General features: G+C 64.1%; 112 protein-coding genes, 5 tRNA genes and 3 pseudogenes (2 of these 120 only partly in view). 74 read left to right on the top strand and 46 right to left on the bottom strand.

Translation table 11 applies throughout. The annotated features are described in order from the left end of the window. Positions 1-745, bottom strand: partial view of a lytic murein transglycosylase gene (locus tag BRAD3257_RS20885; RefSeq protein ID WP_122406688.1) — the 5' portion only. Its footprint begins 485 nt before the window's first position; only the first 745 of its 1,230 coding nucleotides appear in the window; the start codon lies at positions 743-745; its stop codon lies off the left edge, out of view. Between the two features lie 209 nt (positions 746-954). On the opposite strand from BRAD3257_RS20885, the gene BRAD3257_RS20880 reads away from it, so the two are divergent. Then, positions 955-1,206, top strand: a complete 252-nt coding sequence (locus BRAD3257_RS20880) for a hypothetical protein (RefSeq protein WP_122403363.1) — start codon at positions 955-957, stop codon at positions 1,204-1,206. Between the two features lie 152 nt (positions 1,207-1,358). On the opposite strand, the gene BRAD3257_RS20875 is transcribed toward BRAD3257_RS20880, so the two are convergent. Next, positions 1,359-1,889, bottom strand: a complete 531-nt coding sequence (locus BRAD3257_RS20875; protein ID WP_122403362.1) for a MarR family winged helix-turn-helix transcriptional regulator — start codon at positions 1,887-1,889, stop codon at positions 1,359-1,361. A gap of 54 nt (positions 1,890-1,943) precedes the next feature. On the opposite strand from BRAD3257_RS20875, the gene BRAD3257_RS20870 reads away from it, so the two are divergent. Then, on the top strand, positions 1,944-2,423 hold the full coding sequence (locus BRAD3257_RS20870; RefSeq protein ID WP_122403361.1) for a carboxymuconolactone decarboxylase family protein: 480 nt from the start codon (positions 1,944-1,946) through the stop codon (positions 2,421-2,423). 20 nt (positions 2,424-2,443) lie between these two features. Then, entirely contained in the window at positions 2,444-2,947 is a 504-nt protein-coding gene (locus BRAD3257_RS20865) for a cupin domain-containing protein (RefSeq protein WP_122406687.1), read from the top strand. 97 nt (positions 2,948-3,044) lie between these two features. On the opposite strand, the gene BRAD3257_RS20860 is transcribed toward BRAD3257_RS20865, so the two are convergent. From BRAD3257_RS20860 to efp, 3 genes are all read right to left on the bottom strand, one after another. After that, entirely contained in the window at positions 3,045-3,953 is a 909-nt protein-coding gene (locus BRAD3257_RS20860) for an amino acid ABC transporter substrate-binding protein (RefSeq protein WP_122403360.1), read from the bottom strand. Positions 3,954-4,100: 147 nt separating this feature from the next. After that, positions 4,101-5,702 (bottom strand): peptidoglycan DD-metalloendopeptidase family protein, encoded by a 1,602-nt coding sequence (locus tag BRAD3257_RS20855; protein WP_122403359.1) that lies wholly within the window; start codon positions 5,700-5,702, stop codon positions 4,101-4,103. Positions 5,703-5,747: 45 nt separating this feature from the next. Further along, positions 5,748-6,314: an elongation factor P gene (gene efp / locus BRAD3257_RS20850; RefSeq protein ID WP_024337831.1), complete on the bottom strand. Its 567-nt coding sequence runs from the start codon at positions 6,312-6,314 to the stop codon at positions 5,748-5,750. Between the two features lie 162 nt (positions 6,315-6,476). On the opposite strand from efp, the gene epmA reads away from it, so the two are divergent. Genes epmA through BRAD3257_RS20835 form a run of 3 tightly spaced genes read left to right on the top strand, consistent with a single transcriptional unit; the run spans position 6,477 to position 8,915 of the window. After that, positions 6,477-7,529 carry an EF-P lysine aminoacylase EpmA gene (gene epmA, locus BRAD3257_RS20845; RefSeq protein WP_122403358.1) on the top strand — a complete coding sequence of 351 codons (1,053 nt, stop codon included), beginning with the start codon at positions 6,477-6,479 and terminating at the stop codon, positions 7,527-7,529. Beyond that, positions 7,526-8,620 (top strand): lysine-2,3-aminomutase-like protein, encoded by a 1,095-nt coding sequence (locus BRAD3257_RS20840; RefSeq protein WP_122403357.1) that lies wholly within the window; start codon positions 7,526-7,528, stop codon positions 8,618-8,620. The genes epmA and BRAD3257_RS20840 overlap by 4 nt, the downstream gene beginning before the upstream one ends. Positions 8,621-8,663: 43 nt before the next feature. Further along, positions 8,664-8,915 (top strand): hypothetical protein, encoded by a 252-nt coding sequence (locus tag BRAD3257_RS20835; RefSeq protein ID WP_122403356.1) that lies wholly within the window; start codon positions 8,664-8,666, stop codon positions 8,913-8,915. 70 nt (positions 8,916-8,985) lie between these two features. On the opposite strand, the gene BRAD3257_RS20830 is transcribed toward BRAD3257_RS20835, so the two are convergent. From BRAD3257_RS20830 to BRAD3257_RS20805, 6 genes are all read right to left on the bottom strand, one after another. After that, the gene (locus BRAD3257_RS20830; protein ID WP_122403355.1) at positions 8,986-10,071 is read right to left on the bottom strand and encodes a 3-deoxy-7-phosphoheptulonate synthase; all 1,086 of its coding nucleotides are present in this window, start codon (positions 10,069-10,071) and stop codon (positions 8,986-8,988) included. A gap of 238 nt (positions 10,072-10,309) precedes the next feature. Further along, on the bottom strand, positions 10,310-10,888 hold the full coding sequence (locus BRAD3257_RS20825) for an HdeD family acid-resistance protein (RefSeq protein WP_122403354.1): 579 nt from the start codon (positions 10,886-10,888) through the stop codon (positions 10,310-10,312). 74 nt (positions 10,889-10,962) lie between these two features. Further along, on the bottom strand, positions 10,963-12,003 hold the full coding sequence (locus BRAD3257_RS20820; protein ID WP_122403353.1) for a PrsW family glutamic-type intramembrane protease: 1,041 nt from the start codon (positions 12,001-12,003) through the stop codon (positions 10,963-10,965). Between the two features lie 327 nt (positions 12,004-12,330). Then, positions 12,331-12,600 carry a hypothetical protein gene (locus BRAD3257_RS40090; protein ID WP_162500289.1) on the bottom strand — a complete coding sequence of 90 codons (270 nt, stop codon included), beginning with the start codon at positions 12,598-12,600 and terminating at the stop codon, positions 12,331-12,333. Between the two features lie 97 nt (positions 12,601-12,697). Next, positions 12,698-13,324 carry a PilZ domain-containing protein gene (locus tag BRAD3257_RS20810; RefSeq protein WP_122403352.1) on the bottom strand — a complete coding sequence of 209 codons (627 nt, stop codon included), beginning with the start codon at positions 13,322-13,324 and terminating at the stop codon, positions 12,698-12,700. Between the two features lie 225 nt (positions 13,325-13,549). Continuing rightward, positions 13,550-13,624 (bottom strand) — tRNA-Glu (locus tag BRAD3257_RS20805). 227 nt (positions 13,625-13,851) lie between these two features. On the opposite strand from BRAD3257_RS20805, the gene BRAD3257_RS20800 reads away from it, so the two are divergent. The 3 genes from BRAD3257_RS20800 to BRAD3257_RS40380 are packed head-to-tail and all read left to right on the top strand — an operon-like array spanning position 13,852 to position 14,592. Beyond that, the gene (locus BRAD3257_RS20800; protein WP_122403351.1) at positions 13,852-14,106 is read left to right on the top strand and encodes a PilZ domain-containing protein; all 255 of its coding nucleotides are present in this window, start codon (positions 13,852-13,854) and stop codon (positions 14,104-14,106) included. Positions 14,107-14,160: 54 nt separating this feature from the next. Further along, positions 14,161-14,418 carry a hypothetical protein gene (locus BRAD3257_RS20795; protein WP_122406686.1) on the top strand — a complete coding sequence of 86 codons (258 nt, stop codon included), beginning with the start codon at positions 14,161-14,163 and terminating at the stop codon, positions 14,416-14,418. Positions 14,419-14,424: 6 nt separating this feature from the next. Beyond that, positions 14,425-14,592 carry a hypothetical protein gene (locus BRAD3257_RS40380; protein ID WP_122403350.1) on the top strand — a complete coding sequence of 56 codons (168 nt, stop codon included), beginning with the start codon at positions 14,425-14,427 and terminating at the stop codon, positions 14,590-14,592. Positions 14,593-14,812: 220 nt separating this feature from the next. Here BRAD3257_RS40380 and BRAD3257_RS20785 read toward each other — a convergent pair whose 3' ends face one another. Beyond that, positions 14,813-15,451, bottom strand: coding sequence for a glutathione S-transferase family protein (locus BRAD3257_RS20785; protein ID WP_122403349.1), 639 nt, complete (start codon positions 15,449-15,451; stop codon positions 14,813-14,815). Positions 15,452-15,756: 305 nt separating this feature from the next. Beyond that, on the bottom strand, positions 15,757-16,209 hold the full coding sequence (locus BRAD3257_RS20780) for a VOC family protein (protein WP_122403348.1): 453 nt from the start codon (positions 16,207-16,209) through the stop codon (positions 15,757-15,759). A gap of 470 nt (positions 16,210-16,679) precedes the next feature. Between BRAD3257_RS20780 and BRAD3257_RS20775 the strand changes: the two genes are divergently transcribed. Next, the gene (locus BRAD3257_RS20775; RefSeq protein WP_122403347.1) at positions 16,680-17,087 is read left to right on the top strand and encodes a hypothetical protein; all 408 of its coding nucleotides are present in this window, start codon (positions 16,680-16,682) and stop codon (positions 17,085-17,087) included. A 66-nt stretch (positions 17,088-17,153) separates the two neighbouring features. On the opposite strand, the gene BRAD3257_RS41770 is transcribed toward BRAD3257_RS20775, so the two are convergent. Beyond that, positions 17,154-17,276, bottom strand: coding sequence for a hypothetical protein (locus BRAD3257_RS41770; protein WP_283809888.1), 123 nt, complete (start codon positions 17,274-17,276; stop codon positions 17,154-17,156). A gap of 346 nt (positions 17,277-17,622) precedes the next feature. Here BRAD3257_RS41770 and BRAD3257_RS20770 point away from each other — a divergent pair, with 346 nt between their 5' ends. Then, entirely contained in the window at positions 17,623-17,961 is a 339-nt protein-coding gene (locus BRAD3257_RS20770) for a hypothetical protein (protein ID WP_145987017.1), read from the top strand. 222 nt (positions 17,962-18,183) lie between these two features. On the opposite strand, the gene BRAD3257_RS41090 is transcribed toward BRAD3257_RS20770, so the two are convergent. Further along, positions 18,184-18,384 carry a hypothetical protein gene (locus tag BRAD3257_RS41090; protein WP_122403345.1) on the bottom strand — a complete coding sequence of 67 codons (201 nt, stop codon included), beginning with the start codon at positions 18,382-18,384 and terminating at the stop codon, positions 18,184-18,186. Positions 18,385-18,708: 324 nt separating this feature from the next. On the opposite strand from BRAD3257_RS41090, the gene BRAD3257_RS20760 reads away from it, so the two are divergent. The 4 genes from BRAD3257_RS20760 (at position 18,709) to BRAD3257_RS20745 (ending at position 20,205) form a co-directional block, all read left to right on the top strand. Continuing rightward, positions 18,709-18,900 carry a CsbD family protein gene (locus BRAD3257_RS20760; RefSeq protein WP_122403344.1) on the top strand — a complete coding sequence of 64 codons (192 nt, stop codon included), beginning with the start codon at positions 18,709-18,711 and terminating at the stop codon, positions 18,898-18,900. Positions 18,901-19,179: 279 nt separating this feature from the next. Then, positions 19,180-19,443: a hypothetical protein gene (locus BRAD3257_RS40085; RefSeq protein WP_162500288.1), complete on the top strand. Its 264-nt coding sequence runs from the start codon at positions 19,180-19,182 to the stop codon at positions 19,441-19,443. 298 nt (positions 19,444-19,741) lie between these two features. Beyond that, the gene (locus BRAD3257_RS20750) at positions 19,742-19,942 is read left to right on the top strand and encodes a hypothetical protein (protein WP_122403343.1); all 201 of its coding nucleotides are present in this window, start codon (positions 19,742-19,744) and stop codon (positions 19,940-19,942) included. Next, positions 19,942-20,205, top strand: a complete 264-nt coding sequence (locus BRAD3257_RS20745; protein WP_122403342.1) for a hypothetical protein — start codon at positions 19,942-19,944, stop codon at positions 20,203-20,205. The genes BRAD3257_RS20750 and BRAD3257_RS20745 overlap by 1 nt, the downstream gene beginning before the upstream one ends. Before the next feature lie 399 nt (positions 20,206-20,604). Here BRAD3257_RS20745 and BRAD3257_RS39745 read toward each other — a convergent pair whose 3' ends face one another. Both BRAD3257_RS39745 and BRAD3257_RS20735 read right to left on the bottom strand, forming a co-directional pair. Continuing rightward, positions 20,605-20,757 (bottom strand): hypothetical protein, encoded by a 153-nt coding sequence (locus BRAD3257_RS39745; RefSeq protein WP_160118828.1) that lies wholly within the window; start codon positions 20,755-20,757, stop codon positions 20,605-20,607. A gap of 58 nt (positions 20,758-20,815) precedes the next feature. Then, on the bottom strand, positions 20,816-21,007 hold the full coding sequence (locus tag BRAD3257_RS20735) for a DUF3072 domain-containing protein (RefSeq protein ID WP_122403340.1): 192 nt from the start codon (positions 21,005-21,007) through the stop codon (positions 20,816-20,818). Positions 21,008-21,098: 91 nt separating this feature from the next. Here BRAD3257_RS20735 and BRAD3257_RS20730 point away from each other — a divergent pair, with 91 nt between their 5' ends. Both BRAD3257_RS20730 and BRAD3257_RS20725 read left to right on the top strand, forming a co-directional pair. Next, positions 21,099-21,332 carry a hypothetical protein gene (locus BRAD3257_RS20730; RefSeq protein ID WP_122403339.1) on the top strand — a complete coding sequence of 78 codons (234 nt, stop codon included), beginning with the start codon at positions 21,099-21,101 and terminating at the stop codon, positions 21,330-21,332. Next, complete coding sequence (locus tag BRAD3257_RS20725; RefSeq protein ID WP_122403338.1) at positions 21,326-21,553, top strand: hypothetical protein; 228 nt, start codon at positions 21,326-21,328, stop codon at positions 21,551-21,553. Before BRAD3257_RS20730 ends, BRAD3257_RS20725 begins: the two co-directional genes overlap by 7 nt. Positions 21,554-22,228: 675 nt before the next feature. Here the strand turns inward: BRAD3257_RS20725 and BRAD3257_RS20720 are convergent. Further along, positions 22,229-22,531, bottom strand: coding sequence for a hypothetical protein (locus BRAD3257_RS20720; protein ID WP_122403337.1), 303 nt, complete (start codon positions 22,529-22,531; stop codon positions 22,229-22,231). A 422-nt stretch (positions 22,532-22,953) separates the two neighbouring features. Between BRAD3257_RS20720 and BRAD3257_RS20715 the strand changes: the two genes are divergently transcribed. The 4 genes from BRAD3257_RS20715 (at position 22,954) to BRAD3257_RS20705 (ending at position 24,895) form a co-directional block, all read left to right on the top strand. Continuing rightward, positions 22,954-23,250: an HU family DNA-binding protein gene (locus tag BRAD3257_RS20715; RefSeq protein ID WP_008558895.1), complete on the top strand. Its 297-nt coding sequence runs from the start codon at positions 22,954-22,956 to the stop codon at positions 23,248-23,250. 65 nt (positions 23,251-23,315) lie between these two features. Beyond that, complete coding sequence (locus BRAD3257_RS20710) at positions 23,316-23,573, top strand: hypothetical protein (protein ID WP_122403336.1); 258 nt, start codon at positions 23,316-23,318, stop codon at positions 23,571-23,573. A 368-nt stretch (positions 23,574-23,941) separates the two neighbouring features. Then, entirely contained in the window at positions 23,942-24,076 is a 135-nt protein-coding gene (locus BRAD3257_RS41765; protein ID WP_283809887.1) for a hypothetical protein, read from the top strand. A gap of 621 nt (positions 24,077-24,697) precedes the next feature. Continuing rightward, a complete protein-coding gene (locus BRAD3257_RS20705; protein WP_122403335.1) occupies positions 24,698-24,895 on the top strand; it encodes a hypothetical protein in 198 nt (65 codons plus the stop codon). Here the strand turns inward: BRAD3257_RS20705 and BRAD3257_RS41760 are convergent. Then, on the bottom strand, positions 24,892-25,017 hold the full coding sequence (locus BRAD3257_RS41760) for a hypothetical protein (RefSeq protein ID WP_283809886.1): 126 nt from the start codon (positions 25,015-25,017) through the stop codon (positions 24,892-24,894). The two genes, BRAD3257_RS20705 and BRAD3257_RS41760, sit on opposite strands and share 4 nt — an antisense overlap. Before the next feature lie 85 nt (positions 25,018-25,102). Continuing rightward, positions 25,103-25,297 carry a hypothetical protein gene (locus BRAD3257_RS20700; RefSeq protein WP_244607656.1) on the bottom strand — a complete coding sequence of 65 codons (195 nt, stop codon included), beginning with the start codon at positions 25,295-25,297 and terminating at the stop codon, positions 25,103-25,105. A gap of 312 nt (positions 25,298-25,609) precedes the next feature. Between BRAD3257_RS20700 and BRAD3257_RS20695 the strand changes: the two genes are divergently transcribed. Next, on the top strand, positions 25,610-25,894 hold the full coding sequence (locus BRAD3257_RS20695; RefSeq protein ID WP_122406684.1) for a hypothetical protein: 285 nt from the start codon (positions 25,610-25,612) through the stop codon (positions 25,892-25,894). Positions 25,895-25,973: 79 nt separating this feature from the next. Here the strand turns inward: BRAD3257_RS20695 and BRAD3257_RS40375 are convergent, their stop codons facing one another. Then, a complete protein-coding gene (locus tag BRAD3257_RS40375; RefSeq protein ID WP_164937196.1) occupies positions 25,974-26,138 on the bottom strand; it encodes a hypothetical protein in 165 nt (54 codons plus the stop codon). 252 nt (positions 26,139-26,390) lie between these two features. Here BRAD3257_RS40375 and BRAD3257_RS20690 point away from each other — a divergent pair. Together BRAD3257_RS20690 and BRAD3257_RS20685 are read left to right on the top strand one after the other, a co-directional pair. Further along, positions 26,391-27,151, top strand: a pseudogene (locus tag BRAD3257_RS20690) (SIR2 family NAD-dependent protein deacylase). 197 nt (positions 27,152-27,348) lie between these two features. After that, positions 27,349-28,011, top strand: a complete 663-nt coding sequence (locus BRAD3257_RS20685) for a cold-shock protein (protein WP_162500287.1) — start codon at positions 27,349-27,351, stop codon at positions 28,009-28,011. 36 nt (positions 28,012-28,047) lie between these two features. On the opposite strand, the gene BRAD3257_RS20680 is transcribed toward BRAD3257_RS20685, so the two are convergent. Next, complete coding sequence (locus BRAD3257_RS20680; protein ID WP_122400733.1) at positions 28,048-29,397, bottom strand: IS701 family transposase; 1,350 nt, start codon at positions 29,395-29,397, stop codon at positions 28,048-28,050. Positions 29,398-29,471: 74 nt separating this feature from the next. After that, positions 29,472-30,232 (bottom strand): IS5 family transposase gene (locus tag BRAD3257_RS20675; protein WP_407120425.1). Its coding sequence is split into 2 segments (ribosomal slippage): positions 29,472-29,896 and positions 29,896-30,232, totalling 762 coding nucleotides; the frame shifts between segments, so codons are not numbered across the junction. A gap of 190 nt (positions 30,233-30,422) precedes the next feature. Here BRAD3257_RS20675 and BRAD3257_RS20670 point away from each other — a divergent pair. Next, positions 30,423-30,908 (top strand): DUF192 domain-containing protein, encoded by a 486-nt coding sequence (locus BRAD3257_RS20670; protein ID WP_122403333.1) that lies wholly within the window; start codon positions 30,423-30,425, stop codon positions 30,906-30,908. Positions 30,909-31,024: 116 nt separating this feature from the next. Beyond that, positions 31,025-31,101 (top strand) — tRNA-Pro (locus tag BRAD3257_RS20665). Between the two features lie 45 nt (positions 31,102-31,146). Here BRAD3257_RS20665 and BRAD3257_RS20660 read toward each other — a convergent pair. Together BRAD3257_RS20660 and BRAD3257_RS39325 are read right to left on the bottom strand one after the other, a co-directional pair. Then, complete coding sequence (locus tag BRAD3257_RS20660; RefSeq protein ID WP_122403332.1) at positions 31,147-31,368, bottom strand: RNA-binding protein; 222 nt, start codon at positions 31,366-31,368, stop codon at positions 31,147-31,149. Positions 31,369-31,643: 275 nt separating this feature from the next. After that, positions 31,644-31,877: a hypothetical protein gene (locus BRAD3257_RS39325; protein WP_129144829.1), complete on the bottom strand. Its 234-nt coding sequence runs from the start codon at positions 31,875-31,877 to the stop codon at positions 31,644-31,646. A 260-nt stretch (positions 31,878-32,137) separates the two neighbouring features. Between BRAD3257_RS39325 and BRAD3257_RS20655 the strand changes: the two genes are divergently transcribed. Continuing rightward, positions 32,138-32,332 carry a hypothetical protein gene (locus BRAD3257_RS20655; RefSeq protein WP_122403331.1) on the top strand — a complete coding sequence of 65 codons (195 nt, stop codon included), beginning with the start codon at positions 32,138-32,140 and terminating at the stop codon, positions 32,330-32,332. A 12-nt stretch (positions 32,333-32,344) separates the two neighbouring features. On the opposite strand, the gene BRAD3257_RS20650 is transcribed toward BRAD3257_RS20655, so the two are convergent. Continuing rightward, positions 32,345-33,517: an OpgC domain-containing protein gene (locus BRAD3257_RS20650; protein WP_122403330.1), complete on the bottom strand. Its 1,173-nt coding sequence runs from the start codon at positions 33,515-33,517 to the stop codon at positions 32,345-32,347. A gap of 255 nt (positions 33,518-33,772) precedes the next feature. Between BRAD3257_RS20650 and BRAD3257_RS20645 the strand changes: the two genes are divergently transcribed. The 3 genes from BRAD3257_RS20645 to BRAD3257_RS20635 all read left to right on the top strand — a co-directional run bounded on the left by BRAD3257_RS20645 (position 33,773) and on the right by BRAD3257_RS20635 (position 35,244). Beyond that, on the top strand, positions 33,773-34,078 hold the full coding sequence (locus tag BRAD3257_RS20645; protein WP_122403329.1) for an ETC complex I subunit: 306 nt from the start codon (positions 33,773-33,775) through the stop codon (positions 34,076-34,078). A 154-nt stretch (positions 34,079-34,232) separates the two neighbouring features. Then, entirely contained in the window at positions 34,233-34,727 is a 495-nt protein-coding gene (locus BRAD3257_RS20640) for an Lrp/AsnC family transcriptional regulator (protein ID WP_122403328.1), read from the top strand. Between the two features lie 154 nt (positions 34,728-34,881). Continuing rightward, on the top strand, positions 34,882-35,244 hold the full coding sequence (locus BRAD3257_RS20635; protein ID WP_244607655.1) for a DUF3551 domain-containing protein: 363 nt from the start codon (positions 34,882-34,884) through the stop codon (positions 35,242-35,244). Between the two features lie 88 nt (positions 35,245-35,332). Here the strand turns inward: BRAD3257_RS20635 and BRAD3257_RS20630 are convergent, their stop codons facing one another. Then, positions 35,333-36,361: an AraC family transcriptional regulator gene (locus tag BRAD3257_RS20630; RefSeq protein WP_122403326.1), complete on the bottom strand. Its 1,029-nt coding sequence runs from the start codon at positions 36,359-36,361 to the stop codon at positions 35,333-35,335. A gap of 112 nt (positions 36,362-36,473) precedes the next feature. On the opposite strand from BRAD3257_RS20630, the gene BRAD3257_RS20625 reads away from it, so the two are divergent. Genes BRAD3257_RS20625 through BRAD3257_RS20610 form a run of 4 tightly spaced genes read left to right on the top strand, consistent with a single transcriptional unit; the run spans position 36,474 to position 42,206 of the window. After that, positions 36,474-37,646 carry an isovaleryl-CoA dehydrogenase gene (locus tag BRAD3257_RS20625; RefSeq protein WP_162500286.1) on the top strand — a complete coding sequence of 391 codons (1,173 nt, stop codon included), beginning with the start codon at positions 36,474-36,476 and terminating at the stop codon, positions 37,644-37,646. A 22-nt stretch (positions 37,647-37,668) separates the two neighbouring features. Beyond that, complete coding sequence (locus BRAD3257_RS20620) at positions 37,669-39,273, top strand: carboxyl transferase domain-containing protein (protein ID WP_122403325.1); 1,605 nt, start codon at positions 37,669-37,671, stop codon at positions 39,271-39,273. A gap of 4 nt (positions 39,274-39,277) precedes the next feature. Beyond that, positions 39,278-41,293 carry an acetyl/propionyl/methylcrotonyl-CoA carboxylase subunit alpha gene (locus BRAD3257_RS20615; protein ID WP_162500285.1) on the top strand — a complete coding sequence of 672 codons (2,016 nt, stop codon included), beginning with the start codon at positions 39,278-39,280 and terminating at the stop codon, positions 41,291-41,293. A 1-nt stretch (position 41,294) separates the two neighbouring features. Further along, complete coding sequence (locus BRAD3257_RS20610) at positions 41,295-42,206, top strand: hydroxymethylglutaryl-CoA lyase (protein ID WP_122403323.1); 912 nt, start codon at positions 41,295-41,297, stop codon at positions 42,204-42,206. A gap of 143 nt (positions 42,207-42,349) precedes the next feature. Here BRAD3257_RS20610 and BRAD3257_RS20605 read toward each other — a convergent pair whose 3' ends face one another. From BRAD3257_RS20605 to BRAD3257_RS20590, 4 genes are all read right to left on the bottom strand, one after another. Next, entirely contained in the window at positions 42,350-43,276 is a 927-nt protein-coding gene (locus BRAD3257_RS20605; RefSeq protein ID WP_122403322.1) for a dihydrodipicolinate synthase family protein, read from the bottom strand. A 75-nt stretch (positions 43,277-43,351) separates the two neighbouring features. Further along, entirely contained in the window at positions 43,352-44,335 is a 984-nt protein-coding gene (locus tag BRAD3257_RS20600) for a TRAP transporter substrate-binding protein (RefSeq protein WP_122403321.1), read from the bottom strand. Positions 44,336-44,358: 23 nt separating this feature from the next. Next, on the bottom strand, positions 44,359-45,624 hold the full coding sequence (locus tag BRAD3257_RS20595; protein WP_122403320.1) for a TRAP transporter large permease: 1,266 nt from the start codon (positions 45,622-45,624) through the stop codon (positions 44,359-44,361). Beyond that, the gene (locus tag BRAD3257_RS20590; RefSeq protein WP_122406682.1) at positions 45,624-46,232 is read right to left on the bottom strand and encodes a TRAP transporter small permease; all 609 of its coding nucleotides are present in this window, start codon (positions 46,230-46,232) and stop codon (positions 45,624-45,626) included. Before BRAD3257_RS20590 ends, BRAD3257_RS20595 begins: the two co-directional genes overlap by 1 nt. Before the next feature lie 234 nt (positions 46,233-46,466). On the opposite strand from BRAD3257_RS20590, the gene BRAD3257_RS20585 reads away from it, so the two are divergent. Further along, on the top strand, positions 46,467-47,150 hold the full coding sequence (locus BRAD3257_RS20585) for a GntR family transcriptional regulator (protein ID WP_122403319.1): 684 nt from the start codon (positions 46,467-46,469) through the stop codon (positions 47,148-47,150). Between the two features lie 146 nt (positions 47,151-47,296). Here BRAD3257_RS20585 and BRAD3257_RS20580 read toward each other — a convergent pair whose 3' ends face one another. From BRAD3257_RS20580 to BRAD3257_RS20570, 3 genes are read right to left on the bottom strand one after another with little or no spacing between them, the layout of a single operon-like run. Further along, positions 47,297-48,655 carry a TRAP transporter large permease gene (locus BRAD3257_RS20580; protein WP_122403318.1) on the bottom strand — a complete coding sequence of 453 codons (1,359 nt, stop codon included), beginning with the start codon at positions 48,653-48,655 and terminating at the stop codon, positions 47,297-47,299. Continuing rightward, complete coding sequence (locus BRAD3257_RS20575; RefSeq protein WP_122403317.1) at positions 48,652-49,206, bottom strand: TRAP transporter small permease; 555 nt, start codon at positions 49,204-49,206, stop codon at positions 48,652-48,654. Before BRAD3257_RS20575 ends, BRAD3257_RS20580 begins: the two co-directional genes overlap by 4 nt. Next, positions 49,203-50,225, bottom strand: coding sequence for a TRAP transporter substrate-binding protein (locus tag BRAD3257_RS20570; RefSeq protein WP_122403316.1), 1,023 nt, complete (start codon positions 50,223-50,225; stop codon positions 49,203-49,205). The genes BRAD3257_RS20575 and BRAD3257_RS20570 overlap by 4 nt, the downstream gene beginning before the upstream one ends. Before the next feature lie 309 nt (positions 50,226-50,534). Between BRAD3257_RS20570 and BRAD3257_RS20565 the strand changes: the two genes are divergently transcribed. Continuing rightward, positions 50,535-50,780 carry a pentapeptide MXKDX repeat protein gene (locus BRAD3257_RS20565; protein WP_036027965.1) on the top strand — a complete coding sequence of 82 codons (246 nt, stop codon included), beginning with the start codon at positions 50,535-50,537 and terminating at the stop codon, positions 50,778-50,780. 127 nt (positions 50,781-50,907) lie between these two features. Here the strand turns inward: BRAD3257_RS20565 and BRAD3257_RS20560 are convergent, their stop codons facing one another. Then, positions 50,908-51,255 carry a DUF6481 family protein gene (locus BRAD3257_RS20560; RefSeq protein WP_122403315.1) on the bottom strand — a complete coding sequence of 116 codons (348 nt, stop codon included), beginning with the start codon at positions 51,253-51,255 and terminating at the stop codon, positions 50,908-50,910. Positions 51,256-51,519: 264 nt separating this feature from the next. Between BRAD3257_RS20560 and BRAD3257_RS20555 the strand changes: the two genes are divergently transcribed. The 3 genes from BRAD3257_RS20555 to BRAD3257_RS20545 all read left to right on the top strand — a co-directional run bounded on the left by BRAD3257_RS20555 (position 51,520) and on the right by BRAD3257_RS20545 (position 52,984). Beyond that, positions 51,520-51,756, top strand: a complete 237-nt coding sequence (locus tag BRAD3257_RS20555; protein ID WP_122403314.1) for a hypothetical protein — start codon at positions 51,520-51,522, stop codon at positions 51,754-51,756. A 75-nt stretch (positions 51,757-51,831) separates the two neighbouring features. After that, the gene (locus tag BRAD3257_RS20550) at positions 51,832-52,068 is read left to right on the top strand and encodes a hypothetical protein (protein WP_122403313.1); all 237 of its coding nucleotides are present in this window, start codon (positions 51,832-51,834) and stop codon (positions 52,066-52,068) included. A 172-nt stretch (positions 52,069-52,240) separates the two neighbouring features. Further along, the gene (locus BRAD3257_RS20545; protein WP_122403312.1) at positions 52,241-52,984 is read left to right on the top strand and encodes a hypothetical protein; all 744 of its coding nucleotides are present in this window, start codon (positions 52,241-52,243) and stop codon (positions 52,982-52,984) included. A gap of 298 nt (positions 52,985-53,282) precedes the next feature. Here BRAD3257_RS20545 and BRAD3257_RS40370 read toward each other — a convergent pair whose 3' ends face one another. Beyond that, complete coding sequence (locus BRAD3257_RS40370; RefSeq protein ID WP_164937081.1) at positions 53,283-53,444, bottom strand: hypothetical protein; 162 nt, start codon at positions 53,442-53,444, stop codon at positions 53,283-53,285. Positions 53,445-53,660: 216 nt separating this feature from the next. Here BRAD3257_RS40370 and BRAD3257_RS20540 point away from each other — a divergent pair, with 216 nt between their 5' ends. Continuing rightward, positions 53,661-53,804: a hypothetical protein gene (locus BRAD3257_RS20540; RefSeq protein ID WP_244607654.1), complete on the top strand. Its 144-nt coding sequence runs from the start codon at positions 53,661-53,663 to the stop codon at positions 53,802-53,804. 314 nt (positions 53,805-54,118) lie between these two features. Here the strand turns inward: BRAD3257_RS20540 and BRAD3257_RS20535 are convergent, their stop codons facing one another. Continuing rightward, a complete protein-coding gene (locus BRAD3257_RS20535; RefSeq protein ID WP_027574503.1) occupies positions 54,119-54,346 on the bottom strand; it encodes a DUF2171 domain-containing protein in 228 nt (75 codons plus the stop codon). Positions 54,347-54,458: 112 nt separating this feature from the next. Here BRAD3257_RS20535 and BRAD3257_RS20530 point away from each other — a divergent pair, with 112 nt between their 5' ends. After that, positions 54,459-55,745, top strand: a complete 1,287-nt coding sequence (locus BRAD3257_RS20530) for a PLP-dependent aminotransferase family protein (protein WP_122403310.1) — start codon at positions 54,459-54,461, stop codon at positions 55,743-55,745. Positions 55,746-55,778: 33 nt separating this feature from the next. Here BRAD3257_RS20530 and BRAD3257_RS20525 read toward each other — a convergent pair whose 3' ends face one another. Together BRAD3257_RS20525 and BRAD3257_RS20520 are read right to left on the bottom strand one after the other, a co-directional pair. Continuing rightward, positions 55,779-56,021, bottom strand: a complete 243-nt coding sequence (locus BRAD3257_RS20525; protein WP_122403309.1) for a hypothetical protein — start codon at positions 56,019-56,021, stop codon at positions 55,779-55,781. 117 nt (positions 56,022-56,138) lie between these two features. Further along, positions 56,139-56,215, bottom strand: a tRNA-Arg gene (locus BRAD3257_RS20520). A gap of 404 nt (positions 56,216-56,619) precedes the next feature. Between BRAD3257_RS20520 and BRAD3257_RS20515 the strand changes: the two genes are divergently transcribed. The 6 genes from BRAD3257_RS20515 to BRAD3257_RS20490 all read left to right on the top strand — a co-directional run bounded on the left by BRAD3257_RS20515 (position 56,620) and on the right by BRAD3257_RS20490 (position 67,823). After that, positions 56,620-61,824, top strand: coding sequence for an alpha-2-macroglobulin family protein (locus BRAD3257_RS20515; protein WP_122403308.1), 5,205 nt, complete (start codon positions 56,620-56,622; stop codon positions 61,822-61,824). 111 nt (positions 61,825-61,935) lie between these two features. After that, positions 61,936-64,047, top strand: coding sequence for a penicillin-binding protein 1C (pbpC, locus tag BRAD3257_RS20510; protein ID WP_122406681.1), 2,112 nt, complete (start codon positions 61,936-61,938; stop codon positions 64,045-64,047). 50 nt (positions 64,048-64,097) lie between these two features. Then, positions 64,098-65,840, top strand: a complete 1,743-nt coding sequence (locus BRAD3257_RS20505; protein ID WP_122403307.1) for an ArnT family glycosyltransferase — start codon at positions 64,098-64,100, stop codon at positions 65,838-65,840. 1 nt (position 65,841) lies between these two features. Further along, a complete protein-coding gene (locus BRAD3257_RS20500; protein ID WP_122403306.1) occupies positions 65,842-66,687 on the top strand; it encodes a phosphatase PAP2 family protein in 846 nt (281 codons plus the stop codon). 63 nt (positions 66,688-66,750) lie between these two features. Continuing rightward, the gene (locus BRAD3257_RS20495; RefSeq protein WP_122403305.1) at positions 66,751-67,488 is read left to right on the top strand and encodes a glycosyltransferase family 2 protein; all 738 of its coding nucleotides are present in this window, start codon (positions 66,751-66,753) and stop codon (positions 67,486-67,488) included. Beyond that, positions 67,485-67,823: a lipid-A-disaccharide synthase N-terminal domain-containing protein gene (locus BRAD3257_RS20490; RefSeq protein WP_122403304.1), complete on the top strand. Its 339-nt coding sequence runs from the start codon at positions 67,485-67,487 to the stop codon at positions 67,821-67,823. The genes BRAD3257_RS20495 and BRAD3257_RS20490 overlap by 4 nt, the downstream gene beginning before the upstream one ends. Before the next feature lie 8 nt (positions 67,824-67,831). On the opposite strand, the gene BRAD3257_RS20485 is transcribed toward BRAD3257_RS20490, so the two are convergent. Both BRAD3257_RS20485 and metC read right to left on the bottom strand, forming a co-directional pair. Continuing rightward, entirely contained in the window at positions 67,832-69,523 is a 1,692-nt protein-coding gene (locus BRAD3257_RS20485) for a Na/Pi cotransporter family protein (protein ID WP_122403303.1), read from the bottom strand. Between the two features lie 155 nt (positions 69,524-69,678). After that, entirely contained in the window at positions 69,679-70,863 is a 1,185-nt protein-coding gene (gene metC / locus BRAD3257_RS20480) for a cystathionine beta-lyase (RefSeq protein WP_122403302.1), read from the bottom strand. 378 nt (positions 70,864-71,241) lie between these two features. Here metC and BRAD3257_RS20470 point away from each other — a divergent pair, with 378 nt between their 5' ends. The 7 genes from BRAD3257_RS20470 (at position 71,242) to BRAD3257_RS20440 (ending at position 82,799) form a co-directional block, all read left to right on the top strand. After that, positions 71,242-72,258 carry an amino acid ABC transporter substrate-binding protein gene (locus BRAD3257_RS20470; protein WP_122406680.1) on the top strand — a complete coding sequence of 339 codons (1,017 nt, stop codon included), beginning with the start codon at positions 71,242-71,244 and terminating at the stop codon, positions 72,256-72,258. Between the two features lie 25 nt (positions 72,259-72,283). Further along, positions 72,284-73,489, top strand: a complete 1,206-nt coding sequence (locus tag BRAD3257_RS20465) for an amino acid ABC transporter permease (protein WP_122403301.1) — start codon at positions 72,284-72,286, stop codon at positions 73,487-73,489. Then, positions 73,486-75,006: an amino acid ABC transporter permease gene (locus BRAD3257_RS20460; RefSeq protein ID WP_122403300.1), complete on the top strand. Its 1,521-nt coding sequence runs from the start codon at positions 73,486-73,488 to the stop codon at positions 75,004-75,006. The genes BRAD3257_RS20465 and BRAD3257_RS20460 overlap by 4 nt, the downstream gene beginning before the upstream one ends. Before the next feature lie 11 nt (positions 75,007-75,017). After that, the gene (locus tag BRAD3257_RS20455) at positions 75,018-75,755 is read left to right on the top strand and encodes an amino acid ABC transporter ATP-binding protein (protein ID WP_027574517.1); all 738 of its coding nucleotides are present in this window, start codon (positions 75,018-75,020) and stop codon (positions 75,753-75,755) included. A gap of 97 nt (positions 75,756-75,852) precedes the next feature. Then, on the top strand, positions 75,853-78,084 hold the full coding sequence (locus tag BRAD3257_RS20450; RefSeq protein WP_162500284.1) for an O-linked N-acetylglucosamine transferase, SPINDLY family protein: 2,232 nt from the start codon (positions 75,853-75,855) through the stop codon (positions 78,082-78,084). A gap of 121 nt (positions 78,085-78,205) precedes the next feature. Further along, a complete protein-coding gene (locus BRAD3257_RS20445; protein WP_244607653.1) occupies positions 78,206-80,449 on the top strand; it encodes an O-linked N-acetylglucosamine transferase, SPINDLY family protein in 2,244 nt (747 codons plus the stop codon). A 106-nt stretch (positions 80,450-80,555) separates the two neighbouring features. Further along, complete coding sequence (locus BRAD3257_RS20440; RefSeq protein WP_162500283.1) at positions 80,556-82,799, top strand: O-linked N-acetylglucosamine transferase, SPINDLY family protein; 2,244 nt, start codon at positions 80,556-80,558, stop codon at positions 82,797-82,799. Positions 82,800-82,860: 61 nt separating this feature from the next. Here BRAD3257_RS20440 and BRAD3257_RS20435 read toward each other — a convergent pair whose 3' ends face one another. Beyond that, positions 82,861-83,895 (bottom strand): cysteine synthase A, encoded by a 1,035-nt coding sequence (locus BRAD3257_RS20435; protein WP_122403299.1) that lies wholly within the window; start codon positions 83,893-83,895, stop codon positions 82,861-82,863. 697 nt (positions 83,896-84,592) lie between these two features. On the opposite strand from BRAD3257_RS20435, the gene BRAD3257_RS20430 reads away from it, so the two are divergent. From BRAD3257_RS20430 to BRAD3257_RS40365, 7 genes are all read left to right on the top strand, one after another. After that, entirely contained in the window at positions 84,593-86,077 is a 1,485-nt protein-coding gene (locus BRAD3257_RS20430; protein WP_122403298.1) for an efflux transporter outer membrane subunit, read from the top strand. Continuing rightward, complete coding sequence (locus BRAD3257_RS20425; RefSeq protein WP_122403297.1) at positions 86,067-87,458, top strand: efflux RND transporter periplasmic adaptor subunit; 1,392 nt, start codon at positions 86,067-86,069, stop codon at positions 87,456-87,458. The genes BRAD3257_RS20430 and BRAD3257_RS20425 overlap by 11 nt, the downstream gene beginning before the upstream one ends. A 37-nt stretch (positions 87,459-87,495) precedes the next feature. Then, positions 87,496-90,645, top strand: a complete 3,150-nt coding sequence (locus tag BRAD3257_RS20420) for an efflux RND transporter permease subunit (RefSeq protein ID WP_122403296.1) — start codon at positions 87,496-87,498, stop codon at positions 90,643-90,645. Further along, entirely contained in the window at positions 90,645-93,746 is a 3,102-nt protein-coding gene (locus tag BRAD3257_RS20415; RefSeq protein WP_122403295.1) for an efflux RND transporter permease subunit, read from the top strand. The genes BRAD3257_RS20420 and BRAD3257_RS20415 overlap by 1 nt, the downstream gene beginning before the upstream one ends. 37 nt (positions 93,747-93,783) lie before the next feature. After that, complete coding sequence (locus BRAD3257_RS20410) at positions 93,784-94,524, top strand: tRNA-uridine aminocarboxypropyltransferase (RefSeq protein WP_122403294.1); 741 nt, start codon at positions 93,784-93,786, stop codon at positions 94,522-94,524. Positions 94,525-94,611: 87 nt separating this feature from the next. After that, positions 94,612-94,685: transfer RNA gene (locus BRAD3257_RS20405), tRNA-Cys, on the top strand. A 179-nt stretch (positions 94,686-94,864) separates the two neighbouring features. Then, positions 94,865-95,011, top strand: coding sequence for a hypothetical protein (locus BRAD3257_RS40365; protein WP_164937083.1), 147 nt, complete (start codon positions 94,865-94,867; stop codon positions 95,009-95,011). A 44-nt stretch (positions 95,012-95,055) separates the two neighbouring features. Here the strand turns inward: BRAD3257_RS40365 and BRAD3257_RS20395 are convergent, their stop codons facing one another. Then, the gene (locus BRAD3257_RS20395; RefSeq protein WP_122403293.1) at positions 95,056-95,253 is read right to left on the bottom strand and encodes a hypothetical protein; all 198 of its coding nucleotides are present in this window, start codon (positions 95,251-95,253) and stop codon (positions 95,056-95,058) included. 259 nt (positions 95,254-95,512) lie between these two features. Between BRAD3257_RS20395 and BRAD3257_RS41980 the strand changes: the two are divergent. From BRAD3257_RS41980 to BRAD3257_RS20355, 8 genes and pseudogenes are all read left to right on the top strand, one after another. Then, positions 95,513-95,772 (top strand): annotated as a pseudogene (locus BRAD3257_RS41980) (hypothetical protein). Between the two features lie 264 nt (positions 95,773-96,036). After that, positions 96,037-96,236: pseudogene (locus tag BRAD3257_RS20385) on the top strand (acetamidase/formamidase family protein); the annotation flags it as partial. A 406-nt stretch (positions 96,237-96,642) separates the two neighbouring features. Next, positions 96,643-96,717, top strand: a tRNA-Asn gene (locus tag BRAD3257_RS20380). Positions 96,718-96,926: 209 nt separating this feature from the next. Beyond that, positions 96,927-97,106: a hypothetical protein gene (locus BRAD3257_RS20375; RefSeq protein WP_122406676.1), complete on the top strand. Its 180-nt coding sequence runs from the start codon at positions 96,927-96,929 to the stop codon at positions 97,104-97,106. A 137-nt stretch (positions 97,107-97,243) separates the two neighbouring features. Further along, entirely contained in the window at positions 97,244-97,906 is a 663-nt protein-coding gene (locus BRAD3257_RS20370) for a protein-L-isoaspartate O-methyltransferase family protein (protein WP_122403292.1), read from the top strand. A gap of 204 nt (positions 97,907-98,110) precedes the next feature. Continuing rightward, positions 98,111-99,496, top strand: coding sequence for a TolC family outer membrane protein (locus BRAD3257_RS20365; protein WP_122403291.1), 1,386 nt, complete (start codon positions 98,111-98,113; stop codon positions 99,494-99,496). A 304-nt stretch (positions 99,497-99,800) separates the two neighbouring features. Next, positions 99,801-100,550 carry a PopZ family protein gene (locus BRAD3257_RS20360; RefSeq protein ID WP_162500282.1) on the top strand — a complete coding sequence of 250 codons (750 nt, stop codon included), beginning with the start codon at positions 99,801-99,803 and terminating at the stop codon, positions 100,548-100,550. 155 nt (positions 100,551-100,705) lie between these two features. Beyond that, positions 100,706-103,582 (top strand): valine--tRNA ligase, encoded by a 2,877-nt coding sequence (locus tag BRAD3257_RS20355; RefSeq protein ID WP_122403289.1) that lies wholly within the window; start codon positions 100,706-100,708, stop codon positions 103,580-103,582. Between the two features lies 1 nt (position 103,583). Here the strand turns inward: BRAD3257_RS20355 and BRAD3257_RS20350 are convergent, their stop codons facing one another. After that, positions 103,584-104,186 (bottom strand): DNA-3-methyladenine glycosylase, encoded by a 603-nt coding sequence (locus BRAD3257_RS20350; RefSeq protein WP_122403288.1) that lies wholly within the window; start codon positions 104,184-104,186, stop codon positions 103,584-103,586. 130 nt (positions 104,187-104,316) lie between these two features. Here BRAD3257_RS20350 and lipA point away from each other — a divergent pair, with 130 nt between their 5' ends. Then, positions 104,317-105,273: a lipoyl synthase gene (lipA, locus tag BRAD3257_RS20345; RefSeq protein WP_122403287.1), complete on the top strand. Its 957-nt coding sequence runs from the start codon at positions 104,317-104,319 to the stop codon at positions 105,271-105,273. Between the two features lie 6 nt (positions 105,274-105,279). Then, positions 105,280-105,750, top strand: a complete 471-nt coding sequence (locus BRAD3257_RS20340) for a type II toxin-antitoxin system RatA family toxin (protein ID WP_122403286.1) — start codon at positions 105,280-105,282, stop codon at positions 105,748-105,750. 53 nt (positions 105,751-105,803) lie between these two features. Here BRAD3257_RS20340 and BRAD3257_RS20335 read toward each other — a convergent pair whose 3' ends face one another. Further along, positions 105,804-106,412 carry a CinA family protein gene (locus BRAD3257_RS20335; RefSeq protein WP_122403285.1) on the bottom strand — a complete coding sequence of 203 codons (609 nt, stop codon included), beginning with the start codon at positions 106,410-106,412 and terminating at the stop codon, positions 105,804-105,806. Positions 106,413-106,416: 4 nt separating this feature from the next. Next, complete coding sequence (locus BRAD3257_RS20330; protein WP_122403284.1) at positions 106,417-107,613, bottom strand: bifunctional 2-C-methyl-D-erythritol 4-phosphate cytidylyltransferase/2-C-methyl-D-erythritol 2,4-cyclodiphosphate synthase; 1,197 nt, start codon at positions 107,611-107,613, stop codon at positions 106,417-106,419. Between the two features lie 325 nt (positions 107,614-107,938). Here BRAD3257_RS20330 and dusB point away from each other — a divergent pair, with 325 nt between their 5' ends. The 3 genes in view from dusB to ntrC are tightly spaced (at most 9 nt apart) and all read left to right on the top strand, a layout consistent with a single transcriptional unit that may run on beyond the window. Beyond that, positions 107,939-108,892 carry a tRNA dihydrouridine synthase DusB gene (gene dusB, locus BRAD3257_RS20325; protein WP_244608022.1) on the top strand — a complete coding sequence of 318 codons (954 nt, stop codon included), beginning with the start codon at positions 107,939-107,941 and terminating at the stop codon, positions 108,890-108,892. Continuing rightward, entirely contained in the window at positions 108,889-110,064 is a 1,176-nt protein-coding gene (locus tag BRAD3257_RS20320; protein WP_027573361.1) for a two-component system sensor histidine kinase NtrB, read from the top strand. Before dusB ends, BRAD3257_RS20320 begins: the two co-directional genes overlap by 4 nt. 9 nt (positions 110,065-110,073) lie before the next feature. Beyond that, positions 110,074-110,853, top strand: partial view of a nitrogen regulation protein NR(I) gene (ntrC, locus tag BRAD3257_RS20315; protein ID WP_122403283.1) — the 5' portion only. Its footprint extends 663 nt past the window's final position; only the first 780 of its 1,443 coding nucleotides appear in the window; its start codon is at positions 110,074-110,076; the stop codon falls past the right edge of the window.

Below are 110,853 nucleotides of genomic sequence, written 5' to 3'. Positions count from 1 at the left end.
GTTCGCCGCGATGCCACTTGCCGCGGTTGACGAGATATTTTGCGGTCGAGCCCAGCGCGTCATCGGGCTTGCCGAACGGCGACACCTTGCCGTCGCCATCATAGTCGATGCCGACATTGAGCCAGACTTCCGGCATCCATTGCGAATGGCCCATCGCGCCGGCCCAGGATCCCCGCATCTCCTCCGGCGTGCTCCAGCCTTTGTCGACGATGCGCAGCGCGTTGATGAGCTCGGTCTCCCAATAAGCCTTGCGGCGCGGTTCGTTCCAGGCCAGCGCTGCGAGCGAGGGAAATACCGGCCTCATGTGATTCTGCTGCACCAGGGGATCGCCATAGGCGGACTCGACGCCCCACAGCGCCAGCAGCGTGCCGCGCTCGACGCCGAAATCGCGCTCGATGCGGGCGAACAAAGATTCGTTGTTCTTCAGCGCGATCTTGCCGTTGATGATGCGCCAGTCCGAGACGCGGCGGTTGATGTATTGCCAGACCTGCTCGTGGAATTCAGGCTGGTTGCGCATCTGCGCGAACACGCTCATGTCCGGCTCGACCCGCCCCATCGCGCGCTGCCATGTCGCGCCGGAAATACCTTTCGCCATCGCGCGTGCACGAAAGCTCTCACGCCATTCGTCGAAGCCCGGAGGCGAGGCGAGAGCGTGCGGCGGGATTGCAAGCAAAGCGGCGGCGCCGAGCGTCGACTGGAGCAGGGCGCGGCGCGTGTGACGTGACGGGGAATCAGCGTGTTTCATGGTGCACATTCTAGCCGGAAAGATGGCGCGTGTGAGTCGGTTCCCGGAACAGCAACGACGCGTGAATTCTGCCTGATTGCGCGGCCGTTCCCACCGGAACAAGTGTCGCACTCCCGCATTCCCTCAACGCCAGGAAGGACGGGAAGATTCGGCCGCGGGGCCGGGCCTGCTTCCGGGATGCAGTCTGTTCATCGAAATTTCGGGGTGGAATGAAGATACGCACGCATGCGGAAAGCCATGTCGTCGAACTCGACGACGGATCGCAATGGAAGATCTTTCCCGGGGACCTCGCGACCACGTTGAGCTGGAAGCCCGAAACCGATTTGCGTCTCGAGCGGAGCGCTGAGCGGACGAGTTCGCACGTGCTGGTGAATACCGCAGATCAAAGCCGTGTGCGGGTGATCCCGGCCGATGAGACCTGGCCGGACGGCGAGGTCAAAAATGCGTTGCGGGGTGGCTAGAGCATCCTCACTCAGTCTAGAGATCGTTCAGATTGCATCGGTAACCAATACTGAGCGACAAGCTTTGTCGTCCGCGAGCCATGCCTCCGCGGCATTCGACAGCGGCACAGGCTTCGTCCCGGATGCGATGAAGGTTGAGACGCTGCCCGCTTCTATTCCTTCTGCAACTCGATTGCCACGTTGGCGAGCCAACGCCGGATCGTGATTTCCGCCTTGTCATCGAGGCCTTTTGCCAAGCGTTTCTCCAGCAGCATCACCCGCTCCCGGCACGCCTTCAGGAGCGTGGCGCCGCGCGGTGTCAGCGTCCACTGCTGGATGCGGCCGTGGACCGGATGGGGCGTCATCGCGATCGCGCCCTCGCGTTCGAGATTGCGGATGATGACGCCGACGGTCTGGGGGGTCAGGAAGGTGAGGCGGGCGACATCGGCCCCTGAGAGGCCCGGATAGGCATTGAGCATCGTCAGCACCGCGAATTGCGGTGAGGTCACGCCGAGATCGGCGAGCATGCGCTCCATCTTCAGCCGGACCGCGGCGTGAGCCTGGCGCAGAAGATAGCCGAGATAACCTTGCTCGCCGCGTTTGCCTTCGCCGGGCGCGGGAATATGCACGGCGCCGCCGTCGGCACGTGCTGGCGTCTTGCGGGCGGTTTTCGATCTTGCGGTCGCAGCGGTCTTGCGCGCCATATCAGAGCTCTTATAATAAGTAAGTACACTTATAATAAGACGAGGTGAATCGCAATGTCACACGCCCGCAGCGAGTACGAGGATTTCAAGAAGATCGCGCCCGATGTGTATGATCTGCTGCTGGCTCTGGGCCAGCTTGCGGCCAAGGCCGGCCTGGACAAGCAGCTGCTCGAGCTGGTCAAGCTGCGTGCCTCGCAGATCAACGGCTGCGCCTTCTGCGTGCAGCACCATGTCCTGCTGTCGGAACGGATCGGCGTTCCCGTCGACAAGCTCCACCTCGTCGCGGTCTGGCGCGAGGCGCCGATCTTTTCGCCGCGCGAGCGTTGCGCGCTGGCCTGGGCCGAGGCGCTGACCTGTCTGCCCGACGGCGTCAGCGAGGAGGTCTACGCCGAAGCCTCTGGCGAATTCTCCGAGACTGAGCTGGCGTACCTGACGTCGGCGGTCGTCTCCATCAACGCCTGGAACCGCTTTGGCGCGGCGTTTCGCTGGACACCTGCAATGCGGCCGGCCGCCGCCGCCGCCGCTGCATCCTGATGGAGACAGGGGAGATCGCGATGACAGTCATGAGTGTTTCTGCCGCGCGGCGTCCGGCGCCGTCACGTTCGACGGCGCTTGCCGTCATCGCAGGGCTCGCCTGCGCGCTTGCGATCGGCAGAGCGCTGCCGGTGACGATGGACACCGTCTCAGGCGTGCTGACCCCGCTTTGCGCAACGGCAGCGGAGAGCTCGCCTCTCGACAAGGTCGAGCCGATCGGCTCCTACGCGCTTCCGAACGTCCCGGGCAAGCGCGTGACCATCGTGCGTGTGTCCTATGGTCCGGGCGGGTTTTCGCGGCCGCATCGTCACGCGGGCTCGGTTACGGCCTACATCACCAAGGGCGAGATCCGCTCGCAACTCGGTGGCGGTCCGGTCGAGACGTTCGGCGTCGGCCAGTCGTTCTTCGAGCCGCCGGGCTCGACGCATCTCGTATCGGCGAACGCGAGCGCAACGGAGCCTGCGGAATTGATCGCAGTGTTCGTGGCGGACGAAGGCGCGCAGCTCACGACCTATCTGGATTGACGCTACCCACGGGTGAAGGCAGCGACGCCCGGGGCCGTCGTCGCGAAGGTCCCGGACGTCTCTCTCATCCGGGCCACGCATCGAGCGGGCTCTCTCGTCAGCCCCCATACGATGCGGGGTCGGGATTGTCCGACGGGTGCTCGAACGACTTCTTCATCGAGACGGGCATCGGTACGTGGAAGTTCAGTCCGCGGGGCGGCACCGGCTCCATGAACCATTTGTTGTAGATCTTCTCGATCTCCGGGCTCTTGTAGAGTTTTGCGGTTGCACGATCGACCACTGCCTTGAACGGCACGTCATCCTTGCGCAGCATGATGCCGTAGGGTTCGGGATCGGAAAAAGCGCCGGTGCTGATGGCATAGAGCGACGGATCCTTCGCCGAGGCGATCATGGCCGCAAGCTGGATGTCGTCCATGACGAAGGCCTGCGCGCGGTCGGTCTCGACCATGAGGAACGCCTCCGGGACATCCTTGGCGTTCATCACGGTGATCCCGAGCGACCGGGCCGCATTGGCCTTGTTGAGCTGGGTGATGTTGGTGGTGCCGGAGACCGAGACGACGGCCTTGCCCTTGAGGTCATCGACCTGGTCGAGCTTTGAAGCCTTCTTCGACACGAAGCGGCTTGCCGTGAGGAAATGGGTGTTGGTGAACCAGACCTGCTTCTGGCGCTCGGCATTGTTGGTCGTTGAGCCGCATTCGAGATCGATGGTGCCGTTGGCCATCAGTGGAATGCGGCTGGACGAGGTGACCAGGTTCTCGTTGACCGCGAGCTTGTCCAGCTTCAGCTCGACTTTGATCTCCTCGACGATCTTCATGCAGATGTCGATGGCATAGCCGATGGTTTTCTGCTTCTCGTCGATATAGCTGAAGGGTACGGCACTGTCGCGCACCCCGAGCGTGATCGCGCCGGTCTCCTTGATCTTCTTCAGTGTACCGGTCAATTCCTCCGCATGAGCCGGCACGGCCAATGCGACGGCCAGAACGACTGCCGTGGTGAGACAACGCATGTGCTTCCCTTCTTCCAGTTTGCCCAGCGGGAGCCAAGCAATTCCGGGGCCAGAGAAGGCGCGATGTTTTGGAGGTGACCTGACGCCGATCCGGCCAGTTCCGCGCGTGCATGAGACGGGAAGCTGCGCGGTGAGGCGCGAATTGCCTCAATTCTCCTCGCCGCTCGATCCCTCGCGCAGGTCCGGCTTGAGCACGTCTTCGGGCAGCGCATGCGCCACAGGCTGCGAGGCTCCCGCAATGTCCGGCCCGACCTCGCGGCCGCGGGCGTGGATCAGGCGCTCATAGGCAGAGACTAGCGTGACGTAGGGGCTGACCCAGATCCAGCCGTCGCGGGTGAACACCTGGACGTCGAAATGCAGGTGCATCGACGTGCCGGCAGGATGGTCGAGATAATTCGAGATCACGCCGATCTTCTCGCCTTCGCTGACGACACGGCCATTGAGCACGCCATCGGCGTTCATCGCCTGCGGATTCATGTGCATGTAGCGGAAGCGGATGTGCTCGGTGCGGCTGTTGACTTGAAGCGTCGCGGCCTGGTCCTTGGCTGCGCGGATCACGATCGCATCGCGTACGGCGACGACACCGCGCTGCTTGGGATCGCAGGGCGCGCGGCCTTCACCGGGCGGCGGGCAGTCGGCGGCGCGGATGTCCTCGCCCTGGTGGCCGTAGCCTCCACCACATTGCCACACCTCGAAACTGCGTGACTCGCAGAAATTGTCGCGCCAGGGATAGGTGGTCAGACCTTCGCTCTTGTCGCGCTTGCCATAGGATTGCGAACGCACGAAAGCGGGCGCCTTCTCCAGCGGAAAGCGGATCTGGGCATACGCGATTGTGTCGGAATGGCCGGCCTGCTTGCGGTAGCCGGTGTTCGGGATGATGTCACCGCTCGGCCTGTAGCTGAAATCCGGCGAACGCGCCGCGGGGCGATCGATGACATTGGAGGTAATGTCCGTCAGCGGCCGCATGCGCTGGCCGCCTGCGACGCGCAGCGCCTTCAGGAAACGCTCGGCAACCGGATAGGCCTCCTTGCAGGCGAGTCGCCGCGGCCTGGCAACGCTGTCGAGGCACTGAATCGACACCACATAGGCGACCCCGAAACGGGTGAAGGCGTAGCGAACATAGCCTTCCCGGATGAACTTGCGCAGATCCGGGTAGATTGCTGCGAGCATCTTGACTGGCTCGCCTTTGCCCCCAGAGGGATCGGCGATGTCGTAGACGAGCGCCGAGCCCGTGATCTGCACCTCGACGGGCCTTGCGAACACCCGGCTCGGCATGCCCTCGCCGGCGCCGGGCTCGAGCGAGAAGGTCGCGCTGTAGCCAGCGGGGCCGGCATCGAACATGTCGACGGGATTGAAATCAGCCTGGTAGCGCGACAGCGCGAGCGTCGCCGGCGCGCCGCTGCGTTGCGCCTCAAGGTACGCGGCAGCATCGAACGGCAGCAGCACCGGCACGGGACTTCGGGTAATGCCGGTGAAAAAGCGCGAGGAGATCGCGTTGAGCTGCACCAGTGCGGGCATCGCGCGCGGATCGTAGCGCGGCACCGAACGGCGGGGTGCGAAGATGAAGTCGCCCGCTATCTGCGGGCGGCTGTTGATCTCGACACGGAGTTGGTCGAGCGCCGCGCGCCAGTCGACGCGCAAGGCGGTGAGCGAGGGGCTGCGGAATTCATCCGCAGCAAGCGGCGCGGCAATGAGGAGCGACAGCGACGCAAGAAGAAGCGAGACGAAGCGGAAACTCTTCCTGCCCACTGCCTCGCCCCCCGGCGGTACTCGTTCCGATCCTCGATTGCTCGCTCAGTCCTTGGCGCGCTCGGCGTAGGAGCCGTCTTCAGTCATCACCACCACGCGGGTGCCGACCGTGATGTGCGGCGGCACGGTGGTGCGCACGCCGTTGGAGAGAACCGCGGGCTTGTAGGAGGAGGAGGCGGTCTGGCCCTTGGTCACGGGCTCGGTCTCGACCACCTCCAGCGTCACGCGCTGCGGCAAGGCGATCGCCACCGGGTTGGTGTCGTGCATGGACAGCTTGACCGTCATGCTCTCCTGGAGATATGCGGCGGCGTCGCCGACGACGTCCTTGGAGACCTGGACCTGGTCGTAGGTCTCAGGGTTCATGAAGTGGTAGCCGTCGCCATCCTCATAGAGGTAGGTGTAGTTGCGCTCTTCTATCGTGGCCTTTTCGACCTGATCGGTGGTCTTGTAGCGTTCGGAGATCTTTACCCCGTCCGAGATTCGGCGCATTTCGATCTGGCTGACCGGGGTGCCCTTGCCGGGATGGATGTTCTCGGCACTCACGACGACATAAAGTTTGCCGTCTTGCTCGATCACGTTGCCCTTGCGAATAGAACTGGCGATGACTCTCAAAGCTGTATTTCCTGCTTGCTTGCCCCGGCACCAGCCAGGACGTGGTCAAATTGATGGGGGACTTGGGGCCTCAAATCGGACTTCGGCGCCCGTTTCGGGCCGCAACATACTGATTTTGCCGTTGGATGCCAGCACTTTGCTGCTGGTTGGGGCAGTCGGTTAATGGCTGGGGACAAGCCGATCTCGCCGTTCTGGTCGCCCTCGCGGCACCTCGACCGTCGGCCGTTCCTGCAGGCCAGGGGCGCCGTGACCGGAGCTTTGCGGGGCTTTTTTGCCGAACAGGGCTTCGTGGAGGTCGAAACGTCGGTCCTGCAGGTCTCCCCGGGCAATGAGACCCATCTGCACGCCCCCCGGACCGAGATCATGCGGCCCGACGGCAGCCGGGCCAGCCGATACCTGCGGACCTCGCCGGAATTTGCCTGTAAGAAGCTGCTGGCGGCAGGCGAGACGCGGATTTTCGAGTTTGCTCGGGTGTTCCGGGACCGCGAGCGGGGCGACCTGCATCTGCCCGAATTCACCATGCTGGAATGGTACCGGGCAGGCGCTCCCTACGACACCATCATGGCCGATTGCGTCGTTGTGATCGCCCGTGCGGCGCAGGCGACCGGGATCGGGACCTTCTCCTTCCGCGGCCGGACTGCCGATCCCTTCGCCGAGCCGGAGCGCCTGACGGTGGCGGGCGCTTTCGAACGCTTCGCCGGCATCGACCTGCTGTCGACAATTTCGGGCGGCGAGGGTAACCGTGCCGCGCTCGCCGAGGCGGCGCGCGGCAAGGTGCGTGTGGCCGACGACGACACCTGGTCCGACATCTTCAGCAAGGTTCTGGTCGAGCATGTCGAGCCGCGTCTGGGGCAGGGGCGTTTGACCATTCTGTTTGAGTACCCATCTCCAGAGGCGGCGCTGGCGCGGGTGAAGGCGGGCGATCCGAGGGTCGCCGAGCGTTTCGAGGTCTATGCCTGCGGCGTCGAACTCGCCAACGGCTTTGGCGAACTGACCGATGCCGAGGAGCAGCGAAAACGCTTCACGGAATCGATGACGGAAAAGCAGCGCCGCTACGGCGAAGCCTATCCGCTCGACGAGGACTTTCTGGCTGCGGTGGCCGCAATGCCGGAGGCGAGTGGCATCGCACTCGGCTTCGACCGGCTGGTCATGCTGGCGAGCGGCGCAACACGAATTGATCAGGTGGTGTGGACACCGCCTGCGGATGAGAGATGACGAAGACGAATCTTGCACGCACTCTGCGTGAGCCTGCCGAGCTGGTGGCCGAGGGCCTGGCTCCCGCATCGGCGCTGCCGGCGCTCGAACGCGTTGCCGCGCGCTATGCCGTGGCGATCACGCCGGATCTGGTCGAGCTGATCGAGACGACCGATCTCGATGACCCCATCGCGCGGCAGTTCGTTCCGACCGCAGCCGAGCTGGACCTGACGCCGGGCGAGAACGCTGACCCGATCGGCGACCATCCGCATTCGCCGGTTCCCGGGATCGTGCACCGCTATCCCGACCGCGTGTTGTTCAAGCTCGTTCACGTCTGCGCGGTCTATTGCCGGTTCTGCTTCCGCCGCGAGATGGTGGGGCCCGGCAAGGAGAACGCGCTGTCGGACAGCGCCTATCGCGCGGCGATCGACTACATCCGCTCGCATGGCGAGATCTGGGAGGTGATCCTGACGGGCGGCGACCCCCTGATGCTGTCGCCGCGGCGGATGAGCGAGATCATGGCCGACCTCGCGGCAATCGATCACGTCAAGATCATCCGTCTTCACACCCGCGTACCCGTGGCCGATCCCGCGCGCGTCAGCGAGGAGATGATTGCGGCGCTGAAGGTCGAGGGAGCCATCACCTGGGTCGCGCTACATGCCAACCATGCGCGGGAGCTGACCGGAACGGCGCGCGCCGCCTGCGCGCGTCTCATCGACGCCGGCATTCCCATGGTGAGCCAGTCCGTACTTTTGCGCGGCGTCAATGACAACATCGCCGCTCTGTCGAATTTGATGCGAGCTTTCGTCGAATGCCGGATCAAGCCCTACTACCTGCATCACGGTGATCTCGCGCCCGGCACCGGGCATTTGCGAACGACGCTGGCCGAGGGACAGGATTTGATGCGGCAGTTGCGCGGGCGGGTGTCGGGGTTGTGTCAGCCTGACTACGTCATCGATATTCCCGGCGGCGCCGGCAAATCACCGGTCGGACCAAATTATGTGTCGGAGGCACGAAATATCGCGGACGATGCGCGTGAAGCGGGAGCCGAAACGCGCTATCGTATCGTGGATTATTGCGGCGATGTTCATCTCTATCCGCCCGAAAGATGAGCGGGGCTGAAATGCGAGCCGGTTGGAGAATGGAGAAGCGGACATGAAAAAGATCATGCTGGCAGCATCGCTCGTGGTCTTGCTCGGCGGCGCTGCGGTCGCACAGACAGGCGGCTCCAAGGGTTCGACATCCGGCGGCGGCCCGGGAACGGTGTTGCCGGCGCCCGTCGGCCACCGCCAGCCGCGCGCGGCCGATGTGCCGAGTGAGAAGAATCTGAGCAATCCGAGCACTCCCGCGAACAAGGAAGATGCGGAGCTCGATCGCAAGATCAAGAGCATCTGCCGCGGCTGCTGATTGCTTCACCTCTCCCCGGCGGGGCCCCCGGCGGGGAGAGGTAAGCAAGCCAACTTAGCCGCGTCATTTCTCAGGCCGACCGTTCGTGGCGCCCTGCGCGCTGGGTGTTGCGGCGGATCTCGACCGCGTCGGCGAGCTGCTCGAGCGCGGTTGCCGTGGTCGCCCAGTCGATGCAGCCGTCGGTGATGCTCTGCCCGTAAGTGAGCGGCTTGCCAGGCACCACGTCCTGACGGCCGGCGACGAGGTTGCTCTCGATCATCACACCCATGATGCGGCTCTCGCCGCCCGAGATCTGACCAGCGATATCGGCCATCACCAGCGGCTGGTTCTCCGGCTTCTTGCTCGAATTGGCATGGCTCGCATCGACCATCACCAGCGGCGCGACGCCGGATCTGGTCAATTCATTGCAGGCGGCCGCAACGCTTGCCGCATCGTAGTTCGGCTTGCTGCCGCCGCGCAGGATGACGTGGCAATCCTCGTTGCCGGCGGTCGAGGCGATCGCCGAACGGCCGAGCTTCGTCACCGCCATGAAGTGATGCGGATGCGAGGCCGACTTCACCGCGTCCGCTGCGATCCGCACATTGCCGTCGGTGCCGTTCTTGAAGCCGACCGGGCAGGACAGCCCCGAGGCCAGCTCGCGATGGATCTGGCTCTCGGTCGTCCGCGCACCGATCGCGGCCCAGGAGACGAGGTCTGCGATGTATTGCGGCGTCGTCATATCAAGGAATTCGGTGCCCGCGGGGAGGCCGAGATTGTTCACCGCCGACAGCACGTTGCGCGCCAGCCTCAGGCCCTTGTTGATGTCGAAGCTGCCGTCGAGATCGGGGTCGTTGATGAGGCCCTTCCAGCCGACCGTGGTCCGCGGCTTCTCGAAATAGACCCGCATGACGATCTCGAGCTGGTCGGCAAGGTCTTCGCGCAGGCGTGCAAGGCGCTCGGCGTAGTCGAGCGCCGCCTTGGGATCGTGCACCGAGCAGGGGCCGACCACGACCAGCAGGCGGTCGTCCTGGCCGCTCAGGATGGCGTGGATGGCGTTGCGGGCGGCCATCACCACGCGCGTTGCGGTGAGCGTGCGCGGAACCTCCCGCATCACCTCTTCCGGCGTGCTCAGTTCTTTCAGTTCACGGATACGAAGATCGTCGGTCGTGCTCAGCACGGCGGGCTCCTGTCTGTGTTGGAAACCTGCCGGCCAATAAAAAAGCCGCCAGGTCTGGCGGCTTGTTCGGACGTTTGCTGCAATGTGTCAGATTGAGCGCGATCCTCCCGCCGCCAGCGAGCTGTCGTAGCTAAAGTACCAAAAATAGCTGGTGGCGACGGTGATCATGGCAGGCCATATAGCGTGCCGCTGGCGGATTGTCACCCCCAAAAAAATGCGCGGGAGGCGATGATGCGTCTCAGGTGTTGCTCTTGCGCGCCGCCAGCGCCATGCCGGTCAGGGTGGCGCCACCGAACAGCAGGTTGATACCGACGAGCACGCCGATCGCCCATTCTGCCGAGCTCGGCAGTCCCGTGATCACCATGAACGAGATCGCGATGTCGATGAGGCCCGAGATCAGGAGCCATGACCAGCGGCTGCTCAGCTCGCGGCGGTGCTCCAGTGCGTACATGATAGTGGCAACGCCCTCGGCGAGGAAATAGGCGCCGAGCACGATGGTCAGCGTCAGCACGGCCTGCATCGGCCGGGCCAGCAGCAACATACCGGTGAGCACGGCCAACGCGGCCGAGATCAGCGACCACCAGAAGCCTGGCGTGCTGCGCGCCCAATAGGTCGCGATCAGTCCGCCGATACCGCTGATCAGGAACATCCAGCCGAGGAAGATCGTGGTCGCAAGACTCGCGAGCGGCGGAAGGATCAATGCGGCGACGCCGAGAACCACAAGGAGGATGCCTTCGAACAGGAAGGCCTTCCAATGCGCCTCGACCGCCTGGCTCATCGCGGATTGCAGCCGTGAAAATTCCTCAGGCGATGTCATGATGGCCTCGATCTCGAAAGCCGTTCCATGCGGTCCAATCTAGTAGGTGTGCACCGCGCTTGCCATCCCGCGCCTCAGCCACCGCCCTGCATTGAGGAAAAACCTTCACCACTCGTGCGAATGCGGTTGCGGCCGAGAATGTAGATCGCCGTTGTGACAATCAGAAGCGCGAGGCCGAGCAGGATCGAGACGAAACCAATCGGGATCAGCGCCAGCGTCAGGTTGCGTTCGGGGTTGATCAGCCAGTGGTGGATCGAGGTCAGCACGAAGGCGAGCCCGACAAAGCCGATGCCGCCGCCGGCAAGCAGCAGCGCCCACATCCGCCGCAACTGGCTGAGCCGTTCGCGTGCCACATCAGTCCGCGGCGCATGATGGCGCGCGACGCGCCGGACCAGGCGGATGGCGAAGGCAATCGAGCTGAAGCCGATCAGGAGGCTCGCCGCGCCCAGCCACATGCGAAGCGTCGGATCCAGGTCGGGCATTCTTTGCAGGGTCAGTAGCGGGAAATCGAAGGCCGAATGCAGCGCGAGCGGGCCGGCGAAGATCAACAGCCGGCTGGAAAAACGGGCCCAATCGCGATGGTGGCGGTTGGCGCCCAGTGCCGTGCCGGCGCGCGCGATCGTCAGGTAAGCGCCCGCAATGATGCCGAGCGCGCCGTGGAATGGCACAGTCAGCACGCTGCGCAGAGCGGCCAGCGAGCGCCACATCTCCGCGTGCTGGACCAGATAAGCGAGGTTCTCATAGGCGGCGAAGCCGAGGCCTACCGCGGCGCCATAGACCACGGTGTCCATCGGATTGGCAAAAGTCCGCCGCTTGGTCGAGGAGACCAGCACGATGGCGATCACCTTGACGGCCTCCTCAGGCAGCGCGACGCCGAAGATCGAATGCATGGCCAGCGCCGCCCAGGGGTCGTCGGGGGCGGCGACCATTTTGGCGAAGGGGGCGCGGGCGAGACCCAGCAGCGAAATGCTGGCCGCACCTAACAAGAACGCGGTCCAGACCTGGGTCGGCGGTCCGGGGCGCTCTTCGGCGGCAATGACAAGCCACAGCATTAGCAGCGCCGGGGCGACGGCGGCAGTTCCAAGGACAGTGGGGAGCGCTTCAATCAGGTACATCGGCGCCGAAGATAGGTTCCCTTGTTCCGCTTATCTACGTTCAACGATGCGACCATGTGTCATGCGCCTGCTGGCGGTGCGCTTAGCGCGCGCGACAGCTTCCGTTCATCGACGCCCGGACCAAGAATAGAAGCGCAATCAATTGCATGACAAAGAATGCTCGTCATCCATCGCAACAACAATGCGCCCGACATGGGATCGGGATTCGGCAAGCCAGATCAAGGAAGTGCGTGGGTTTCTTCGCTTCCCGGCGCACTTGTCCTGACGGCAGCACCGCGGGGCATGCGCCGGCGGTAGTGGCCCAGTGATGGCCCGCCCTTTTCCGGCTCAGTGCGTGGTGATCGTCGGCGCGTCGGGGGCGACGTCGAAGGCGCCGAGATGGAACTCCTCGCCGGCCGACTCATGTGATTCGGAATGCTGCGCCAGCAGCGTGAACGCGGCCTGTGGGTATCGCTTCCAGATCTCGAGATCGCCGGCCGTGATGGTGAGCCAGCCGAACGTGTACATGTAGCGTCCGGGCTCGGTCACCCGGCCGACCCTGTCCCAGGTGATCTTACCAACTTTGATCTTATCAACTGTGATCTTGTCGACTGCCATTCGGTCCCCCGATCGCAAGTCTGCAAAATGACGTCCGGCCCGCGGCACGGACGCGCAAAGGCTGATCCGGCATTGGGGCCGCTATAGGGCGGCGAGGTCAGGCCGACTTCAGCAAGTGCGTGCGGACGATCAGGCGGTTGAGGTCGTCCCGGTTCTGCTTTTCGGCGAATTTGACCGCAAAGCCGTGGTCGAACTTGCGGATCACCCGCCCGACGCAGGCGCCGACCGCGAGCGCGGTTCCGAGCGGCGGATCGTACTCTGAGGACACCGCGACGCCGGCCGTCGAGACGTCGATGATGAAGCACGGGTGACTGCTGCCGTCGGCGAGAGTGAGGACGGTGTGCGAGACCTGCGGAACGAAACGCGCGTCACGCCGCAGCTCGCGAACGCTGGCATCCTTTTGCTTCTTCTCGAGCCAGGTCAGCTTCTCCGACATCCAGGCGCGCCGCGTCCGCGTCATCTCGAGCTCCATCAGGAAGCCCGCCTTCAACGTCGCGCTGATGGTGCACTGGAGTTCGCCGAAATCCTGGAAGTAGGAGGTCACGCGTTCGCCGACCTTGCCGACGACAGGCACGTCCACGATCATCCGGAAAGGCGAGACACGCTTGGTGCGGCAGGCGAAGCTGCGGAGCTTGCCTTCGCAATCGTACCAGCGGGGCAGCGAATAGCTGCCGCTCACCGCAAGGTCCACTGCTCGCTGTCTGAGGAACTCTGCGACGGACATGAACGCAAACCGGGGTTTTGGGGGATTTCCGTATTCCCACGGTAGCGGCCAAACTCTAAGCAAATGATACCAGCGTGCATGAGCAGGGGTAAATTTCCGGTTAACCCCAGGCGCCACTGAGCCACCGCGTGATCGCAGAGGTCGAATAGTCGCAGGCGAGGTCCGTGCCTACTCGAAGCAGCTTTCCAACTCAGGTGTTTCGGCGATGAGGAGCGGCGGCAGATTTGGCGCTCCCTAGCGGAATCGAACCGCTCTCTCCACCGTGAAAGGGTGGCGTCCTGACCGATAGACGAAGGGAGCAAACGCAGGGCCCCGCCGCTTTCCGCGGCACGGCCGCTGGCCGGCCGAGCAGTGCCCGGCGGCTTGCAGCGGGCGAACGTATAGTGGCCTTTGCGCTCCCGGGCAAGCCATTCGGGAACGGACTTTTGGCTCCGGTGGACGGCGCCGGCTCCGGGATCATCCGGAGGCGATTTCAACGGTTTGTTAGGGTTCCCTGCGTAGCGCTGGACAGGGGAGATTTTTCGCCAATGCCACCGCCGAAGAAGCGCGCAGCCCGCAAGCTGCTGTCGCGGCACGCCTGGATCACGCTCGACGGCGGCTTCGCCGCGCGGCATTGCCTGGTCCAGGACATTTCGGATACGGGCGCCAAGATCACACTGGACGAGGACGCGAGCCAGCTTCCGGGCGTGATCCGAATGGCCTTCGCACGCGACGCGCGCACCGGGCGGAGCTGCCAGGTGGTGTGGCGCCGCGGCAAGTCGGCCGGCGTCAAGTTCATCTGATCACGGACGCGGACGCCGATGGCGCGCAGCGCCGGTCCGGGCTACAAGGCGGTGATGCGCACGCCGCTCCTCATCCTGATCTCGTTGCTGGTCACGTCCGCGACTGCGGCTGAGAGCTTGCGCCTGCCGCCTGCCGAGCGGCCGCAGGCGGGCAAGGAGACCGGCAAGGCGCTGCCGCTCGCGGGCACGGCCGGGACGGCGAGGACAGGATCCTGCGCCTCCTACGGCCCGCGCTTCGTCCTGGTCGAGGGCACCGGCACCTGCGTCAAGATTGGCGGCGCGATCAGCATCGACACCACCATCCGGCGCTGATGTGCCATGCCTGCGGATCTGATACGGCTCGACATCATCGTCCCCGTGCTGATGTATTGCGCGCTTTTGCTGTGGGTCGGCCGCGGCCTCAGCTGGACCGCGCGCCTCGCCACCGCCGCGGTGACTCTGTTGCTGATCATCTGCGTGGTTGTGGTCGAGCGCGGCTGGCGCTAGGGGCCCCAAAACAAAAACCGCGAAAACAACCCCATGCACGGTAGCCAAGCCACGGCAAATGCTTATGGTTTTCAGAATTATGATTTTGCGAAATCGAGCTTGAGGCGTCGGGCAAAACAGGGGTATGATGCCATCGTCGAAAGATGCGGCCGATCGGTCGCGCGGCTTGCTCCGACGACGGTTCCTCGCGCGATCGTCGCAGCTTGCGCCGCGCCGGCGCTCACGACATCGGCGGTGCGACGAATTGCGCAAATCCGGGCCGTTTGCCGAGCTCGGCGAACCAGCGGGTGAGGTGCGGCTGCGCCGGCCGGCTGATGCCTTCGACGCCGAGCCAGCGCCGCGCATAGGACCCGATCGCGATGTCCGCCAGGGTGAACTGTTCGCCCTCGACGAAGCGGCGGGTGGCGAGCAGGCGGTCGGCGATGGCCCAGACCTCGGCCGCGGCATCGGCATCGCGCTGCACCTGGATCATGTCGCGCTCGGCGGGCGCCGTGCGCACGATGCCCCAGAACACCGGGCGGTCGACCGGCTGCACCGTCGACAGCGTCCAGTCGAGCCAGCGGTCGACCGAGGCGCGCTGCTTCGGCGCCTCCGGATAGATCGGCGTGCCGCGCCCATGCGCGAGGCAGAGATAGCGCATGATCGAATTGGACTCCCAAAGTATGAAGTCGCCCTCGACCAGCGTCGGGATCCGCGCATTGGGGTTCATCGCGAGATACTCGGCCTCGCGGGTCTTGCCGTATTGCATGCCGGCATCGATCCGCTCGTAAGCAAGGCCAAGCTCGGTGAGGCACCACAGCACCTTCTGCACGTTGACCGAATTGGCGCGGCCCCAAATCGTCAGCTTGGTGTCAGGCATGAAGCGTCTCCCGCGGCATTGTTCGGTGTCGAAATCCACGTTGCTACGGGTGATAGCGGAACTCGGCGCTCGGAGCGATGCGCGATTGCGGCGCGTCCCTCATGCAAAAAGCTCCGTACGCGACGGAGCTTTCATTGCAAAGTTCGATCTGACGCTCAGCGGCCGAAGAACAGCCACAAGAGAATGATCACCGGGATCGGCACGCCAAGCAGCCACAGCAACAGCCCTCTCGCCATCGCATCCTCCTCCAATCGCATCACTGGAGGGTGAACGCCCGCCGCGAACGCTTGTTCCGGCGCGCAAGCTTACCAGTGGCCGGTGTTGGGCATCGATGCCCACGGCTCCTGCGGCGCCTTCGGCTCGCCCTTCTGCAGCAGCTCGATCGAATGCAGGTCCGGCGACCGGACGAAAGCCATGTTGCCGTCGCGCGGGGGACGGTTGATGGTGACGCCGGCCTTCATCAGCTTCTCGCAGGTGGCGTAGATGTCGTCGACCTCATAGGCGAGATGGCCAAAGAAGCGATCCTCGCCGTACGTCTCCTCGTCCCAATTGTAGGTGAGCTCGACCAGCGGCGCCCCACGCGTCGGCGGCTGCTGCTTCAGCGCCTCCAGATCGTCCGCCGAGCACAGGAACACCAGCGTGAACCGCCCCTTCTCGTTCTCGATCCGCCGCACCTCCTTCAAGCCCAGCGCATCCTGGTAGAACTTCAGCGCGACATCGAGATTGCGCACGCGCAGCATGGTGTGGAGGTATCGCATGGTTATTGCTCCCTTGGATTGACGGAGGGTTTTGCTTTGGGCCGGGACGGCGGGAGGAGAGATAGCAGGAAAGTAGGGGGAGCGGCAGGGGCAGAAAGGCCTCGCAAAAATGATTGTCTGCCAATGTACCTCGAAGCTGATGGGCAAAGCCGCTACTACTAACGGCGAATTCTTTCGTTTCGCCCCGCACGCATACCTTTCCACTTATTGCATCTACATGGCCGGAGTTTTTGAACGGAAGCACGACACTATCGACTCGATAGCGCGGTGAACCAGCGCAGCATTCGCCGCGACGAATGCCCGGAAACGAGATTCATTCGCCGTGACTTGGTTCAAACGATACATCGTGGGCTGCTCTGATCGCGGTGCAGGGCAGGGCGGGATGAGCCTCCGGCGCCGAGATCGTTGACGCCCATGAACGGAGAGCGGCGCAATTCGGACGCGGAGTCTCGAGAGTCCCGCGAGGTCGTATGAGACGGTTTCTTGTTTTCGTCCTGATATTCCCGCTGATACTGACGCTGATTCTGAGCGCACTCTCTTTCTACGAGGACACCTCGGTTGCCGACATGCAGGTCATGCCGGGCATGATCTGGAGAGGATATCTGATCGGCATCGTTCCGGCGCTTGTAACTGCGCTCGTGGACTGGTTGCTCAGGCGGCACCATCTCTCCCGCATTCTTCCGACAGCGCTGTCCGGGTACGCGCTTGCGGCTGGCGCGGGGCTCCTGATGCGCGATGTCAGCGTGTTTGAGGCCTTGCGGTTCGGCTTTATCGGCGCAGTTCCGGCTGCAATGTGCTCGGTGTTCTCGGGCAAGCAGAGGCTGGATGACGTCGCGGGCAATTACGCCGACAGTGCACTCAACTCAAACTGCAATTAGGCGAGTTTCCAACACTGTCACCGTAATTCGGAGATCGATGACGTGATCGCAACGACAGTCGCCGGTCTACAGCTGGCGGCCGAGCGCCAGCCGCGGGCCGAGTGGCGCAATCGCGAGCTGGCGGCCGAGCGCTTTCAGGCGTCCACGGAAACCTGCTGAAATGAGGAGACCGCCGAGGCGGCCTCTCACTGGCACCTCATACCTGTGCATGTCTCACTGTTATTTACCCCACAAGGATACGTCACCTGCTGGCACCGCGACGATTGTTGCGGTGCGGGCTTGGGTGAGTCGGGAATCTTGGGGGCGTTCCGGACGCCGAGGGTTTGGGTGTGGCTGATTGGGCGACATCTCGTCTGACCTGCAAAGGTTCATCTGAAACCAGGTGATCGATGGGGATACTGTCAGGTCGAGAGGTAACGTGTATCGCCTTCAACATGGTGGCCGGGGGAGCGGTGTGGCCGGGGGAGCGGTAGCTCGTACGGAACTATCGGACGTGCAACTCATTGAGCCGGTTGTTCATGTCAAGGACCGCCCTGTGAACCACATCGCCATTATCTTGATCTTACTCGTTGGCGGCTCTTCGCTCGCCTTGGCGCAGAGTGCGGGTGAATCGAGCAGTGGCGGAACTGCGGCCACCAGTTCCACAGGTTATGCGGGCGGCACCCTATCGACTGGGCATGCCATAAGCGGCACTGCTGGCTCCTCCGGTCCCAACGTCGGCAATGCGCTCAGCCATGCATCGACTGGCGGCGACGTGGATGCTTCCTCGGTTACTCAGGCTCCAACCTCGCACGATAACGCGGTAGATACGCCCGCCGCCCATCGCGCCATAGACAACTTGGGCAACACCGATGTCGGCATTCTCAAGAAGTAAGACCATGCCGCAATTGCCGCGGCTGGAGCTGAAGCCCGAAAACCGTTGCCTCGTGCCCTTTCAGCAGCTTCGCCGAATACGCGCCTGAGCGAGGCCGGATTGGCACAGTTGGTCGCGCGACGATGACCTAACCTCCCAAAGCCAGTTCGCCTGCGGTTACGCGGAATAGCTGGACAATAACAGTAGAGTTGCGCACTGGAGAAGCCGCCGTCCTGCTCGAAGCTAGATCATCCGCTCCTTGGTGACCCGCAAGCTGCGAACATAATAGCCCTGTCGCTGAACGGCTGACTTGATTTCATCGCTGACTTTGACAACTCTTATTCTGCTCTTGCGCCACTTACTCCGAGAGCAAACGACGGGTATTGCAGAGCCGTTGCTCAGAACAAGCAAGTCCCGCTTGCCATTGCGATAGACATCAAACACTTTTCGCCCCCGCTGATCGGATCGAAGTAAACACGAAATATGTTTCAGTCATTCTGATCGCGCAGCTTACTACCTCGAATGGCTGTGCGGGTTGTAAATGTGCAACGCTCCGCGACTTCTGCATCACCGACCACGCAACGAAGCGACGGTAATGCGTTCAACTTCGTTGCCGCCAAGCCGGGCGGGCTGGTTCCTGGTAAATGGCGTCGAAGTGCGAAAACACGTCTTATTTGGCTGCTTAGCCGAGTTGTTCGTCAATGGCGGTACGAGGAACCCTGATCCTTTTCCTGCGTTTAGGCGTCATCCAGATCGAAGGAGCGCGTTATGGATCGCGAGCATGTGAAAGGTGTCGCCGATAAGGCCAAGGGCACCATTAAGGAAGGCGCCGGCAAGCTGAGCGGCGACAAGGACCTTCAAACGGAAGGCAAGGCGGACAAGGCGAAAGGCGCTGTGCACAAGGCCGCAGGTGACGTTAAGGATGCGGCGAGAGACGCAGCGGACGCCATGAAGAAGTGAGTTCCGCTCACTATCTAGGTTTTAGCACTCGCCGCTCCTTCCGGGCGGCGTTTTTGTTTGTGCTTCCGGAAGGAAAGCCCGCGGGCCATGCAGCGGCCATGAGAACCTGAGCACATCATCCACCAACTGGCCGTTGCGGCACCTTCGCCTCATTCCAGGCTTTGTTCTCTGGAGGGGGCTTTCGGAACTCTTGCAGTCCGCACGAGTTACAGAGCCGCCGACAGGATGGAGCTCTCTTGATCGCGTCGGTCGGCAGCATTTGAACAGAGAGAGGCGACAATGAAGGCACCACTTCTTGCTGGCGCATTAATCATCGGATGCACCGCCCCAGCACTGGCCGATGAGTACTATGTCGTGCAAGGTCCGAGCCGCCAATGCACGGTTACCACCACACGCCCGGCGGACAAGGAGGTCGTAACACAGATCGGTCCGATGGCTTTCAAGAGCCGCGTGGAAGCCGAAGATCGCATCAAGCAGACCAAAGTCTGCGAGGAAGGGACAGTCGGTAGTAGCAGCGGCACGACCGTCATCAAAGAGAAGTAATCGACAGCTCGTTCCCGATCGAGTCTGGCGTCGAAAAAGTCGCGCCCATTTGCTGTCGGCGCGACTTTTTATGTTTTCCAGACCACCAACTGACCCCAGATCTCGAGGACCGCGGTGATCTTCGCGGTTATCGATTTCGGGGCTGTGTCGCCGTATCCGACAGTCGCCACGCCTTCGGACGCCATCCGACTGCCGGCTCGCCCAATTCCCGCTTTACGCCGCATCCCGAAGTTTGCCGGCCGACATGGTCAAACGGCCGGCAGTTGAACCCCGCCAGCGATGGGGTCGACTAAACGCCATGGCCGCATTCTTCGCAGATCTCCTGTTCGATCTCGTCAGATGCCTCGTCGGTAGCTGGCTGAGGCAGGCTGCGGTCGCCGTTTGCGCCTGGCTCGATACGAAGATTCACGGCCGCGCTGCACGCTTTGTCGTGGGCGTCCTGCTCGGGATCGCCGCCTATTTCTTCATCCCTGTTGTCGCCGGGCTGTTGGGTCTCTGATGCCCTCCATGAAGACGAACCTCGTCATCGCACTGGCCGTCGGGGCGCTCATTTCGGCGCTGCTCCTCGCCATCGAGCCGCTGACCGACTTCGCTTATCTTTCGCTGGAGTGGCCTGGCATCACCGCCGCATATTTCTTCTGGGGAGCGATCGGCGGACCCACCTTCCTCGGCATTGCCATGTCGTGGCTCGTGAATGCGCTCATCTACGGTCTGGGTGCTTTCGTCATTCTCAACGTTATTAAGGTGCTGAGGGAAGCATGAAGCGGTGGCTTCAAAGGTTAGGCAAGGTTGCGAGGGTTGCAGCGATTGGCGGCACCGTCGCCTGGCTTGTGCCTTTGACGAGCTCTCCTCAAGCGCCCGATGCAGCGCATCCCGAGCGTTACGCGCACCGGCACGAGGTCAGGTATGTGAGCGAGGGGATGGAATTGACTCTCCGAATTCTGCTCGGCTCGTCCTTCACCCTGGCCATGCTGGCGTTTGGATGCCACTTCGCGACCAGGGACATGCAAGACGACGCTAGCTAGGCAGGCGTGTCGCCGAAGAGGACTAAGCTGCTTCGTTGTTGCAATTCAGCCCGGCGCGAACCACGCCAGACCGCGAATATCGGGATGTCAGGATGAGACTGATCGGCGTCAGCGCCTGTTGACCGTGTCCAGTCCCTCACGCCGTCTTCTCGCCACCCTTCGCGACGATCTCGACCTCGAAATAGCCCATGTCGCGCAGCTCGGCGGCCTTCTTCTCGGCCGCTTCCCTGGTATCCCGTTTCAAAATAATCTGCCCGGCACCGTCGCGGGCGCAAACGAAATAAGGCATTTTCGATTCCCAATTTCGTTTGCATACACACGGACTCGGGTCCCTGCAATCATGCGGGTCACTCGTCCAGCCCGGCCTCTTGCCGCATCTTGTCGATCAGCTCCGAGGCCTTGGCCTTGGTCAGCTCGCGCTCGGGCGGCTTTACGTGCGCCTGCTCGGCGAGGGTCTTGAGATAGGATTCCTGGGCTCCCGTCATCGGGTCGCCTCCGGAAACCCAGTCCTTCGGTTCCTTCCGGGTGTTGTCCGCCATCGCAAATCTCCGCTTTTCCGTAGAACGTCGGACTGGACTTGTCGTTCCGTTTTTGTTCTCATTGGGCCATATTCAAATCGTGAGGCTGAACATGCCGGACCTGGATTTTGTCAGGCGGGAGATCGAACGGATGCGCATCCAAATCGGCAGGCAGAGGAAGGAGATCCTCCAGCTGCAGCGGGCGGGCATCGGGACGGCTTCGGCCGAAGCGCTGCTGTCGCGGATGGAGGCGAAGGTCGAAAGTCTCTGCGGCCAGCGGGACGCGCTGAAGGATGCGGAACCGCATCACAACAAGGGCAGGGTGCTCGGCGGGAGGACATGGTGAGCAGGCGATGGTTCGATGACGAGAGAGACCTGTCGCCCTTCCTGACCGCGCTCGAAGACGTTCGCCGACGGGCGACGCGGGAAGGGTGGTGCTATGCCCACGTCCAGGCCATCATCGTGGCCATCGACCAGTATGCCGAAGCCGCGACGGGCAACCGCGAATATTTCCTGAACAAGCCGGTTTCGATCGGCGACAGGCGGAAGGCCGCGGACATTCCGTGAGGGCCATGCCCTCGTATCGTTGCTCGTGCATCGGATCGAAGCCCGAGGCGCGTACGTCGCTGCGCCGATCAGCGGGCCGAGGCCGAGGAGGAGGGCGCCGACCTCGCCCGACCGGGCGAAGCGGCCTTCTTCGGCGAAGCTGCCCGTCGGGCTTTGCCGGACTTCGGACGAGCTTCGGGCGCGATCCCGTTCTGCTCATCGAATTGCTTCAACCAGGCTTGGATGTATCGCGGGTCGTCGGGACAAAGCTGTTCAAGTAAACGAAGGTTCTTCGCTCTGAATTCCACAAGGGTTTTCGGCATAATGCCTCCTCAAACCCCGCCCCCTCGAGAGGGTGCGTCGGCAGGGGAACCGGGTCAACGGCAAAGAGAGGCTTGAAATTCCGGGCGAACTGATGCAGCGCGCAAAAGCGAAAACCCCGCCCTTGAGGAGGCGGGGTTCTCTATCGGGGTGAACTACCCGCGCTGCTTCGCTGACGGCAGATGCGCGGTTCACCTCTGCCGTCGGGCGAAATGAACCACGCGCCGCTTTGCTGCGGAGCGGCGTGGCCGACAAGCAAGCGCTGCAGAAGACTAAAGCGCGATGAGATTTGGATGAATCGTCATCGCGCTTTATAGCTTGTTGTTTACGCATGATCTTTCCGGAAAACCGCTTCGCACTTTTCCGGATCATGCTTTAGGCCGCAATCCGCTGATCGACAGGGGCCGTCAGGAACTTGAGCGCTCTTGCATGTGCAAGATCGGGAACCGCGATCGCCGTGTGGCTGTACATCGCATGCGTCCGCGATTTCGCGATCCTGTCCAGGATCTCGCTGCCCTTGATGACGTGGAGGCCCATGCCCTCCTCGGTGGGGAAGATCGCCAGCACGACATCGTAAGCCGCGATGACGGCTCTGAGCGCTTCGGCCTTGTCTTCGGCGACGTCGACGAAAATACGAACATCAGCTGCGAGTTCACGCAGCTCGTCAAAATCCAGCACTGTGGGGATACTCCAACGCAACGAACATGATGGGAGCTTGGCCGCGTTAGGTTACTGAAGCGTCAACAATGCCTGCGGAGCCACAGGTTTCACGCGGAGGTGACACGGCGGGTGGGATCAACTGGACTCTCGAACAGCGAAAGCCCCGCCTGGGGACAGCGGGGCTCTCTGGTGGGGTGAAGTTCAGCGACTTCAAACATAAGACGCGTCAACCGCTGAATGGTTCAAAAAGAAGGTGGGCGTGTCCGGCGGCATCATTCACAGGGCCGGGCGTCCCCGAGAACCGTGCTTGCGTTTTCGGCCTCGATGGGTTCTAAGCCCGATCACTTCATGACTTCTGGCATGAATCAGCAGCGTGCCCCCGCGGTTCGGCCGCGTCCCCAGCAGGAATTGCGCGCGCCCCCATTCAGAGGAATTCAGACATGGCGAAGATGACGAAGACCCAATTGATCGATGCAATTGCCGAGGGCACGCAGCTTTCGAAGAACGACGTGAAGTCGGTGATCGAGTACATGGCGACCGTCGGCTACAAGGAGCTCAACGAGTCCGGCGAGTTCGTCATTCCCGGCTTCGTGAAGATGTCGGTGGTGAACAAGCCGGCGACCGAAGCCCGCATGGGCATCAATCCCTTCACCAAGGAGCCGATGCAGTTTGCGGCGAAGCCCGCGAGCAAATCGGTCAAGGCCTCGCCCTTGAAGGTGGCGAAGGACGCGGTCTGAGCCGCCGACGATGTCATCGCGCCGGACTTCTTGCGACGGCGCAATGATCAAGGGCTGAAGAAGAGGTGGTGCTCGGCGATGGCGATGCCGAACACCGCCACGACGATCAGGACAAGTCACGGCGCGCGCCGCTCGCTCCGTCCGGGCGCGCCCTGCGGCTTTCCGCAAGCCGGGCAGAGCGAAAGACCGACCGGGATTTCGTTCTCGCAGAACTCGCAGATCATCAGCGGCTCGATGGCGTATCTCGCGGCGCAAGCTTCAGTCGCGCCGAACGAGCTTCAATCGCGCCGAACGGCTGCGTCGCGCGGTTGCCGGCCCGCTGATTTCGGACCGTCAATGCAGAAGGCGAGACCTCGTTCCGGTCGCCGCAATCCGCCCTTACCAAATCATCGCAAGAAAAAACCCCGCGCTTTCGCGCGAGGCTCTTCTCACCGACGGCGTTGGGATTTCAGCGCCTGGCCGTCAGCATGGGCGTAACTTAAAGTTGAAATGCCAAAAAGCAACAGCGCCGAAACGACGGAGTATGTTCGTCAGGCGGCGCTGCCGTGTGACTGGGCGCTGAAATCCCCAGCTTCCATAGGTCCCTGCCGCGCCGAAAAGGTTCAGCACGAAAACTCTCCCGAGGACTGGACTTTTTGTTCTCTATTTGTTCTAATGTGGACAGCCTTGGTGGACCATTGGGAGGGTGCTCATGACCGTCGAAAAGCAGCGCGAAGTGATCAGGCTGTGGAACGAGCTCAGGAAGCTCGAGGGGCCCGCCGCAGAAGAGCTCCGCATCCAGATCCTCGAATGCTTCTCGAAAGACAAGTCGAATCGGGCGGCTTGATCCATCGGCAACGACACGCGGCAATGCGCAGGCGCGGGCTCGTTCTGAGGGGGCGCGCTTGCTTGTCGCCGTAGCGTTTGCCTGCGACGGGCCCTGCCGTCCAAGACAGCCGCGCTTTCATCAATCATTAGGAACTGCTCCACGCTGATTTTTGCGACTCCGATTCGTTCTTCGAGAACGAAATGGAGTCGGATGCAGAACAAGTCGCGCCAGGTCGGGACGATGCGACCGCGCGTATTGGAACGAGATGGCGTGATGCTGGCGCAGTCCCCGCCGCTGTTTTGTCCGCAAGCAATGTGGTGAAGGAGGAGCCGCATGGAAGTGTGCCGGCCTGATCGAGGTCGCAAGAGGATTCGTTAAGAACTGCTCCGCGCCGTTTTCTGTGATTCCGATTCGTTCTTCGGGAACGAAATGGAGTCGAAGCTGGAACAAAGCTGGCCGGTCGTTCACCGCTCCTTGCGGCAGAGGTGCGCCTCTGGTCTGCCTAACGATAACTTGCACCGATGCCGATAACCCTATTCGGTTAGGTTAAAAGCCCAATCGCGTTGCGCTTGGCGCGGGTTGGGGTAGGTGTCGGGCAAAGACAAGCAAGAAACGACTTTGCCAAGAAGCAATTTTGCCATGATTCCTTTTTCGGAGCCGTCCTTTTTTCAAGGCGACCGGCACACCTACCGGCGCGTCGCCGTCGTCGGCACGCTGTTCTGTCTTACCTTCGTGGTGATCAGCTTCTCGCTGCGGCCGCAGGCGGAGGACACGCGCGTTGCGATCAAGGCCGACCGGCTGGTGCGCACGGCAGGCCAGACGGCGCGCGCTAATTAGCCATCATCGCCGTAGCTGCGATCGTCGGCCGGCGCTTGCGGGCTGGCGGCGCCGCGCGAGGCGAGCGCCACGAAGCCGGCATAGCCGACCAGATTGAGCAAAACCTCAAGCCACGCGGGCATCTCGGGGTCTCTTTCCACTTTCCGCTCAGCGCAAGGGAACTCAACGTCTGCGCGCAATCCTGGTTCCTTGCTCTCGCAAAGAAACTCAGACGGGAGAGGAGGGATCGAGCCGGCGGCCGAGGGTCGCGACGGATTCGCTCGAGGGCTGCTGCTTCAGGAACTCGGCGATGGCCTGCGCCAGCTCGCGGTCGCTCATCGGCGTCGGCGGCGGGCGCAGCGTGCCGACACCGAAGCTGCGGACGATCTCGTCGTAATGCTCATCGTCGGATCTGGGAACCAATTTGCGAATACGGGCCAGCAAAGCGGATAAGGGCAAACCTTCCTCCTCGATCGTCCACCCCGCTGGCAGCAATGGTGGTCTGCTGCCATTTGCTCCCGTGAGACTGAAAACCCCGCCAGCATCGCGGAGATGCTGACGGGGTTACGTGCTGATGCCTCTACCCGGATGGCCAAGGCTCACACCTGACGGATCAATCTGCATTCGGCGATTTCGTTCCCGGTGCATCGAGATTTTTCCACCGTGTCGTTTCTGCCGGTCGCGCAACCATGGCAGGTGCCCGGGGTTATCCCGCGAGACGCGAAGGAGGACATCATGAAGAAAACACTGGCAGTTCTGGCCACCATCGCGGCCGTCGGCGTGACCGCCGTCGCGGCGCCTGCACCGGCTGAGGCGCGTGGCCGCGGCATCGGCCCGGGCCTCGCGTTCGGCCTTGCCGCCGGCGCGATCACCGCGGGCGCGATCGCCGCCTCCCACCCTTATGGCTATTACGGTCCCGGCTACGCCTACTATGACGGCCCGAGCTATTACTACGGACCTGGCCCCTACGCCTATTATGGCGGACCGTACTACCGCCACCACCACTGGCGGCATTGGTAGTCCCCAATAGCGAAAAGCCCGGAGCGATGCTCCGGGCTTTTTTCATTCGTACGCCTTCGCGCCTGCTTGCGCGATGATGCTAGGGCCAGAGCGATGGCCGCTCGACCTTGCGGGCGTTCTCCAGTGTCGACACGAAATATTCTTCGCGCTCGCGCTTGAACTTTTCCTGCGTGGCACGGAAGGCGGCGACACGGGCGGCGATCTCGTCGCGCTCACGAACCTTGCGTTCTTCGTCTTCGGTCATGTCAAATCCCCTCTACACCCGAGTATGTGCACATCCGAACTCAAGCGCTGCCGCCGCAATCACGTTGAGTCGCGTCAACACATCCATTGGCGCTCCTGAATGGGGCGTCAATGGGGAGGAGGCATTGCAGGATTGTGATAAGCGTAGGCCGGGAAAAATTGCGGAGCGCATTGCGTTCGCGCTTGATAAGAGAGTCAACGATCTTGCCGCTTGCGCATGTTGCTGTCAGGCAAAACGAGTCGGGAGGCGCGATTGATCGCATCGGATCTTCAGAGCGGCATCGAGCGCCTCGGTGGCATGATCGCCGAGGCCAGAACCATCGTGCCGTTCACCGGCGCCGGCATCTCGACCGAGTGCGGCATTCCCGACTTCCGTTCGCCGGGTGGAATTTGGACGCGTAACCGTCCGATCCCATTCGACGAGTTCGTTGCGAGCCAAGAGGCGCGGGACGAATCCTGGCGCCGGCGCTTCGCGATGGAGGAGGTCTTCGCGGCGGCGAAGCCCGGCCGCGGCCATCGCGCGCTGGCCTCGCTCTACCGCGCCGGCAAGATTCCTGCCGTCATCACCCAGAACATCGACAATCTGCACCAGGCCTCGGGCTTTGCGCCCGAACACGTGATTGAACTTCACGGAAATACCACTTATGCGCGCTGCATCGGATGCGGGCAGGCCTATCAGCTCGATTGGGTGAAGCGCCGTTTCGACGACGATGGCGCGGCGCCCAACTGCACCACGTGGACGAGCCGGTGAAGACCGCCACGATCTCCTTCGGCCAGATGATGCCGGATGACGAGATGCAGCGAGCAACCGCGCTGTCGCAAGCCTGCGATCTCTTCATCGCGATCGGTTCCTCGCTCGTGGTCTGGCCGGCCGCGGGCTTTCCGATGATGGCCAGGCGCGCAGGTGCACGTCTCGTGATCATCAATCGCGAGCCGACGGATCAGGATGACATCGCCGACCTCGTCATCCACCACGACATCGGCGAGACTCTCGGGCCCTTTGTCGGCAATTGAGGCATCAGTTTGATTCGCGGCTGTGCAAGCTGTTCATAGGTTCCGGCGAATCTCTTTTTTGTCTATGCGCCGCAACCGGGAGTGTTATCTTTTGAGTCGAAGATTCGCGTCGCGTCGAACCGAGAACAATCTCTCAAGACGCGTGATTCGAGCGCCGCCGATGTGGCGGGTAGCATGGCAGTGTGGGGTCCGGGGTTATGGGGTCGTCGGACGGATTTGAGTCCAAGAAGCTTGGAGTTCCCGGACAGGGCACTTCGCCCGGGCGATTGACGCCGGGCGAACACGGCGGTGCCGGCCGCGAGGGCGCGCTCAGTCCATTCAGCGGGCTTGGTGAGACCGGCGCCAACCTCGTCGAGGTCCGTGGCGTCATCAAATGGTTCGACGCCTCCAAGGGCTATGGCTTCATCGTTCCCGACAATGGCTGGCCGGACGTCCTCCTGCACGTCACCGTGCTTAGGCGCGACGGCTTCCAGACGGCTTATGAAGGCGCCCGTGTCGTCGTCGAATGCATCCAGCGCGCGAAGGGTTACCAAGCCTTCCGCGTCGTCTCGATGGACGAGTCGACCGCGATCCATCCGGCGCAAATGCTGCCGCCGCGCACCCATGTCACGGTGACCCCGACCAGCGGGCTGGAACGGGCCCAGGTCAAATGGTTCAACCGGCTGCGCGGCTTCGGCTTCCTGACCTGCGGCGAGGGCACGCCCGACATCTTCGTGCACATGGAGACGCTGCGCCGCTTCGGCATGACCGAGCTCAGGCCGGGCCAGTATGTCCTGGTGCGCTTCGGGCCCGGCTCCAAGGGCATGATGGCGGCCGAGATCCACCCGGAAACCGGATCGCCGGGATTGCAGTCGCACTAGCACTACTTTGGCAGATTGTGTTTTCGCCGCTGTTTTTCACGGATTTGCCTTCGGCAATATGGGCAATGCTGAGACGGCGGCCGAAGGATGAGATCGACGATGGCGTGACGTACGGCTGGCATGGTTGGCTGAGGCGGAGGCCCGTAGATTCTTTTTTTTCCGCCCCGCGTGTGCGAGGCGACGATGTTGCAGGAAGGCGTAGGCAATCATTGTCATCAGGGCGTGGCGATGAAGACCTTGCCATGATCGCCCTTCGAAGTGATCAAGTCCAAGTTCCTCCTTCAACTGCTGATGCGCCTGCTCACAAATCCACCGTGCCTTGATGGTGGCGGCCAGCGTGCGCAGATCCGTCGCCGCCGGAAGATTGGCCAGATAGTATTTCTTCTCCCCGGACGCACGTTGCTCGCCAATGAGCCAGGCTTCGTCGCCTGGGAGATGCTGCTGACCTTTATCCCATATCCGCTGCGGAGGGCCGTCGGCGGTCCGGACACGGACCGCAGCAAATTGGGCTTTAAGCCGACCTTTCGTCCCGCTACGCCAACTCACGGTTTTCCATTTGGCGCCGGCCAGCATTTGCTCGGCCGCAATTGATAAGATATCGGGCACGTGGTGCTTTCGTGGTTTGCCGCGGGCTTTGGTAATCGGCCAAATGAGCTTCACATCGACCGGATACACTTTCAGGTGCCGCGGGATTCCGACAGCCCAGACCAGCCCGCGCTCTGTTAGCCCTTGTCGAAACGGTGCGCTGAGGCCGTATCCTGCATCCGCCAGCACATATCCAAAGCGCACGTTGGCTGCTATCGCGCGGTCAATCTCGGCCAAAGCAATCTCCGGCTTGGACCGTGGCGTTCGATGTTCGACTGGCACGCGAGCGCGCTTCAAACGAGATTCGTCGCTTGTCCAACTGTCAGGCAGAAAGAGACGTAACGCGACCATCACGGGTACTTCGCCGCGCGCAAGCGTCAAAGACACCAGTGTTTGGCAATTTGCCGTTTTACCGAGAGCCGAGGCGTATTGAGCCGCAACACCGACCGAGCGCTCACCCTTCTTGGGAAGTGAGGTGTCATCAATAACCAGCACCGCATCCCTGCCGCCGACAAGTCGGTCCGCCTGGTTGAGCAACTCTGTCTCCAGCGGCGTCGCGTCCCAGACACCGTCCGCAATGAAATGGTGCAACTGGTCGTAGGTGCTGGTGGCAAGGCGTTCCGCCATCGGCTGAACGCTCTTACGATCGCCGGGACCGATCAATCCCGCAACATACAGAGGACACATCCGCTGCCGGGTCTTATGACCCAGTCGGTCCAAGAACGGCATCAGCCAGCGTTCGAGTTCGTCTTCCCATCCCGGCATGGTCAGCCCTCCAAGAGCCGACCACCCATGAATCATTGAAAAATTGATTCGGGAATCCTATAAAACGCGCCAAAATCAACAATCTGCCAAAGTAGTGCTAGGGTCCGGACTCAATTGATCCACCAAGTAACGGCGGCGACCAAGAGGATGGCCGAGAGGAAGTTGTCGGCTCGCTTGTCGTAGCGGGTCGCAATCCGCCTGAAGTCCTTGAGGCGGCAAAACATGCGTTCGATGAGATTGCGTCCTTTGTAGGCCTTCACGTCGTACCGGTGCGGATGCTTGCGAGTTGGGTTGGGCGGAATTACTGCCTTTGTTCCGCGCTCGGCCAACCACTCACGCAGGCTATTGGCGTCATAGGCCCTGTCAGCAAGCAATCGTCGAGCAGGAGAGACGGCAGGCAGCAGATCGCGCGCCGCCGTGAGGTCATGGCAGTTGCCAGGCGTGATCACGAAGGCGATCGGACGTCCATAATCCTCGGTCAGCGCGTGGATTTTGGTGGTGCGTCCGCCTCGCGAGCGGCCGACCGCCTGCTGGAAGTCCCCCCTTTTGCGCCCGCCGCCGAGCGGTGGGCTTTGATGTGGGTCGCGTCGATGGACATTGTCCCGACCCGGCCGGTTGAGCCAGTCAAGGCGTAGAAAATATTGCCCCACACGCCTTGGCGGCTCCAGCGATTGAAGCGGTTATAGATGGTCGTGTAGGGGCCGTAATCTGCCGGGCAGTCTCGCCAGCGTGCGCCCGATCGCAGCATGTGGAGGATCCCGCTGATCACGCGTCGGTCATCCACGCGATGGGCGCCGCGCCGCCCACGTGGCAACAGCGGTTCAATCCGCTTCCACTCCGCCTCACTCAGCCAATATAGCTTTTGCCCCATCAAGCCCCCCTTCGACTCGGAGGTCTTGAATCACAACTCCGCCTCAGCGGGAATCCCTATTGAGTACAGACCCTAAAGGCTCCAGTTCCCGCAATCGTGAGCAGAGGCGTGCCGGCTGGCCGGCGCGCCTCTTTCCTTTCCGGCGGTCGCCGCGTAAGGACTGGCCAAGTCCCACGCCTTGAGAGCTCCCATGAACTTTGATCGAAAGGCCGTCTGGTCCGTTGCGAAGGGCTGGCTTGGCGCCATCCTCGTCATCACCGGCTTGGCCGTCGCGAGCGCACCTGTCGGCGCCGCCAGCTTCCAGCCGCTCGAGATCGTCACCAAGAACGGCGTGCAGGTGTTCTCGGTGGAAATGGCAACGACCGAGGAGGAGAAGCAGACCGGCCTGATGTATCGCAAGGAATTGGCCGACGGCAAAGGCATGCTGTTCGACTTCAATCCCGAGCAGGAAGTGTCGATGTGGATGAAGAACACCTACGTCTCGCTCGACATGATCTTCATCCGCGCCGACGGCCGCATCCTGCGCATCGCCGAGAACACCGAGCCGTTGTCGACGAAAATCATCTCGTCCCGGGGGCCCGCCCGGGCGGTGCTGGAGGTGGTGGCGGGAACGGCGCAAAAGTACGGCATCCGCCCTGGTGATCGCGTCGGCCACCCTCTGTTCGGCAGCAAATAAGGCGGGCAGGCCCCGGGCGCTTGCCGGCCTTGCGGGCGGCTTTGGAAGCTTGCTGGCGCCTTGGGAAGCTTGCTGGCGCCTTGGGAAGCGTGTATCGACAGGGCTTGCCGGACATTCGGGGTATAGCGCAGCCTGGTAGCGCGGCAGTTTTGGGTACTGCAGGTCGTTGGTTCGAATCCAGCTGCCCCGACCAGTCCCTAGGTTGAGCGCCACGTCCGTTCCTCGGAGGCGCACATCCTCAAGACAGCATCCAACCGACGATGCGCCAGGCGATCCAGGCGAGAGCGCAGATCCACCCCAGCATCACCAATCCGGCCACGCCTATCCCGCAGATGGCGAACAGGGAGCTTCCAGCCTCCGGCGTGTCGGTCACATTCTCCTGGATCTCGATCTGACCCACCGCCTCGCTCCCACTTGTGGGTTGCTGGTGATGGATCTCTGCTGGTTCGCGAAAATTCACGGCCGCGCTCCGGCTCGAGTGGATTTGGGCATGCGGGAAAAAGTGGCAACTCGTATCTCGGGGATAGGTTGCGAGGTGAGGGCCAGAAAGGCGCCCGCCCGGGATTTTTCACGTCCTGCCGTCCGCTTCGCGCGGCATCAGCAAAGCCGCATCGAACCTTTGCGCGTCGCCATAGACATATCTGCATTGGGGATTTCAGCGCCCAATGTCTAAACGGACGCCGCCAAGCGATGATATTCCGCTTGCGCGGCGTTGCGCTTTTCCGGCCGCGCTGGTCAGCTCGACGCGTGCCAGCCGGGCGGAAACGGGACGAAGGACCAGACCGCCTGGTTGTCGTTGGCGGCTTGCGGCGGCTCCTGTGACGGCGTTCTCACGATCGGCGCGGGCGCCATTCGCAACGCGAGGCGCAGGCGTGCACATTGCAATTTCATTGTCGTTGTTCCCCGCAAATCAACTTTTTTTGCAAACGTCCGATTGCTGGCAAAGCCCGACGTCAGCTCGAAAATCACCGTGCGCTGAAATAGCGCGCTCGTTCTCAAATCACGTATATTCTAGAAAAGCCGGCGCCGGCTTTCAACCGATCGCGCCGATCCATCCCAAGAAGTAAGGTTGATCGGTTAGGTTAAAGGCGAGCGGCTGTTGCGGCCGCTTGGGTGGCTGTTATCAGCTCGGACCCGGCTCGCGATGGGCCGCCCTTCTGTGCGACCACAGATCATGGTTCGTCGCAGCGCGCGTATCAGTTGAGTTCTGCGCCAGCGAGTTCTGTCCCATGTCTTTTGATCTTGACCTCAAGACCGTCGGCCCGCAGTCGAGCTGGACGGAGATCTGGCACCTCTGGACCGTGATCGTGCCGCGCCGCTCCATCAATGGGCAGTTCGTTGTCGGCAAGGTCTGGCGCCGCCACGACGGCCGCGAATGGATCTACAAGAAATTCACGGAGTTCGACGGCGAAGAGGCGGCGTAGGGGCCGCCTCTCTCAGGCCGCCTTCGCCTCTGCGGCCGGCTTGGCCGGTGGCGGCTTCAGCGGCTTGTCCTGCTTCTTCGACCACGAGATGTAATAGGCCACCGTCGTCATGATCGCGATCCCGGCGATGCTGACGAAAATCTGCGCGAGCAGCGAGCCCGAACTCATCGACAGCTCGAAATGGCCGACGAAGGACAGGAACACGCCGACGCAGAACACGGCGAGCGACTGCTGGCCGCACACGATCAAGGGGTCGAACACCCTCCACTCCAGTCCCGGCCACTCCTTCGGCACGAAGCGGATCACCAGGATCACGATCACCACGAAATGGAGGAAGCGGTACGGTGCAAGATTGGTCTTGTCGTTGGGGTTGAAGGCCGCGAACAGCCATTCCGGGAGCATGCCGCCAAGAGCGGGGAAGCGGCCGGCCATGGTCATGACCAGCGCGAACAAGAGATAGCCGAGGCAGGCCCACAGGGTGATTGGCGAATTGATCAGCGCCATCGAGCGCCGGGCCCCGCCCATCGCGCACCAGGCGCCGAACACGAACAGCACCTGCCAGCAATAGGGGTTGAAGTACCACTGGCCGGCCGGATAGGCGTTCAGATTCCAGCCGAAGTGGCGCGCGGCGAGCCACAGCACGATCGACAGCGCCATCGTCAGGTCGGGCTTGCGCAGCATGAACCACAGCACCGGCGGAAACAGGCCCATCAGCACGATGTAGAGCGGCAGCACGTCGAGATTGAGCGGCTTGAAGCGCAGGAACAGGCCCTGGCGCAGCGTCTCGGTGGCATTGTCGACGAGGCCGGCGACGTTGAACTCGTTGATCATCTCGGAATCGCCGAAGCGCAGCGCGAGATAGCTGATCGAGGCGATGTAGATCACGAACAGGATGATGTGGGCGACATAAAGCTGCCAGACCCGCTTGGTCAGCCGCGTGGCGCCGACGACGAAGCCGCGCTCCAGCATCATCCGCGCGTAGACGAAGGAGGCGGTATAGCCGGAGATGAAGACGAACAGATCGGCCGCGTCGGAAAAGCCGTAGTTGCGGGTCGTGATCCAGTTCACGACATTGTCGGGGATATGGTCGAGAAAGATCGCCCAGTTCGCGACACCGCGAAACAGGTCGAGCCTGAGATCACGGCCCTTTTCAGGGAGCGTGGCGTTGATGTTCAGGAAGGCCATGCGACGGGAGCTTTCGAAGGGGACGGATACGCTGGTGTCGGCGAGGCGGTGCCGCCGGGCGGGATGCCGGCGCCGGAGGCGGGTACGCAATTGTCACGGTGCAGCATAATGACTATACCGTTGGTGAGGGTGCCGGGGAGCCGGAATCACCGATCAGTTCCCGATCGGTGTCTCTATACTATCCCCGAGATTTCCACCAACTGCCACCGTGACGCATCGAAATCGAACGAAAAGACGAAGAGGCCCGGACCAGCCATGACCGCACGCATTTTCAAGCCCGCCAAGAACGCGATGCAATCCGGCCGGTCGAAGACGAAGGAATGGCAGCTCGACTATGAGCCGGAGCAGCCGCGCTCGGTCGAGCCGCTGATGGGTTGGACCTCGTCGAGCGACATGAAGCAGCAGATCACGCTGCGCTTCCACTCCAAGGAACAGGCTATCGCCTATTGCGAGCGCAAGGGCATCGCCTACCAGGTGGTCGAGCCGCAGGAGTCGATCCGCCGGCCGGTTGCCTATGCCGACAATTTCTCGTTCCGTCGCGGCGAGCCCTGGACGCATTGAGGGGCGGGCGGCCGCCGGCGGGACAAGCCCGGCTTGATGGCGGAGAGGCATTCCGCCCGTACGTGACAACGTCACATCGGTGGCCAGCACCCCTTGGCATCAATTCCGCTGCGTGCTTCGCTGGGGCCATGACGAGCTCATGGCGAGGCGGGGTATGGCGGGGCGTGACCAGCTCGACGGCGTCGATCTGAAGATACTATCCGAACTGCAGCAGGACGGGCGGGTGCGCAACAACGAGCTGGCACTGCGGGTCGGCGTGTCGGCGCCGAACTGCCTGCGGCGGCTGAAATCGCTGTTCAGCCGGGGCGTCATCCGGGCGGTGCGCGCCGTCATCGACGAGCGGTTGCTCGGCTATGAGGTGGTGTCGTTCGTCTCGATCCAGCTCGGCAGTCAGGCCCAGCCGGTGCTGGAGACGTTCGAGAGCTCGATCGCCGCGATCCCGCGCATCCAGCAGTGCTGGCGGATTTCGGGCGACACCGACTATCTCTTGAAATGCGTCGCGCCCAGCGTCGAGAGCATGCGCCAGCAGCTCCTGCATTTCGCCGCGATGCCGAACGTGAAGAACGTCCGCAGCTTCCCCGTGCTGGGCGTCGCGAAGGATGTGCCGCTGCCGTTGCAGGAAGTCGCGGTGGCGGCGCCGGCGGGATAGGGATCTCGAGACATCCGTACGGACCGCTCGGCATTTCACGCAATCCGAATTATTGTGCATGAGTTAGTCACCTAACTGTGACATGTGATTTGCGAAGCCCTGCAATGCGCTGAGCCGTGATTGTCGGGTCCCTGGGCCGGCCTAGATCCAAGGCGTGAACCTCCGCGTGCCTGGCATGCCGAGGACTTTTTTGTGGGACCCTGAAGCAGGAAAAGACACCATGACATCGATTTCGAGGGCGTTCGTCGCATCGGCCGCGACGCTGTTTGCATCTGCGTTTCTCATGATGACCGCCCCCGCAGCACAGGCCGAAGAATACTGCATCACCAACGGTGCTCAGGCGGCGCATGGCTGCGGCTATCCGACGATGGAAGCATGCCGGGCAGCGGCCGGCGGCATCGGCGGCATCTGCTCGCAGAGCGGCGCCTCCAAGACCTCGAACGACGCGTTCGCCTTGCAGCCGAAGCAGACTCAGTCGCGCAAGCTTCGGTCGGGTGGGCAGACCAATTCGAACTGACGCCTGAAATCTTGTCGAGCCCTGAAATGTCGCGGCCTCCGAGGCATCGCGGGGGCCGCAACTTTTTGACGTCGCGCGCCTGCGCGCCTCACCGATACCGGCCGCGAAATTCGCGCGGGCTTGTGCCGGTCCAGCTCCGGAAGGCGCGCGAAAAACTCTTCTCGTTGCGGAAGCCGGCGATCTCCGCGATGCGCTTGATCGGGGTGCGGCCGCGCATCAGCTCCTGTTTTGCCAGTTCGAATTTTGCTTCTTCCTTGAGGTCGCGCAGCGAGGTGGACTCCTCGCGCAGGCGGCGATGCATGGTGCGGGTGGAGAGCGCGAGCTCGCTCGCCACGTCCTCGGCGCCGAGGATCCGTCCACGCGCATTGCGCAGCACGCGGCGGACACGCTCGACCAGCAGCCGGTCCCGCCGGTAGGGCAGCACGGTCAGCCTGAGCGCGCCCTCGAGCATGTTGTCGAGATCGGTGGCGCTGCGCGTGAGCGGCAGCGATAGATAGTGCTTGTCGAAGACGATGCGGGCATGGGCCGCGTCGAAGCGGACGTTCCTGCAAAAGATGGTCGGATAGACCGAGACGTGGCCGGGCTCGGGGTAGGGGAATTCAGCCGCGCGGAGCGCGATCTGGGAGTCGACGGCCCAACACGAGAAGCCGAGCACGTAGCGGAAAAGGGTGACCAGGCAGAACTCGCGCAACGGCCCGAGGTCGCGCAGCTCACGGATCGAAACGATTGCGGTCTCTTCGCCAACCTCGAGATCGAGCAGCACGTCATCGGTGACCAGGCGGTGATGCCTGCACCAGCGCTTCAGCGCGACCTCCAGCGTCGGCGCGGTGATGGAGGCGCGGCACAGCATGCCATAGGTGCCCCAGGGCAGCCGGCGGGAAAACCAGCCGAGCGCCTCGTCGTCGAGCTCGCGCATGGCGTGGCCTGCCAGCGCCTCGAACTGGGCCGCGGTGACCCTCCCATCCGGAGAATTAAGAAGGTCCGGCGGGACTTGACCCCGGCTCAGCGCCTCCGCGGGATCGCGGCCGTATCGTTCATAGGCGGCGACCACGCCGCGGACGAAGGCGGCGGGAGTCACGGCGCGGCGCGGGACCGCGGTGGCGGCTTGAAACGGCATCGGAATTCCCTCAGGAAAATCCTCGCCAAGTTTGGCGGAAAATGCAACCTTTTCGACTGCAAGAGGGCCCGGACCGGGCTAGGTTCGGACCCCAAAACACGGAGGAATCGCCTTGAACATTCCGAGCATCGATTTCGATCTAGGCGAAGACATCAGCCTGCTGCGCGACACGGTTCGCTCCTTCGTGGAGGCGGAGATCACCCCGCGCGCCACGGAGATCGAGAAAGCCAACCTGTTCCCAGCAGACCTCTGGAAGCGCCTTGGCGACCTTGGCCTGCTCGGCATGACCGCGCCGGAGCAATATGGCGGGTCCAACATGGGCTACCTCGCCCATATTGTCGCCATGGAGGAGATTTCGCGCGGCTCGGCTGCCGTGGGGCTGTCCTACGGCGCCCATTCCAATCTCTGCGTCAACCAGATCCGTCGCAATGGCAACGACGCGCAGCGGCAGCGCTATCTGCCCAAGCTGATTTCCGGCGAGTATGTCGGCGCGCTCGCGATGTCCGAGCCCGGTGCCGGCTCCGACGTCGTCTCGATGAAGCTGCGCGCCGACAAGCGCGGCGACCGCTACGTGCTCAACGGCTCGAAGATGTGGATCACCAATGGCGGCGACGCCGACGTACTCGTCGTCTATGCGAAGACCGATCCGGAGGCGGGCCCGCGCGGCATGACGGCCTTCCTGATCGAGAAGGGCTTTAAAGGCTTCACCCACGGTCAACATCTCGACAAGCTCGGCATGCGCGGCTCCAACACCTATCCTCTGTTCTTCGACGAATGCGAGGTGCCAGAGGAGAACGTGCTCGGCAAGGTGGGCGAGGGCGTCAAGGTGCTGATGTCCGGCCTCGACTATGAGCGCGCGGTGCTCTCGGGCGGCCCGCTCGGGATCATGGCGGCCTGCATGGATGCCGTCGTGCCCTACATGCACGAGCGCAAGCAGTTCGGCCAGCCGATCGGCGACTTCCAGCTGATGCAGGGCAAGCTCGCCGACATGTATTCGACCTGGCAAGCCACACGCGCCTATGTTTATGCGGTGGGGCGCGCCTGCGACCGCGCCGATCACGCGCGCACCCTGCGCAAGGATGCGGCGGCCGCGATCCTCTATTCGGCGGAGAAGGCGACGTGGATGGCGGGCGAGGCGATCCAGGCGCTCGGCGGGGTCGGCTACACCAGCGAATTCCCCGTGGGGCGTCTCTGGCGCGACGCGAAACTCTACGAGATCGGCGCCGGTACGTCCGAGGTGCGCCGCATGCTGATCGGCCGCGAGCTGATGGCCGAGACGGCTTAACGTTCACCTCATTGGAATCATCATGCCGCTCCATTCCAGCATCGATCCGTCTTCGTCAGACTTTGCACGTAACGCAGAGGCCATGCGCGCGCTCGTCGCGGATTTGCGCGAGAAGCTGAGCCAGGTCGCCGGCGGCGGTGGTGAGGCCTCGCGCAACCGCCACACCGCGCGGGGCAAGATGCTGGCGCGCCAGCGCGTCGATCTCTTGGTCGATCCCGGCACCTCGTTCCTGGAGCTGTCGCCGCTCGCGGCCTACGGCCTCTATGGCGGCGACGTGCATTCGGCGAGCGTCATCACGGGGGTCGGGCGCATTTCAGGGCGCGAATGCGTGATCGTCGCCAACGATGCCACCATCAAGGGCGGCACCTATTATCCGATGACGGTGAAGAAGCATCTGCGCGCCCAGGATATCGCGCGACAGAACAATCTTCCCTGCGTCTACATGGTCGATTCCGGCGGCGCCTTCCTGCCGCTCCAGGACGAGATCTTCCCGGACGAGCGGCATTTCGGCCGCATCTTCTACAACCAGGCGCAGATGTCCTCGCAGGGCATTCCGCAGATCGCGATCGTCATGGGCTCCTGCACTGCCGGCGGCGCCTATGTTCCCGCGATGTCGGACGAGAGCATCATCGTGCGCAATCAGGGCACCATCTTCCTCGGCGGCCCGCCGCTGGTGAAGGCCGCGACCGGCGAGGTCGTCAGCGCGGAGGAGCTCGGTGGCGCAGACGTGCATTCGCGGCAATCGGGCGTGACCGATCATTACGCTCAGAACGATGCCCATGCGATCGGCATCGCCCGGTGCATCGTCGGCACGCTCAAGCCTTCCGCGCGGCCGAACCTCAACATGCACCCGCCGCGTGAGCCGCTGTTTGCCGCTGAAGAGATTTATGGCGTGGTGCCCGTGGACGGCAGAAAGCCATTCGACGTGCGCGACATCATCGCCCGCATCGTCGACGGCTCCGAGTTCGACGAGTTCAAGAAACTCTACGGCACGACGCTGGTGTGCGGCTTCGCCCATATCTGGGGGTTTCCTGTCGGCATCATCGCCAACAACGGCATCCTGTTCAGCGAGAGCTCGCTGAAGGGCGCGCATTTCATCGAGCTGTGCTGCCAGCGCGGCATTCCGCTGGTGTTCCTGCAGAACATCACGGGCTTCATGGTCGGCAAGAAATACGAGGCTGGCGGCATCGCACGTGACGGCGCCAAGCTGGTCACGGCAGTTGCGACCGCCTCGGTGCCGAAATTCACCGTCGTGATCGGCGGCTCCTACGGCGCCGGCAATTACGGCATGTGCGGCCGCGCCTACTCGCCGCGCTTCCTCTGGATGTGGCCGAATGCGCGCATCTCGGTGATGGGCGGCGAGCAGGCCTCGATGGTGCTGAGCCAGGTGCGGCGCGACAACATCGAGGCCAAGGGCGATAGCTGGTCCAGGGAAGAGGAAGATAAATTCCGCGAGCCCATCCGCGCGCAATATGAGAGCCAGGGGCACCCGTATTACGCGACCGCGCGTCTGTGGGACGACGGCATCATCGACCCGGCCGACACGCGCCTCGTGCTCGGGCTCGGCCTCTCGGCGTCGTCGAATGCGCCGATCGAGCCGACGAAATTCGGCCTGTTCAGGATGTGATGTGATGGACCGCTCGAAGCTCTACCGGCCATTTCGCACGCTCCTGATCGCCAACCGCGGCGAGATCGCCTGCCGCGTCATCCGCACCGCACGCGCCATGGGCCTGCGCACGGTCGCCCTCTATTCGGAGGCCGACCGCGACGCGATGCATGTCGCGCTCGCCGACGAAGCCGTGCTGCTCGGGCCGGCACGCGCGCGCGACAGCTACCTCAACGTCGAGCGGCTGATCGAGGCCGCGCGCAAGACCGGCGCGGAAGCTGTGCATCCCGGCTACGGCTTCCTGTCGGAGAATGCCGAGTTTGCGCGGGCCTGCCTCGATGCGGGGCTCGTCTTCGTCGGCCCGACCGCCGGGATGATGACGGCAATGGGCTCGAAGTCCGGTTCCAAGGAGCTGATGGAGAAGGCCGGCGTGCCGTTGGTGCCCGGCTATCATGGTGAGGCCCAGGACGAGGCGACGCTGTCGAAGGCGGCCGAGAAGATCGGCTTTCCCGTCCTGGTGAAGGCCTCCGCCGGCGGTGGCGGCCGCGGCATGCGGATCGTGCGTTCGGCGGCCGAGCTCGGGGTTGCGATCGTCAGCGCCAAGCGCGAGGCCCTGGCCGCGTTCGGCGATGATCGCATGCTGATCGAAAAGTATGTCGACAATCCCCGGCATATCGAGGTGCAAGTGATCGGCGACAGCCACGGCAATCTCTTGTCGCTGTTCGAGCGCGAATGCACGTTGCAGCGCCGGCACCAGAAGGTGATCGAGGAGGCGCCGTCGCCGACGCTCAACGCCGCGCAACGCGAGACGGTCTGCGCCGCCGCCCGAAAGGCGGCGGGCGCGGTCAACTATGTCGGCGCCGGCACCATCGAGTTCGTCTCCGACGGCAAGGACGTGTTCTTCATCGAGATGAACACGCGTCTGCAGGTCGAGCATCCCGTGACCGAGCTGATCACCGGGATCGACCTCGTCGAATGGCAGCTGCGGGTCGCCTTCGGCGAGGCGCTGCCGCTCAAGCAAGACCAGATCCGGCTCAACGGCCATGCGGTCGAAGCGCGCGTCTATGCCGAGAACCCGACCAAGAACTTCATGCCGTCGGTCGGCAGGATCTCGACCTGGCGGCTGCCGGCGGAGACCGGGGGCTTGCGCATCGACGCCGGCTATCGCGAAGGCGATGCGGTCTCGCCGTACTATGACGCCATGCTGGCCAAGATGATCGCCTGGGGACCGACGCGGGACGTGGCGATCGAGCGGCTGAACCGCGGGCTGGAAGAGACCGACGTTCGCGGCATCGTCACCAACATCTCGTTCCTGTCGGCACTGATGACGCATCCGAAGGTGTGGACGAATGCGGTCGACACCGGCTTCATCGAGCGCGAGCTGGCGGTGTTGACGCAGGCTGCGCCGGCGCCCGGAGAGCTCGAGCTCTGCGCCGCGGTGGCCGCTGTCGTCAACGAGGAGCAGCAGGCCGCGCGTGCGCAGGCAAATTCACCCTGGCAGACCTTCGGCTGGCAGCCGGTCGGCCGACGCCAGCGCAGCTTTGCCTTCCGTGTCGGGCATGGTGTTGGTCATGGGCCGGAGCAGAAGATCTCGCTGAACTACGGCAGTGGCCCCTCGACGCTGCTGATCGGCGAACGCGAGCTCGCCTTCACGATCGCGGCGAAGGACGGTGGCTTCGATCTCACGCTCGACGGCGTCAAATCGTCCGTCGCTGCCGTGATCGACGGCCATGAATTGTATCTGCGCACCCGCAACGGCCGGTTCGACCTGCACTGGGTCGATCCGTTCGGCGGCGAGAGCGAGGAGCATGTCGGCGAAGACAAGATCGCGGCACCCTTGCCGGGCACGGTCGTCGCCGTGCTCGCCGAGGAAGGCGCCAAGCTCGACAAGGGCGCGCCGATCCTGACCCTCGAAGTGATGAAGATGGAGCAGACGCTGCGGGCGCCCTATGCGGGTGTGCTGAAGTCCATCAAGTGCAAGGTCGGCGATATCGTGCAGGAGGGCGTCGAACTCGCCGTGGTCGAGCCGGCAGGAGAGTGACATGAGCGATCCCGTCCGCATCATCGAGATGGGGCCGCGCGATGGCCTCCAGAACGAGAAGACATCAGTCAGTGTCGAGGCCCGCATCGCCTTCATCGAGGCGCTGGTTGCGGCCGGCCTCGATACGGTCGAGGTCGGCGCCTTCGTCTCGCCCAAGGCGATCCCGCAGATGGCAAGCTCGGATGCCGTGCTGCGCGGCGTCGCGCATGTGAAGGGCGCCGAATTCCACGTGCTGGTGCCGAACGAGAAGGGCTATGACGCCGCACGCGCCGCGGGCGCGAAAGTCGTCTCCGTGTTCGCGGCGGCCTCGGAAGGCTTCTCGCGCGCCAACATCAACTGTACGATTGCGGAGTCCATCGGGCGGTTCAAGCCTGTGCTGGCGCGCGCCAAGGCGGACGGCGTCAAGGTGCGCGGCTATATCTCCTGCGTGCTGGGCTGTCCGTTCGACGGCGAGATCAAGCCGAAGGCGGTCGCCGACCTCGCGAGCACGCTGTTCGAGCTCGGCTGCTACGAGATCTCGCTCGGCGACACCATCGGCGTCGGTACGCCCAGCAAGGCAAAAGAGATGCTGCGCGCGGTCAGCGCCAACATTCCCGTCGGCAAGCTCGCGATGCATTTCCACGACACCTACGGGCAGGCGCTCGCCAATCTCTATGCCGGGATGGAGGAGGGCGTCCGCGTCGTCGACGCTGCCGCCGGCGGCCTCGGCGGCTGTCCCTATGCGCCGGGCGCGACTGGCAACGTCGCGACCGAGGATGTCGTTTACATGCTCAAGGGCATGGGCATCAGGACCGGCGTCGATATGGACCGGCTGCTGGCGGCGACCAACGCGATGAGCGGCGTGCTCGGCAAGCCGCCCGCAAGCCGCGTGGCGTCCGCGCTGAATGCGAAGAAGAGGCGAGCGGTCTCCTAGTTCTCCGTCATTGCGAGCCAACGGGTCCGCGCGAGCGCGGCCCGATGACAGGCTCCGCGAGGCAATCCAGAATCCCTCCGCGGAGCAACCCTGGATTGCTTCGTCGCAAGCGCTCCTCGCAATGACGACTGAGAGAGCTTTCGTCAGGCCGCCTTCAGCCCGACATCCGGCAGGCGCGGACGGTTCTTGAGCGCCTTGGCCATCATGGTCTCGACCTCGGCCTTCTCGTGCGGCAGCAGCGCCAGGCGCGGCGGGCGGGTCAGCGCGGTGCCACGGCCCATGATGTGCTCGCACAGCTTGATGCACTGGACGAGGTCCGGGCGGGCATCGAGATGCAGGAGCGGCATGAACCATTCGTAGAGCGGCATCGCCTCGGCAAAGCGGCCGGCCTTGGCGAGACGGAACAGCGTCTCGCCCTCGCGCGGGAACGCGTTCGACATGCCGGAGACCCAGCCCACGGCACCCATCGCGACGCTCTCGACGATGACGTCGTCGAGGCCCGCGAACAGCACGAAGCGGTCGCCGACCATGTTGCGGGTGTCGATGAAGCGGCGCGTGTCGCCGGAGGAATCCTTGAAGCAGACGACGGTTTCGACGTCGGCGAGCGAGGCCAGGATGTCCGGCGTGACGTCGTTCTTGTAGATCGGCGGATTGTTGTAGAGCATTACCGGCAGGTCAGTCGCGCTGGCGACGGCGCGGAAATGCGCGGCGGTCTCGTGCGGCTTGGAGGAGTAGACCAGGGCCGGCATCACCATCACGCCGTCGATGCCGACACGTGCGGCTTCCTTGGCGGTCTCGACTGCGAAGGCCGTGGTGAATTCGGCGATGCCGCACAGCACGGGCACGCGGCCGGCCGCGACCGACTTCGCCGCCTCCATGATCGCGACCTTCTCCTTGCGCTCCAGCGAGGTGTTCTCGCCGACCGAGCCGCAGACGATCAGGCCGGAGACGCCGTCGCGGATCAGGCCGTCCATGACCTTGGCGGTCGCCTCGATATTGAGCGACAGGTCGTCGTTGAATTGCGTGGTAACGGCCGGGAAGACCCCTTCCCAGGAGATGCGTGGGCTCATTGTTTGGCTCCGATTGAAATTGTGCCGGCGGATCATTCGATCCGCCGGGCATTGACGTGAGGGAGGTGGACGAGGTCAGAGCGTCGCGCCGACCTTGCGCAGCTCGGCGAGCACGGGGGCTTTCGGCAGCCAAATCTTGTCGAACTCGGCGATGACGGCCTCGGTGTCCTTGGCGTCGACCTGGCGGATCGGGATCGGCGCGTTCTTGAAGCTCTCGATCAGCGCCGGCTCGTTGCCGGCGAGCTCGTCGATCTGCGCATCAAGCGTCGTCTTGATCGTCTTGGTGATCAGCTCGCGGTCGGCGGCGGGGAGCGATTGCCAGACGCGGCCCGAGACGACGGCGGCCATCGGCATGAAGACGGCATTCATCTGCAGGATCACCTTCGACACCTTGTCGAAACGCTGATTCCAGGAGAACTCGAGATCGGCTTCGAGGCCGTCGACCTGGCCGTTGGCCATGGCGTCGAACACTTGCGGCGTCGGGATCGGCGTCGGTGCTGCGCCCAGCGAGGAGTAGAAATCGCGATAGACCGGCGTCGGATTGATGCGCAGCTTCATGCCCTTGATGTCGGCGAGCGAATTCAGGTCCTTGGAGGAGAACACGGCGCGCATGCCGGTGATGCCCCAGCCGAGCCCGATGGTCCCGGTCTCCTGCGGCAGCACGTCGAACAGCTTCACCGCCGCTGGATGGCGCACGAACTTTGCGACCGAAGGCGTCGAGCGGACGATGTAGGGCGCATTGATCGCGGCGATGTGCGGCACGCGCGAGCCGAGCTCGGCGGCCTGGATGAAGCCCATGTCGAGCGCGCCGGACTGCAATTGCTGCATCATCGCGGTTTCGTTGCCGAGCTGGCCGGAGTGGAACACGGTCACGGTCAGACGGCCGTTGGTCGCGGCCTTGAGATCCTCGCCGAATTTGAGCGCGGCCTTGTTCCAGGAATGCCCGTTCGGCGTGATCAGGCCGAGGCGGAATTCCTTGGCCTGGGCGAGCGCCAGCGATGGCGCGAACACCGAGGCGGCGGCACTGGCGGCGAGAAAGCGGCGGCGTGAAAGCGGCATGGTCGGGCTCCTTTCGGATGGGCCTATTTGACGAGGATCAGCGAGAGCGACGGGTAGAGCGAGAGCAGCACCAGCAGGAGGCAGGAGATGACGAAGAACGGCAGCGTCACCATGAACATCTTGCCGGGCTTGGCGCCGGTGACGGCGGCCGCGACGAAGAAGCAGAGCCCGACCGGCGGCGACAAAAGGCCGAGCACGAGGTTGATCACCACCACGACTCCGAACTGCCGGGGGTCGATGTGATAGATCTCGGTTGCGACCGGCAGCAGGATCGGCACCGTCATGATCAGGCCGGGAATGCCGTCGATGACCGTGCCGATGATCAGCAGGATGACGTTGCAGATCAGCATGAAGCTGATCGGGCCCTTGGCGGCGGACTGGATCCACCCGGCGGTCTCCTGCGGCACCTTGCCGAAGATCAGCACCCAGGAGAACACGGCGGCGGCAGCGACCAGGAACAGCACGATCGCCGAATAGATCGCGCTGCGCAGCATCATCTGCGGCAGCTGGGAGAACTTGAACTCCCTGGTCCAGTATTTTCCAACGAGCGCTGCGGCGACCGCGCCGACGGCTGCAGACTCCGTGGCGTTGGCGAGGCCACCGAGAATGGTGCCGACGATGACGATCGGGATCAGCAGCGTCGGCGAGGTCCGCAGGATCGTCATGACGCGCTGGCGTGGCGTCTGATAGTCCGCGCGGGGGTAGTTGTACATGTACCCCATCAGCGCGATGACGAGGCAGAACATCACCGTGAGAATGACGCCCGGCACGATGCCGGCGATCAGCATGTCGCTGACCGAGACTTGCGCCAGCACGCTGTAGACCACGAACATCACCGAGGGCGGGATGATCGGGCCGAGCATCCCGCCATAGGCGGTGAGGCCCGCCGCGAAGGTCTTGTCGTAGCCCTTCTTCTCCATCTCCGGCACCATGATCTGGGCCATGATCGCGACCTGCGCGGTTGCGGAGCCCAGGATGGAGGAGATGAACATGTTGGCGAGGATGTTGACGTAGGCGAGCCCGCCCTTGAGCGAGCCGACGAAGGCCATCGCCATGTCGACGATGCGCCTCGTGATGCCGCCGCCGTTCATGATCTCGCCGATCAGGATGAACAGCGGAATGGCGATCAGGCCATAACTGTCGACGCCGCCGAACAGCTGGAGCGGATAGGACTGGAACAGCACCGGGTTGCCCGACGCTGCGATGTAGACCAGGCCGGCGAGGCACAGGCAGAGCCCGATCGGCACGCCGACAAGCATGAACGCCATGAAAGCTGCTGACGTGATCATCAGTTGACCCCATCCAGCTCGGAGAGCTGGAAGCCCTTTGGCGGCGTACGCGGGACCAGCTCGAGATCTTCCAGCAGATTGGCGAGGCCGTGAATGGTCATCGACACCGCGAAGATCGGCAGCGTCAGATACAGCACCCAGGTCGGCCAGTTCAGCGTCTGGGTGTGCTCGGTGTAGAGGAAGTTGAATGTCGCGGCCGCGAGCTTGCGCCCATCGAAGCCGGCGCGGGCAAGCCCGACCGGATCCATCCAGAGCACGCAGGTCACGATCAGAGCGAGGCCGAACACGACGACGAGGCCGGTCGAGGTCACCTTGGCGACCTTCTGGTGCTGCGGCGAAAGACGCTCCGTCAGCATGGTCACCGCGAAATCGAGCCGCAGCCGCGTCATCGCGGAGGCGCCGATGAAGGTCAGCCAGACCACGCAATAGACCGCGGATTCATCAATCCAGTAGATGGGAAAGTGCGAGTAGCGGGTGACGACGTTCACCAGGATCAATCCGGTGAGCAGGTACATCAGGCCCATCAGCGCCAGACGCTCGAAGGCGAGCAAGGCGCTCGACATCCGGACGATCGTCCGCCGGAGGCTGAGCGCGCGCGTGGCCGGCATGGTCTGCTCGATCATGAAAGAGGCCCCAACCCCCGAAAGATTTGTCGTGCGATCGCCGAATGTATAATTTATACATTTTGGGAGTCAAACGGAGTTTGCGGTCATTTTGACGGCAGGGCGCGCTCATGCTGGGCACTTCTCTTTTGTGGAGTGCTTGGCTTTTGCCGGACGTCTCAACATGCAAGACAGGGACCGCGTCGACCGAACGAGTCGAGAAGGACAACAGACGATCAGATGAGACAGCCTCTGAAGCATCGCACCTTGTCGGCTGCGATCGTCGACCAACTCCGGCAGGCGATCCTCGACGGCACCTATCCGGCCGGATCGCAACTGCGCCAGGACGCGCTCGGCGAGGCCTATGGCGTCAGCCGCATTCCCGTCCGCGAGGCGCTATTCCAGCTCGAGGCGGAAGGCCTGGTGCGGATCGTTCCGCAGAAGGGCGCCATCGTCTCGGAGCTGTCGCTGGACGAGATCAACGACGTCTTCGACCTGCGCCGAATCCTGGAGCCGCGATTGCTCGCACAGTCGGCGCCGCGTTTCACCGCGGAGGATTTCGAGGAGCTCGACGACATCCATAGGCGGTTCGAGAAGGCGATCAAGGCGAGGAACGTCAGCGAGTGGGGCCAGCTCAACGCCGACTTCCACATGGCGCTCTACGTGCACGCACCGCAGCCGCGCACGCGCGCAATCGTGCTGTCGCTGCTCCAGACCAGCGACCGTTACACGCGTCTGCAGCTCTCCAACACCAAGGCGATGGGCATTGCCGAAAAGGAGCACGCCCAGCTGATCGCGCTCTGCCGCGCGCAAAAGGTCGAGGAGGCGTGCCGGTTTCTGGAGCGGCACATCGAAGCCGTCCGTAAGGATCTGTTGCAGGTCGTGGCGAACGCACCGCGCTCGCGGCGGAAGGAGAATTCGTAGGGCGGGTCAGCTTGCAGATGCGAGAAGCGCAGAACTTGTCGAGTGGGCAAAGGCGCGTAGCGCCGTGCCCCACCATCTCTCCGTGATCGCCGACAGGTGGTGGGCACGCTTCGCTTTGCCCACCCTGCGGCAGTTGTTATCTGTCGCTACCTGCTCCCGTCCGGTCCCATCACGAGGTCCGGCAGCCAGGTCGAAATGCCCGGCACGAAGCACAGCAGCAGCACCGCGAGCATCATCAAGAGCACGAAGGGCAGCGTGCCCCAGATCACCTCGCGCAGGGGAATGTCCGGCGCGACGTTGCGGATGACGAAGATGTTGAGGCCGACGGGCGGGTGGATCAGGCCCATCTCCATCACGATGGTCATGACCACGCCGAACCAGATGATGTCGAAATTGGCGGCGCGGAGCGGCGGCAGGATGATCGGCGCGGTCATCAGGATGATCGACACCGGCGGCAGGAAGAAGCCGAGCACGACGACCATGACGAGGATCGCGAACAGCAGCTCCCATCGCGGCAGATGCATCGCGACAATGGATTCGGCGACCGATTGCGAGATGTGCAGATAGCTCATCACGTAGGAATAGAGCAGCGACATGCCGATGATCATCATCAGCATGGTCGATTCCCGGATCGTCGATTTCATGATGGGCGCAAGGTCGCTCGGGCGCCAGACGCTGTAGATCGCCGCGATCAGCGCCAGTGCGAGCAGGCCGCCGAGGCCCGCGGTCTCCGACGGCGTGGCGTAGCCGCCATAGAGCGCGATCATGACGCCGGTGAGCAGCAGCACGAAGGGGATCACGCGCGGCAGCACGCTGAAGCGTTCGGCCAGCGTGTACTCGTCGCGCGTCAGGATCGCACCTTCGGGCCCGCCGTTCTTGTAGATCGCTTCAGCCGCCTTGTATTCCCGGCGGAATCGGATCACGGCATAGGCGCCGAACAGGGTGACCAGCAAGAGGCCGGGACCGATGCCGGCGAGGAACAGACGCCCCAGCGACTTTTCCGCGGCAACCGCAAACAGGATCATGGTGATGGACGGCGGCAGCAGGATGCCGAGCGTGCCGCCGGCGGCGATGATGCCTGCGGCAAAGCCGCCGGAATAGCCGCGCTTGCGCATCTCGGGGATACCGGCCGAACCGATCGCCGAGCAGGTCGCTGGGCTCGAGCCCGCCATCGCCGCGAACAGCGCGCAGGCGAAGACGTTGGCGACGCCGAGGCCGCCGGGGACGCGATGCAGCCAGGCATGCAGCGCCGAATAGAGATCCTGGCCAGCGCGCGACTTGCCGATCGCGGCGCCCTTCAGGATGAAGAGCGGAATCGACAGCAGCGTGATCGAGGCCATTTCCTCGTACACGTTCTGGGTCACCGTATCGAGCGAGGCCGAGGGCATGTAGATGCCCATGAACACGACCGCGACCGCGCCGAGCGCGAACGCAATCGGCATGCCCGAGAACATCACGAGCAGCGTCGCGATGCCGTAGGCAAGGCCGATACCGAAAACGCTCATGGCCGCTTGGCTCCGGTGAAGGGCAGCGCAAGCTGCACGAGGATCTGGATGCAGAGCAGGCTCATGCCGAGCGCCATCAGCGCATAGGGGATCGCGAGCGGCGGCGACCACATCGAATTCGAGACCTGGCCGTCGACATAGGCCTCATGGGCCAGTGTCCAGGATTTCCAGGCGAAGAAGGCACAGAACAGGAACGTCGCGGCGTCGACGAGCCAGAGCCGGACCTTGTTGGCGAGCGGCGAGAGCAGGCCGACGAAGGCTTCGATGCCGATATGGCCGCGGTTCTGCTGCACATAGGCGGCCGTCATGAAGGTGGCGCCGACCAGCAAGAACACGGCGGCCTCGTCCTGCCAGTAATTGGCGGCCTTGAACAAGGCACGGCTCAGCACGCTGTAGCTCAGGATGGTGCAGGCCGCGACCAGGGCGATCGCGGCGAACACGACGATGATGCTGTTGAGGATGGCGAGACCACGATCGATCGCTGCCGCAAGGCCGTTCCCGGCGGCAGCGCTCGGCAGGTCGTCACGATCCGGAAGCGGACCGTGGCTCATGCCGCAACGTCGGTGGCGAGCTTGAGCAGGTTGGCCGCGGTCGCGGTCTTGGCGCTGTAATCCTTCCACGCGGTGTCGCGCGCGATGTCGCGCCATTTGCCGACGGTGGCGGCATCGAGCGCCGAGACCTTGGCGCCGGCCTTCTCGTAGACCTTGGCGACCTCGACGTCGTCGTCCTGCGCGCCCTTGCGGCCGAAGGCTTCGAGCTCTGTGCCGACCGCGAGCAAGATATCTTGATGGTTCTTCGGCAGCTTGTCGAAGATCGCCTTCGACATCATCAGCGGCTCGAGCATGAACCAGTAGGAGGTGCCGGCGCCTGACGTCAGCGACTTCGCGACCTCTTCGAGGCGGAACGAGATCAGGCTGGTCGAGGAGGTGATGCCGGCATCGCACGCGCCGGTCTGCATCGCCGCGTAGATTTCGTTCGAGGGTACCGACAGCACCGAGGCGCCGGCCGTTTGCAGCACCATGTCCATCTCGCGCGAGCCGCCGCGCACTTTCATGCCCTTGGCATCCTCGGGCGCGACGATCGGCTTGGAGCGGCTGGCAACGCCGCCGGCCTGCCAGACCCAGGTGAGCAGGATGATGCCTTTGTCGGCCAGGAAATCGGTCAGTGCCTTGCCGACGGGCTCCTTCTTCCAGCGCAGGCCCTGATCGTAGGTGGTCACCAGGCCCGGCATCAGGCCGATATTGGTTTCCGGCAACTCGCCGCCGGCATAAGGCATCGGATAGAGCGAGATGTCGAGCGCGCCCTTGCGCATCGCGGAGAACTGCGCGTTGGTCTTGATCAGCGAGGAGTTCGGATAAATTTCCGCGGCGATGTCGCCATTGCTGCGCTTGGCAACTTCAGCAGCGAACATGCGACAGAGTCGGTCGCGGAAATCGCCTTTGTCGATGGTGCCGCCCGGGAATTGATGCGAGATCTTCAGCGTGGTGGCGGCCTGCGCGGTTCCGGTGCCGAAGCGCAGGATGGCGGGTGCGGCGACGGCGGTCGCGATCAGATGGCGGCGCGTAATCATGGTGTGATCCCCTTGGATTGTTCTTGTTGGTGTGATTTGGATCGGGTCTTGTGAGACCGGCGTTCAGGCTCATCCTAGCCGGTCTTTCAGCCGATATTCTCTCATCTGATAGTTCGAGACCGAATGCCCCGGCAAGTGCCGGCCGTGCTGCGCTGCACACTTCCTGGTCCCGCGCGCGAAAGTACGACGGATAGCGGAGGGCTCGCCAAAATTTATCGGCGGCGGCGTAACAACGCCGACTGGCGATCCGTCGAGATCAAATAGCGGCGTCCGTCGCTGACAAACACCATCTCGAAGGGAAGATGAACCATGACCATTCGCACCCGCATCGTGCTCGGCGTCTCGGCTGCCGCTCTTTCGCTTGGCCTCGCATTTGCTCCGGCCGCCTTTGCTCAGGACAAGATGGGCAAGGATGACGGCATGATGAAAAAAGACACGATGTCCAAGGACGGCATGATGAAGAAGGACACCATGTCCAAGGACGACGGCATGAAGAAGGATCACATGTCGAAGGACGGCATGAAGAAAGACGACGGAATGATGAAGAAGAATTGATCCTGCCGCGTCGTCGCGCAGCGCCCGCCTTGAGCGGCCCGCGCACTCGCGAATTCCGGCGGCGGCCTTTAAGACCGCCTCCGGAACGGTGCTTCAGTTCAAGTTCAATTGAACGTGACGAGTGAACTTACTTGCGCTTGGCCTTGCGGGCGGCATAGCGCGCATCGCGCTTGGCCTTTTGCTCGGCTTCGAGGGCAGCCTGTCTCTCGGCGGCTTCCTGGGCCTCGCGCGCGATCCGCGCGGCTTCGGCGGCCTTGGTCTCTTCCTCGAGACGCTTCTGCTCGGCCTTTGCCGCCTCGCGCGCGGCTTTCGCCTCGGCGCGTTTGGCCGCGAGGGCCTCGCGTTCAGCACGGCGTGCGACCACCGCCGGATCGTCAGGTCCCGGTTGCGATTTGAATTTGTTCAAAAGATTTTTGCGGGCTTCCTGTGCCGCCTTTTGCCGGTCTGCGAAGCCGGGTTCCCTGAATCCACTCATCGACGAGCCTTGTCTTCCTCGCTTTCGATCCTACATCGGTGCCTGTTGGTACGTCGGCTGGGCATAGCAGGCGCCACGCGACGCAGAAGCGTGTACATCGGCGCGCGTCGCGAAGCCACCCATAATCGCAGCCGATCAGGTCAACGAAAAATCGCCCCCCGACGATCTCTCGTAGCCCGGAAAAACTGCTGAATTGTGATGTCCCTCATAAGGGAGCACACGGGCGAGGCCTAGCGTCCGCCCGATACGAGACGGAGCACGGGCATGACGATCTCAAGACCAAGCCTGAAGGCGCTCGCAATTGGCTTCGCCCTGGCGAGCGTGGCCGGCGCCGCGCTGCTGCTCGCTCGTCCGCAGCCCATCGAGAGTGCGGTGCTGGGAGCGGATTGGGAATGCACCCGGACCGCATTCGTGCTCACGAGCTGCGCACCGCGGCTTCAGGAGGCAATTCCGGCGGTCGAAACCTCGCGCAAGGATGCGATCCGGCAGACCCGGGGCTGAATTGGACCGGCTGATCGGGTGTGACGCGACGCCGCAGCGGTGATAAAGCCGGCTCGCCAGCGCGACCAGACGGCCATGTCGAAGCCAGAGTCCAGATCCGAACCCGGCGAGCAGCCCAATTCTCCATCGAAGCGCCAGCCCGAGCGCCAGTCCGGCGGCGACCGCCGCGGCGCGATCGCCGGCTTGATCATTGCGATCGTGATCCTCGGGGTTGGCTGGTGGCTCGCCCGGAATCTTACCGCAGCCAGCAAGATGCAGGATTGCCTGATGTCCGGGCGAACCAACTGCAATGTGATCGAGCCGGCTCGCTAGGCGCCCGTCAGCGTGACCCGCAGGGCCGAAAAAATGCCCTGATCTTAATCATTTGTAACGGGACTTAGCCGATCAAGCAGGGCAGTTGTTTCGGCCGGCATCAGCCCGGCGCGCGGCGATTCGTCGATCGCGCCAGGGACCGCGGCCACGAGAGAGCAGGGGGCGAGCACGCATGAGTGCGTCCAAACGCATGAAGATCATCATTCCCGTGATTTCGGCCATGTCGTTGTTCGCGCTGTCGGCGCAGGCGCAAGAGGCGAGACCGCCGAAAGAGGCGGGCCCACCGCCGGCTGCACCGGGTGCTGGCGCGCCGCCGCAGACCAATCAGACTATGCGCAAGGGCCCTCCACCCCAGCAGGCGACTCGACCCGTGCAGCCGGGTAGTCAGCCCCATGCGGGTCCTGGCCCGCGCAATGCCGACGGCCCATCGCCGCGACGCCAGGCGCGCGGTCCTGCCCCGGTGCGGGACTGGGGTGGACACACCTATCGTGGCAATCTCGCCTGGGATGGTGGACGCTGGCGCCACGAAGTCCGCAACGGCCGCTCCGGCTGGTGGTGGGACGTTGGCGGCGTCTGGTATTATTATCCGGAGCGAATGGCTGGTCCGCCTGCCTACATCTCGGAGGACTATATCGACGACGTGCCGGTGGCCTATGCGCCGCCACCTCCGCCCCCGCCACCAGCTGATCCCGGCGCCAGCGCGCTTGGCGGCGCGATCGTCGGCGGCCTGCTGGGCGGTCTGATCTCGGGCAATGCAACAGGGGCTGCCGCAGGCGCGGTTCTCGGCGGCGCGACGGGCGCAATCGCCGGTGCCACCGCTGCATCCCAGCCCGGCTACTACTGGGCGCAGGGCACCTGCTATTACCGCTATCCGAACGGCCAATATGTGCAGGCCGATCCCCGCGCGTGTTACTGACTTTCCAGGCGGGATTGGAGTACGAAGGCGGGCCTAGGCCCGCCTCTTTTCTTTGCACACCGGCGATTGCTTCAGATTAGCGCTGGCGCTCGTTGCCGCCGCACGCAAGCCTGAAAGAAAAATATCGGGATGATTCGCGGAGGACGTGGGACATGCTGGATGCGATCCAGATCAGCATGGCGTTGTGGGCCATGATCGTTTGCGGCGGGATCAAACTCTCGCAGGCGTTGCCTTGTCTGTTCTAGCGCAGGATCCACCTTGCGCCGCTCGCTCGCGGAGACGCTTATCGCCTCGCGCGTCAGGACACGAGCCAGCTGAAGAACGCGATCGTGGCCCAGACCAGACCGCCGATCCAGGCGAGCATCACGATGGCGATGGTCACGAGATAGGCGATGCCGAGCAGATCGGACCTCTGTCGTTGCGTCGGGACGACGATCTCGGCTGCTGCTTTGCGCGTCATGACCTGACTCCACCATGGAGCGTTGAAGCTCTGCTTAGCGGAGATGTCCGGTGCAGGCTGTGATGCAGTTCACAGATACCTCGAACGATGCCTGTGCGACGCGGAGGTCACCCCGCAATCATACGGGCGAAATTGCCATGCGCTTGTCCAGATCGGCCATCTAAAATCGGTCGCATGTGTACCAGCTACGACCCCCGGCATGAAGCCGAAGCCGCAATGAAGCTGGCTGCGGCGTCTGAAGGTGCCGATCGGCAACGACTGATCCAGCTGGCCCTGGCATGGCATCAACTCGTCCGCGACCCGCCCGAGGAGCAAGCGGACCCGCCGGATGCCGCCGGGCGCACCCGCACCAGCGGGTAGGCCGCTCCCCACGAGAAAAACCCCGTGCTCGGGGGACAAGCACGGGGTTCTTCAAAGCCGACCGGGGCTGGCGAGTCGGCACCACTCAAGTCGGCTATCCAACGCTCTGATCGCGCGTTCGTTCCGTATCGATCCGCGGCGCTGAAATCCTGCGGGAGCTTCCCTTGCCCGTGCTCGTGAGTGCATGATCGATCCGGCTGAACCGGTCATTAACGAATGCTCGGCCCTCGATTTTGCGATCGCGATTCGTGCCTTGCGAACGAAGCCGAGTCGGACCGTGAACAAACAACAGCCCCCGAAGGGGGTCGGTGTTTTCAGGCGGCTTCCGTCTTCGGTACAGCGTCGGCATTCACCGACAGTTTGACGACGTCCCCCTCGACGGCACCGACATATTTGGTGTCGATGTAGTGATGATGGTCCTTGTGACCTTCCGGGCTGTCCTTGCGCGTCAGCTTGATGCGGTTGCCCTCGACGCGATCGACGGTGCCGACATGGGCGCCGTCCTTGCCGATGATCTTCATGTGCTCTCTGATGTCAGCCATGCTGTCCTCCTTGCATGGATTCAACAGCGAGGGTGCGTGTTCGTTGCAACGGGCGTGTTGGACCCAAGGCGCTTTCCGCACGTTGACGCTCGTCGGATCTGTCAAGAAGCGCATGGAGACCATTCGAGCCTATTTGGAACGAAAGCACGAGGAACTCAGGCTCTTGAACGACTGCCTGAGAAACCGGCTCGATTTAGCGCGTCCGTGTTCCGTCGACGACGTCGTCAGATCCAAGTTCCAGATCACTGCGGCGCTGAGGGCGGAGCACGAATTGCATGAGTGGAAGGCGACGGAGACAGCGTGGTCGCATACGGCCGATCTCGCCAGCGGGCCGTTCGAGTTCAGTTACGACTACCAGAGGGCCGATCTTACGGTACGCGGTCCTTCGTTCTACGAGTTCGAGGGCGGCCGCGCGAGCACGGCGATCTACACCGCCTCGGGCATGGCCGCGATCTCCGCCGTACTGCTCGCCTCCGCGCGGATCGTGGAGAAGGCCGATATCCTCGTGCTTCCGGGCGCCTACGGCGAGACGCTGGAGCTGATCCGGGCCTTCGTCCCTCATTTGCGGCTCGAGGCTTTGAAGCTGCCGCTCGGCGATGCGTTTGCACCAATAAGTTCGCCGCGTATACTTCTGTTGGATTCCTGCTCCTTCGCCGGCGCCTTCGACGCGGTGCTGCGCTGTGACGGATCTAGCCTCGATCTCCTGATTTTCGATACGACATGCTTCGCCGGCAGGTCAGGCCGCATCCGGCGTGTCCAGAGGTGGGCCCGCCGATACGGAATTCCGCTGGTGTTGGTGAGAAGCCACAACAAGCTCGATTCGCTCGGAGCGGAATATGGCCGGCTCGGCTCGGCCGTTTTCGTGCATTGGAATGCGCATCAGCCGCGGGCAGGGGGCGTTGAATGGAAACGTCTCGCGTCCGAAACCCGAAACGCGGTGCGGCTGCTCGGCGGCGCGGCGTTGCCGGCCCACTTCCCACCCTTCGCCGGCAGTGCGGCGTATTGGGCGCTCACGAAGCGGCGCGTTGCGGCAATCCTGCGCAACGGCCGCAGCACGGCTCGACATTTTGCTGCGAAGCTTCCGGCGCGCTCGGCCGAGCTTCACTTCACCCACGGTCTATACGTGACCCTCCATGGAAGGCGCGTGCTCGACGAGGCGGCAGCGCGGCAGGCTGCCGAGGACATGAGCAGCGCATTGCACCGGGAGGGCTTTCCCATCCGCCACGCCGGCAGCTTCGGCTTCGATTTCGCAGCGACCGAGTGGTTTCACGACGCGACCACGAATCAGTACAGCGTCCGGGTGGCCGTCCCGGATCTTCCGACGGAGCTTTGGAATGATCTGGCCGCGGCGATTGCCGTGTGGTGGCGGATGCATCGGGCGGCAGGTGATGAAGGTTGAATTTTGTTGGTAGCCGAAAGGAGGACGCATCAATCAGTCGACCGCCAGGCAATGCTCCAGGCGTGATTTCTCGTGGCCGCGGCGCGCCCAATCCTGAACGGCAAAGGCAAGGTGATGCTGCCCCATTGCGGTGCCAATGATCGAAGCCTCGGCCAACTTGACGGGCCTCGTGACCACATTGGTGTTCACCACGCCTGCGTCGATTGCCAAATACGACATCGCAACGATCGCGACCGCAGATGCGATCGCCATTCTCGTCAACTCGGATTGCTGCATTAAGAAACCTGTCGGGCGCATCTCGCCCGGCGCTTACATAGGGCTGATCGGCGCCGTTCAAAGGCCGGCGTATGGTTACCCACGCGTTCGTGAAGGGACTGTTGACGGTCAATGGACTGGCGATCCCGGCAGGACTCGAACCTGCAACCCGCGGAGTAGAAATCCGCTACTCTATCCAGTTGAGCTACGGGACCGTCTTGAGCCGGCCGGTTTGGGCGGCTGGCCGTTCATCTAGCATGCCAATATGAAAAATTGGGTCTTTCGCCAAGCCTGAACCGAACCGTTTTCCTCATTGCCGCGACAAAGCGGAACGGTGGGGTGTCAGGGTGCCGGGTTGAGCGGCAGTGGATTGGACGATGGATCACATCGCCGGGACCGCTGAATAGCTTCCGGGACACGGCCGCCGGTCGACTGGTCGGGTAGTGCTGCGCCATCAGGACGGCGTGCGCGGCGGTATCTTGATCGGTCTCCTCTGGGCTTGCCTTTTCATGGCGAATGCGACGATTTGCACCTTTGGTTCCATCGCCTTGAGTCCGTCACCTTTCCGCGCATTTCTTGCGACAAGCGGCGTTCGTCCGCGATTTCCGGGAGTCCATCCATGATCGGTCTTGTTCGCGCCGTCACAATCTGCGCCGCGCTGGCGCTCGGCCTTAACGCGGCGCAGGCCGCCGACAAGGCCTTCAAGCGCGACGATCTCGCCGATTCCGCAATCAAGCTCGAGGCGCAGATCAAGAGCGAGGCGGGGCCGGTCGCCAAGACCAACGCGACGCTGCGCACGGATGCTGACGCCGCCTTCAGGCGCAATGATTACCGCACCGGACTGTCGGTGCTCGGCCAGATTGTGGCCACGACCCCCGACGATGCCGGCAACTGGCTGCGGCTCGCCAAGGTGATCTTCCAGATCTGGCCGAAGAATTCGAGCGAGCAGACCTTCCTGCTGGAGCGCGCTTCGACCGCGGCCTACATCGCTTACATGCGCGCCGGCAATCCGGGCGAGGAGGCGGACGCGCTCGCCGTCCTCGGCAAGTCGCTGGCCGAACGCAAGCTGTGGCGGCCGGCGCTGGATTCGCTGCGGCTGTCGCTCGACCTGCGCGAGGTCGCCGATGTCCGCGGGCAGTACGAGAAGATGCGCGACGAGCACGGCTTCCGGCTGCTCGACTATACCGTGGACTCGGACTCGGCGAGCCCGCGTGCCTGCTTCCAGTTCTCTGAAGAGCTCGCCAAGCGCACCGACTTCGCGCCGTTCCTGGCGCTGGCGGGGCAGGACAAGCCGGCGCTGTCGGCCGAGGGCAAGCAGCTCTGCGTCGATGGGCTGAAGCACGGCGAACGCTACAACATCAACCTGCGCGCCGGCTTGCCCTCCACGGTGAAGGAGGGCCTGCCGAAATCGGCCGAGTTCAACATCTATGTGCGCGATCGCAAGCCCTTCGTGCGCTTCACCAGCCGCGCCTACGTGCTGCCCAGGATCGGCCAGCGCGGCATTCCCGTGGTCAGCGTCAACACGCCCGCGGTCAACATCAACGTCTTCCGCATCGGCGATCGCAACCTGATCAACACGGTGGTCGACAGCGATTTCCAGAAGACGCTGACCAAGTACCAGCTCAGCGATCTCGGCGACGAGCGCGGCGTCAAGGTCTGGTCGGGCGAGCTTTCGACCGCGATGACGCTGAACCAGGACGTCACCACCGCTTTCCCGGTCGACCAGGCGCTCGGCGAGCTCCAGCCCGGCGTCTACGTGATGACTGCCGCGGCCAAGAGCCCCGGTTCGGACGACGACTACCAGCTCGCGACGCAATGGTTCATCGTCTCCGACCTCGGGGTGTCAGCCTATTCCGGCAATGACGGCATCCATGTCTTCGTCAACTCGCTGGCTTCGACCGATCCGGTCGGCAAGGCCGAGGTGCGGCTGGTTGCCCGCAACAACGAGATCCTGGCGACGCGCAAGACCGACGATGCCGGCCACGTGCTGTTCGAGGCCGGCCTTGCGCGCGGCGAGGGCGGCCTGTCGCCGGCGATGCTCACGGTCACGGGCGAGAAGGCGGACTATGCCTTCCTGAGCCTGAAGACCTCCGCCTTTGATCTGTCCGACCGCGGCGTCTCGGGGCGCGCTGTTCCGGCGGGAGCCGACGCCTTCGTCTATGCCGAGCGCGGCGTCTACCGCTCCAGCGAAACCGTCTATCTGACCGCGCTGTTGCGCGATGGCCAGGGCAATGCCGTCACCGGCGGGCCGATGACGCTGGTGGTCGAGCGCCCCGACGGCGTCGAATTCCGCCGCGCCTCGCTGGCGGACCAGGGCGCCGGAGGCCGTACGCTGGCCGTGCCGCTCAATTCGGCCGTTCCGACCGGGACGTGGCGCGTGCGCGCCTTCACCGACCCAAAAGGCTCCTCGGTCGGCGAGACCACCTTCATGGTCGAGGACTACGTGCCCGATAGAATCGAATTCGACTTGTCCGCCAAGGACAAAGTGATCAAGGCCAACGCTCCAGTGGAGCTGAAGGCCGACGGTCATTTCCTCTATGGCGCGCCGGCCTCGGGCCTTGCGCTCGAAGGCGACATGCTGATCGCGCCTGCAAGCGAACGCCCGGGCTTTGCCGGCTACCAGTTCGGCGTCGCCGACGAGGAGACCACCTCGAATGAGCGCACGCCGCTGGAGAATCTCCCCGAGGCCGATGCCAACGGCGTTGCGACCTTCCCGGTCACGCTGGACAAGCAGCCGACCTCGACGCGGCCGCAGGAGGCGCAGATCTTCGTCCGCATGGTCGAGACCGGCGGCCGCGCCGTCGAGCGCAAGATCGTGCTGCCGGTCGCGCCAGCCGCGGCGCAGATCGGCATCAAGCCGCTGTTCGGAGACAAGAACGTCGCCGAGGGGGACAAGGCCGAGTTCGATGTCGTGTTCGTCTCGCCTGAGGGCAAGACGCTGCGCCGCGACGGCCTGCGCTACGAGCTCCTGAAGATGGAGTCGCGCTACCAATGGTATCGCCAGAACAATTACTGGGAGTACGAGCCCGTCAAATCGACCTCGCGCGTCGCCGACGGTGACGTCACGATCGCTGCCGACAAGCCGACGCGGATCTCGCTCACGCCGCAACCCGGCCGCTACCGGCTTGATGTGAAGTCGAACGACGCTGACGGCCCGGTGACCTCGGTGCAGTTCGATGTCGGCTGGTATTCCGACGGCAGCGCCGATACGCCGGACCTGCTGGAGACCTCGATCGACAAGCCGCAATACGCCTCCGGCGACACCATGACGGTGTCGGTCAATGTGCGCAGTGCCGGCAAGCTCACCATCAACGTGCTCGGCGACCGTCTGCTGACGACGCAAACCATCGACGTCAAAGAGGGCACCGCCCAGGTCAAGCTTCCGGTCGGCAAGGACTGGGGCACCGGAGCCTATGTGGTGGCGACGCTGCGCCGCCCGCTCGATGCCGCCGCCCAGCGCATGCCGGGCCGGGCGATCGGTCTGAAATGGTTCGGTATCGACAAGCAGACCCGCACGCTGCAGGTGAAGCTGACGCCGCCGGCGCTGATCCGGCCGAACTCCACGCTGAAGATCCCGGTCAAGTTCGAGGGCCTCAATCCGGGCGAGGACGCTAAAATCGTCATCGCCGCGGTCGATGTCGGCATTCTCAATCTCACCAATTACAAGCCGCCGGCACCGGATGATTACTATCTCGGCCAGCGCCGTCTGAGCGCCGAGATCCGCGATCTCTACGGGCAGCTCATCGACGGCATGTCGGGCACGCGCGGCCAGATCAAGTCCGGCGGCGATGCCGGTGCGGGAGAGCTCCAGGGCTCACCGCCCACGCAGAAGCCGCTCGCGCTCTATTCCGGCATCGTCACGGTCGCTGCCGACGGCACTGCGGAAGTGAGCTTCGACATTCCGGAGTTTGCCGGCACCGCGCGCGTGATGGCCGTGGCATGGACCGCGACCAAGCTCGGCCGCGCCAACACCGATGTCGTGATCCGCGATCCCGTGGTGCTGACGACGACGCTCCCGCGCTTCCTGCTCAACGGCGACCACGGCACGGTCAATCTGGAGATCGACAATGTCGAGGGTCAGGCCGGCGACTACGTCATCGACGTGAAGACCGGCGGCCCGGTGAAGATGACCGGCAATCCCGCCACCGCGGTCAGGCTCGCCGCCAAGCAGCGCAACTCCTTCGCGCTCGCGCTCGATGCGACCGCGGCGGGGCAGGCGACGCTCGACGTCGACATCAAGGGGCCGAATGGCCTGGCGCTGGCGCGGCACTACGCGTTCGACGTCAAGGCAGCGACGCAGGTGCTGGCGCGGCGTTCGATCCGCACGCTGGCGAAGGGCGAGAGCCTGACGCTGACCTCGGACATGTTCAGTGATCTCGTGCCGGGCACCGGCAGCGTCTCGGTCTCGGCGAGCCTGTCGACCGCGCTCGATGCGGCGACGATCCTGAAAGCGCTCGACCGCTATCCCTATGGCTGCTCGGAACAGATCACCAGCCGGGCCATGCCGCTGCTCTATGTCAACGAGCTCGCGGCCGGCGCGCATCTCGCCATGGACACCGAGGTCGACCAGCGCATCCGCGACGCCATCGAACGTCTGTTGGCGCGTCAGGGCTCGAACGGCTCGTTTGGACTGTGGTCCGCGGGCGGCGACGATGCCTGGCTCGACGCGTACGTGACGGACTTCCTCACCCGGGCCCGCGAAAAGGGCTTTGCGGTGCCTGATGTGCTGTTCAAGAACGCGCTCGATCGGATCCGCAACTCCGTCGTCAACGCCAACGAGCCGGAAAAGGACGGTGGGCGCGATCTCGCCTACGGCCTCTACGTGCTCGCGCGTAACGGCGCAGCGCCGATCGGCGATCTCCGCTATCTCGCCGACACCAAGCTCGCCAACCTCGCAACGCCGATTGCGAAGTCGCAGCTTGCGGCGGCGCTCGCTCTGGTCGGCGACCGCAACCGCGCCGAACGGGTCTATGGCGCCGCGCTCGACAGCCTCGCGCCAAAGCCCGTGCTCGAGTTCGGCCGCACCGACTACGGCTCGCAGCTTCGCGATGCCGCAGCTTTGGTCTCGCTCGCCAGCGAAGGCAACGCGCCGAGGACGACGCTGACCCAGGCAGTGTCGCGGGTCGAGACCGCGCGTGGACTCACGCCCTACACCTCTACGCAGGAGAATGCGTGGCTGGTGCTGGCGGCGCGGGCGCTGGCCAAGGAGAACCTGTCCATCGAGGTGGACGGCCAGCCGGTCAAAACTGCGCTCTATCGCAGCTATAAGGCGGACGCGCTGAGCGGCAAGCCGCTGAAGATCACCAACACCGGCGACGCACCGGTGCAGGCGGTGGTCTCGGTGTCGGGCTCTCCGGTCACTCCGGAGCCGGCGGCGTCCAACGGCTTCAAGATCGAGCGCAGCTACTTCACGCTCGACGGCAAGCCCGCCGACGTCAGCAAGGTCAAGCAGAACCAGCGCTTCGCGGTGGTGCTGAAGATCACCGAGGCCAAGCCCGAATACGGTCACATCATGGTGTCCGACTATCTGCCGGCGGGTCTGGAGATCGACAACCCGAAGCTGGTGTCCTCCGGCGACAGCGGCACGCTGGACTGGATCGAGGATGGCGAGGAGCCCGAAGACACCGAGTTCCGTGACGACCGCTTCACTGCGGCCGTGGACCGGGCCTCGGATTCCAAGTCGGTCTTCACCGTCGCCTACGTCGTGCGCGCGGTCTCGCCCGGCAAATACGTGCTGCCGCAAGCCTATGTCGAGGACATGTACAATCCCTCGCGCTATGGTCGCACCGGTACGGGCACCGTCGAGGTGCGGGCGGCGAAGTGAGCCGGGCTCGAATCTGAGTTGAAGTGAATGAGCGCAGCGGAGCCACATCATCAGTCGTCATGCCCGGGCTTGACCCGGGCATCCGCGGCCGCACAGGCGGTGGATGACGGCGTGGATGGCCGGGTCAAGCCCGGCCATGACGAGCGGAGAGGGCAACTCGCCTTTCGCCTCGTCTCCGCCGCCGCTCTCACCCTCATCCTCGCCATCACCGGCTTCGTCGCCTGGGTCTACTCCCTCGGTCCTCTCCCGCTCGAGGAAGCACGCCAGGTCTCCACCACCATCGTCGACCGCAACGGCAAGCTGCTGCGCGCCTATGCCATGGTGGACGGGCGCTGGCGGTTGCCGGTCGATGCCAGGACCAACGTCGATCCGACTTATCTCAAGCTGCTGTTCGCCTATGAGGACCAGCGCTTCTATGCTCATGACGGCATCGATTCGTTGGCGCTGGGGCGCGCGGCGTTGCAGCTCGGGACGCGCGGCCACATCGTCTCGGGCGGCTCGACCATCACCATGCAGCTCGCGCGGCTGATGGAGCCGAGGCGGCAACGTTCGCTCTACGCAAAACTGAGGCAGATGGTGCGTGCGATCGAAATCGAGCGCAGCATGAGCAAGGAGCAGATCCTCGATCTCTATCTGGCGCTCGCACCCTATGGCGGCAATCTCGAAGGCATCCGCGCGGCGTCCATCGCCTATCTCGGCAAAGAGCCGAAGCGCCTGTCGCTGGCGGAAGCCGCGATGCTGGTCGCACTGCCGCAATCGCCGGAGACGCGCCGGCTCGACCGCTACCCTGATGCGGCGCGCAAGGCGCGCGATCGCGTGCTCGACCGCATGGTCGAGGAGCACGTGATCAGTGCCGACGACGCCAAGCAGGCCAAGGCGGTGCCCGTGCCGAAAGTGCGCAAGCCGATGCCGATCCTGGCGCCGCACGCCTCCGACACCGCGCTTTCGACAGTCAAGGACAAGCCGGTCATCAAGCTGACGCTCGATGCGAACTTGCAGAAGGTACTGGAGCCGCTGGCGCGCGACCGCGCCGTTGCGCTTGGGCCGAACATCTCGGTCGGCATCATCGTGGTGGACAATGAGAGCGGCGACGTGCTCGCCCGCGTCGGCTCGGCCGATTATTTCGACGAGAGCCGGGCAGGGCAGGTCGACATGACCCGCGCCATCCGCTCGCCGGGCTCGACGCTGAAACCCTTTATCTATGGGCTCGCCTTCGAGGATGGCTTCGTCCATCCGGAGAGCCTGATCGACGATCGGCCGGTCCGCTTCGGCTCCTACGCGCCGGAAAATTTCGACATGACGTTCCAGGGCACGGTGCCGGTGAGGAAGGCGCTGCAATTGTCGCTGAACGTGCCCGCCATCGTGCTGCTCGACCGCGTCGGCTCGAGCCGGCTGGCCTCGCGGCTGCGCCAGGCCGGCGGCAATCTGGTTCTGCCCAAGGACGAGACGCCAGGGCTCGCCATGGGTCTCGGCGGCGTTGGCGTCACGCTCCAGGACCTCGCCCAGCTCTATGCGGGCTTTGCCCGTCTCGGCACCACCAAGCCACTGCGGGAGATCATGGCCGACAAGGATGACCGTGAGCCGCTCCGGCTGCTGGATCAGGTCGCGGCCTGGCAGGTCGGCAACGTGCTGCTGGGAACGCCACCGCCGGAGAACGCCGCCCACAACCGGATCGCGTTCAAGACCGGGACCTCTTACGGCGATCGCGACGCCTGGTCGGTCGGCTTCGACGGCCGTATGACCATCGGCGTCTGGGTCGGGCGTCCGGACGGCGCGCCGGTTCCCGGGCTGATCGGACGTGTCGCCGCCGCACCCATCCTGTTCGACGCCTTTGCCCGCAGCGGCAAGACGCTCGCGCCGTTGCCGAAAGCTCCCCGGGGAACCCTGGTGGCCGGCAACGCCAAGCTGCCGCTGCCCCTGAAGCGGTTCCGCCCGATCGGGGAACTGGTGCGCAACGGAGGCGAGCAGGCGCTGCACATTCAGTTTCCGCTCAACGGCTCGCGGATCGACGTCGATCGATCGGGGGGCCGGGAAAGCGCAGCCATGCCGGTCAAAGTCGCCGGCGGCGTGCTGCCCATGACCGTCATGGTTAACGGCACCGCGCTTGGCGAGATCGACGGCCGCCGTCAGCGGCTGATCGATCCGCCCGGTCCGGGCTTTGCCCGGCTCACCGTGATCGACGCCACGGGCGCCGCGGACACAGTCGTCATTCGAATTCAATGACCCTGCCTTAAGCGGTTGTGGCGATGGCGGTTTCAGCGTAAGCGGAACCAATGGCCGAGACCTACCCAAGCCCCCGTTTTGGAGCCCCGCGCGAGTCGAAATCGCCCGCAAATCCGGGCAGCGGGCTCGTGCGCATGCTCGACATCGTCACGGCCAGCCATGCGCGCGCGGTCGGCTTCCTGGTGCTCTGCGCGCTGCTGCTGTTCCTGCCCGGCTTCTTCACCATCCCGCCGATCGATCGCGACGAAGCGCGCTTCGCCCAGGCCACCAAGCAGATGGTCGAGAGCGGCGACTATGTCGATATCCGCTTCCAGGAGGACGTCCGCTACAAGAAGCCGGTCGGCATCTACTGGTTGCAATCGGCGACCGTCGAAGCCGCGTCGATGCTCAAGCTGCCGAAGGCCGAATTGCGCATCTGGGTCTACCGGCTGCCCTCCCTGATGGGTGCGATCGGCGCCGTTCTCATGACCTATTGGGCCGCCCTCGGCTTCGTCACGCGACGCGCCGCGGTGCTGGCGGCGCTGATGATGTGCGCGTCCGTGCTGCTCGGCGTCGAAGCTCGCCTCGCCAAGACCGATGCCATGCTGCTGTTCTGCGTCGTCGCCGCGATGGGCGCGATGGCGCGGGCCTATTTGTCCTGGCAGCGCGCCGAGGACGAGACGCATCCGCCCTGGAGCTGGCCCGCGATCTTCTGGAGCGCGCTCGCGGTCGGCATCCTGATAAAAGGTCCGCTGATCCTGATGTTCGCGGGCCTCACCATCGTCGCGCTTGCGATCCAGGACCGCGACGCCTCCTGGCTGTGGAAGCTGCGCCCGCTCTGGGGCCTGATGTGGATGCTGGTGCTGGTGCTGCCCTGGTTCGTCGCGATCTTCTGGCGCGCGGGCGATGCCTTCTTCGCCGATTCCGTCGGTGGCGACATGCTGAGCAAGTTAGGGGCCCAGGAATCCCACGGTGCGCCGCCGGGAGTCTACCTGGCGCTGTTCTGGATCACGTTCTGGCCGGGCGCACCGCTTGCCGCGATGGCGGCGCCGGCGGTGTGGCGGGCGCGGCGTGAGCCCGGCGCGCAGTTTCTGCTGGCCTGGCTGATCCCGTCCTGGATCGTATTCGAGGCGGTGTTGACCAAGCTACCGCATTACGTGCTGCCGCTGTATCCGGCGATCGCGATCCTTACCGCAGGCGCATTGGAGCGGCGCGTGCTGTCACGCTCCTGGCTGACGCGCGGTTCGGCGTGGTGGTTCGCGATCCCCGCCGCCGCCTCGATCATCGCGGTCGTGGGCGCGGTGATGCTGACGCGGCAGCCGGCCTTCGTGGCCTGGCCGTTCATCGCGGCCGCGCTGATTTTCGGCCTGTTCGCCTGGTGGCTCTACGACAACAATCGCGCCGAGCGCTCGCTGCTCAACGCGCTGGTCGCAGCCCTGATGCTGGCGGTGACGGTCTACGGCATCGTGCTGCCGTCACTGACGCCGCTGTTTCCGAGCATCGAGATCGCGCGCGCGCTTCGCAATGTCACCTGCGTCGGACCGAAGGCGGCTGCGGCTGGTTATCACGAGCCGAGCCTTGTCTTTCTGGTGGGCACTCAGACCTTGCTCACGGATGGCTCTGGTGCGGCGGACTTCCTGCGGCAGGGGAACTGCCGCTTCGCGCTGATCGAGCAGCGCTCGGAGCGCAGCTTCGTGCAGCGCGCCGAGGCGATCGGGCTGCGCTACAAGGTCGGCGCGCGCATCGACGGCTATAATTTCTCGCAAGGGCGCGCGATCTCGATTTCGATCTTCCGGTCGGAAGGCACCCAATAGGATGAGCGTCCCGACCGACACTGCGCCGCGTGGCGGCTATCCCGCGCAGTTGCTCGCCGTGTCCTGGCGCGCCCTGGCGCAGCTCGTCCGCTCGCCATCGCATTCGCGCCGGGCCGAGGCCGCCCGAAGACTGGCACGGCACTCGCTCTGGCTCAGCGCAGCGGGCGCAGCGCTGGTCATCGTGCTGATGGTCGGGTTTGATCAGACCGAGATCCTGCTGATGCCGCCGCGCGGCACACCCAGCCTGTGGCCGATCCGCATCCTCACCGATTTCGGCAAGGACGAGTATGTGCTCTCCGTGCTGGGGGCTGCGCTGGTGGCGCTGGCTTTTGTCGCGGCCGGAATGCACGGAAGCCGCCGCGCGCTGCTGCTCGTCTTCGGCACGCGGTTGCAATTCATGTTTCTGTCGGTTGCCGTGTCGGCGTTCGTCGCTGAGATCCTGAAATATCTCATCGGCCGCGGACGTCCATTTGTCGGCGGCCAGGCCAATCCATTCAACTTCATACCGTTCGAGGGGACGGGCGCCTACGCCAGCTTGCCGTCAGGCCATGCCGTGGCAGCCTTCGCCCTGGCGTTTGCCGTGTCGGCATTGTGGCCGCGCCTGCGCCTGTTCATGTTCACTTACGCAATCGTGATCCTGCTGACGCGCCTGGTGCTGCTCGCGCATCACCCGAGCGACGTCGTGGCTGGCGCCCTGGTCGGCATGGTCGGGGCCATGGCCGTCCGTTACTGGTTTGCGGCCCGAAGGCTCGGCTTTGCCATCCGCGCCGACGGCACCATCGTGCCGCTTTCACGGACGGTTTCGGACCGCCTCAAAAGGGTTGCCCGCGGGGCATCCGCCCCATAAAAGCGGCTGCCTGCCGGGACGCCGGTTCCCTGGGGCAGGTCAATTCCAACCACGAGCCTCGATTTGTCGACGTCCCAGCCTTCGGTTTCAATCGTCGTTCCCGTGCGCAACGAAGCCGACAACATCGCGCCCTTGATCGAGGAGATCACGGCGGCGCTCGATGGCCGCTGGGCCTATGAGATCATCTACGTCAACGACGGCTCAACCGACGCGACTGGTGAGCGGCTTGCCGCCATCATGAAGCAGCGGAGCAATCTGCGTCAGCTCCGCCATGCGAGGTCAGGCGGCCAATCCGCAGCCGTGCGCAGCGGCGTACGCGCGGCGCGCGGGGAAATCGTGGCGACGCTCGACGGCGACGGCCAGAACAATCCGGCCTTCCTGCCGGACCTGATCGCGGCGGTCGAGAAGGGGGCAGGACGCGTCGGTCTCGCTGCCGGCCAACGCGTCGGGCGCAAGGACACCGGCTTCAAGAAATTCCAGTCGCGCGTGGCGAACGGCGTTCGCAATGGCATCCTGAAGGACGGCACGCGCGACACCGGCTGCGGACTGAAGGCGTTCCGGCGCGACGTCTTCCTGATGCTGCCGTATTTCGACGGGCTGCATCGCTTCCTGCCGGCGCTGGTCCGCCGCGAAGGCTACGACATTGCCTATGTCGACGTGATCGACCGGCCGCGGCATTCGGGTGTATCGAACTACGGCTTCTTCGACCGGCTGTGGATCGGCATCATGGATCTCGCCGGCGTGTGGTGGCTGATCCGCCGCAAGAAGCCGACGCCTGAGGTGACCGAGGTGAATGCATGATCATCCAATACGGTCAGGCGCTGAGCAATTATCTCTACGACGTCTTCATCGCCAAGTTCGACTTCTGGCTGGCGTTCGGCCTGGTTGCCCAGCTGTTCTTTACCGCGCGCTTCCTCGTGCAATGGATCGCGAGCGAGCGCGCCGGCAACAGCGTGGTGCCGATGGCATTCTGGTTCTGCTCGATGGGCGGCGGGCTGATGACGCTGGTCTATGGCGTCGTGAAGCGCGAGCCCGTGATCATCCTCGGACAGGCGCTCGCGACCATCATCTATGTCCGCAACATCATGCTGATCGTCAAGAACCGCGGCACCGCCTCGAAGACACTGGACCGCTGATCAAAGGGTTATCGCGGCAACACCGAGGCCGCGCCTGAGGCGGACAGGGCGGCCGTTTCCGCCTCGGTTCTACGATAGGGCTCCCCGGCTGCATCCAGCACGGGATAGGCGACCGAGCAGATATGCGAGTGGATGCGGCGCAGGTCGCGCAGCACGTCGAGATGCAGCGATGTGGTTTCGATGGTTTCGGGGCGGCCCTCGCGCAGGCGGTCGAGATGGCGCTCGACCGCGGCAAGCTCGGTGTTGCGCAGCGCCGTCTTCTCCACCAGCAGCTTGCGCGCCTCGTTGGCGTCGCCCGACATGAAGACGCCAAAGGCGATGCGCAGCGAGTCCATCGTGCGCTTGTGGAACGCGGCGAGTTCCTCGGCCCCTTCCGCCGAGAACTGGAAGCGCCGCTTGATCTTCTTGGTGGCGAGCTCGCTCAGGCTCTTGTCGATGATGTCGCCGATATGTTCGAGGTTGATGGCGAAGGAGATGATCTCCATCGCACGCCGTCCTTCGCTCTCGTCGAGGCTGCCGCGCATCAATTTCGTCACGTAGAGCTTGATGGCCTCGTCGAGACCGTCGACGAGATTGTCCGTCTTCGAAACCTGGTCGACCAGCGCGCGGTCGCCGGTCATCATCGCGGCCATCACCTTGCGCAGCATGACCTCGACGAGGTCGCCCATGCGCAAGGTCTCGCGGGCGGCGTCGGCGAGCGCAAGTGACGGCGTCTCCAGCGCGGTCTCGTCGAGATAGCGCGGCCGGGCCGGATCGGCCTCCTTGACGCGATCGGGCAGCAGCCGGTTCAGCAGGCGCGACATGGGGTCGAGGAGGCCGATGAAGAGCACGGCCGTGCCGACATTGAAGGCGATGTGGAAAGCCGCCGTCATCTTGGCGAGATCGGGCTGCCAGGCGTGCATGTGCGCAGCGATCGCGCCCAGGAAGGGCAGGACGAGCGCAATCCCGACCACGCGGTTGATGAGGTTGCCGACCGGCAGGCGATAGCTTGCGGGGTCGTCGCGCCTGGCGCCCTCGAACACGGGATTGATGGCGCTGCCGAGATTGGCCCCGAGCACCAGTGCGAGGGCCGCATAGGGCGAAATGAACTGCGAATAGGCCAGCGACATGATCAGCAGCACGCTGGCAACGCTCGAATGCACCGCCCAGGTGACGAGGGCGGCGATCACGATGCACAAGACCGGGTCGCCGGTGATGGCCGACATCACGACGCGGACGCCGGGCGCGTTCTCCGCCGGCGCCAGCGTGTCGAGCAGGATGTGCAGCGAGAGCAGCATCAGGCCGAGGCCGATGCAGACACGCCCGACGTCCTTGATCCGGGATCGCGGCCCGGCGCGGAAGGCGACGAGCCCCAGCACGAACAGCACTGGCGCAACGGCGGCGATGTTGAACGACAGCACCTGGACGATCAGCGTCGTGCCGACATTGGCCCCGAGCATGATGGCGAGCGCGGCGGCGAGACTGACGAGCCCCTCGGCCGCGAACGAAGACGTGATCAGCGCCGTTGCCGTGCTGCTCTGGAGCAGCGCGGTGAGCCCGAGGCCGGCGGCGAAGGCGCTGGCGCGGTTGCTGAGCGCCTTGCCGAGCAGGCGCCGCAGGTCGGGGCCGAAGGCGCGCAAGATCCCGCTGTGGACCATGTGCAGGCCCCACAACAACAGCGCAACGCCGCCCATGAGATCGAGCAGAACCAACGTTCCCATGCTCCGAGTCCGGATTGGAGTCGATTGGTGAGGCTAGCGCCAAATACTTGAGGATCAAACCATTTGTTGGCGCATTGGAGTTAACGTTTGCGGCGCGTGCACGTTCCCGCGGCGCGCGATGCCGCGTCCTCGCGCACGATGCCGCGTGAGCAGGCTCACATTGCCGCCTTGAGGGCAGCGAAGCCGCGATCGAGATCGGCTTTGAGATCGTCGGTGCTTTCGAGGCCGATGTGGAGTCGCAGGGTCGGGCCGCCGGGCGCCCACTTGGTCGCGGTGCGATAGGCATCGCAATCGAAGGGAATTGCGAGGCTCTCGAAGCCGCCCCAGGAAAAACCCATGCCGAACAGTTTTAGCGTGTTGAGCATGGTGTCGACAGCCTTCTGCGGGGCGGGCTTCAGCACGATGCTGAACAGGCCCGAGGCGCCGGTGAAGTCGCGCTTCCAGATCGCATGGCCGGGATCGGTCTCTAAGCCCGGATGCAGCACGCGCGCGACCTCGGGACGGCCTGCGAGCCAGCGCGCCATATCGAGCCCGGAGCGATGATGCTGCGCGAGGCGCACCGACAACGTGCGCAGGCCGCGCAGCGCCAGGAAGACGTCGTCGGGACCGGCGCAGACGCCGAGCAGGCGGATGCCTTCGGCAATCTGCGGCCAGGCCTTGGCGTTGGCCGAGATGGTGCCGAACATGATGTCGGAATGACCGCCGATATACTTGGTGGCGGCCTGCATGCTGATGTCGACGCCCTGCTCCAGCGAGCGGTGATAGAGCGGGGTTGCCCAGGTGTTGTCGTCGATGACGAGGGCGCCGCGCGCATGCGCGACGTCGGCGATGGCGCGGATGTCGGGCATCTCGAAGGATTGCGAGCCCGGCGCCTCCACCAGAACGGCGCGGGTGTTGGACTTGAACAGCTTTTCGATGCCGGCGCCGATCAGCGGATCGAAATAGGTGGTCTCGACGCCATAGCGGGTCAGCATGCCGTTGCAGAAATTGCGCGAAGGCCGATAGATGTTGTCGACGACCAGAATATGATCGCCGGCCTTCAGCACCGCGAGCAGGGTGGTGGAGATCGCCGACAGGCCCGACGGCACGATGCCGACGCCGGCGCATTGCGGCCCCTCCAGCGCCATCAGCGTATCCTGGAAAGCCCTGGTCGTCGGAGTGCCGTGGCGGCCATAGGTGAACTCGCCGCGATGGGCGTGCAGGTCCTCGGCGGTCGGATAGAGCACGGTCGAGCCGTGGAACACCGGCGGATTGACGAACCCCTTCTGCGCCTTGGTGTCGCGGCCGGAGGTGACCAGCCGGGTCTCGGCGTGCTGCTCTTGGGGGTGCGAGGAATCCATGCGTCTGCTTTCAAAACCGCGTTTCCACCGGACGCATCGCGCCCGCGGGCCGGCCGAGAGGCCGCTGTCGTTAATAACAGAATACAGAAGAGTCCCGTCAACCCCTTGACCCGGCTCGCCAGTCGTTCTGTGATGCGCAGGTGCTATTCAGTCGCCGCATGTTGAGGGGCCTGCCGCGACCTTCGATCCATTGCCTGAGCGGTCTTTGCGTCACAGCCAAAATGGCGGGCGCCAGCGGCGGGGATGAAGGTATGGCCTCTCGAGATCGGCGAGTGTTCGGCAAGGTTTCCCAGCATGATTCTTGCCAGGCTTCCCTGGCAGAGACGATCCTGAGACAACATTCCTGATCTTGAGACGACCTTGAAAGGCCCGAAGCCCATGAAACGCGTAACCCTGGCTCTCACTCTTGCTCTCGCCGCCGGCCTCGCCGCCCAAGCCGCCGACGCGCAAACGCTCAAGACCGTCAAGGACCGGGGCATGCTGTCCTGCGGCGTCAGCCAAGGCCTGCCGGGCTTCTCGTCGCCCGACGACAAGGGCAATTGGACCGGTATCGACGTCGACGTCTGCCGCGCCATTGCCGGCGCGATCTTCAACGATCCGACCAAGGTCAAGTTCGTGCCGCTGTCCGCCAAGGACCGCTTCACGGCGCTGCAATCGGGCGAGATCGACGTGCTCTCGCGCAACACCACCTGGACCATCTCGCGCGACACTTCTCTCGGCGCCAACTTCACCGGCGTGACCTATTATGACGGGCAGGGCTTCATGGTGAAGAAGTCGCTCAAGGTGAACTCGGCACTCGAGCTCAACAGCGCATCGGTCTGCGTGCAGACCGGCACCACCACCGAGCAGAACCTCGCCGACTACTTCAAGGCCAACAACATGAAGTACGAGGTGATCGCATTCGCCACCAACGACGAGACCGTCAAGGCCTACGAAGCCGGGCGCTGCGACGTCTTCACCACCGACCAGTCGGGCCTGTACGCCAATCGCCTCAAGCTCGCCAATCCCAACGACCATATGGTGCTCCCGGAGATCATCTCGAAGGAGCCGCTCGGCCCGATGGTGCGCCACGGCGACGACCAGTGGTTCGACATCGTGAAATGGACGCTGTTTGCGATGATCACCGCCGAAGAGCTCGGCGTGACCTCGAAGAACGTCGACGAGAAGGCGAAACTGGAAAACCCGGAGCTGAAGCGCGTCCTCGGCAGCGACGGCAATTTCGGCGAGCAGCTCGGCCTGACCAAGGATTGGGTGGTGCGGATCGTGAAGGCGGTCGGCAATTACGGCGAGGTGTTCGACCGCAACGTCGGCGCGGGCTCGCCGCTCGCCATCAATCGGGGTCTCAACAATCTCTGGAACAAGGGTGGTCTTCAGTACGCGCCGCCGATCCGCTGATCACCCCTGATCGGCCGACAGCGGCATGAGCACCGAGGCCCGAAAACCGCCGCTCCAGATCGCGCTGAAGATCCGGCGCATTCTGGGCGGCAAGGCTGGCTGGAACGGCGTTGCCGTCCAGTTTGCCTTCGCGGCGATCCTTGGGTGGATCGGCTACGAGATCGTCTCCAATGCTCGCGCCAACCTCGAAAACCAGCACATCGCTGCCGGCTTCGGCTTCCTCAGGAACAATGCCGGCTTCGACGTCAACCAGACCCTGATCTCCTATACCGGCTCGGACACGTTCCTGCGCGTGTTCGTGGTCGGGCTCTTGAATACGCTCGTGGTCTCGGTGGTGGGCATCGTCTTCGCCACCGTGATCGGCTTCATCGTCGCGCTATGCCGGCTGTCGCCCAATTGGCTGTTGTCGCGTGTCGGCGAGATCTATGTCGAGGTCATCCGCAACCTGCCGCTGCTGTTCCAGATCCTGTTCTGGTACCTCGCCGTTCTCGCTGCCTTGCCCAATCCGCGGCAGAGCATTTCGCTGCTCGGTATTGCCTTTCTCAGTAATCGCGGCCTCGTCGTTCCCAGTCCGATCGGCCAGGGCGGCCTCGGGCCGTTCCTGGCGGTGCTGGCGCTCGGCGTCGTCGCCTCGCTGGTGCTGCGTTTCCATGCGCGGCGCGCGTTGTTTCAGGAAGGGCGGATGATCCGGATCTGGCCCTATGTGCTGGGGGCGCTGTTCGGATTGCCGCTCGCCACCATGCTGGTGTTTGGTCTGCCCTTTACCTTCGAGCTGCCGCAGCTTCGGGGGTTCAACTTCGCCGGCGGCTCACGCATCATCCCGGAATTCGTGGCGCTCACGGTGGCGCTGTCGACCTATACCGCTGCTTTCATTGCCGAGATCGTGCGTGCCGGCATTCTGTCCGTTCACAAGGGGCAGATGGAGGCGGGATCCTCGCTCGGTCTCAGCCGCGGCGCCACGCTCCGCCTGATCGTCGTGCCGCAGGCCATGCGCGTCATCGTACCGCCGCTGACCAATCAATACCTCAACCTCACGAAAAATTCCTCGCTTGCGGTCGCGATCGGCTATCCTGACCTCGTGTCGGTGTTCGCCGGCACGTCGCTGAGCCAGACCGGGCAGGCAATCGAGATCATCGCCATGACGATGGGCGTCTATCTCCTGATCTCGCTCCTCACCAGCGCCGTCATGAGCGTTTACGGTTGGCACGTCAGCCGGAGTCTGGGCGCATGAGCGATGTCATCTCGTCCAGCTTCGTCCGCAGGGACCTGCTCGCCGAGCGTCCCGCGCCGGTGAAGACCACAGGCTTCATCGGCCTGATGCGCACGCGCCTGTTCAACTCGCCGACGAACATCCTGCTGACGATCCTGGGCGCCTTGCTGCTCTGGTTCACCATCGTTCCTTCCGTCAAGTTCCTGATGGTCGATGCGGTCTGGAGCGGTCAGGACCGCACCGCCTGCCTCGCCGAGAACGCCGGCTTTGCGGTCGGCGCCTGCTGGCCCTACATCCAGGCGAAGCTCCCGCAGCTGATCTACGGCTTCTATCCCGAGGCCGAGCGCTGGCGGGTGGATCTGACGCTGTTGCTCGCAGCCGTCCTGCTGTTGCCGCTGCTCGTTCCGCGGCTGCCGGCGAAGGGCCTGAATGCCGGCCTGTTCTTCGCCGCCTTTCCGGTGGTCGCATTCTTCCTGCTGCACGGCGGCGGCATCAAGGGCTTCGGCCTGAGCTGGACGGCCGGCCTGCTGCAACTGTTCGACGAAAGCATCCTCGGTGCCGGGCAGGCGCTGCTCAGCCTGAGCAAGACGTCCGCCGTCGCTCCGCTGCTGTGGGTCGTCGGAAGCCTCGTCGTGCTGCTCGGCACAGCGATCCAATGGCTGATCTTTCCGCTCACTTGGCTGCGCGATTATATTCAGGGCATGGGGCAGCCGGTCTGGGCTGATTTTGCCATCACGGCCGCGATTGTCGGCCTGATCGCATTCGTTCTGGGCGGTGGCGTTCGCACCGGCGGCCGGGCTCTGGCATCGAGCATCGGCACCTTGATTGGCATCGCGATCGTTATCAAGCTGATGGGGCTCGACCACGGGGGATTGCCGATCGTGGCAACCAATCTCTGGGGCGGCCTTTTGGTGACGCTGGTCGTCTCCGTCACCGGCATCGTCACCTCGCTGCCGATTGGCATTGCGCTCGCGCTCGGCCGCCGCTCCACCATTCCGTTGATCCGGATCTTCTCGATCGCCTTCATCGAGTTCTGGCGCGGCGTGCCGCTGATCACCGTGCTGTTCTTCGCGACCTATATGCTGCCCCTGTTCCTGCCCGGCAATTTCACCGTCGACGGTCTGGTCAGGGCGCTGATCGGCATTGCGCTGTTCACGGGCGCCTATCAGGCCGAGAACGTTCGCGGTGGGCTCGCTGCGATACCGCGCGGTCAAGGCGAGGCGGCGGCCGCCCTCGGATTGTCCTGGTGGAAGACGACGTCGCTGATCGTGCTGCCGCAGGCGCTGCGTCACGTCATTCCGAACCTTGTCAACAGCTTCATCTCGCTGTTCAAGGACACCTCGCTGGTTTCGATCGTGGCGCTGTTCGACCTCCTGGGCTCGCTGCGCGCCTCGTTCTCGGATCCAAAATGGTCGACGCCGTCGACCGCGTTCACCGGTTTCGCCTTCGCCGGGATCATCTATTTCATCTTCTGCTTTGGAATGTCGCGCTACTCGCTATTCGTCGAGCACCGTCTCAACGCCCACCGCCGCAACTGATCGAGGCCACCATGTCCGACCCCATCGTCAAGATTTCCGGCCTGAATAAATGGTATGGCGAATTCCACGTCCTGCGCGACATCGACCTCGAGGTCCGGAAGGGCGAGCGCATCGTGATCTGCGGGCCCTCGGGCTCCGGCAAGTCCACGCTGATCCGCTGCATCAATGCGCTGGAGGAATTCCAGGAGGGCGAGATCGTCGTCGACGGCATCGAGCTCGGTCCCAACCTCAAGCATGTCGATGCCGTGCGTCGCGAGGTCGGCATGGTGTTCCAGAGCTTCAATCTGTTCCCGCATCTGACCGTGCTCGACAATTGCACGCTGGCGCCGATCTGGGTCCGAAACATCCCCAAGAGGGATGCCGAGGCAACCGCGATGAAGTTCCTGGAACGGGTCAAGATCCCGCACCAGGCCAACAAGTTTCCGGGGCAGATGTCCGGCGGCCAGCAGCAACGCGTCGCGATTGCCCGGGCCTTGACCATGAACCCGAAGGTGATGCTGTTCGACGAGCCGACCTCGGCGCTCGACCCCGAGATGGTCAAGGAGGTGCTCGACACCATGGTCGACCTCGCCGAGGAGGGCATGACCATGCTGGTCGTCACCCACGAGATGGGCTTTGCCCGCGAGGTCGCCAACCGCGTCGTGTTCATGGACGCCGGCCAGATCATCGAGGCCAACACGCCGAAGGAGTTCTTCGCCGCCCCGCAGCACGCCCGCACGAAGCTGTTCCTGAGCCAGATTCTGCGCTGAGCCTCTGCGCCCCACGGCCTCGTGGTCTGACTGACCGCAAGCTTGGCACCATCCGAATCAGCTCGTCTCTTTTCGGACCATCCTCCGGAGAGAGACCTTGCAGAGCAGTGCCGGCGCGCGCGCATACCAGAATGCGCGACTGGAAAAGAAGCTGAAGAAGCAGGCGGACGCCGTCATGGCCGAGGCGCTCGGACAGGGCAGACTTGCCGAGGCCGAGGTGCTCTGCCGCGAGATCTTGAAGGAAGTCCCCGATCATTTCCACGCCACGCACCTGCTCGGCCTGCGCGCGTTTGACGGCGGGCGGCTCGATGAGGCGGAATTCCTGCTCGAGCGTGAGACCGCGCTCGATCCACGTTCGCCCGACGCGCATGGCAATCTCGGGGCTGTATATTTCGCGCTCGAGAAGTTCAACGATGCACGCTCATGCCAGGAGAAGGCCATTGCGCTGAAGCCGAATTGTCCGATCACCCTGACCAATCTCGGCAATACGCTGCTGCACATCTGCCTCGGCAAAGAGGCGATCGGGCTGCACGAACGCGCGATCAGGCTGAAGCCGGACTATGCCGATGCGTTTTGCAACCGCGGCATGGCAGAATTGATGACAGGCCGGCTCGAGCGCGCCAAAGAGAGCTTCGATCGTGCCCTGTCACTTCAACCACGTCACGCGGAAGCGATCGCCGGCAAGGGCATGGTGAGCCTCGAGCTACGACACTTCGAGGAGGCGGCTGCCGCACTCGACGCAGCGCTCGCGATCAAGCCAGGTTCACCTAGGGTTCTGCTGCAGCGCGGGCGGCTCAATCTGAGTCTGTCCCGGCTGGAGCAGGCGGCCGCGGACCTCGATGCGGCGCTGGCGCAATCGCCGCGGCACGAGCTCGCGCTGTGCTGGAGGGCGCAGATCGACATTCTCGTGGGGAACACGGCGCGGGCGATTGCGGGCGTCAAGACGCTGCTCGATGTCAATCCGCGATCCGAGATGGGATTGGCGCTTCTGGCGGCTTGCTATGTGAACCAGGGAGACATCGCGATGGCGCTCCAGCATCTCGACGCGGCCCTGGAGATCGCGCCAGACTTTCCGGAGGCTATCGGATACAGGATCTTCGTGCTGGATTATCTGCCGGAGGCCGATTTCGCGGTCCAGCAGGCGGCACGAAGATATTGGTGGGATGCGATCGGCGCCAAGCTCCCGCAAAGGACGCTGTTGCCGCGCCAGCTCGATCCGGACAGGCGGATCGCGATCGGATACGTCGCGTCCGAATTCAGGAACCACTCGGCCGCGTATTCTCTGCTGCCGGTGCTGCGCCATCATGATCACGCCAAGTTCAAGATCATCTGCTATTCCTGCTGGCCGTTGCAGGATGAGATGACGGAGAGATTCAAGCCGCTTGCGGACGTCTGGGTCGATGCCGAGCAGCTTTCGGACGACGAGCTGGCCGATCGTATTCAGGCCGATGGGATCGATATTCTGATCGATGTGTCCGGACATACCACTGGCAGCAGGCTTCAGGTCTTCGCCCGCAAGCCGGCCCCCATCCAGGTCACGGGTTTCGGGCACGCCACGGGGACGGGCCTTCAGACGATGGATCATGTGCTCGCCGACCCGATCTTCATTCCGCAATCGGCGCGGCATCTGCTGGCCGAAAAGGTCTATGATTTGCCCTGTCTGATCACGATCGATCCCATCCTGAACGCGCCGCCTTCGGAGCTTCCCATGCTCCGCAATGGCTATGTGACTTTCGGCGTGTTCAACCGCATCTTCAAGATATCGGACGAGGCCATCAGGGTGTGGTCGAAGGTGATGCGCGCGGTGAGCGGATCGAAGATCATCATCAAGAGCGGGCTGTTCGACGATCCCTTGCTGCGCGACCGTCTGGTCGCGCGGTTCGTGGAACAGGGTATCGCCGAAGAAAACGTCGTCTGCATGGGCTCGTCCCCGCGCTCCGAGCATCTGCGGGCCTTCGCGAGCGTCGACATTTCGCTCGACACGTTCCCGCAAAATGGCGGCATCAGCACCTGGGAATCCCTTTATGCGGGCGTTCCGGTCGTCGCCAAGCTCGGCAACGGCGCTTCTTCGCGCGCCGGCGGGTCGATCGTCGCGGCCGTCGGACTCGGCGACTGGGTCGCAGAGGACGATGAAGGTTATGCTGCGATCGCGTGCAAATATGCGGCGCAGCCTGCCCATCTGGCGAAGCTCCGCGCAGAATTGCCGGCCCGGATCGCAGCTTCGCCCGCCGGCAATGTCGAAATCTACACGCGGAACGTCGAGGCGGGATATCGCCGGTTCTGGCGCGACTATTGTGTCGCGGCATCAGAAACCGGAGACATAGCGTAAGCCTGAGCCGGATTTTGCCCCGAGCACCGGGAAATCCCGGGCGCCCGCGGTCCAGCCGACCGGGCGGCCTAGAGGACGAATCAGCTAGACTCTCCATGCGGGTACCTTCCGGAGAGACATCTTGCAGAGCAGCGGCGCCGGCGCGCGCGCATTCCAGAACGCGCGATTGCAGAAGAAACTGATGAAGCAGGCGGACGCCGTCATCTCCGCCGCGGCGAGCGCCTATGGCCAGCGTCGATACACGGAGACCGAGGCGCTTTGCCGCGAGATCCTGAAAGCGCTGCCGGACCATTTCGATGCCACGCATTTGCTCGGTCTGTGCGCGCATGACGGCGGGCGCCTGGAGGAGGCGCAACGGCTGCTCGAGCGCACGATTGTGCTCGATCCGCGTTCGCACGAGGCCTTCAGCAACCTCGCGACCGTCTACTTCGACCTGAAGAAATTCGAGGATGCGCGCCGATGCCAGGAGAAGGCGATCGCGCTGAAGCCGAACTTTCCGCTGGCTCTTACCAATCTCGGCAATACGTTGCTGCACATGAATCTCCCCGGGCAGGCAATCGAATTGCACGATCGCGCCATCCGCCTGAAGCCGGACTATGCCGATGCCTTCTGCAATCGCGGCATGGCCGAACTGATGATGGGTCAGTTCGAGCGTGCCAGCGAAAGTTTCGATCGCGCCCTGTTGTTTCAGCCGCGTCACGCGGAAGCGATCGCCGGCAAGGGCATGGTGAGCATCGAGCGTCGGCACTACGATGAGGCGGAATCCGCGCTCGCAGCCGGGCTCGCGATCAAGCCCAATTCGGCGCGGATGCTGGCACAGCGCGGACGGCTCAATTTCGACCTGTCGCGCCTGGAGCAGGCGGCCGCCGATTTCGAGGCGGCGCTGGCGCAATCGCCTACGCTCGAGCTGGCTCTACGCGGGAAAGCGCAGGTCAATATCCTGCTGGGAAACACGGCGCAGGCGATCGCGGCCGTCAAGACATTGCTGGAGGAAAATCCGCGATCCGAGATCGGAATGGCGCTGCTGGCGTCGTGCTATGCGAGCCAGGGTGACATTGCGACGGCACTTCAGCATCTCGATGCCGCGCTCGAGCTCAGCCCGGGTTATTCGGACGCGATCGCGCGCAAGATCTTCTTGCTGGATTATCTCTCCGAAGCCGGCTTTGCGGTTCAGCAGGAGGCCCGAAAATCCTGGTGGGATGCGGTCGGCGCCAAATTGCCGCGAAGGACGTTGGCGCCACGCCAGCTCGATCCGGACAAGCGCATCGTGATCGGATACGTTGCATCCGAATTCAGAAACCATTCGGCCGCGCTCACTCTGTTGCCGGTGCTGCGCCATCATGATCACACAAGGTTCGAGATCATCTGCTATTCCTGCTGGCCGTTGCCGGATGAGATGACCGAACGATTCAAGCCTCTGGCGGACGTCTGGGTCGACGCCGGGCAGCTTTCGGACGACGAGCTGGCTGACCGTATCCAGGCGGATAAGGTCGATATCCTGATCGACGTATCGGGGCATACGACCGGCAACAGACTTCATGTTTTTGCTCGCAAGCCCGCGCCGATCCAGGTCACGGGTTTCGGGCACGCCACCGGGACCGGCCTTCAGACCATGGATTACGTGCTCGCGGATTCGGTCTTCATTCCGCAATCGGCCCGACATCTGCTGGTCGAGAAGGTTCACGATCTGCCATGTCTGATCACCATAGAACCCGTGCTGGACGTGCCGCGGTCGGAGCTGCCCATGCTCCGCAACGGCTACGTGACCTTCGGCGTGTTCAACCGCATCTACAAGATATCGGACGAAGCCATCCGGGTGTGGGCAAAGGTGATGCGCGAGGTGAGCGGATCGAAGATCATCATCAAGCACGGACTGCTCGACGATCCCTTGCTGCGCGACAGTCTGGTCGCGCGGTTCGTGGCGCAGGGCATCGCCGCAGAGAATATCACCTGCATGGGCTCGACCTCGCGCCACGAGCATCTGCTGGCCTTCGCGAATGTCGACATTTCGCTCGACACATTCCCGCAAAATGGCGGCATCAGCACCTGGGAATCGCTTTATGCGGGCGTTCCGGTCGTCGCCAAGCTCGGCAACGGCGCCTCCTCGCGTGCCGGCGGCTCGATCGTGGCTGCCGTCGGCCTCAGCGATTGGGTCGCCGACGACGATGAAGGGTATGCCGCGATCGCGTGCAAATATGCGGCGCAGCCGGCCTATCTGGCAAAGCTGCGGGCGGAATTGCCGGCCCAGATCGCAGCTTCGCCCGCCGGCAATATCGAGATCTATACGCAGAAGGTCGAGGCAGGATATCGCCAATTCTGGCGCGACTATTGTGCCGCGGCCTCGGAACGCGGCGACGTCGTGTAGACGCTGAGGACCGGAAAATCGCGGGGGGCGATGCTGGTCCAGTGACCGGCGGGTCGGGCCTGCGAATCAGCTAGACTCGGTCCGGGCGATCTTCCGGAGAGCAACCTTGCAGAGCAGCGGCGCCGGCGCGCGCGCATTTCAGAACGCGCGATTGCAGAAGAAATTGAAGAAGCAGGCGGACGCCGTCATCGCTGCCGCGGCGAGCGCCTATGGCCAGGGCCGTTATGCGGAAACCGAGGCGCTCTGCCGTCAGATCCTGCAAGCTGTTCCCGATCATTTCGACGCCACGCACTTGCTCGGCCTGTGTGCGCAGAACGGCCGGCGCCTCGAGGAGGCGCAGCGGCTGCTCGAGCGCGCGATTGCGCTCGATCCTCGTTCGCACGAAGCCCATAGCCATCTCGGGACCGTGCATTTTGATCTCAGGAAGTTCGAGGATGCGCGCCGGTGCCAGGAGAGGGCGATCGCGCTGAAGCCGAACTTTCCGCAGGGGCTGACCAATCTCGGCAATACGCTGCTCCACCTCAATCTCGCGGAGCAGGCGATCGAACTGTACGATCGCGCCATCAAGCTGAAGCCGGACCATGCCGATGCACTCTGCAATCGCGGCCTGGCAGAGCTGGCGCTGCGCCAATTTGACCGCGCCAAACAGAGCTTCGAGCGCGCCCTGGTGTTTCAGCCGCGTCAAGCGGAAGCGCTCATCGGCAAGGGCGTGGTCGATATCGAGCTCAAGCACTACGATGAAGCGGAGGCCGCGCTCGCAGCGGCGCTCGCGATGAGGCCTCATTCGGCCAAGGCCCTGGCCCACCGCGGACGGCTCAATTTCGAGCTATCGCGGTTGGAGCGGGCGTCTGCGGATTTCGATGCAGCGCTCGCGCTTTCGCCCAAGCTGGAGGTCGCCTTGCAGGGAAAGGCGCAAGTCAGCATCCAGCTGGGGAACACGGCCGAGGCGCTTGCGGCCGTCAAGATACTGCTCGCGGAAAATCCGCGCTCCGCGATTGCGATGACGCTGCTGAGCGCCTGTTTCGCCAATCAGGGCGAGATCGCATCCACCATCGCACATCTCGACACCGCCCTGGCGATGGCGCCTGATAATGCGGACCTGATCGCCCGCAAGATTTTCTTTCTGGACTTTCTCTCCGACGCCGATTTCGCGGTCCAGCAGGCCGCGCGCAAACATTGGTGGGACGCGATCGGAGCCAAGTTGCCGCGAAGGACGTTGGCGCCGCGCCAGCTCGATCCGGAAAGGCGGATCGTGATCGGATATGTCGCTGCCGAGTTCTGGTATCACTCGGCGGCGTTCGCCCTTCTACCGGTGCTGCGCCATCATGATCACACGAACTTCGAGATCGTCTGCTATTCATGCTCGCCGCGACGCGACGAGATGACTGCCGAATTCAACTCGTTTGCGGACATCTGGGTCGATGCCTGGCAGCTTTCGGACGACGAACTGGCCGACCGCATCCAGGCGGACAAGATCGATATCCTGATCGACGTGTCAGGGCATTCATCGGGTAACAGGCTTCCTGTCTTCGCACGGAAGCCGGCGCCGATCCAGGTCACGGGTTTTGGTCATGCCACCGGGACAGGTCTTCAGACCATGGACCACGTGCTCGCGGATCCTATCTTCATTCCGCAATCGGCGCGGCATCTGCTGGCCGAAAAGGTCTATGATTTGCCGTGCCTGATCACGATCGATCCCATCGGGGATGTGCCGCCTTCGGAGCTTCCCATGCTCCGCAACGGCTATGTGACCTTCGGCGTATTCAACCGCATCTACAAGATCTCGGACGAGGCCATCCGGGTGTGGGCGAATGTGATGCGCGCGGTGAGCGGATCGAAGATCATCATCAAACATACCCTGCTGGACGATCCCTTGTTGCGCGACAGCCTGGTCGGGCGATTCGTGGCGCAGGGCATTGCCGAGGAGAACGTGATCTGCATGGGCTCGTCCCCGCGCGCCGAGCATCTGCGGGCCTTTGCGAATGTCGACATTTCGCTCGATACGTTTCCGCAAAATGGCGGCATCAGCACCTGGGAATCGCTCTATGCCGGCGTTCCGGTCGTGGCCAAGCTCGGCAACGGCGCCTCGTCGCGCGCCGGCGGCTCGATCGTGGCTGCCGTTGGCCTCAACGATTGGGTCGCTGAGGATGACGAGGGATATGCCGCGATCGCGCGCACATATGCGGCGCAGCCAGCTCATCTGGCGAAGCTGCGTGCGGAATTGCCGGCCCGGATCGCGGCTTCGCCCGCCGGGAATGTCGAAATCTACACGCGGAAGGTCGAGGCGGCATATCGCCAGTTCTGGCGCGACTATTGTGCCGCGGACTCGGAGCGCGGCGAAGTCGCATAATCGGGTCGAAACGCGGGCGCCTCGTGGGCAAGCGTCCCGGACGTGAGCCTTCCCGCGACGATCACACGAACGGCGGCTTGATGTTGCTGCGCTTCTCCAGCCACTCCGGCACCGGCAGGTTCTTGGCGCGCATGAAGTCCGCATTGAACAGCTTCGAGAGATAGCGGCTGCCGGAATCGCACAGCACGGTGACGATGGTTTTGCCGGGCCCGAGCTGCCTTGCAAGTCGCATCGCGCCGACGACATTGATGCCCGTCGAGCCGCCGAGGCACAGGCCTTCGTGCTGGAGCAGATCATAGATCGCCGTGACGGCTTCGGCATCGGGAATCAGATAGGCGTCATCGACCTTGGCGGTCTCGACGATCGCAGTCGCGCGGTTGAGGCCGATGCCCTCGGTGATCGAGCCGCCGGGCGTCGCCTTGGGATCGCCGGTCCTGAAATATTCGTACATGCCGGCGCCATGCGGATCGGCGCAGGCGATGCAGACGTTCTTGCTCTTTTCCTTGAGATAGCGGCTGACGCCGGCCAGCGTGCCGCCGCTGCCGACCGAGCAGACGAAGCCGTCGACCTTGCCGCTGGTCTGCTCCCAGATCTCGGGCCCCGTCGATTCGTAGTGGGCCTTCGCGTTGTCGAGGTTATTCCACTGATCGGCGAACAGCACGCCATTCGGCTCGGTCTTGCGCAGCTCGTCGGCGAGCCTGCGGCCGACATGCTGGTAGTTGTTGGGGTTGGCATAGGGCAGGGCCGGCACCTCGATCAGCTCGGCACCACACAGCTTCAGGAAATCCTTCTTCTCCTGGCTCTGCGTCTCCGGGATCACGATCAAGGTGCGGTAGCCGCGCGCGCTCGCCACGACCGCAAGCCCGATGCCGGTATTGCCGGCGGTGGCTTCCACCACGAGACCGCCGGGCTTGAGCTCGCCACGCTTCTCCGCCTCCAGGATCATCCATTTGCCGGCGCGGTCCTTGACCGACTGGCCCGGATTCATGAACTCGGCCTTGCCGAGAATGGTGCATCCGGTCAGTTCCGAGGCGCGCTTCAGCTTGATCAGCGGGGTGTTGCCGATGGCTTCGACAACGTCGTTGCGAATGGTCATGTCGGGGGAAATCACTGCCAGGGGGTTTTGATCAGGTTTGGCCAGAACCTAGTGCTTGGGAGGCCAAAGGGAAAGGCTTTTGCGTTGCGGCGAACCCTACCGAAACGCCCGTCCAAACAGCGATATGGTTGAGAGGCGGGACCGGCGATGATGCGCTCGGCGCGAGGCGGGATATCGTAGGACGAAATGGTCGAACTCCGTTAGGACCCGACACGATAACGCTGGTGATGAGCGGTCTTGCGACCATTTCTTGCCACAGCGTTTGGGAGGTCGAAAAGTCTATCGGCAGGATGGACGGCTTCGTTTTCGGCAAATTGACGGTCTTCCGGGGCGGCCCAGATGGCGCAACTGAGCTGAAGCCGCCTGGCGCGGTTGGATCGAAGGGGCCAGCGGCCGGTGTGGCAGCAATATCACATGAAATCTTAGTAAGCTTGCTCACGTTTCCAGATGTTGCGTAGTGAGAGAAGTCCCTGCGAGACAGGCATTTTTTACATTTTTGTCAGTTCGCTCCCGCCTCGTTGGCACGGGCATCTCGCAACTGCGGCACTGTCCCGCCGTTCCGCGCCCGGCTAGTATGATTCTTAGGTTCCGCAGAAAGCATCATAGCTGTGAACGCGTTATCCAAAGCCTCCCGACTGTCCCGCCGCGAATCGGCTAATCCGGCTGCACGGCGGCGGCTCGATCTGCCCGACGGGGGGTGGATGTGACACAGCAAGTTCCAGCGATCGCCTCGCGGCGGTCTCTCGGTTCTGCATTCCGGACGCTGCGCGCGGCGCGATGGATTGCGGTGTTGTGCCTCGCCGCCGGTTCGGGCGCTTGCGTGCTGACCCAGGATCTCCCCGATCCCGCGCTCGACGTACCCACGCAATACAAATATGCCGGCAAACGCGATGCGCCGCCATCGCTGGATTGGTGGCGTGGCTTCCGCTCTGCGGAGCTGACCCAGCTGATGGAGGAGGCGCAGACCGTCAACCTCGACATCGCCGCCGCGGTCGCGCGCATCGTCCAAGCCGACGCCCAGGCACGGCAGGCAGGCGCGGCGCTGCTGCCGAGCGTGTCGACGACCGGATCGGAAACCTACTCGCGCACCTCGGGCTCGAGCGCCTCGGGCCTGTCCATCGGCGGACGCGAGGTCGTCAACTATTCGGCCTCGCTGAGCGCGAGCTACCAGCTCGACTTCTGGGGCCAGAATCGCGACGCGCTGCAAACGGCGGAGGAAACGGCCAACGCCAATCGCTTCGACCGCGACACGGTCGCGCTGACTACGCTCGCCGCCGTCGCCAACGCCTATTTCCAGGTGCTGGCCTCGCAGGATCGCATCAGGACCTCACAGCGCAATATCGCGAGCGCGCAGCGCATCCTCGATGCGGTCAAGGAACGGCGCAGGGCCGGCACCGGCACCGATCTCGACGTTGCCCAGCAGGAGAGCGTGCTCGCGAACCAGAAGGCCTTGGTGCCGCCGTTGCGCCAGACACTCGACCAGAACGCCAACGCGCTGGCTGTTCTGGTATCACGCCCGCCGGAGAGCGTGCGCGTGCTCGGCGGCTCCCTGGATCGGATCGCGATCCCGCGCGTGACGCCCGGCCTGCCGTCCGAGCTTCTGACGCAGCGACCGGACATCCGCCGCCAGGAAGCCCAGCTCGCCTCGGCGACCGCGAACATCGGCAACGCCCGCGCGCAGTTCTTTCCGACCATCCAGCTCACCGGCAATGGCGGCTATCAGAGCTCGGCGCTGGTCTCGCTGTTCCAGCCGCATGCCGCCTTCTTCCAGCTCGTCGGCAGCGCGACACAGCCGATCTTCGACGGCGGCAGGATCCTCGGTAATTTCGAACTCGCGAAGGCCCGGCAGGACGAGCTGCTCCAGACCTACCGCAAGACCATCATCCAGGCCTTTGCCGATGTCGACAATGCGCTGTTCTCGATCAAGCAAACCACGATCAAGCTGCAGTTGCAGCGCGACGTCGTCGCCGCCTCGCGCCGGGCTTTCGATCTCTCCGAACAGCAATTGCGCGCCGGCACTGCCGACATCGTGACCGTGCTCAACACCCAACTGACCCTGTTCCAGGCGGAAGACGCGCTGTCGCAGGCCCAACTCGCACGGCTCCTCGCCATCGTCAGCCTGTACCAGGCGCTCGGCGGCGGTTGGGAGCCGAGGATGGAGAAACCGGTCAATGCTCTTTAAGCCGGAGACGAAGCAAGACGCGAAGGAGGGGACGGCGAAAAGATCGCGCGGCCGCGGCTTCGTCATGACCCTGATCACGCTCGCGATCCTCGGCGGGCTCGGTTATCTCGGCTGGACCGTTGCGCATCAGGAGCAGGCCAACAACCGCAACCAGCGGCCGGATCTGCCGGTGCCCGTGCTGGCGGCGAGCCCACGCATCCAGGACGTGCCGGTTTATCTCGACGGCGTCGGCGCGATTCGCGCGCTCAATACCGTGACCGTCCGCTCGCAGGTCGACGGCAAGCTGATCGCCGTCAACTTCACGGAGGGCCAGGACGTCAGGAAGGGCGACGTGCTCGGCGAGATCGATCCGGCGATTTACCAGGCGCAGTACGACCAGGCGGTGGCCAAGAAGGCGCAGGATCAGGCTCAGCTCGCCAACCAGCGCATCGATCTCGCGCGCTACGAGCAGCTCGCAGCGACCAATGCCGGCTCCAAGCAGCAGGCCGACACCCAGCGCGCGCTGGTGGCGCAGACCGAGGCGCTGATCAAGGCCGACCAGGCCGCGATCGACAATGCCGCGGCAACTCTCAGCTACACCAAGATCGTGGCGCCGATCTCGGGCCGCGCCGGCCTGCGCCAGGTCGACCAGGGCAACATCATCCACGCCTCCGATACCACGGGTCTTGTGGTGATCACGCAATTGCAGCCGATCGCGGTGTGGTTCAGCCTGCCGCAGCAGCAGATCATGCGCGTCAACGCGGCCGCCGCAAAGGGCACGCTGGCGGTCGACGTGTTCGGCAATGACGGCATTACGGTGATCGACACCGGCAAGCTCACCGGCATCGACAACCAGGTCGACCAGACCACCGGCACGCTCAAGCTCAAGGCCGAATTTCCCAACGCCAATTACCAGCTCTGGCCGGGCCAGTTCGTCAATGTCCGTCTCAAGGTCGAGACCTTGACGCAGGCGCTGGTGGTGCCGACCTCTGCGGTGCAGCGCGGCCCGGTCGGGACCTTCAGCTACGTCATCGGCGAGGACAACGTCGTCTCGGCCAAGCCCGTGACGGTGACGCAGCAGAACGAGCATGACGCGGTGATCGCCAGCGGCCTCTCGCCGAGCGACAAGGTCATCACCACGGGCTTTGCCAATTTGTCCGACGGCTCCAAGGTGATCGTGGGCCGCGACGACCAAACCCCATCGGCCGATCTTGCCCCGCGCAAGCGCTCGCGCGCGCCGGACGCGCAGAAAAAGGATGGTGCCAAAGAAGTTCAGAAGGACGGGCAGGGCAAGGACGGTGAGTTCCGTGCCAAGCGCAAGAGCAGCGAAGGCGACCAGAAGGGGCAGACTGGGCCGGCGCCGGGGCCGGGGGCATCGGGAAGTGGAGCCAAGCAGCCATGATCCCGACAACAGCCGCTTGACGCGGCAGGCATAGCCCATGGGTGTCTCCGAACCCTTCATCCGGCGGCCGATCGCGACCTCGCTGCTCGGCATTGCGCTCTTGATCGGCGGGCTGCTCGGATATTTCGCGCTTCCGGTCTCGGCGCTGCCGCAGGTCGATTTCCCGACCGTGCAGGTGACGACGCAGCTGCCGGGCGCGAGTCCGGACGTGATCGCCTCGCTGATCACCGCGCCGCTGGAGCGGCAGCTCGGCCAGATCCCCTCGCTGTCGGCGATGAACTCGACGAGTTCGTTCGGCGTCAGCCAGATCTCGCTCCAGTTCGACCTCAACCGCGATATCGACGGTGCGACGCAGGACGTGCAGGCCGCGATCAACGCGGCGGCCGGCGTGCTGCCCAGGACGCTGCCTTACCCGCCGACCTACGCCAAGGTGAACCCGGCGGATGCGCCGGTGATGACGCTGGCGCTGCGCTCCGACACGATCTCGCTGCGCGCGATGAGCGACATCGCGGACACCATTCTGGCGCAACGTTTGAGCCAGATTTCAGGGGTCGGGCGCGTCTCGGTGCTCGGTGGACTGAAACCGGCCGTGCGCATCCAAGCCGATTTGGCACGCCTCGCAGCCTATGGCATCGCCATGGAGGATCTGCGCACCGCGATCGCCAATGCCAATGTCTCGGGGCCGAAGGGCTCGCTCGACGGCGCGCAGCAATCCTATCTCATCGCGGCCAACGACCAGATCGCCGCCGCTGACGCCTACAAGTCTGTCATTATCGCCTATCGCAACGGCTCGCCCGTCACCATCGGCGATGTCGCTCAGATCGTCGACGGCCTCGAGAACGACCGCACCGGCGGCTGGTACCAAGGCACGCCGGCCGTCATCATCGACATCCAGCGCCAGCCCGGGGCCAACGTCATCGACGTCGTCAGCCAGATCCGCGCAGAGATCCCGAAGCTGCAGCGGGCGATTCCGGCCGGTGTGAACCTCACCATCGTGTCTGACCGCACCGTCACCATCCGCGCCTCGGTGCGCGACGTGCAGTTCACGCTGGTCCTTGCCGTCGTGCTGGTGACGCTGGTGGTGCTGCTGTTCCTGCGCTCGCTGCGTGCCACGCTGATTGCCGGCGTCGCGCTGCCGCTGTCGCTGATCACGAGCTTCGGCATCATGTATTTTGCCGGGTTCAGCCTCGACAATCTGTCGCTGATGGCGCTCACGATCGGCACCGGCTTCGTCGTCGACGATGCCATCGTCATGATCGAGAACATCGTCCGCCACATGGAGAATGGCGAGAGCGCGATGGAAGCCTCGCTGAAAGGCGCCAGCGAGATCGGCTTCACCGTGATCTCGCTGACGGTGTCGCTGATCGCGGTGTTCATCCCGCTGCTGTTCATGTCCGGCCTCGTCGGGCGCATGTTCCGCGAGTTCGCGCTGACACTGACGATCGCGGTCGTGACCTCGGCCGTGGTCTCGCTGACGCTGACGCCGATGATGTGCTCGCGCTTGCTGAAGCACGCCCATGAGGAGCTGGCGGTGCCGGGCCTCGCCGCGATCAGCCGCTTCATCGACCGCACCGTCGACTTTTACCATCGCACGCTGCTCTGGGTGCTGGAGCGCCAGCGCGCTACGCTGGTCGTGACCTTCGCCACGCTGGTCGCAACTCTCGTTCTCTATGTCGTCGCCCCCAAGGGCTTCCTGCCCCTCCAGGACACCGCCTCAATCACGGCGGTGACGGAGGCGGGGCCGGACGTCTCCTTCGCCGAGATGCAGAAGCGGCAGACCGAGGCCGCCGACGCCATCAAGGCCGATCCTGACGTAACAGGCGTGGTCTCGGTGATCGGCGCCGGCTCGGTCAACCCGACCACCAATGTCGGGCGCCTCGTCATGACGCTCAAGCCGCGCGGCGAGCGGCGCGACGATGTCGGCGTAGTCGTGAGCCGGCTGAAGGAGCGCGTCGCCGGCATCCCCGGCATGACCGTCTATTTCCAGCCGGTGCAGGACGTGCAGATCTCGACCCAGTCGAGCCGCTCGCAATACCAGTACACGCTGACCGGCACCGATGCGGCGCTGGTGTCGGAATGGGCGCGCAAGCTCGTCGCCGAGATGCGGCGCGATCCCCTGTTCCGCGACGTCTCCTCCGAGGCGCAGGAGGGCGGCCTGCGGGCGCAGCTCGAGGTCGACCGCACCCGCGCCGGTCAGCTCGGCGTCAGCCTGCAAGGCATCACCGACACGCTGAACGATGCCTTCGCGCAGCGGCAGATCTCGACGATCTACGGCCAGGCCAACCAGTACCGCGTGGTGCTGGAGGCGCTGCCGATGTATCAGCGCGATCCCTCGATCCTCTCCAAGCTCTATCTGCCGGGCGCCGCGAGCAGCGTCGCCGGCACGCCGAGCGCCCAGGTGCCGCTCTCGGCTGTGGCGACGCTGAAGCGCACCACGGCGCCGCTCGCGATCTCGCACCAGGCGCAGTTCCCCTCCGTGTCGCTCAGCTTCAACCTCGCACCGGGCGCGGCCCTCGGCGATGCCGTCGAAGCCGTGAAAGCGATCGAGAGCCGGATCGGCATGCCGGGCAGCATCGTCGGCGTCTATGCCGGTGACGCCGCCGAGTTCGCCAAGGCGCTGGCCGGCCAGCCATGGCTGCTGCTCGCCGCCGTGATCACGATCTACATCGTGTTAGGGGTGCTCTACGAGAGCTACATCCACCCGATCACGATCCTGTCGACGCTGCCCTCGGCCGGCGTCGGCGCGATCCTGGCACTGGTGCTGTGTGGGCAGGACCTGTCGGTGATCGGACTGATCGGCATCATCCTCTTGATGGGCATCGTCAAGAAGAACGCGATCATGATGATCGACTTCGCGCTGGAGGCCGAGCGCGGGCAGGGGATGTCGCCCAACGGAGCGATCGTGCAGGCGTGTCTGTTGCGCTTCCGTCCCATCATGATGACGACGCTGGCGGCGCTGTTCGGCGCGCTGCCGCTGGCGATCGAGAGCGGCACCGGCGCCGAGCTGCGCTTTCCCCTCGGCATCTCCATCATCGGCGGCCTGCTGCTGAGCCAGCTGCTGACGCTCTACACCACGCCCGTGATCTATCTCGCGCTCGACCGCATCAACCGCCGCCTCGAGCAGGCGCTGCCGCCGGCCGAATCCGGCGGTCCGCCGGTCGCCGGCGCGACCGAGGGGATGCAGTGATGGCATCGATCTCGGAGCCCTTCATCCGCCGCCCGGTCGCGACCACGCTGCTCTCGATCGGGTTGTTCCTGCTGGGTGTCGTCGCCTACGAGTTCCTGCCGGTGTCCTCGGTACCGAACGTCGATTTTCCCGCCATCTTCGTCTCCGCGAGCCGCCCTGGCGCCGATCCTTCCGTGATGGCGGCAACGGTCGCCGCGCCGCTGGAGCGGCGCCTGGGTGAGATTGCCGGCATCAATCAGATCACCTCGACCAGTTCGCTCGGCATCAGCAATATTCAGCTGCAATTCAACATCGGCCGCGACATCGATCGCGCCGCACGCGACGTGCAGGCCGCCATCAACGCCTCGCTGGTGGACCTGCCGAGCGATCTGCCGGCGCTGCCGCGCTTCCGCAAGGCCAACACCGCGGGCGCCCCCGTCTACGTGTTGGCGCTGACGTCGAAAACCCTCACCACCAGTGCGATCTATGATGTCGCCGACACCGTGCTGGCGCAACGCATCTCGCAGGTGCCGGGCGTGGGCAACGTCACGATCAGCGGTGCCGATCAACCGGCGGTGCGCATCCAGCTCAATCCGGTCGCGCTGTCGAATGCCGGCATCGCCACCGACGACGTACGGACCGCGATCATCAATGCCAACCCGCTCGGCCCGGTTGGTATCTTCAACGGCGAGCGCCAAAGCGAGACGCTGGCGCTGAACCGCCAGATGCGGACCGCCCAGGAATTCCGCGACATCGTGATCAAGAGCGCGAACGGCAATTTCGTGCGGCTCTCCGACGTCGCCGAGATCGAGGATTCCGTCCGCAATGCCCGCTCGATCGCCTGGTTCAACAAGCAGCCGGCGGTGATCATGCAGATCACCAAGCAGGGCGATGCCAACGTGATCGACACTGTCGACCGCGTCAAGGCGCTGATCCCCGAGCTGAAACAATGGATTCCGGCAGGGGTCGAGATTTCGACCCTGGTCGATCGCACCGGCACGATCCGGGCCAGCGTCGAGGACATGCAGTGGACGCTGCTGGCAACGGCGATCCTGGTGATGGTGGTGGTGTTCGTATTCCTGCGCAGGATCACGCCGACGATCGCGGCCGGCATTTCGGTGCCGCTGGCGCTCGCCGGCACCTGCGCAGGGATGTGGCTCGCCGGTTTCTCGATCGACAATCTGTCGCTGATGGCGCTCGCAATCTCCGTCGGCTTCGTGGTCGACGACGCCATCGTCATGATCGAGAACATGTTCCGCAATCTCGAGCACGGCATGCGGCCTTTCCGAGCAGCGCAGGAGGGAGCGAAGCAGATCGGCTTCACCGTGCTCTCGATCAGCCTGTCGCTGATCGCGGCGTTCACGCCGCTGATCTTCATGGACGGCATCGTCGGCCGCCTGTTGCGCGAATTCTCGCTGACGCTGACCTTTGCGATCGTGGTCTCGACGCTGGTCTCGCTCACGGCCACGCCGATGATCTGCGCCCATTATATCCGGCAGACGACGTCGGGGACGGCCACGCTGTTCGACCGTCTGATCGAGGGATCGCTGTCGCGGATCGTCAATTTCTACGCGCGCAGCTTGCGCACTGTGCTGGAATTCCCGCTGCTGACGCTGCTCGTGTTCTTCGCCACCATCGGGCTGACCGTGACGCTCTACGTCAAGGTGCCCAAGGGCTATTTCCCGACTGACGATTCCGGATTCATCATCGGCGCGACGCGGGCCTCCGCCGACATTTCGTTCCAGTCGATGCTGGGCCTCCAGCAGCAGCTCGCCGACATCGTGATGGCCGATCCGGCCGTCGCCGGCATCGGCTCGGTGCTGGGCGGTGGCGGGCCGGGCCCGGCGACCTCCAACCGCGGCACGATGTTCATCAGCCTGAAGCCGCCGGCCGAGCGGAACCATGTCTCGACCGAGATCGTGATCGATCGCTTGCGGCGCGATCTTTATCGCGTTGCCGGCATCCGTCTCTTCATGTTCGCGGCGCAGGACGTCCGCGCTGGCGGACGGCAGAGCGACTCGAACTACCAATATACGCTGTCGAGCACCGACCTGGATCTGCTGCAGCAATGGGCGCCGATCGTCGCCAAGCGAATGGAGACGGTCGAAGGAATCACCGACGTGTCCGCCGATCGCGATCCCGGCGGATTGCAGCTCACGCTGGCCATCGACCGCCAGAAGGCCTCGCGGCTCGGCGTGCGCGTGCAGGACATCGACAATGCGCTGAACAACGCGTTCGCGCAGCGGCAGATCTCGATCATCTACACCCAGCGAAACCAGTACATGATCGTGCTGGAGACCGATCCGAAATTCCAGGTCGACCCGACCAATCTCGAGCGCATCTATGTGGCGGGCGCCAACGGTGTGCAGGTGCCGTTGTCAGCCGTGGTCCGCGCCCAGCGCGGGCTCGCCTCGCTCGCCGTGTTTCACTCGCAAGGATTCCCCTCGACGACCGTATCCTTCAACACGCTGCCGGACGTGCCGCTCCAGGCCGCGACCCAGAACATCCAGCGTGCGGTCGAGGAGTTGCACATGCCCGAGGGCATCCGCGGCAGCTTCGACGGCAATGCCGGCGATTTCGCCAGGACCAGCGGCCGCCAGCCGCTTCTGATCCTCGGCGCGCTGATCGCGATGTACATCGTTTTAGGGGTGCTCTACGAGAGCCTTGCCCATCCGCTCACGATCATCTCGACGCTGCCCTCGGCCGGGTTAGGTGCGCTGCTCGCCCTGCAGCTGACCAACACGCCTCTGACGGTGATTGCCTTCGTCGGCATCATCCTCTTGATCGGCATCGTCAAGAAGAACGGCATCATGATGGTTGACTTCGCGCTCGACGCCGAGCGCCGGCGCGGGCTGTCCTCGGCGGAGGCGATCTTCGAGGCTTGCCAGGCGCGCTTCCGGCCGATCCTGATGACGACCATGGCGGCGCTGTTCGCCGGCATTCCGCTTGTGGTCGCGACCGGCCCCGGCACGGAGCTGCGCCGCCCGCTCGGCATCACCATCATCGGCGGCCTGTTCGTCTCGCAGATCCTGACCCTCTACACCACGCCCGTGATCTATCTCCTGATCGACCGTCTGCGGCGCCGATCCGAGCCGCGTCCGCTGGCTGCGCCGGCGGAATAGGTTGTTGCAGCGACGCGCGAAGCGTATAGCGGCGACCATGTCGAACCGATCCGAGACGACGGCCGCCGCGCCCGAGGCGATTCCCGAATGCCCGCACTGCCAGAAGCCGATGCCGCTGTGCATCTGCGACAGCGTCACGCCCATTGAAAATCGGCTCTCGCTGCTGATCCTGCAGCACCCGCAGGAGCAGGACAGGGCGCTCGGCACCGCGCGGCTGCTGGCCAGGCATTTCGCCGATGCCACGGTCCGGGTCGGCCTGTCCTGGCCAAGCCTGTCCAAGGCGCTGGGGCGGCCGGTCGAGAATGCCGCTCGCTGGGCCGTGCTCTATCTCGGCTCGGCCCGCGCGGCCGATCTCGAGGCCGAGGGCGAGATCGTGGCGCTAACCCGCAAGGGCGAGGTCGCGGAGAACCAGCGCGCGATCCTCGGCAAGCTCGAAGGCGTCGTGCTGCTCGATGGCACCTGGAGCCAGGCCAAAGCGCTGTGGTGGCGCAATCCCTGGATGCTGAAATGCCAGCGCGTGATCCTCAATCCGGCGCATCCCTCACGCTACGGACGCCTGCGCAAGGAGCCGCGCCGCGACGGGCTCTCGACCATCGAGGCGGCCGCGACGATGCTCGCCGGCCTCGAGCGACGTCCCGACATCGCACAGACACTGCATGGCAGTTTCGAACGGATGCTGGCGCGCTATCGCGAGGTCCAGACCGAGATGCCGGAACTCGTACCCAAGCCGGCGCCCAAGGGCCGCCGGCGCGACTTCCGGCGCGGCAAGCGCGTCTGACTTTGATCCACATCGGCCATCGCCGCCAAAGTCGGACGAAGGCGGTTGCCTAAGCCATTGATCCCCTATATTGGTCCGCGCTTACGGGGCCACGTGGCGGAGTGGTTACGCAACGGTCTGCAAAACCGTGTACACCAGTTCAATTCTGGTCGTGGCCTCCATTACAAGTCTCTGATCTTCCAGGAAAAATGCAAGTTTGCCACAGTGGGCGGCGGAAGCTTGCAGGGCGCGCCTACCGGGTTTGCCCGGGGCTTGGCGGAAACTGGTGATTCAGGCCGATGGCATGGACTTCGCATCTGCGAAGTGACGCATGCCCCATCAACCGAGCGCTGGAGAGCACGTGGGCGAAATCGTCCGATTTGTTCCAAAATCCGAGCTGGAGCGGGCCCGTCTCATTCGTGAGGCGCGCGCGATCTATGACAGCATCTTTCCGCCGGCTGTCCCCGAGCGGGCGCCGCAGGACGGCGAGGAACGCGTCAAGAATTGATCGTGGTTGCGCCGCCGGCGCATCCGTTCACGGCGAGGCGGGCCTCAGCAGGCCGCGTACCAGCCGTCGGGGAAGGGCAGGAGGGGCCAGGCGCCCTCGTTGTCGTTGGCGGCCTTCAGAGTTTCCTTGGGTGTTGCGCCATACGACCACGAACGGGGCACGAATTCCTCCTCCGGCGCGGGCGCGAAGTCCTCAAAGACCATGGCGTCCCGGACAGGTAAGTTGAATTCGGCTTCGCTCATCACACCCTCGCAGAACGCGGATGGCGCAATGTCGCAAAGCCGGTTTGTTTCCGGATTGACCGGATCGTTCGCATTTTAACGATGCGGCGACCGGGACCCGATTGGTTAGCGATTCCTGAAAAAAATCCCCGGTAAACCCTACGTCCCGCCACGGCGCAGCCGGTGTGAAAGAGATCACATTCCCCGCGGATTATTCCTCCTACCTCTTCGCTCCATGCCGGCCAATGCAGGCCGGGGTGGGTAGAGCGGGAGACTGGTCATGAAGGCGAGGTTCTTGCGGTTTGCGGGCGTGAAAAGCCGGGCGCGTGGCGCCTCGACCGTCGGGCTGTTCCTGACGCTGTTCGCCTCCACCGTTCATGCCCAGGGAACAGCGGAGCAGCGGCGGGGCTGCACCCCGACGTCTACCGGCTCTGCGCCGGCGATATCCCCAACGTCTGCGCCATTACCGCGTGCCTGCGACCCAACCGGTCGAGCCTCAGCGAGGCCCGCCGTTCCGAGTGCGACCAGGCTGGTGGCTGAGCTGCCCCCGCTGTGGGTTTGTGCGCAGCAAGCGCATCGCACGGGCTCGCGAATCCGCCATGGTCAGCCTGTGGATATGCTGCGGACAAGACTGTGGAGGAGTGCTTGATCTGCTGTGGATGGCTGTCGTGGATGCTTCTTTTCGGCGTCCCACGGCTCGTGGTCCACGAACACATTTTGTGCAGTCGTTTGCCCAAATGCCGGGCGCGCTCCATCCAATTTTTTGTACGCCCGCGGACAAGCTTTTCGCGCCGCGCTCCCGCCGACCTTGCCGGCACCAGCCTCGAAGGGCTCGACCATCCCATGCTGGAGACCGATCACGCCTGGTCGTTCTACGGCTTCGCCTATCCGAACCATCTCGCGGCGCTCGACGCGGACGTCTCGACCGTGCGATGCGCGACGCGTTCCGAAAACTCCGCTGCTTCCTGATGACCGTGCATCGCCTCAGCGAGGACGAGGCGATCTGATATCGGCCGCCGTCGATTTCGGCGAATCCGACCCTTTGTGCCTGTCGGCGCGTATCCCGGATTACGCTGCGCTCCATCGGGCTACAAGACCTTGCGTGCCCGGACAAGGCCTTCGCCGCTTCCAAGACCACCGCGATCCAATCAGCGAATTATTGAACATCGACAGCAATGACGATGCGGAGAGAGTCGGGCGGCGCTACGACTCCGGCACCAAGACCACCTCGTTTCTCGCGGAATGATGTTTGGGACCGCCTAACCGGAGGAGGGGCCATTCCAGGCCCTCAGTCCAGGCCCTCAGTCCAGGCTCTTCCTGGGGCGCGTTGAGGATGAGGACGAATTCGTCCTTTGCAAGCGCAAGCGGCTTTGTTATACGCAGCCGCGCGCGAACGAACGGTTCGCCTTTTCCTCGGTAGCTCAGCGGTAGAGCATCCGACTGTTAATCGGATGGTCGCTGGTTCGAATCCAGCCCGGGGAGCCAAATCTTGCCGTAATTCAATGATTTGCGCTCGCATTCTCATGCGGCATGCAATCTTCTTGTCCTGATATTTGAAGACAGCATCCAAAATCCAGCACGGAATCGCTCTCAAACGGATGTGTGGGCGAGCGCGGTCGCGCCATGCGGACGGCGCCAAATCGACTTAATTCAAATCGAGCATGGTTGCGCCGGACAACAAGGAACTGATTCCCATGTCAGAGATCCAGGTCGACCATTCTTGTGTGGCCCCCTCGATTCTGCCGGCCCGCATTCCTGAGCTCAGCGACGATGAATGCCTCGCCTGTCTGGCGCGGGCGGTCGAGACGCCGGATTCGGCACGGCTGGACGAGGTCGCCGCTCTGATCGGCCGCCTCGCGGTGGCGATCGAATAAGGCTGGTCCGGCCCGCACCGAGAGTTGCGGAAGCCGTGGTCGCTTGAGGCCGACGGCCGTGTTGCCTTTTGACCAAGCATGCTTCAAAGATGCCGCGAATTTTCTCCGCGGCATTGTCCGCATTGCAGGGTCCGCAAATGTCCGGTTTTTCGACCGCGCGCCAAAAAATGGTCGATGGCCAGGTGCGCACCAATGACGTCACCGACCGCCGTATTCTCGACGCCATGCTCACGGTTCCGCGCGAGGCTTTCGTGCCGGCCGGCCGACAGGCACTTGCTTACCTCGATCTCGACCTCGACGTGAGCGAAGGCGCCACCAAACGGTTCCTGATCAAGCCAGCGCTGACTGGCAAGCTGCTTCAGGCCGCTGAAATCGGCGAGGGCGACAACGTGCTGGTTGTCGGCTGTGCGACGGGCTATCTCGCCGCGCTGACCGCCAAGCTCGCGCGGCAGGTCGTCGCGACCGAATGCGATTCGGCCTTGGCCGCGAAGGCTAAGGACGCCTTCACCGCCCTGGGACTTACCAATGTCACCTACAAGGCGGCGGCCTGCACCGACGGGGAACCGGCTGCTGCCCCCTATGATGTGATCGTCCTCAACGGCGCGGCCGAGGTGATGCCGGAAGCTCTGCTCGGGCAGCTGAAGGAGGGCGGGCGTCTGGTGGGGGTGTCGGCCGAATCGAGGCCGCCGCGCGCCACGATCGTGACCCGTACCCACGGTGAATTCGGCCATCGGGCCCTGTTCGATGCCGCAGCCCCGGTCCTTCCCGGGCTGGAACGGGCGGCTGCCTTCGTCTTCTGACGGCCCAAAAGCCGCCCAAATCCCGTTCTGAATCAGAAGTGTGGCCGGGATGCTGCACGTGAAGAGTTTCCACTGAGAACCACCCATAGGTGGTTCCGTCGCGCTTGACCGCGTCCTATGTTGCGGCGGGGCAACGACTCCAATCGTAGACGTAACCCAGCTCGCGGGCACGAGTTGGGCGTTAGAATGAACGGAAATTTTGGGATGCATGGGGTGAAGCTCTTCACCGGAGCTGCGGTTTCGGTCCTGCTGCTGGCGCTGGCCGGGCCGACGCCTGCCTTGGCGGATACGATCGAGGCCGCGCTGGTGCGCGCCTATCAGAACAATCCGCAGCTCAACGCACAGCGTGCCCAGGTGCGCTCGACCGACGAAAACGTGCCGCAGGCGCTGTCCGGATACCGCCCGAAGGTCTCGCTGACGGCGACCGGCGGTTATCAATATCAGGACTTGCAGAGTGGCGTCGGGACTAACTCAGTCTTCGGATCCAGATTCCCTCGCAGTGTTGGAGTCACCGCGACGCAGACGCTCTACAATGGCAACCAGACCGCCAACCGGACCCGTGCGGCGGAGAGTCAGGTGTCCGGTGCCCGCGAAGCGTTGCGCAGCCTCGATCAGACCGTGCTGCTCCAGGCCGCGACCACTTATATGGATTATCTGCGCGACGCCGCCACGCTGGAAGTCCAGCGCAGCAACGTACGCGTGCTCGAGCAGACGTTGAAGCAGACCCGTGACCGCTTCAACGTCGGCGAAGTGACCCGCACTGACGTTGCGCAATCGGAGGCGCAGCTGGCGGCCGGCAAGACGCAGGCGCTCACTGCCGAAGCGAATTTGACCACGACGCGGGCGAACTTCCGGCGGATCATCGGTAACGAGCCGACGAACCTCGCGCCGGGCTCGCCCGTCGATCGGTTCCTGCCTCCGACGCTTGCAGCTTCAATCGAGCTCGCCCTCATCGAGAACCCTAACGTCACGGCGAGCATGTACGGTATCGACGTCAATTATCTGCAGGTGAAAGTCGCCGAAGGTGCGTTGCTGCCGACGGTTTCGCTTCAGGCATCGGCCACGCGGGCCGACGAACAGTCCTTGATTCAGTTGCGCTCGTACACCGCATCGGCGATCGCGCAGCTCTCCGTGCCGATCTATCAGGGCGGCGGCGAATATTCGCTGATCCGCCAATCCAAGGAGAACCTGGCGCAGCAGCGCCTCAATCTGGAGACGACCCGCGATCAGGCTCGTGCCAACGTCGTGCAGGCGTGGGGCCAGTTGCAGGCTGCCAAGGCGCAGGTGCAGTCCGCGCAGGCACAGGTCACCGCCTCAGAGATCGCGCTGAACGGCGTCCGTGAAGAGGCCAAGGCTGGCCAGCGCACCACGCTCGACGTGCTCAATGCGCAGCAGGCGCTGGTCAACGCGCGTGTCGCACTCGTCACCGCACAGCACGATCGCGTGGTTGCGTCCTATTCCGTGCTCAGTGCCGTAGGCCGTCTATCGCCGCAGGTCCTTGGCCTGGCGACCACAACCTACGACCCCAGCGTTCACTATCATCAGGTCCGCGACAGCTGGGCTGGCGTGCGCACGCCCGACGGGCGCTGATTCCCGCAATGATCCGGTCGACCTCGCGAACAGCCGAGGTTGACCGGCGCTTTGCTTGCAATCGTCAAAATCCCTGACATAGCCTTGCCAAGATGATGCGGGTCGATTCGTCCCGCGTTGACGACGTGTGTGTAACGCTTGAGTGCCGGGAGCAGGGGCGCACCGCTGCACGTTGAGCCGTGATCTGGGGACAAGTCGGGCTGCCGCGACGAAAAATCACGGACCTCTCGTCCGGAACCGGCCAATCCTGTCCTGCTTGGTGTAAAACAACGCATGCGAGGGCGTTGATGATGTGGAGTCGGAGATGACGCAGCCTGCAAAGGTCACAGAACCCTCCATGGAGGAGATTCTGGCCTCGATCCGGCGCATCATTGCCGACGATGAGGCAAAGCCGCCGCCGGCTGAGGCCGCCAAGCCCGAGAAGGCTGCGGCGCCGAAGCCGCAGGCCGTGAACGACATCCCGACAGCCAAGGTCGCGCCCGCAAAACCTGCCGCCGAGAAGCCCGCGCCGCCAGAAGCGAAGCCGGCTCCGGCGCCGCCGCCAGCACCTGCGGCGGATGCATCCAACAGCCAGGACGACATCGACGCGCTGCTGGCGGGGCTCGACGCGGCCACGCCTGCGCCCGAGGTCCGCGCTCCCGAACCAGAGCCTGAGCCCGACGTGCTCGAACTGACGGACGACATGGCGGTGGACCCGACACCGGCTCCGCCGCCGCCGAGCTTCCGCAAGGTCGAGCCGCGCGACGATCTCGAGTTCGCCGAATCGCCGTCCCCCCGTCCGACGCCGCCACCGTCCTACGCGCCGGTGGATTTTGACGCCCCGCCGCTGCCGCCGCAGCAGCCAATCCTCGCGCAATCGACCGTCTCCGCGGTCGAATCCGCCTTCAATTCCCTGGCCCATACGGTGCTCAGCAGCAATGCGCGGACGCTGGAGGATCTGGTCAAGGAAATGCTGCGGCCGATGCTGAAGTCCTGGCTCGACGACAACCTGCCGGGCTTGGTTGAACGCATCGTGAAGGCCGAAATCGAGCGGGTCTCGCGCGGCGGCAGATAGGGCCGCGGGTCGCGCGGCCCTGATATAGCCCCGCTTGTACGTCATATTGGCCGCGTCGACCGGGCCGGACAGCCCGTGCGCGCTGACCTTTTCGTTGACTTGTCCGTTGACTTGTCCGTTGACTTGGCCCCCTCGCGCGGCTTTCTAGCACCCCCATGATCGAGAAAAATTACCAGCCCGCCGATATCGAAACCCGCATGTCCGTCGTGTGGGAGGACAGCCTTGCCTTCAAGGCCGGCCGCCCCGACCGTCGCGACGCGGTGCCGTTCACCATCGTGATCCCGCCGCCGAACGTGACGGGCTCGCTGCACATGGGCCACGCCCTCAACAACACGCTGCAGGACATTCTGTGCCGTTTCGAGCGCATGCGCGGCCGCGACGTGCTGTGGCAGCCCGGCACCGATCATGCCGGCATCGCCACCCAGATGGTGGTCGAGCGGCAGCTGATGGAGCGCCAGCAGCCAGGCCGCCGCGAGATGGGCCGCGAGAAGTTTCTGGAGCGGGTCTGGCAGTGGAAGGCCGAGAGCGGCGACACCATCATCAACCAGCTCAAGCGCCTCGGCGCCTCCTGCGACTGGTCGCGCGAGCGCTTCACCATGGACGAAGGCCTGTCGAAGGCCGTCGTCAAGGTGTTCGTCGAGCTGCACCGCGAGGGTCTGATCTACAAGGACAAGCGGCTGGTGAACTGGGATACCAAGCTGCTCACTGCCATCTCCGATCTCGAAGTGCAGCAGGTGGAGGTCAAGGGCAGCCTCTGGTATCTGCGCTATCCGATCGAGGGCAAGACCTTCAGCCCCGAGGATCCCGCGAGCTTCGTCGTTGTCGCCACCACGCGCCCGGAGACCATGCTCGGCGATACCGGCGTTGCCGTGCATCCCGAGGACGAGCGCTATCGGCAGCTGATCGGCAAGAACGTCATCCTGCCGCTGGTCGGCCGCAAGATCAAAATCGTCGCCGACGAATATTCCGATCCGGAGAAGGGCTCGGGCGCTGTGAAGGTGACGCCGGCGCACGACTTCAACGATTTCGAGGTCGGCAATCGCCACGGCCTGCGCCGGATCAGCGTGCTCGACAGGGAAGGCTGTCTCGATCTCATCGACAACGAGGATTACCTGCGCGACCTGCCCGAAGGCGCCGCGCAGTTCGCCGAGGAGTTCCACAAGGTCGATCGCTTCGCCGCGCGCAAGCGTCTCGTCGAGCGGCTGGAATCGTTCGGCTTCGTCGAGCGGATCGAGCCTCACACCCACATGGTGCCGCATGGCGATCGCTCCAACAGCGTGATCGAGCCGTATCTGACCGACCAGTGGTATGTCGACGCCAAGACGCTCGCTAAGCCTGCGATCGCGGCGGTGCGTTCGGGCGAAACGACGTTCGTGCCAAAAAACTGGGAAAAGACCTATTTCGACTGGATGGAGAACATCCAGCCCTGGTGCATCTCGCGTCAGCTCTGGTGGGGTCACCAGATCCCGGCCTGGTATGGTCCTGACGGTAAGGTATTCGTCGCCGAGACCGAGGAAGAGGCCGTCAGCAATGCGCTCGGCTACTACGTCGAGCAGGAGGTCATCACGGCCGAGCAGGGGCGCGAGATGGCGCTCGACCGCAACAAGCGCGAAGGCTTCATCACCCGTGACGAGGACGTTCTCGATACCTGGTTCTCCTCGGCGCTGTGGCCGTTCTCGACTCTCGGCTGGCCCGACGACACGCCCGAAGTGCAGCGCTACTATCCGACCAATGCGCTGGTGACCGGCTTCGACATCATCTTCTTCTGGGTCGCCCGCATGATGATGATGGGCCTGCACTTCATGAAGGAGGTGCCGTTCTCGACTGTCTACATCCACGCCCTCGTCCGCGACGAGAAGGGCGCCAAGATGTCGAAGTCGAAGGGCAACGTCATCGATCCCCTGCATCTGATCGACGAATACGGCGCGGACGCGCTTCGCTTCACGCTGGCCGCGATGGCGGCGCAGGGGCGCGACATCAAGCTCGCCACCAGCCGCGTCGAGGGCTATCGCAACTTTGCGACCAAGCTCTGGAATGCGTGCCGTTTCGCCGAGATGAACCACTGTGCCGTGCCCGATGGCTTCGAGCCGGCGAAGGCGAAGGAGACGCTGAACCGCTGGATCGCGCACGAAACCGCGCACACCACGCGCGAGGTGACCGAGGCGATCGAGGCCTATCGCTTCAACGATGCCGCAGGCAGCATCTACCGCTTCGTCTGGAACGTCTATTGCGACTGGTATGTCGAGCTCGCAAAGCCCGTGCTGCTCGGCCCGGACAGCCCCGCCAAGGACGAGACCCGCGCCATGGTCGCCTGGGCGCGCGACGAGATCCTCAAGCTGTTGCACCCCTTCATGCCCTTCATCACCGAAGAGCTGTGGGAGGTGACGGCCGAGCGCGACGGCCTGCTCGCATTGGCGCCGTGGCCGCTGAAGCCGTCTCAGCCTTCGCCGGAGCAGCTCGCGATGCTCGCCGCGGCCGCCGGGCCGACCGATCCGCTGATCTCGCCGGCCCTGGTCATGCCGATCTTCGACCATGCCGACTTCACCGACCCCAGGGCGGAAGCCGAGATCGGCTGGGTGATCGACCTCATCACCCAGATCCGCTCGGTGCGCGCCGAGATGAACATCCCGCCGGCGACGCTGACGGCGCTCGTGCTTGCCGGCGCCTCGGCCGAGACCCGGGAGCGGGCGCCGCGCTGGACCGACGTCATCAAGCGCATGGCGCGGCTGTCGGAGATCTCCTTCGCCGACCGTGCGCCCGACGGCGCGGTGCAGCTGCTGGTGCGCGGCGAGGTGGCTGCGTTGCCGCTGAAGGGCGTCATCGATGTGGCCGCCGAGCGCGCGCGTCTCGACAAGGAGATCGCGAAGGCGGACGCTGACATCAAGCGTGCCGAATCCAAGCTGGCCAACGAGAAGTTCGTCGCCAACGCGGCCGAGGAGGTCGTCGAGGAGGAGCGTGAAAAGCGCGAGGCCGCGCTGGCGCGCAAGGCCAAGCTGCTCGAGGCACTGGAGCGGCTGAAGCAGGCGTCGTAGCCTACCTCGGAAACGGCTTGCTCAAAAACTTCGAGCCCTTGACGCCATAGCGCCAGGGCAGCTCGACAGCCTTGGTGATGCCGATGCGGATGCCGGCTGCGACCTCCACATCTTCCGTCCGCGCATGCAGCGTGATCGGTGGGCGGTCCAGCGGCAGGGCGTTGTGCGCGATGGTGATGCCGAGCGCTTCGGTCAGCTTGCCCGGGCCCGAGCACAGTGCGTGCACGTCCTGAAGGTGGCGGCGGCGGCGCATCGTCGCAATGCCATGCGTCGGCTCCAGCGCGCGGATCAGCACGGCGCTGGCCGAGCCTTCCTCCTCGCAGACGAAGTTTACGCACCAGTGGATGCCGTAGGAGCGATAGACATAGGCATAGCCGGGCGGGCCGAACATCACCCGGTTCCGCGGCGTCTGGCCATTGTAGGAGTGCGCCGCCGGCTCGGTATGATGATAGGCCTCGACCTCGACGATGATCCCGCCAACGCCGTCGACCAGCATGGTTGCGCCAATCAGGTCGTGGGCGACCTCGCGCACGTTGCGCGCGAAAAAGGCACGCTTGAGGGCCTTGCCAAGCCTGGGTGTGGAAGGTTTCGAGACTGGAGCCATTCGAGGAGAGAATCGCCTGAGAACAGAGCAGGATATTGCCCATATCTGCCATGTTCTCTGAAGTGGTGCGAGCCGGGTTGCGATGCCAGGCCAGACCGACTAGGTAGGACCTGAACAGACCGGACACCCCATGGTCGTTATTGTCGATACCATCTCGAACCCGCTGCGTCCGCGCCACCCTGAAAAGGTGAATCGTCCTGATTCCGCTTCGCCGCCGAAGCCGGACTGGATCCGCGTGCGCGCGCCCAATACCCGCGGCTACGCCGACACCCGCAACATCGTGCGCGCCAACGGCCTGCACACGGTGTGCGAGGAGGCGGGATGCCCGAACATCGGCGAGTGCTGGGACAAGAAGCACGCGACCTTCATGATCATGGGCGACACCTGCACCCGGGCCTGCGCCTTCTGCAACGTCAAGACCGGCCTGCCGAATGCACTGGATGCGGCCGAGCCGCAGAATGTCGCCGAGGCCGTGGCCAAGCTCGGTCTCGCCCACGTCGTCATCACCTCGGTCGACCGCGACGACCTCACTGACGGCGGTGCCGAGCATTTCGCGGAGACGATCCGCGCGATCCGGGCCGCGTGCCCTTCGACCACGATCGAGATCCTGACGCCCGACTTCCTGCGCAAGGAGGGCGCGCTCGAAATCGTGGTCGCGGCCAAGCCGGACGTCTTCAACCACAATCTCGAGACCGTGCCGTCGCGTTATCTCACGGTGCGTCCGGGCGCGCGCTACTTCCACTCGATCCGGCTGTTGCAGCGGGTCAAGGAGCTCGATCCCTCCATCTTCACCAAGTCCGGCATCATGGTCGGCCTCGGCGAAGAGCGCCACGAGGTGCTGCAGGTGATGGACGATCTGCGCTCGGCGGACGTCGATTTCCTCACCGTCGGGCAATATCTCCAGCCGACTCGCAAGCACCACGCGGTGATGCGCTACGTGCCGCCGGACGAGTTCAGCTCTTACGAGAAGGTCGCCTACACCAAGGGGTTCCTGATGGTGTCGGCGAGCCCGCTCACCCGCTCGTCGCATCATGCCGGCGAGGACTTTGCGAGATTGAAGGCCGCGCGGGCCGCGATTGCCCGCTGAACCGATATGCCCCGTTTTTCGAGCAAGCGCCGTGTCAATCACAGCGCACCCGAGATGTTCGATCTGGTCGCCGATATCGAGCGCTACCCGGAATTCGTGCCGCTGTGCAGCGCGCTGAGGGTGCGCCAGCGCATGGCAAAGCCCGACGGCACCGAGGTGCTGGTCGCCGACATGACGGTGTCGTTCAAGCTGGTCAAGGAATCCTTCACCAGCCGGGTGACGCTCGATCGCGCCAATCTGAAGATCCTGGTCGAATATCTGCAAGGTCCTTTCAGCAATCTCGAAAACCGCTGGACGTTCGAGCCCAAGGGCGAGGGCGTCTGCGACGTCGGATTCTTCCTCGCCTACGAATTCAAGAGCCGCATGCTGGCGATGCTGATGGGTTCGATGTTCGACGCCGCCTTCGCGCGGTTTTCCACCGCCTTCGAGAAGCGGGCAGACGCGATCTACGGTCGGCCGAAGCTGGCGCAGTCGTAGAATGGGTAGAGCGAAAGTGCTCTACCGATACTTGTACCCGCGCTACGGGAACATCAGCCCCGCGGCGAACGTGGCGGCCTGCGCTTCACCGCATGCCGGCGCGGCGAGCGGGTCACGCGCGGGCGCAGGCGGCTTGCGGCGGTACGTTGCGGCTTGGCCGCGATCTGCGGTCCGCGGGCGAGGTCCATCAGCATGCGCAGCGCCTCGACCACGGAGCGGGCGCGCACCGCGCTGCGGCCGATCGCGCCGAAACGGTGCTCGCGATGGATGATGCGGCCATCACGCGCGGCGGCGGCGAAGTGCACGAGGCCAACGGGCTTGCCGGGCGTGGCACCGCCGGGGCCGGCAATGCCGGTGATCGCGACGGCGAGATCGACATCAGCGCGCTCCAGCGCGCCGATCGCCATGGCGGTCGCGGTCTCCTTGCTCACCGCGCCGAAATTCGTCAGCGTGCTGGCTTCGACCCCTAACATCGCGCGCTTGGCGTCGTTGGAATAGGTGACGAAGCCGCGGTCGATGACGTCCGAGGAGCCTGGGATATCGGTCAGTGCGCCGGCAACGAGCCCGCCGGTGCAGGATTCAGCGGTCGCGATCGTCAGCTTGCGCATCCGGCACAGATCGAGCAGCGAGCGGGCAATGGCGCGTGCGTCGCTGCCGCCCATGGCCTCACATGCTCCAAGTCTTTTCGTTGAACGGCAGGCGAATGGTGGCGCTCGCGGTGGCCGCGATGCCTTCCTCGCGGCCGGTGAAGCCGAGGCGCTCGCTGGTGGTAGCCTTCACCGCCACGCGCGAAATGTCGACGCCTGAGATCTCGGCAATGCGCGCGCGCATGGTGTCGCGCAAGGGGCCGATCTTGGGCCGCTCGCAGATCAGCGTCACCTCGAGATTGGCGATGCGGCCGCCGCGCTGGGCGACGCGCTCGATAGCGTATTTCAGGAACTGGTCGGAGGAGGCGCCCTTCCATTTCGCATCGCTCGGCGGGAAGTGCGAGCCGATGTCGCCGTCGGCGAGCGCGCCGAGGATGGCGTCGACCAGTGCATGCAGGCCGACATCGCCGTCGGAGTGCGCCAGGAAGCCCTTGCTGTGCGGCACGCGCACGCCGCAGATCATGACGTGGTCGCCTTCGCCGAAGGCGTGCACGTCATAGCCGGTGCCGGTCCTGATGTCGCCCAGCTGGGCAGCCAGGCGCGCCTCTTCGCGCACGAAATCCTCGGGAGTGGTGAGCTTCATATTGGCAACATCGCCTTCAAAGGTTGCAACCGTCAATCCCGCCCATTCGGCAATCGCGGCATCGTCGGTGAAATCCGAGCGCCCGTCCTTCGCGGCGCGACGATGCGCCTCCAGGATGACGTCGAAACGAAAGGATTGCGGCGTCTGTGCGATGCGCAGGCGAGCGCGGTCGGGCGTGTCCTCGACATTGCCGCTCTCACCGGTGATCTTGATGGTGTCGGTGACGGGAACGACGGGAATCGCGGCTCCGGTGCGGCTCGCCGCCTCGATCGCGCGCGAGATCACCCCGTCAGAGACGAAGGGACGCGCTGCGTCGTGGATCAGCACGATATCCGGCTCGTGCTTCGCCAGCGCCTCGAGACCGGCAAGCACCGAAGCCTGCCGCGTCGCGCCGCCATTGGTCGGCGGCTCGTGCTTCAGCCCTGCGACCGCCGCGGCGAACATGGCGGTGTCGTCGGGGTTCACCACCGGCTGCACTGCGAACACATCAGGATGGCGGCTGAAGGCTTCCATGGCGCGATAGATCACAGGCAGGCCGCCAATCTCGCGATATTGCTTCGGCCCGCCGGCGCCGGCGCGCAGGCCGCGTCCAGCCGCCACGAGGACGACAGCGGTGCGTTGTGATTTCGCCATAGGACTCAAATACTCAATTGCCAATGAAAGGGCAGGGGGTGATTTGCCGGCATGCCTCTAGCACGGCAAGCCCGCAAAAAAAGGGGATTTCCCGGGATTGTGGGAAACAGCATTTTGCTGCACTGCACTTGAAAGATTTGCAGAACTGTCTAAACTGTAGGCATGACGCTTGACTGCACAAGAATTGTGCGCAAGATAGATCATGGCAGGCGCAATGACGCCCTGCTCAGTCAACGAGACCCCCGTGACCGGCTCGGCAGTATCAGGCTCTAAGCCGTTGAAAATAGGCGATATTGAAGTCGCCACCCCGGTCTTCCTGGCGCCGATGTCAGGTGTGACTGACTCGCCCGTCCGCCGGCTGGCCGCCGAGCTTGGGGCCGGTCTCGTCGTATCCGAGATGACTGCAAGCGATGAGCTCGCCAATGGCCACTGGATGTCCCGGTTGCGTTGCGAAGCCACGGGAATCGGTCCGCACGTGGTCCAGCTTGCCGGCTGCGAGGCGCACTGGATGGCCGAAGGCGCCCGCATCGCGGAATCCGAGGGCGCCGACATCATCGATATCAACATGGGCTGTCCGGCCCGCCATGTCACCGGCGGCCAGTCCGGCTCGGCCTTGATGCGCGATCTCGACCACGCCGTCAGCCTGATCGACGCGACGGTCGCCGCGGTGAAGGTGCCGGTGACGCTCAAGATGCGGCTCGGCTGGGACGACCGTACGCGCAATGCGCCGGAACTGGCGCGGCGCGCTGAAGCCGCCGGCATCCGGCTCGTCACCGTTCACGGCCGCACCCGCTGCCAATTCTACAAGGGCGAGGCCGATTGGGATGCGATCCGCGCCGTGCGCGAGGCCATCTCCATTCCGCTCGTCGTCAACGGCGACATCACGTCCTATGAAAAGGCGCTCACCGCATTGGAAGCCTCAGGCGCCGACGCCGTGATGATCGGCCGCGGTGCGCAGGGCCAGCCCTGGCTGCCCGGTCAGATCGGCCGCCGCCTGCAGGGCGGGGCTGAGGAAGCTGCCCCCTCGCTCGAAACGCAGCTGCATTATGTCCGCACACTCTATGATGGCGTTTGCGCGCTCTATGGTCTGCGCATCGGTCTCAGGCATGCCCGCAAGCATCTGGGCTGGGCGCTCGATGTCGCAGCGCAGGCGAGCCGTGCGCCGGCCGAGAAGCTGAGATCCTGGCGCCAAAAGATCCTGGTCTCGGAGGATCCGCGCCTCGTTCACAATTCACTGCAAGACGCTTTCGACGACTTCGCATGGAGCGCCGCTGCATGAGCTCAGCCGCTGAACATCGTCGGCCGCTTCAGTCCGACAGCGACGCAATCCTGGATGCGTTGCCGAATCCCGTGCTCATGATCGGGCCGGACGGCAAGATCGTCGCCGCCAATATCGCGACCGAAGCTTTCTTCGAGATCTCGACGCAGTTCTTGAAGCGGCAGTCGTTGAAGGAACTGGTGCCGTTCGGCAGCCCCTTGCTGGCGCTGATCGACCAGGTGCGCTCGTCGAACTCGCCGGTCAACGAATACAAGGTCGATTTGGGTACGCCGCGCATGGGCGGCGATCGCCAGGTCGACCTGCACGTCGCGCCGCTCACCGAGCGTCCGGGCCACATCGTGGTGATGCTGCAGGAACGCACCATCGCCGACAAGATGGATCGACAGCTCACCCATCGCAGCGCCGCGCGCTCGGTGATAGCGCTAGCAGCAATGCTCGCGCATGAGATCAAGAATCCGCTTTCGGGTATTCGCGGCGCGGCGCAGCTCTTGGAGCAGCAGGCCTCGTCCGAGGACCGCATGCTGACGCGCCTGATCTGCGACGAGGCCGACCGCATCGTGACGCTGGTCGACCGCATGGAGGTGTTCGGCGACGAGCGTCCCGTGGTGCGCGGGCCCGTCAACATCCATTCGGTGCTCGACCACGTGAAGCGGCTGGCGCAGTCGGGCTTTGCCCGCAACATCCGCTTCATCGAGGACTACGATCCCTCGCTGCCGCCGGTGCTCGCGAATCAGGACCAGCTGATTCAGGTGTTCCTCAACCTCGTGAAGAACGCCGCAGAAGCCCTGATCGACGTGCCCGACGCCGAGATCCAGCTCACCACCGCGTTCCGCCCCGGCGTGCGCCTGTCAGTGCCTGGTCAAAAATCCCGGGTATCTCTGCCGCTCGAATTCTGCGTGAGGGACAATGGACCAGGCGTGCCCGACGATCTTCTGCCCAATCTGTTCGATCCCTTCGTGACCACCAAGCAGACTGGAAGTGGTCTCGGTTTGGCGCTGGTTGCAAAAATCGTCGGCGATCACGGGGGCATCATCGAATGCGAATCTCAGCCGCGCAAGACCACCTTCCGCGTGCTGATGCCGATGTATTCCACATCGGTCAAACATGCCGATCAAAGCAGTCGCGACGGCTCTGCCGGGAAGTCGTCGCCTGCATCACAGGGGGCAAAATGAGGATCAACGATGCCCGCAGGTAGCATTCTCGTAGCCGATGACGATACCGCCATCCGCACCGTTCTCAATCAGGCACTGTCCCGCGCCGGTTACGAGGTGCGGCTGACCGGCAATGCCGCAACGCTGTGGCGCTGGGTCAGCCAGGGCGAGGGCGATCTCGTCATCACCGACGTGGTGATGCCGGACGAAAACGCCTTCGACCTGTTGCCGCGGATCAAGAAGATGCGGCCGAATTTGCCCGTCATCGTCATGAGCGCGCAGAACACGTTCATGACGGCGATCCGAGCTTCCGAGCGCGGGGCTTACGAATATCTGCCGAAGCCCTTTGACCTCAAGGAGCTGATCGCCATCGTCGGTCGCGCGCTCGCCGAGCCGAAGGAGCGGACCTCGACGCCTGACGAGGATGCCGAGATGGAGGCGATCCCGCTGGTCGGCCGTTCGCCGGCGATGCAGGAAATCTACCGCGTGCTGGCGCGCCTAATGCAGACCGACCTCACCGTGATGATCACGGGCGAGTCCGGCACCGGCAAGGAGCTCGTGGCGCGCGCGCTGCACGATTACGGCAAGCGTCGCAACGGGCCGTTTGTCGCGGTCAACATGGCGGCGATCCCGCGCGATCTCATCGAGTCCGAATTGTTCGGCCACGAGCGCGGAGCCTTCACCGGCGCGAACACCCGCGCCTCCGGCCGGTTCGAGCAGGCCGAAGGCGGCACGCTGTTCCTGGATGAGATCGGCGACATGCCGATGGAGGCGCAGACCCGTCTGCTGCGCGTCCTTCAGCAGGGCGAA

Origin of the sequence: Bradyrhizobium vignae (assembly GCF_900324035.1) — a bacterium.
Taxonomy (GTDB): domain Bacteria; phylum Pseudomonadota; class Alphaproteobacteria; order Rhizobiales; family Xanthobacteraceae; genus Bradyrhizobium; species Bradyrhizobium vignae.
The sequence above is the reverse complement of the archived record's forward strand: the minus strand, read 5'-3'. Positions and strand labels throughout refer to the sequence as shown.

Coding starts and splice junctions, on each gene's coding strand:
- BRAD3257_RS20340 (WP_122403286.1), top strand. CDS start 105,280: ATGCCCCGTTTTTCGAGCAAGCGCCGTGTCAATCACAGCGCACCCGAG.
- BRAD3257_RS20455 (WP_027574517.1), top strand. CDS start 75,018: ATGTCCGACCCCATCGTCAAGATTTCCGGCCTGAATAAATGGTATGGC.
- BRAD3257_RS20460 (WP_122403300.1), top strand. CDS start 73,486: ATGAGCGATGTCATCTCGTCCAGCTTCGTCCGCAGGGACCTGCTCGCC.
- BRAD3257_RS20355 (WP_122403289.1), top strand. CDS start 100,706: ATGATCGAGAAAAATTACCAGCCCGCCGATATCGAAACCCGCATGTCC.
- BRAD3257_RS20465 (WP_122403301.1), top strand. CDS start 72,284: ATGAGCACCGAGGCCCGAAAACCGCCGCTCCAGATCGCGCTGAAGATC.
- BRAD3257_RS20760 (WP_122403344.1), top strand. CDS start 18,709: ATGGATCGCGAGCATGTGAAAGGTGTCGCCGATAAGGCCAAGGGCACC.
- BRAD3257_RS20470 (WP_122406680.1), top strand. CDS start 71,242: ATGAAACGCGTAACCCTGGCTCTCACTCTTGCTCTCGCCGCCGGCCTC.
- BRAD3257_RS20615 (WP_162500285.1), top strand. CDS start 39,278: ATGGACCGCTCGAAGCTCTACCGGCCATTTCGCACGCTCCTGATCGCC.
- BRAD3257_RS20810 (WP_122403352.1), bottom strand. CDS start 13,324: ATGTCCGTCGCAGAGTTCCTCAGACAGCGAGCAGTGGACCTTGCGGTG.
- BRAD3257_RS20800 (WP_122403351.1), top strand. CDS start 13,852: ATGCCACCGCCGAAGAAGCGCGCAGCCCGCAAGCTGCTGTCGCGGCAC.
- BRAD3257_RS20425 (WP_122403297.1), top strand. CDS start 86,067: ATGCTCTTTAAGCCGGAGACGAAGCAAGACGCGAAGGAGGGGACGGCG.
- BRAD3257_RS40085 (WP_162500288.1), top strand. CDS start 19,180: ATGAAGGCACCACTTCTTGCTGGCGCATTAATCATCGGATGCACCGCC.
- BRAD3257_RS20370 (WP_122403292.1), top strand. CDS start 97,244: ATGTCCGGTTTTTCGACCGCGCGCCAAAAAATGGTCGATGGCCAGGTG.
- BRAD3257_RS40380 (WP_122403350.1), top strand. CDS start 14,425: ATGCCTGCGGATCTGATACGGCTCGACATCATCGTCCCCGTGCTGATG.
- BRAD3257_RS20485 (WP_122403303.1), bottom strand. CDS start 69,523: ATGGGAACGTTGGTTCTGCTCGATCTCATGGGCGGCGTTGCGCTGTTG.
- BRAD3257_RS20780 (WP_122403348.1), bottom strand. CDS start 16,209: ATGCGATACCTCCACACCATGCTGCGCGTGCGCAATCTCGATGTCGCG.
- BRAD3257_RS20715 (WP_008558895.1), top strand. CDS start 22,954: ATGGCGAAGATGACGAAGACCCAATTGATCGATGCAATTGCCGAGGGC.
- BRAD3257_RS20610 (WP_122403323.1), top strand. CDS start 41,295: ATGAGCGATCCCGTCCGCATCATCGAGATGGGGCCGCGCGATGGCCTC.
- BRAD3257_RS41760 (WP_283809886.1), bottom strand. CDS start 25,017: ATGCCCGCGTGGCTTGAGGTTTTGCTCAATCTGGTCGGCTATGCCGGC.
- BRAD3257_RS20835 (WP_122403356.1), top strand. CDS start 8,664: ATGAAAAAGATCATGCTGGCAGCATCGCTCGTGGTCTTGCTCGGCGGC.
- BRAD3257_RS20730 (WP_122403339.1), top strand. CDS start 21,099: ATGCCGGACCTGGATTTTGTCAGGCGGGAGATCGAACGGATGCGCATC.
- BRAD3257_RS20725 (WP_122403338.1), top strand. CDS start 21,326: ATGGTGAGCAGGCGATGGTTCGATGACGAGAGAGACCTGTCGCCCTTC.
- BRAD3257_RS20680 (WP_122400733.1), bottom strand. CDS start 29,397: ATGATTCATGGGTGGTCGGCTCTTGGAGGGCTGACCATGCCGGGATGG.
- BRAD3257_RS20335 (WP_122403285.1), bottom strand. CDS start 106,412: ATGGGCGGCAGCGACGCACGCGCCATTGCCCGCTCGCTGCTCGATCTG.
- BRAD3257_RS20825 (WP_122403354.1), bottom strand. CDS start 10,888: ATGACATCGCCTGAGGAATTTTCACGGCTGCAATCCGCGATGAGCCAG.
- BRAD3257_RS20620 (WP_122403325.1), top strand. CDS start 37,669: ATGCCGCTCCATTCCAGCATCGATCCGTCTTCGTCAGACTTTGCACGT.
- BRAD3257_RS40375 (WP_164937196.1), bottom strand. CDS start 26,138: ATGACCGAAGACGAAGAACGCAAGGTTCGTGAGCGCGACGAGATCGCC.
- BRAD3257_RS20650 (WP_122403330.1), bottom strand. CDS start 33,517: ATGGCCTTCCTGAACATCAACGCCACGCTCCCTGAAAAGGGCCGTGAT.
- BRAD3257_RS20415 (WP_122403295.1), top strand. CDS start 90,645: ATGGCATCGATCTCGGAGCCCTTCATCCGCCGCCCGGTCGCGACCACG.
- BRAD3257_RS20745 (WP_122403342.1), top strand. CDS start 19,942: ATGCCCTCCATGAAGACGAACCTCGTCATCGCACTGGCCGTCGGGGCG.
- BRAD3257_RS20590 (WP_122406682.1), bottom strand. CDS start 46,232: ATGCCGGCCACGCGCGCGCTCAGCCTCCGGCGGACGATCGTCCGGATG.
- BRAD3257_RS20530 (WP_122403310.1), top strand. CDS start 54,459: ATGGAGACCATTCGAGCCTATTTGGAACGAAAGCACGAGGAACTCAGG.
- epmA (WP_122403358.1), top strand. CDS start 6,477: ATGGCTGGGGACAAGCCGATCTCGCCGTTCTGGTCGCCCTCGCGGCAC.
- BRAD3257_RS20525 (WP_122403309.1), bottom strand. CDS start 56,021: ATGCAGCAATCCGAGTTGACGAGAATGGCGATCGCATCTGCGGTCGCG.
- BRAD3257_RS20630 (WP_122403326.1), bottom strand. CDS start 36,361: ATGCCGTTTCAAGCCGCCACCGCGGTCCCGCGCCGCGCCGTGACTCCC.
- lipA (WP_122403287.1), top strand. CDS start 104,317: ATGGTCGTTATTGTCGATACCATCTCGAACCCGCTGCGTCCGCGCCAC.
- BRAD3257_RS20540 (WP_244607654.1), top strand. CDS start 53,661: ATGAAGCTGGCTGCGGCGTCTGAAGGTGCCGATCGGCAACGACTGATC.
- BRAD3257_RS20550 (WP_122403313.1), top strand. CDS start 51,832: ATGTCGAAGCCAGAGTCCAGATCCGAACCCGGCGAGCAGCCCAATTCT.
- BRAD3257_RS20565 (WP_036027965.1), top strand. CDS start 50,535: ATGACCATTCGCACCCGCATCGTGCTCGGCGTCTCGGCTGCCGCTCTT.
- BRAD3257_RS20775 (WP_122403347.1), top strand. CDS start 16,680: ATGAGACGGTTTCTTGTTTTCGTCCTGATATTCCCGCTGATACTGACG.
- BRAD3257_RS20505 (WP_122403307.1), top strand. CDS start 64,098: ATGGCCGAGACCTACCCAAGCCCCCGTTTTGGAGCCCCGCGCGAGTCG.
- BRAD3257_RS20655 (WP_122403331.1), top strand. CDS start 32,138: ATGTCTTTTGATCTTGACCTCAAGACCGTCGGCCCGCAGTCGAGCTGG.
- BRAD3257_RS20705 (WP_122403335.1), top strand. CDS start 24,698: ATGATTCCTTTTTCGGAGCCGTCCTTTTTTCAAGGCGACCGGCACACC.
- BRAD3257_RS20840 (WP_122403357.1), top strand. CDS start 7,526: ATGACGAAGACGAATCTTGCACGCACTCTGCGTGAGCCTGCCGAGCTG.
- BRAD3257_RS20330 (WP_122403284.1), bottom strand. CDS start 107,613: ATGGCGAAATCACAACGCACCGCTGTCGTCCTCGTGGCGGCTGGACGC.
- BRAD3257_RS20670 (WP_122403333.1), top strand. CDS start 30,423: ATGAACTTTGATCGAAAGGCCGTCTGGTCCGTTGCGAAGGGCTGGCTT.
- BRAD3257_RS20865 (WP_122406687.1), top strand. CDS start 2,444: ATGACAGTCATGAGTGTTTCTGCCGCGCGGCGTCCGGCGCCGTCACGT.
- BRAD3257_RS20820 (WP_122403353.1), bottom strand. CDS start 12,003: ATGTACCTGATTGAAGCGCTCCCCACTGTCCTTGGAACTGCCGCCGTC.
- BRAD3257_RS20555 (WP_122403314.1), top strand. CDS start 51,520: ATGACGATCTCAAGACCAAGCCTGAAGGCGCTCGCAATTGGCTTCGCC.
- BRAD3257_RS20860 (WP_122403360.1), bottom strand. CDS start 3,953: ATGCGTTGTCTCACCACGGCAGTCGTTCTGGCCGTCGCATTGGCCGTG.
- BRAD3257_RS20685 (WP_162500287.1), top strand. CDS start 27,349: ATGGGGTCGTCGGACGGATTTGAGTCCAAGAAGCTTGGAGTTCCCGGA.
- BRAD3257_RS20535 (WP_027574503.1), bottom strand. CDS start 54,346: ATGGCTGACATCAGAGAGCACATGAAGATCATCGGCAAGGACGGCGCC.
- BRAD3257_RS20605 (WP_122403322.1), bottom strand. CDS start 43,276: ATGAGCCCACGCATCTCCTGGGAAGGGGTCTTCCCGGCCGTTACCACG.
- dusB (WP_244608022.1), top strand. CDS start 107,939: ATGTCAGGTGTGACTGACTCGCCCGTCCGCCGGCTGGCCGCCGAGCTT.
- BRAD3257_RS39745 (WP_160118828.1), bottom strand. CDS start 20,757: ATGCCTTATTTCGTTTGCGCCCGCGACGGTGCCGGGCAGATTATTTTG.
- BRAD3257_RS20595 (WP_122403320.1), bottom strand. CDS start 45,624: ATGATCACGTCAGCAGCTTTCATGGCGTTCATGCTTGTCGGCGTGCCG.
- BRAD3257_RS20375 (WP_122406676.1), top strand. CDS start 96,927: ATGTCAGAGATCCAGGTCGACCATTCTTGTGTGGCCCCCTCGATTCTG.
- BRAD3257_RS20515 (WP_122403308.1), top strand. CDS start 56,620: ATGATCGGTCTTGTTCGCGCCGTCACAATCTGCGCCGCGCTGGCGCTC.
- BRAD3257_RS20585 (WP_122403319.1), top strand. CDS start 46,467: ATGAGACAGCCTCTGAAGCATCGCACCTTGTCGGCTGCGATCGTCGAC.
- BRAD3257_RS20435 (WP_122403299.1), bottom strand. CDS start 83,895: ATGACCATTCGCAACGACGTTGTCGAAGCCATCGGCAACACCCCGCTG.
- BRAD3257_RS20580 (WP_122403318.1), bottom strand. CDS start 48,655: ATGAGCGTTTTCGGTATCGGCCTTGCCTACGGCATCGCGACGCTGCTC.
- BRAD3257_RS20570 (WP_122403316.1), bottom strand. CDS start 50,225: ATGATTACGCGCCGCCATCTGATCGCGACCGCCGTCGCCGCACCCGCC.
- BRAD3257_RS20410 (WP_122403294.1), top strand. CDS start 93,784: ATGTCGAACCGATCCGAGACGACGGCCGCCGCGCCCGAGGCGATTCCC.
- BRAD3257_RS20365 (WP_122403291.1), top strand. CDS start 98,111: ATGCATGGGGTGAAGCTCTTCACCGGAGCTGCGGTTTCGGTCCTGCTG.
- BRAD3257_RS41765 (WP_283809887.1), top strand. CDS start 23,942: ATGACCGTCGAAAAGCAGCGCGAAGTGATCAGGCTGTGGAACGAGCTC.
- BRAD3257_RS40370 (WP_164937081.1), bottom strand. CDS start 53,444: ATGACGCGCAAAGCAGCAGCCGAGATCGTCGTCCCGACGCAACGACAG.
- metC (WP_122403302.1), bottom strand. CDS start 70,863: ATGGATTCCTCGCACCCCCAAGAGCAGCACGCCGAGACCCGGCTGGTC.
- BRAD3257_RS20735 (WP_122403340.1), bottom strand. CDS start 21,007: ATGGCGGACAACACCCGGAAGGAACCGAAGGACTGGGTTTCCGGAGGC.
- BRAD3257_RS20600 (WP_122403321.1), bottom strand. CDS start 44,335: ATGCCGCTTTCACGCCGCCGCTTTCTCGCCGCCAGTGCCGCCGCCTCG.
- BRAD3257_RS20360 (WP_162500282.1), top strand. CDS start 99,801: ATGACGCAGCCTGCAAAGGTCACAGAACCCTCCATGGAGGAGATTCTG.
- BRAD3257_RS20490 (WP_122403304.1), top strand. CDS start 67,485: ATGATCATCCAATACGGTCAGGCGCTGAGCAATTATCTCTACGACGTC.
- BRAD3257_RS20500 (WP_122403306.1), top strand. CDS start 65,842: ATGAGCGTCCCGACCGACACTGCGCCGCGTGGCGGCTATCCCGCGCAG.
- BRAD3257_RS20320 (WP_027573361.1), top strand. CDS start 108,889: ATGAGCTCAGCCGCTGAACATCGTCGGCCGCTTCAGTCCGACAGCGAC.
- BRAD3257_RS20575 (WP_122403317.1), bottom strand. CDS start 49,206: ATGAGCCACGGTCCGCTTCCGGATCGTGACGACCTGCCGAGCGCTGCC.
- BRAD3257_RS20350 (WP_122403288.1), bottom strand. CDS start 104,186: ATGGCTCCAGTCTCGAAACCTTCCACACCCAGGCTTGGCAAGGCCCTC.
- BRAD3257_RS20875 (WP_122403362.1), bottom strand. CDS start 1,889: ATGGCGCGCAAGACCGCTGCGACCGCAAGATCGAAAACCGCCCGCAAG.
- BRAD3257_RS20640 (WP_122403328.1), top strand. CDS start 34,233: ATGGCGGGGCGTGACCAGCTCGACGGCGTCGATCTGAAGATACTATCC.
- BRAD3257_RS20560 (WP_122403315.1), bottom strand. CDS start 51,255: ATGAGTGGATTCAGGGAACCCGGCTTCGCAGACCGGCAAAAGGCGGCA.
- BRAD3257_RS20795 (WP_122406686.1), top strand. CDS start 14,161: ATGCGCACGCCGCTCCTCATCCTGATCTCGTTGCTGGTCACGTCCGCG.
- BRAD3257_RS20645 (WP_122403329.1), top strand. CDS start 33,773: ATGACCGCACGCATTTTCAAGCCCGCCAAGAACGCGATGCAATCCGGC.
- BRAD3257_RS20870 (WP_122403361.1), top strand. CDS start 1,944: ATGTCACACGCCCGCAGCGAGTACGAGGATTTCAAGAAGATCGCGCCC.
- BRAD3257_RS20880 (WP_122403363.1), top strand. CDS start 955: ATGAAGATACGCACGCATGCGGAAAGCCATGTCGTCGAACTCGACGAC.
- BRAD3257_RS20750 (WP_122403343.1), top strand. CDS start 19,742: ATGGCCGCATTCTTCGCAGATCTCCTGTTCGATCTCGTCAGATGCCTC.
- BRAD3257_RS20695 (WP_122406684.1), top strand. CDS start 25,610: ATGAAGAAAACACTGGCAGTTCTGGCCACCATCGCGGCCGTCGGCGTG.
- BRAD3257_RS20395 (WP_122403293.1), bottom strand. CDS start 95,253: ATGAGCGAAGCCGAATTCAACTTACCTGTCCGGGACGCCATGGTCTTT.
- BRAD3257_RS20785 (WP_122403349.1), bottom strand. CDS start 15,451: ATGCCTGACACCAAGCTGACGATTTGGGGCCGCGCCAATTCGGTCAAC.
- BRAD3257_RS20545 (WP_122403312.1), top strand. CDS start 52,241: ATGAGTGCGTCCAAACGCATGAAGATCATCATTCCCGTGATTTCGGCC.
- BRAD3257_RS20420 (WP_122403296.1), top strand. CDS start 87,496: ATGGGTGTCTCCGAACCCTTCATCCGGCGGCCGATCGCGACCTCGCTG.
- BRAD3257_RS40090 (WP_162500289.1), bottom strand. CDS start 12,600: ATGGCAGTCGACAAGATCACAGTTGATAAGATCAAAGTTGGTAAGATC.